97 protein-coding genes and 3 pseudogenes (2 of these 100 cut by a window edge) are annotated in these 114644 nt (G+C 74.7%); 30 read left to right on the forward strand and 70 right to left on the reverse strand.

The window, feature by feature from the left end; all coding sequences use genetic code 11:
• The 3 genes from ACGF7U_RS09945 to ACGF7U_RS09955 form a co-directional block, all read left to right on the forward strand.
• Positions 1-429 carry the 3' portion of a nucleotidyltransferase domain-containing protein gene (locus ACGF7U_RS09945; RefSeq protein WP_393105298.1) on the forward strand. It extends 303 nt beyond the left edge of the window, so the window shows 429 of its 732 coding nt (coding positions 304-732); its start codon lies off the left edge, out of view; the stop codon is at positions 427-429.
• Positions 430-678: 249 nt separating this feature from the next.
• A complete protein-coding gene (locus ACGF7U_RS09950; RefSeq protein ID WP_393104895.1) occupies positions 679-1392 on the forward strand; it encodes an ABC transporter ATP-binding protein in 714 nt (237 codons plus the stop codon).
• Positions 1392-4019, forward strand: a complete 2628-nt coding sequence (locus ACGF7U_RS09955; protein ID WP_393104897.1) for an FtsX-like permease family protein — start codon at positions 1392-1394, stop codon at positions 4017-4019. The genes ACGF7U_RS09950 and ACGF7U_RS09955 overlap by 1 nt, the downstream gene beginning before the upstream one ends.
• Positions 4020-4133: 114 nt before the next feature.
• On the opposite strand, the gene ACGF7U_RS09960 is transcribed toward ACGF7U_RS09955, so the two are convergent.
• The gene (locus ACGF7U_RS09960) at positions 4134-4850 is read right to left on the reverse strand and encodes a VIT1/CCC1 transporter family protein (protein ID WP_393104899.1); all 717 of its coding nucleotides are present in this window, start codon (positions 4848-4850) and stop codon (positions 4134-4136) included.
• Complete coding sequence (gene map, locus ACGF7U_RS09965) at positions 4847-5704, reverse strand: type I methionyl aminopeptidase (RefSeq protein WP_393104901.1); 858 nt, start codon at positions 5702-5704, stop codon at positions 4847-4849. Before map ends, ACGF7U_RS09960 begins: the two co-directional genes overlap by 4 nt.
• 96 nt (positions 5705-5800) lie before the next feature.
• Between map and ACGF7U_RS09970 the strand changes: the two genes are divergently transcribed.
• A complete protein-coding gene (locus tag ACGF7U_RS09970; protein WP_393104903.1) occupies positions 5801-6118 on the forward strand; it encodes an STAS domain-containing protein in 318 nt (105 codons plus the stop codon).
• 20 nt (positions 6119-6138) lie between these two features.
• Here the strand turns inward: ACGF7U_RS09970 and ACGF7U_RS09975 are convergent, their stop codons facing one another.
• From ACGF7U_RS09975 to pcaF, 8 genes are all read right to left on the reverse strand, one after another.
• A complete protein-coding gene (locus ACGF7U_RS09975) occupies positions 6139-9795 on the reverse strand; it encodes a SpoIIE family protein phosphatase (RefSeq protein WP_393104905.1) in 3657 nt (1218 codons plus the stop codon).
• A gap of 320 nt (positions 9796-10115) precedes the next feature.
• Positions 10116-10883: a 3-oxoacyl-ACP reductase gene (locus ACGF7U_RS09980; protein ID WP_393104907.1), complete on the reverse strand. Its 768-nt coding sequence runs from the start codon at positions 10881-10883 to the stop codon at positions 10116-10118.
• A gap of 5 nt (positions 10884-10888) precedes the next feature.
• Positions 10889-12235, reverse strand: a complete 1347-nt coding sequence (locus ACGF7U_RS09985; RefSeq protein ID WP_393105300.1) for an aldehyde dehydrogenase family protein — start codon at positions 12233-12235, stop codon at positions 10889-10891.
• Positions 12236-12260: 25 nt separating this feature from the next.
• Complete coding sequence (locus ACGF7U_RS09990; protein ID WP_393104909.1) at positions 12261-13625, reverse strand: glutamine synthetase family protein; 1365 nt, start codon at positions 13623-13625, stop codon at positions 12261-12263.
• 355 nt (positions 13626-13980) lie between these two features.
• Positions 13981-14481, reverse strand: a complete 501-nt coding sequence (locus ACGF7U_RS09995) for a DUF456 domain-containing protein (RefSeq protein WP_393104911.1) — start codon at positions 14479-14481, stop codon at positions 13981-13983.
• Entirely contained in the window at positions 14478-16652 is a 2175-nt protein-coding gene (locus tag ACGF7U_RS10000) for a putative bifunctional diguanylate cyclase/phosphodiesterase (RefSeq protein ID WP_393104913.1), read from the reverse strand. The genes ACGF7U_RS09995 and ACGF7U_RS10000 overlap by 4 nt, the downstream gene beginning before the upstream one ends.
• Before the next feature lie 4 nt (positions 16653-16656).
• A complete protein-coding gene (locus tag ACGF7U_RS10005; RefSeq protein WP_393104914.1) occupies positions 16657-17475 on the reverse strand; it encodes an SAM-dependent methyltransferase in 819 nt (272 codons plus the stop codon).
• A 332-nt stretch (positions 17476-17807) separates the two neighbouring features.
• Positions 17808-19013 (reverse strand): 3-oxoadipyl-CoA thiolase, encoded by a 1206-nt coding sequence (pcaF, locus tag ACGF7U_RS10010; RefSeq protein ID WP_393104916.1) that lies wholly within the window; start codon positions 19011-19013, stop codon positions 17808-17810.
• Positions 19014-19113: 100 nt separating this feature from the next.
• On the opposite strand from pcaF, the gene ACGF7U_RS10015 reads away from it, so the two are divergent.
• From ACGF7U_RS10015 to ACGF7U_RS10030, 4 genes are all read left to right on the forward strand, one after another.
• The gene (locus ACGF7U_RS10015; RefSeq protein ID WP_393104918.1) at positions 19114-20079 is read left to right on the forward strand and encodes a glutathione S-transferase family protein; all 966 of its coding nucleotides are present in this window, start codon (positions 19114-19116) and stop codon (positions 20077-20079) included.
• On the forward strand, positions 20072-20746 hold the full coding sequence (locus ACGF7U_RS10020) for a DUF998 domain-containing protein (protein WP_393104920.1): 675 nt from the start codon (positions 20072-20074) through the stop codon (positions 20744-20746). Before ACGF7U_RS10015 ends, ACGF7U_RS10020 begins: the two co-directional genes overlap by 8 nt.
• A 264-nt stretch (positions 20747-21010) precedes the next feature.
• Positions 21011-22318: a dicarboxylate/amino acid:cation symporter gene (locus ACGF7U_RS10025; RefSeq protein ID WP_393105302.1), complete on the forward strand. Its 1308-nt coding sequence runs from the start codon at positions 21011-21013 to the stop codon at positions 22316-22318.
• Between the two features lie 160 nt (positions 22319-22478).
• Entirely contained in the window at positions 22479-23546 is a 1068-nt protein-coding gene (locus ACGF7U_RS10030; protein ID WP_393104922.1) for an NADH:flavin oxidoreductase/NADH oxidase, read from the forward strand.
• Between the two features lie 126 nt (positions 23547-23672).
• Here ACGF7U_RS10030 and ACGF7U_RS10035 read toward each other — a convergent pair whose 3' ends face one another.
• The 10 genes from ACGF7U_RS10035 to ACGF7U_RS10080 all read right to left on the reverse strand — a co-directional run bounded on the left by ACGF7U_RS10035 (position 23673) and on the right by ACGF7U_RS10080 (position 37904).
• Entirely contained in the window at positions 23673-27245 is a 3573-nt protein-coding gene (locus tag ACGF7U_RS10035; RefSeq protein ID WP_393104924.1) for an ATP-binding cassette domain-containing protein, read from the reverse strand.
• A gap of 101 nt (positions 27246-27346) precedes the next feature.
• A complete protein-coding gene (locus ACGF7U_RS10040) occupies positions 27347-27940 on the reverse strand; it encodes a TetR/AcrR family transcriptional regulator (RefSeq protein ID WP_393104926.1) in 594 nt (197 codons plus the stop codon).
• A gap of 38 nt (positions 27941-27978) precedes the next feature.
• A complete protein-coding gene (locus ACGF7U_RS10045; protein WP_393104928.1) occupies positions 27979-30213 on the reverse strand; it encodes a YhgE/Pip family protein in 2235 nt (744 codons plus the stop codon).
• On the reverse strand, positions 30210-31004 hold the full coding sequence (locus ACGF7U_RS10050) for an ATP-binding cassette domain-containing protein (protein ID WP_393104930.1): 795 nt from the start codon (positions 31002-31004) through the stop codon (positions 30210-30212). The genes ACGF7U_RS10045 and ACGF7U_RS10050 overlap by 4 nt, the downstream gene beginning before the upstream one ends.
• 208 nt (positions 31005-31212) lie before the next feature.
• Entirely contained in the window at positions 31213-32052 is an 840-nt protein-coding gene (locus ACGF7U_RS10055) for a GNAT family N-acetyltransferase (protein WP_393104932.1), read from the reverse strand.
• 55 nt (positions 32053-32107) lie between these two features.
• On the reverse strand, positions 32108-33334 hold the full coding sequence (locus ACGF7U_RS10060; RefSeq protein ID WP_393104934.1) for an MFS transporter: 1227 nt from the start codon (positions 33332-33334) through the stop codon (positions 32108-32110).
• Positions 33335-33477: 143 nt separating this feature from the next.
• Entirely contained in the window at positions 33478-34650 is a 1173-nt protein-coding gene (gene ispG / locus ACGF7U_RS10065; RefSeq protein ID WP_109905485.1) for a flavodoxin-dependent (E)-4-hydroxy-3-methylbut-2-enyl-diphosphate synthase, read from the reverse strand.
• 8 nt (positions 34651-34658) lie between these two features.
• Positions 34659-35909, reverse strand: coding sequence for a M50 family metallopeptidase (locus ACGF7U_RS10070; RefSeq protein ID WP_393104936.1), 1251 nt, complete (start codon positions 35907-35909; stop codon positions 34659-34661).
• Positions 35909-37123: a 1-deoxy-D-xylulose-5-phosphate reductoisomerase gene (gene dxr / locus ACGF7U_RS10075; protein ID WP_393104938.1), complete on the reverse strand. Its 1215-nt coding sequence runs from the start codon at positions 37121-37123 to the stop codon at positions 35909-35911. Before dxr ends, ACGF7U_RS10070 begins: the two co-directional genes overlap by 1 nt.
• Before the next feature lie 226 nt (positions 37124-37349).
• The gene (locus ACGF7U_RS10080; protein ID WP_393104940.1) at positions 37350-37904 is read right to left on the reverse strand and encodes a GNAT family N-acetyltransferase; all 555 of its coding nucleotides are present in this window, start codon (positions 37902-37904) and stop codon (positions 37350-37352) included.
• Between the two features lie 225 nt (positions 37905-38129).
• Here ACGF7U_RS10080 and ACGF7U_RS10085 point away from each other — a divergent pair, with 225 nt between their 5' ends.
• Positions 38130-38969 (forward strand): YhjD/YihY/BrkB family envelope integrity protein, encoded by an 840-nt coding sequence (locus tag ACGF7U_RS10085; protein WP_393104941.1) that lies wholly within the window; start codon positions 38130-38132, stop codon positions 38967-38969.
• A 57-nt stretch (positions 38970-39026) separates the two neighbouring features.
• On the opposite strand, the gene ACGF7U_RS10090 is transcribed toward ACGF7U_RS10085, so the two are convergent.
• A complete protein-coding gene (locus ACGF7U_RS10090) occupies positions 39027-41201 on the reverse strand; it encodes an MMPL family transporter (RefSeq protein WP_393104943.1) in 2175 nt (724 codons plus the stop codon).
• Positions 41202-41304: 103 nt separating this feature from the next.
• Between ACGF7U_RS10090 and ACGF7U_RS10095 the strand changes: the two genes are divergently transcribed.
• Complete coding sequence (locus tag ACGF7U_RS10095; RefSeq protein ID WP_393104945.1) at positions 41305-42042, forward strand: TetR/AcrR family transcriptional regulator; 738 nt, start codon at positions 41305-41307, stop codon at positions 42040-42042.
• A gap of 34 nt (positions 42043-42076) precedes the next feature.
• Positions 42077-43672: a phytoene desaturase family protein gene (locus tag ACGF7U_RS10100; RefSeq protein WP_393104947.1), complete on the forward strand. Its 1596-nt coding sequence runs from the start codon at positions 42077-42079 to the stop codon at positions 43670-43672.
• Between the two features lie 111 nt (positions 43673-43783).
• Here ACGF7U_RS10100 and ACGF7U_RS10105 read toward each other — a convergent pair whose 3' ends face one another.
• Together ACGF7U_RS10105 and ACGF7U_RS10110 are read right to left on the reverse strand one after the other, a co-directional pair.
• Positions 43784-44404, reverse strand: a complete 621-nt coding sequence (locus ACGF7U_RS10105; RefSeq protein WP_393105304.1) for a TMEM175 family protein — start codon at positions 44402-44404, stop codon at positions 43784-43786.
• 186 nt (positions 44405-44590) lie between these two features.
• A complete protein-coding gene (locus ACGF7U_RS10110) occupies positions 44591-46180 on the reverse strand; it encodes a Rieske 2Fe-2S domain-containing protein (RefSeq protein WP_393104949.1) in 1590 nt (529 codons plus the stop codon).
• A 255-nt stretch (positions 46181-46435) separates the two neighbouring features.
• Between ACGF7U_RS10110 and ACGF7U_RS10115 the strand changes: the two genes are divergently transcribed.
• The gene (locus tag ACGF7U_RS10115) at positions 46436-46657 is read left to right on the forward strand and encodes a DUF2631 domain-containing protein (protein WP_393104951.1); all 222 of its coding nucleotides are present in this window, start codon (positions 46436-46438) and stop codon (positions 46655-46657) included.
• 100 nt (positions 46658-46757) lie between these two features.
• Here ACGF7U_RS10115 and ACGF7U_RS10120 read toward each other — a convergent pair whose 3' ends face one another.
• The 8 genes and pseudogenes from ACGF7U_RS10120 to ACGF7U_RS10155 all read right to left on the reverse strand — a co-directional run bounded on the left by ACGF7U_RS10120 (position 46758) and on the right by ACGF7U_RS10155 (position 55823).
• Positions 46758-48002: a DivIVA domain-containing protein gene (locus ACGF7U_RS10120; protein WP_393104953.1), complete on the reverse strand. Its 1245-nt coding sequence runs from the start codon at positions 48000-48002 to the stop codon at positions 46758-46760.
• 31 nt (positions 48003-48033) lie between these two features.
• Complete coding sequence (rlmN, locus tag ACGF7U_RS10125) at positions 48034-49182, reverse strand: 23S rRNA (adenine(2503)-C(2))-methyltransferase RlmN (protein ID WP_393104955.1); 1149 nt, start codon at positions 49180-49182, stop codon at positions 48034-48036.
• A gap of 104 nt (positions 49183-49286) precedes the next feature.
• A complete protein-coding gene (locus ACGF7U_RS10130) occupies positions 49287-50498 on the reverse strand; it encodes a phosphatidate cytidylyltransferase (RefSeq protein ID WP_393104957.1) in 1212 nt (403 codons plus the stop codon).
• 306 nt (positions 50499-50804) lie between these two features.
• Positions 50805-51362 carry a ribosome recycling factor gene (frr, locus tag ACGF7U_RS10135; protein WP_393104959.1) on the reverse strand — a complete coding sequence of 186 codons (558 nt, stop codon included), beginning with the start codon at positions 51360-51362 and terminating at the stop codon, positions 50805-50807.
• 78 nt (positions 51363-51440) lie between these two features.
• The gene (pyrH, locus tag ACGF7U_RS10140; protein ID WP_091096741.1) at positions 51441-52208 is read right to left on the reverse strand and encodes a UMP kinase; all 768 of its coding nucleotides are present in this window, start codon (positions 52206-52208) and stop codon (positions 51441-51443) included.
• A 162-nt stretch (positions 52209-52370) separates the two neighbouring features.
• Positions 52371-53198, reverse strand: coding sequence for a translation elongation factor Ts (gene tsf / locus ACGF7U_RS10145; RefSeq protein WP_393104961.1), 828 nt, complete (start codon positions 53196-53198; stop codon positions 52371-52373).
• Between the two features lie 135 nt (positions 53199-53333).
• On the reverse strand, positions 53334-54200 hold the full coding sequence (rpsB, locus tag ACGF7U_RS10150; RefSeq protein WP_393104963.1) for a 30S ribosomal protein S2: 867 nt from the start codon (positions 54198-54200) through the stop codon (positions 53334-53336).
• Between the two features lie 404 nt (positions 54201-54604).
• Positions 54605-55823 (reverse strand): annotated as a pseudogene (locus ACGF7U_RS10155) (hypothetical protein).
• Positions 55824-56163: 340 nt separating this feature from the next.
• Between ACGF7U_RS10155 and ACGF7U_RS10160 the strand changes: the two are divergent.
• The 3 genes from ACGF7U_RS10160 to ACGF7U_RS10170 all read left to right on the forward strand — a co-directional run bounded on the left by ACGF7U_RS10160 (position 56164) and on the right by ACGF7U_RS10170 (position 59489).
• Positions 56164-56523 (forward strand): YraN family protein, encoded by a 360-nt coding sequence (locus tag ACGF7U_RS10160; RefSeq protein WP_393104965.1) that lies wholly within the window; start codon positions 56164-56166, stop codon positions 56521-56523.
• A 213-nt stretch (positions 56524-56736) separates the two neighbouring features.
• Positions 56737-58257, forward strand: a complete 1521-nt coding sequence (locus ACGF7U_RS10165) for a YifB family Mg chelatase-like AAA ATPase (RefSeq protein WP_393104967.1) — start codon at positions 56737-56739, stop codon at positions 58255-58257.
• Complete coding sequence (locus tag ACGF7U_RS10170) at positions 58254-59489, forward strand: DNA-processing protein DprA (RefSeq protein WP_393104969.1); 1236 nt, start codon at positions 58254-58256, stop codon at positions 59487-59489. The genes ACGF7U_RS10165 and ACGF7U_RS10170 overlap by 4 nt, the downstream gene beginning before the upstream one ends.
• Before the next feature lie 12 nt (positions 59490-59501).
• Here ACGF7U_RS10170 and ACGF7U_RS10175 read toward each other — a convergent pair whose 3' ends face one another.
• Positions 59502-59837 carry a hypothetical protein gene (locus tag ACGF7U_RS10175; protein WP_393104971.1) on the reverse strand — a complete coding sequence of 112 codons (336 nt, stop codon included), beginning with the start codon at positions 59835-59837 and terminating at the stop codon, positions 59502-59504.
• A 541-nt stretch (positions 59838-60378) separates the two neighbouring features.
• Between ACGF7U_RS10175 and ACGF7U_RS10180 the strand changes: the two genes are divergently transcribed.
• Positions 60379-61515 (forward strand): tyrosine recombinase XerC, encoded by a 1137-nt coding sequence (locus tag ACGF7U_RS10180; RefSeq protein ID WP_393104973.1) that lies wholly within the window; start codon positions 60379-60381, stop codon positions 61513-61515.
• On the opposite strand, the gene ACGF7U_RS10185 is transcribed toward ACGF7U_RS10180, so the two are convergent.
• Positions 61488-61640, reverse strand: coding sequence for a hypothetical protein (locus ACGF7U_RS10185; protein ID WP_393104975.1), 153 nt, complete (start codon positions 61638-61640; stop codon positions 61488-61490). The two genes, ACGF7U_RS10180 and ACGF7U_RS10185, sit on opposite strands and share 28 nt — an antisense overlap.
• Positions 61641-61733: 93 nt before the next feature.
• Between ACGF7U_RS10185 and ACGF7U_RS10190 the strand changes: the two genes are divergently transcribed.
• The gene (locus ACGF7U_RS10190) at positions 61734-62915 is read left to right on the forward strand and encodes an aminotransferase class V-fold PLP-dependent enzyme (protein ID WP_393104976.1); all 1182 of its coding nucleotides are present in this window, start codon (positions 61734-61736) and stop codon (positions 62913-62915) included.
• Between the two features lie 144 nt (positions 62916-63059).
• On the opposite strand, the pseudogene ACGF7U_RS10195 reads toward ACGF7U_RS10190, so the two are convergent.
• Positions 63060-63659, reverse strand: a pseudogene (locus ACGF7U_RS10195) (murein hydrolase activator EnvC family protein); the annotation flags it as partial.
• A gap of 185 nt (positions 63660-63844) precedes the next feature.
• Between ACGF7U_RS10195 and ACGF7U_RS10200 the strand changes: the two are divergent.
• Positions 63845-64474, forward strand: coding sequence for a class I SAM-dependent methyltransferase (locus tag ACGF7U_RS10200; protein ID WP_393104978.1), 630 nt, complete (start codon positions 63845-63847; stop codon positions 64472-64474).
• 320 nt (positions 64475-64794) lie between these two features.
• On the opposite strand, the gene ACGF7U_RS10205 is transcribed toward ACGF7U_RS10200, so the two are convergent.
• The 12 genes and pseudogenes from ACGF7U_RS10205 to proS all read right to left on the reverse strand — a co-directional run bounded on the left by ACGF7U_RS10205 (position 64795) and on the right by proS (position 73151).
• On the reverse strand, positions 64795-65118 hold the full coding sequence (locus ACGF7U_RS10205) for a DUF2469 domain-containing protein (RefSeq protein WP_007075222.1): 324 nt from the start codon (positions 65116-65118) through the stop codon (positions 64795-64797).
• Positions 65115-65927 (reverse strand): ribonuclease HII, encoded by an 813-nt coding sequence (locus ACGF7U_RS10210; protein WP_393104980.1) that lies wholly within the window; start codon positions 65925-65927, stop codon positions 65115-65117. The genes ACGF7U_RS10205 and ACGF7U_RS10210 overlap by 4 nt, the downstream gene beginning before the upstream one ends.
• The gene (locus tag ACGF7U_RS10215) at positions 65921-66409 is read right to left on the reverse strand and encodes an NUDIX hydrolase (RefSeq protein WP_393104982.1); all 489 of its coding nucleotides are present in this window, start codon (positions 66407-66409) and stop codon (positions 65921-65923) included. Before ACGF7U_RS10215 ends, ACGF7U_RS10210 begins: the two co-directional genes overlap by 7 nt.
• Positions 66410-66458: 49 nt before the next feature.
• Positions 66459-67079 (reverse strand): signal peptidase I, encoded by a 621-nt coding sequence (lepB, locus tag ACGF7U_RS10220; protein ID WP_393104984.1) that lies wholly within the window; start codon positions 67077-67079, stop codon positions 66459-66461.
• Positions 67080-67088: 9 nt separating this feature from the next.
• A pseudogene (gene lepB, locus ACGF7U_RS10225) lies at positions 67089-67963 on the reverse strand (signal peptidase I).
• Positions 67964-68147: 184 nt separating this feature from the next.
• On the reverse strand, positions 68148-68504 hold the full coding sequence (gene rplS, locus ACGF7U_RS10230; RefSeq protein WP_089001547.1) for a 50S ribosomal protein L19: 357 nt from the start codon (positions 68502-68504) through the stop codon (positions 68148-68150).
• 141 nt (positions 68505-68645) lie between these two features.
• A complete protein-coding gene (trmD, locus tag ACGF7U_RS10235; protein WP_393104986.1) occupies positions 68646-69419 on the reverse strand; it encodes a tRNA (guanosine(37)-N1)-methyltransferase TrmD in 774 nt (257 codons plus the stop codon).
• A 20-nt stretch (positions 69420-69439) separates the two neighbouring features.
• A complete protein-coding gene (gene rimM / locus ACGF7U_RS10240; RefSeq protein ID WP_393105306.1) occupies positions 69440-70042 on the reverse strand; it encodes a ribosome maturation factor RimM in 603 nt (200 codons plus the stop codon).
• A 2-nt stretch (positions 70043-70044) separates the two neighbouring features.
• Positions 70045-70305: an RNA-binding protein gene (locus ACGF7U_RS10245; RefSeq protein WP_393104988.1), complete on the reverse strand. Its 261-nt coding sequence runs from the start codon at positions 70303-70305 to the stop codon at positions 70045-70047.
• On the reverse strand, positions 70280-70738 hold the full coding sequence (gene rpsP / locus ACGF7U_RS10250) for a 30S ribosomal protein S16 (protein ID WP_393104990.1): 459 nt from the start codon (positions 70736-70738) through the stop codon (positions 70280-70282). The genes ACGF7U_RS10245 and rpsP overlap by 26 nt, the downstream gene beginning before the upstream one ends.
• Before the next feature lie 246 nt (positions 70739-70984).
• Positions 70985-71632 carry a DUF402 domain-containing protein gene (locus ACGF7U_RS10255; protein WP_393104991.1) on the reverse strand — a complete coding sequence of 216 codons (648 nt, stop codon included), beginning with the start codon at positions 71630-71632 and terminating at the stop codon, positions 70985-70987.
• A gap of 112 nt (positions 71633-71744) precedes the next feature.
• Positions 71745-73151, reverse strand: a complete 1407-nt coding sequence (gene proS, locus ACGF7U_RS10260; protein WP_393104993.1) for a proline--tRNA ligase — start codon at positions 73149-73151, stop codon at positions 71745-71747.
• A 113-nt stretch (positions 73152-73264) separates the two neighbouring features.
• Here proS and ACGF7U_RS10265 point away from each other — a divergent pair, with 113 nt between their 5' ends.
• A complete protein-coding gene (locus ACGF7U_RS10265; RefSeq protein WP_393104995.1) occupies positions 73265-73861 on the forward strand; it encodes a TetR family transcriptional regulator in 597 nt (198 codons plus the stop codon).
• Positions 73862-74067: 206 nt separating this feature from the next.
• On the opposite strand, the gene ACGF7U_RS10270 is transcribed toward ACGF7U_RS10265, so the two are convergent.
• Positions 74068-75147, reverse strand: a complete 1080-nt coding sequence (locus ACGF7U_RS10270; protein ID WP_393104997.1) for an amidohydrolase family protein — start codon at positions 75145-75147, stop codon at positions 74068-74070.
• A 307-nt stretch (positions 75148-75454) separates the two neighbouring features.
• Between ACGF7U_RS10270 and ACGF7U_RS10275 the strand changes: the two genes are divergently transcribed.
• Positions 75455-79000, forward strand: a complete 3546-nt coding sequence (locus ACGF7U_RS10275; RefSeq protein WP_393104999.1) for a S8 family serine peptidase — start codon at positions 75455-75457, stop codon at positions 78998-79000.
• 60 nt (positions 79001-79060) lie between these two features.
• Here the strand turns inward: ACGF7U_RS10275 and ACGF7U_RS10280 are convergent, their stop codons facing one another.
• The 7 genes from ACGF7U_RS10280 to ftsY all read right to left on the reverse strand — a co-directional run bounded on the left by ACGF7U_RS10280 (position 79061) and on the right by ftsY (position 87852).
• On the reverse strand, positions 79061-79639 hold the full coding sequence (locus ACGF7U_RS10280; RefSeq protein ID WP_393105001.1) for a Uma2 family endonuclease: 579 nt from the start codon (positions 79637-79639) through the stop codon (positions 79061-79063).
• A gap of 67 nt (positions 79640-79706) precedes the next feature.
• Positions 79707-81266, reverse strand: a complete 1560-nt coding sequence (gene ffh, locus ACGF7U_RS10285) for a signal recognition particle protein (RefSeq protein ID WP_393105003.1) — start codon at positions 81264-81266, stop codon at positions 79707-79709.
• 184 nt (positions 81267-81450) lie between these two features.
• Positions 81451-83802: a [protein-PII] uridylyltransferase gene (locus tag ACGF7U_RS10290; RefSeq protein WP_393105005.1), complete on the reverse strand. Its 2352-nt coding sequence runs from the start codon at positions 83800-83802 to the stop codon at positions 81451-81453.
• Positions 83803-83818: 16 nt separating this feature from the next.
• Positions 83819-84157 carry a P-II family nitrogen regulator gene (locus ACGF7U_RS10295; protein WP_357695411.1) on the reverse strand — a complete coding sequence of 113 codons (339 nt, stop codon included), beginning with the start codon at positions 84155-84157 and terminating at the stop codon, positions 83819-83821.
• Positions 84158-84182: 25 nt separating this feature from the next.
• Positions 84183-85607: an ammonium transporter gene (locus tag ACGF7U_RS10300; RefSeq protein ID WP_393105007.1), complete on the reverse strand. Its 1425-nt coding sequence runs from the start codon at positions 85605-85607 to the stop codon at positions 84183-84185.
• 186 nt (positions 85608-85793) lie between these two features.
• Positions 85794-86657, reverse strand: a complete 864-nt coding sequence (locus ACGF7U_RS10305; protein WP_350680417.1) for an aminoglycoside phosphotransferase family protein — start codon at positions 86655-86657, stop codon at positions 85794-85796.
• A 7-nt stretch (positions 86658-86664) separates the two neighbouring features.
• Positions 86665-87852: a signal recognition particle-docking protein FtsY gene (ftsY, locus tag ACGF7U_RS10310; RefSeq protein WP_393105009.1), complete on the reverse strand. Its 1188-nt coding sequence runs from the start codon at positions 87850-87852 to the stop codon at positions 86665-86667.
• Between the two features lie 150 nt (positions 87853-88002).
• On the opposite strand from ftsY, the gene ACGF7U_RS10315 reads away from it, so the two are divergent.
• From ACGF7U_RS10315 to ACGF7U_RS10330, 4 genes are all read left to right on the forward strand, one after another.
• Entirely contained in the window at positions 88003-89715 is a 1713-nt protein-coding gene (locus ACGF7U_RS10315; RefSeq protein ID WP_393105011.1) for an alkaline phosphatase D family protein, read from the forward strand.
• Positions 89716-89739: 24 nt separating this feature from the next.
• Positions 89740-90180 carry a MarR family winged helix-turn-helix transcriptional regulator gene (locus tag ACGF7U_RS10320; protein WP_393105013.1) on the forward strand — a complete coding sequence of 147 codons (441 nt, stop codon included), beginning with the start codon at positions 89740-89742 and terminating at the stop codon, positions 90178-90180.
• 67 nt (positions 90181-90247) lie between these two features.
• Entirely contained in the window at positions 90248-90745 is a 498-nt protein-coding gene (locus ACGF7U_RS10325; protein WP_393105015.1) for a universal stress protein, read from the forward strand.
• Between the two features lie 61 nt (positions 90746-90806).
• Positions 90807-91328 (forward strand): DinB family protein, encoded by a 522-nt coding sequence (locus tag ACGF7U_RS10330; protein WP_393105017.1) that lies wholly within the window; start codon positions 90807-90809, stop codon positions 91326-91328.
• 77 nt (positions 91329-91405) lie between these two features.
• Here the strand turns inward: ACGF7U_RS10330 and ACGF7U_RS10335 are convergent, their stop codons facing one another.
• The 3 genes from ACGF7U_RS10335 to ACGF7U_RS10345 form a co-directional block, all read right to left on the reverse strand.
• On the reverse strand, positions 91406-92029 hold the full coding sequence (locus tag ACGF7U_RS10335) for an HAD family hydrolase (protein ID WP_393105018.1): 624 nt from the start codon (positions 92027-92029) through the stop codon (positions 91406-91408).
• Positions 92029-95643 carry a chromosome segregation protein SMC gene (gene smc / locus ACGF7U_RS10340; RefSeq protein WP_393105020.1) on the reverse strand — a complete coding sequence of 1205 codons (3615 nt, stop codon included), beginning with the start codon at positions 95641-95643 and terminating at the stop codon, positions 92029-92031. The genes ACGF7U_RS10335 and smc overlap by 1 nt, the downstream gene beginning before the upstream one ends.
• 307 nt (positions 95644-95950) lie before the next feature.
• Positions 95951-96145, reverse strand: coding sequence for a hypothetical protein (locus ACGF7U_RS10345; RefSeq protein WP_091096806.1), 195 nt, complete (start codon positions 96143-96145; stop codon positions 95951-95953).
• A 372-nt stretch (positions 96146-96517) separates the two neighbouring features.
• Between ACGF7U_RS10345 and ACGF7U_RS10350 the strand changes: the two genes are divergently transcribed.
• Positions 96518-97771: a CAP domain-containing protein gene (locus ACGF7U_RS10350; RefSeq protein ID WP_393105022.1), complete on the forward strand. Its 1254-nt coding sequence runs from the start codon at positions 96518-96520 to the stop codon at positions 97769-97771.
• A 107-nt stretch (positions 97772-97878) separates the two neighbouring features.
• Positions 97879-98721, forward strand: coding sequence for an endo alpha-1,4 polygalactosaminidase (locus tag ACGF7U_RS10355; protein WP_393105024.1), 843 nt, complete (start codon positions 97879-97881; stop codon positions 98719-98721).
• 45 nt (positions 98722-98766) lie between these two features.
• Here the strand turns inward: ACGF7U_RS10355 and ACGF7U_RS10360 are convergent, their stop codons facing one another.
• The 11 genes from ACGF7U_RS10360 to ACGF7U_RS10410 form a co-directional block, all read right to left on the reverse strand.
• Positions 98767-100983, reverse strand: coding sequence for an MMPL family transporter (locus tag ACGF7U_RS10360; RefSeq protein WP_393105026.1), 2217 nt, complete (start codon positions 100981-100983; stop codon positions 98767-98769).
• Between the two features lie 219 nt (positions 100984-101202).
• Complete coding sequence (gene mutM / locus ACGF7U_RS10365) at positions 101203-102060, reverse strand: bifunctional DNA-formamidopyrimidine glycosylase/DNA-(apurinic or apyrimidinic site) lyase (RefSeq protein ID WP_393105028.1); 858 nt, start codon at positions 102058-102060, stop codon at positions 101203-101205.
• On the reverse strand, positions 102053-102856 hold the full coding sequence (rnc, locus tag ACGF7U_RS10370; RefSeq protein ID WP_393105030.1) for a ribonuclease III: 804 nt from the start codon (positions 102854-102856) through the stop codon (positions 102053-102055). Before rnc ends, mutM begins: the two co-directional genes overlap by 8 nt.
• Entirely contained in the window at positions 102853-103848 is a 996-nt protein-coding gene (locus tag ACGF7U_RS10375; RefSeq protein WP_393105032.1) for a phosphate acyltransferase PlsX, read from the reverse strand. The genes rnc and ACGF7U_RS10375 overlap by 4 nt, the downstream gene beginning before the upstream one ends.
• Positions 103849-103962: 114 nt before the next feature.
• A complete protein-coding gene (gene rpmF, locus ACGF7U_RS10380) occupies positions 103963-104136 on the reverse strand; it encodes a 50S ribosomal protein L32 (protein ID WP_091096818.1) in 174 nt (57 codons plus the stop codon).
• 5 nt (positions 104137-104141) lie between these two features.
• Positions 104142-104705 carry a YceD family protein gene (locus ACGF7U_RS10385; protein ID WP_393105034.1) on the reverse strand — a complete coding sequence of 188 codons (564 nt, stop codon included), beginning with the start codon at positions 104703-104705 and terminating at the stop codon, positions 104142-104144.
• Between the two features lie 109 nt (positions 104706-104814).
• Positions 104815-105312: a hypothetical protein gene (locus ACGF7U_RS10390; RefSeq protein ID WP_121396123.1), complete on the reverse strand. Its 498-nt coding sequence runs from the start codon at positions 105310-105312 to the stop codon at positions 104815-104817.
• Between the two features lie 204 nt (positions 105313-105516).
• Positions 105517-106005 (reverse strand): pantetheine-phosphate adenylyltransferase, encoded by a 489-nt coding sequence (coaD, locus tag ACGF7U_RS10395; RefSeq protein ID WP_393105036.1) that lies wholly within the window; start codon positions 106003-106005, stop codon positions 105517-105519.
• The gene (gene rsmD / locus ACGF7U_RS10400; RefSeq protein ID WP_393105038.1) at positions 106002-106565 is read right to left on the reverse strand and encodes a 16S rRNA (guanine(966)-N(2))-methyltransferase RsmD; all 564 of its coding nucleotides are present in this window, start codon (positions 106563-106565) and stop codon (positions 106002-106004) included. The genes coaD and rsmD overlap by 4 nt, the downstream gene beginning before the upstream one ends.
• A gap of 226 nt (positions 106566-106791) precedes the next feature.
• A complete protein-coding gene (gene recG / locus ACGF7U_RS10405) occupies positions 106792-108993 on the reverse strand; it encodes an ATP-dependent DNA helicase RecG (RefSeq protein ID WP_393105040.1) in 2202 nt (733 codons plus the stop codon).
• A complete protein-coding gene (locus ACGF7U_RS10410) occupies positions 108990-110606 on the reverse strand; it encodes a DAK2 domain-containing protein (protein WP_393105042.1) in 1617 nt (538 codons plus the stop codon). Before ACGF7U_RS10410 ends, recG begins: the two co-directional genes overlap by 4 nt.
• Positions 110607-110925: 319 nt before the next feature.
• Between ACGF7U_RS10410 and rpmB the strand changes: the two genes are divergently transcribed.
• Both rpmB and ACGF7U_RS10420 read left to right on the forward strand, forming a co-directional pair.
• Positions 110926-111117, forward strand: coding sequence for a 50S ribosomal protein L28 (rpmB, locus tag ACGF7U_RS10415; protein WP_088963534.1), 192 nt, complete (start codon positions 110926-110928; stop codon positions 111115-111117).
• Positions 111118-111421: 304 nt separating this feature from the next.
• Positions 111422-112678 (forward strand): ATP-grasp domain-containing protein, encoded by a 1257-nt coding sequence (locus ACGF7U_RS10420; RefSeq protein ID WP_393105044.1) that lies wholly within the window; start codon positions 111422-111424, stop codon positions 112676-112678.
• A 141-nt stretch (positions 112679-112819) separates the two neighbouring features.
• Here ACGF7U_RS10420 and ACGF7U_RS10425 read toward each other — a convergent pair whose 3' ends face one another.
• Positions 112820-113308: a GNAT family N-acetyltransferase gene (locus tag ACGF7U_RS10425; RefSeq protein ID WP_393105046.1), complete on the reverse strand. Its 489-nt coding sequence runs from the start codon at positions 113306-113308 to the stop codon at positions 112820-112822.
• Positions 113309-113316: 8 nt separating this feature from the next.
• Positions 113317-114255, reverse strand: a complete 939-nt coding sequence (locus tag ACGF7U_RS10430; RefSeq protein ID WP_393105048.1) for a thiamine-phosphate kinase — start codon at positions 114253-114255, stop codon at positions 113317-113319.
• 122 nt (positions 114256-114377) lie between these two features.
• Here ACGF7U_RS10430 and ACGF7U_RS10435 point away from each other — a divergent pair, with 122 nt between their 5' ends.
• Together ACGF7U_RS10435 and ACGF7U_RS10440 are read left to right on the forward strand one after the other, a co-directional pair.
• Positions 114378-114611 carry an Lrp/AsnC ligand binding domain-containing protein gene (locus ACGF7U_RS10435; RefSeq protein WP_013284547.1) on the forward strand — a complete coding sequence of 78 codons (234 nt, stop codon included), beginning with the start codon at positions 114378-114380 and terminating at the stop codon, positions 114609-114611.
• Positions 114612-114644: the 5' portion of a DUF3515 family protein gene (locus ACGF7U_RS10440; RefSeq protein WP_393105050.1), read on the forward strand. 612 nt of this gene lie beyond the right edge of the window; only the first 33 of its 645 coding nucleotides appear in the window; its start codon is at positions 114612-114614; its stop codon lies beyond the right edge, outside the window.

The following is a 114644-nucleotide window of genomic DNA, read 5'->3' on the forward strand; positions in this document are numbered from 1 at the left end:
CTCTGGCCGCTGACCGCCGACCGGTACGTGAGCACCCGGGCGCTGCACGACCCGACCGACTGGCTGCGCACGCTGCGCGACGCCCACCTGGGCCGGCTGGCGCGGGCCCGGCCGGCCGAGTTCAGCACGGCCGCCCGGCAGGCGTGGTACAGGGGCAGCGCGGCGCACGCCCGGGCCGCCCGGCTGGCCGAGTGGTACGAGACCGACCAGGCCCTGCTGATGCTCGGCGAGGCGCGGCTGGCGGCGGCCATGGTGCACGGCCTGCTCAGCCGCACCTACTTCCGCGACCCTGGGGACGCGGTGCGGCGCACCGGCCTGGCCGGCGCGGACATGACCGAGGTGGGCGGGGTGCTGGCCCGCCAGGCGGAGGAGCTGGCCGCCCGGGGCCGCCCGGTCGACGGCACGGTCGACGACCTCCTCGACGGCTGAGGACGGACCGGCCCTTCTCCCGGCGGCGTCCCCCGGGCCACGAGTGAGCCTGCGAAGGGTGATCACGAACGGACGGGCGGCTTGCGCTAAGCATACCGCGTATGCATACTCCGTATCCATGTCCTTTCGCCGCTGCCTCCCGGGCCTGCTCGCGTGTGAGCCGACGTCCGCCGACCCACTCCGCTCCGCCTTCGACGACACAGCGCCCTTCCACCGCGCCCCCACCGGCGAGAGCGCGGCGGCCGTCCGATGAACGTCCTGGAGATACGCGAGGCGCGCCGGGTGCACGGCGCTGGCGACACCTCGGTCACCGCACTGAGCGGCGTCAGCCTCTCCGTACGGCCCGGCGAACTGGTCGCGGTCATGGGCTCGTCCGGGTCCGGCAAGTCCACGCTGCTCAACCTGGCCGGCGGTCTGGACCGTCCGACCGGCGGCGAGGTGTGGGTGGAGGGCGCCCGCCTCGACACGCTGAACGGCCAGCGGCTCGCCGCGCTGCGCCGCCGTGCGGTGGGTTACGTGTTCCAACACCTCAACCTGCTGCCGAGTCTCACCGCCGTCGAGAACGTCGCGCTACCGCTGGAACTGGACGGTGAAGGCATCCGCCGGGCACGCCGCCAGGCCGTGGCCGTGATGGAGGAGGTCGGCGTGGCCGACCTCGGTCAGCGGTTCCCCGACGAACTCTCCGGCGGGCAGCAGCAGCGGGTGGCGATCGCCCGCGCACTGGTCGGGCACCGGCGGCTGGTGCTCGCCGACGAGCCGACCGGGGCGCTCGACTCGCAGACCGGGGAGGCGGTGCTCCGGGTACTGCGCTCCCGCGTCGACGCGGGGGCTGCCGCCGTGCTGGTCACCCACGAGGCACGGCACGCCGCCTGGGCGGACCGGGTGGTGTTCCTCCGTGACGGGGCGGTGGTCGACACCTCCGGCCCGCTCGGCCGGCCCGAACATATGCTGGGGGAGTTCTGATGAGACGACAGTCCGGCACGCTCGCCTCCTGGCGGACCGCCCTCCGTCTCGCCCGACGCGAGACGCGGCGGGCCAAGGGTCGCAGCGCACTGGTGGCGGCGCTGATCATGCTGCCGGTGACGGCACTCAGCTTCGCCGCCGTCACCTACGACATGTTCCGGCTCACCCCCACCGAGCGGGCGGAGCGCACGCTGGGTCAGGCGGACCTGAAGCTCACCTGGATGTCACGGAATCCCCCCGGGCAGTCCGAGCTGAACAGCGTCCTGCCAGCGGGCAGCCGGTCCCTCCCCGTCGGGCAGGGACCGACGTCGTGGAAGACCGTCAGCGGCGTCGGGGAGGTCGAGACCCACTGGCTCGATCTGACCGACCCGCTCACCGACGGCATGGTCGAGCTGCGCAGCGGCCGTGCGCCCAGCGGCGAGACCGAGTTGGCCGCCAGCGAGCCGGCCCTGCTCCGCCTGGGCACGACCGTCGGTGGGACGGTGACCGTCGCCGACGGGTCCCGGCGGTACACCGTGGTGGGTGTCGTCGAGATCCCCGGCAACCTGCGCGAAGTCGTCGTGCTGCCGTCGGCGGCGATGCCCGGCCCGGCGAGCACCTGGCTGGTCGACACCCCGGGCCCGGTCACCCTGGAACAGGTGGAACAGCTCCAGTCGGGCCCGAGGCCGTTCCAGGCGACGTCGCGCGCGCTCACCCTGGATTCCCCGCCCTCGCTGCGGGAGCCGACCCGCGTGAACGCCGACACGATCAGCGCCGGCACCCTGATCGCCGGACTCGGCGCGCTGGAGGTCGTCCTGCTGGCCGGGCCGGCGTTCGCGATCGGCGCCCGGCGCCGGTCGCGCGAACTCGGCCTGGTCGCGGCCAACGGCGGCAACCCGGCCCACCTGCGTCGGATCGTCCTCGCCGACGGCGTGGTGCTGGGGCTGGCCGGCGCCGCGGCCGGCGTCGCACTCGGTGTGACCCTGGCCGTCCTCGGGCGCCCGCTGGTGGAGGAACACCTGGCCCACGTGCGGGCGGGCGGCCACCGCTTCCACCCTGTGGCCCTGCTGGCCGTCGCCGGGCTGGCCGTGCTGACGGCGATGGCCGCGGCCCTGATCCCGGCGCACACCGCCGCCAGACGCAGCGTCGTCGCGGCGCTGGCCGGACGGCGGGGCGCGACCCGCTCCCGCCGCCGCTGGGTGGTCACCGGAGTGGCGGTGACCCTCGCCGGCGCCGGGCTCACCGCCTACGCCGTCCCGCGGGTGTCGACCAACCTGATCCTCGCCGGGCTGTTGCTGATCCAGGTCGGCCTGGTGTTCTGCACGCCCGGCGTGGTCGGTCAGGTCGCCCGGGTCGGTCGTCACCTGCCGCCGGCCCTCCGGATCGCGCTGCGGGACGCCAGCCGCAACCGGGCGGCCGCCGCACCGGCGATCTCCGCCGTGATGGCCGCCGTCGCCGGCACCGTCTGCCTCGGCGTGTACGTCGCCAGCAACGACGCCCGGCAGGCCGCCTCGATCGTGCCGGCGCTGCCCGAGGGCACGGTGTCCGTCACCCACGACGGCGGCTCGGCCGCCCCCGTGCCGCTGCGGCGGATCACGGCCCTCGCCACCACGCTCCTCTCGACCAGCACGGTCGTCGAGGTCCGCGGGCTGGCCTGCCCGGCGGGCACCGGGTCGCCCGACTCCTGCGGAGTGACGGTGGAACGGCCGGAACGACAGTTGTGCCCCTACCCCGGCGGCGCCTCCCCGGACGACCAGCGTCGCGCGCGGAACGACCCACGCTGCGACAGGCGCCTCCCCAAGATCTCCGGCCGGTACCTCGGCGTCCTGGTCGACGACGGGACGGCGCTGCCGCTGCTCACCGGAGCGCGGGGCGAGGACCTGGCGAAGGCGACCGCCACGCTGCGGGCCGGCGGCGTGGTCGTCACCGACCCGCTGGACGTGGCGGACGGCACCGTCACGGTGCAGACGCTGCTGCCGCTCGGGCCGCAGGGGAAGGGGAAGGGACGGGCAACCCCGCGCACGGCTCTTCCGGCGTACGTCCTGACCACGGGGCTGGACGTGCCACGGACGATCCTGTCGCCGGCCGCGACGGCGCGCGTCGGGCTCGACGTACGGCAGCGGGGTTTCGTGGTGAGTCCCCGGGAGGTCCCGGACATCGCCCGGGCGGACGCCTTCGCCGCCGCCGTGCAGGAGGTCTCGCTGGGGCTGCGGGTCGAGGTGCAACGCCCTCCGCAGGACTCGTCGAACTCGCTGCTGCTCGTCATGGCCGTCGCGGCCGGGCTGGTCACCCTCGGGGCCACCGGGATCGCGACCGGTCTCACGGCCGCCGACAGCCGGCCGGACCTGTCGACCCTGGCCGCCGTCGGCGCGAGCCCGCGCATCCGCCGGGTCCTGTCGCTGAGCCAGTCCGGTGTGATCGCCGGCCTGGGCTCCCTGTTCGGCCTCGTCGCCGGTCTCGGGTCGGTCCTCGCCGTCCTCGCTGCCATCAACCAGGGCTACGCCCGTTCCTGGCCCGTGCAGGACCCCTACCCGATCGTCGTCCCGTGGTCGGTCCTCGGCGTGCTGGTCGTGGTGCCGCTGGTCGCCATGCTCGGCGCCGGGCTGTTGGTCAGGTCCCGCCTGCCGGTCGAACGCCGCGCCGGCTAGCTTCCGCCCCGTCGGTAATGGGTCGGTGCGGGGCCGAAGCCGCTACGGCGGCGGCCTCGCCCGGCCCGTGACCGGCGCCGGCCAGGTCGCGCCCGCCTGGCGTGCGACCGCGGCTCAGCCGGTGGCGCCCTGGACGCCGATGAAGGCACCGATGAGGTAGGTGGCGCCGGCCGCCGCGGCGCCCAGCAGGAGCTGGCGCAGGCCGGCGGACCACCAGGCCCGGGCGGTGAACCGGGCGACCACCGCCCCTGCCGCGAAGAGCCCCAGCCCGCCGACGGCCAGCGCCAGCCAGAGGCTGGTCGAGCCGAACAGGTAGGTCAGCAGCGGCACCAGCGCCCCGACGGAGAAGAACAGGAACGACGAGATCGCCGCCGCCCACGGGCTGGGCTGGTCGTCGGGGTCGACACCGAGCTCCTCCCGGACGTGCACCCGCAGGGCCTCCTCCGGGTTGCGCCGCACGGCCTCGGCGACCTGCATGGCGAGGTCGTGCGGCAGGCCCCGCGCGACCCACGCCTGGGCCAGCTCGCGCGCCTCGGCCTCGGGGTGCCGCTCCAACTCGCGGCGTTCCTTGGCCACCTCGGCCGCGACCTGCTCGTTGGCCGAACGGACGCTGGTGTACTCCCCCAGCCCCATCGAGATGGCGCCGGCCACCAGGCCGGCCACGCCGGTCAACACGACGCTGCGGGGCGACACCCCGCCGCCACCGACGCCCGCGATCAGGGCGATGTTGGTGACCAGACCGTCCATCGCGCCGAAGACGGCGGGCCGCAGCCAGCCGCCGGACACGTCCGCGTGGTGCGCCTCGCGCAGGGCCGCCGGGGTGTCCGTCACGGCAGGGTGAGGATCTCGTGGCCGTCCTCGGTCACCACGATGGTGTGCTCGAACTGTGCCGTCCACTTACGGTCCTTGGTGACGACCGTCCAGCCGTCGTCCCACATGTCGTACTGGTGGGTGCCGAGGGTGATCATCGGCTCGATCGTGAACGTCATCCCCGGCTCCATCACGTCGGTGGGGCGAGGGCTGTCGTAGTGCGGCACGTAGAGCCCGCTGTGGAAGGACTCGCCGATGCCGTGGCCGGTGAAGTCGCGCACCACGCCGTAGCCGAAGCGCTTCGCGTACGACTCGATGACCCGGCCGATCACGTTGATCTGGCGGCCCGGGGCGACGGCGCGGATGCCGCGCATCATCGCCTCGTGGGTCCGCTCGACCAGCAGTCGCGCCTCCTCGCCGACCTCGCCGACGCAGAATGTGGCGTCCGTGTCGCCGTGCACCCCGTTGATGTACGCGGTGACGTCGACGTTGATGATGTCGCCGTCCTGCAGCACCGTCGAGTCGGGGATGCCGTGGCAGATCACCTCGTTGAGGCTGGTGCAGCAGGACTTGGGGAAGCCCTTGTAGCCCAGCGTCGACGGGTAGGCGCCGTGGTCGCAGAGGAACTCGTGCACGACCCGGTCGATCTCGTCGGTGGTCACGCCGGGCTTGCAGTGCTCGCCGGCGAGCTGGGTGGCCTGCGCGGCGAGCCGACCGGCGATCCGCATCTTCTCGATGGTCTCCGGGGTCTGCACGTGCGAGCCGCGCCACTCCTGGGGACGCTTCTTGCCCACGTACTCCGGGCGGACGATGTGGGCGGGCACGGGCCGCCACGGGGAGAGCGTGCCTGGGGTCAGCGGCGGGCGGACGGTCATGGCCCCAAGCCTATCGCCGGGCGGGCGGGTGACCCCCGCCACCGCCCGCCCGGCCCGGTTGTTGCCGTGCCCGGGGCGCTGTGCCATTGTGGCTGCGTGGATCAAGGGGACGGCGCGCCTCCCGTCTTCTCCGCCAGCGCGGAGACCGACGGCGGTCACCTCCGCGTCGTGGTGACCGGCGAGGTCGACATGGCCACCGCCGACACCATGGTCCAGACGGTGCTGCGGGAGCCGGCCGAGCGGGTGACGCTCGACCTGCGGGAGGTCACCTTCTTCGACTCGGCGGCCATCCACGCCGTGGTCCGGCTGGCCCAGCAGTTCCCCGACACCCTCGCCGTGCTGCCCTCGCGGCAGGTCCGCCGGGTGCTGGACATCTCCGGCCTGGGCGACCAGGGCTGGCTCCGCCCGGCCTGACCGGCCGCTGCCGGGCGCGCTCAGTCCGCCAGCCGCCGGCGCAGCGTCACTTCCGTCCCATCTGCGGCACGCGTGACCGACAGCTCCCCCAGCGCCTTGATGAGGGACAGCCCCCGCCCGCGGAACCCCGACCCGGACGACTCCCGCCACCGGCCGCTGTCGCGCACCCTGGCCACCACGGTGCGGTCCTCGATGGTCACCTCGACGCTGATCGTCGGCTCCGCCGGGTCGACGGGGTGCTCGATGGCGTTGGCGGCCGCCTCGGAGACGGCGACGGTCAGATCGAACAGGTCGGTCTCGCCGACGGAGTGCGCGACGAGGAAGTCCTCCAGCCGCTTGCGCAGCACGCTGAGCCGGGTCGGGTCGGCGGGCAGCCGCAGCGCGAGGCGGTTCAGCTCCGCGGCCTCCAGGGCGAGCACCGCGACGTCGTCACGCAGCGGCCGCCCGGCGATCCGCGCCACCACGGCGTCGACCAGGTCGGCGACGTGCCGGCCGGGCAACGCCGCGTCGCTGCGGAGCCGGGCCAGCGCCGCGTCGATGTCGAGCTCCCGGTCCTCGATCAGCCCGTCGGTGTAGAGCAGCAGCCGGCTGCCCGGAGCCAGCGTTCCCTCGACTGTCCGGTAGGACGTGTCCGGGATCGCCCCGACGGGCGGCCCGAGCGCCCGGTCGTGCAGGAACTCCACGTCGCCTCCCCGGATCAGCAGGGGTGAGGGGTGACCGGCGCTGGCGTACCGCAGCCGGCCGGTGCGGGGGCTGAACCAGAGGCAGACGACGGTGGCGAAGGAGCGGCTCTCCGTCGTCCCGACCAGCCGGTTGAGCCGGGTCAGCGACTCGCCGGGGTCGAAGCCCTCCAGCACGTACGCCCGCAGCGCGTTGCGGAGCTGGCCCATCGCCGCGGCCGCGCGGACACCCTTGCCGACCACGTCGCCGATGGCCAGCACCAGATCCTCCTCGCCCAGCGAGATGACGTCGTACCAGTCGCCGCCGACCTCCACGTCGGCGCTGCCGGGCAGGTAGCGGCTGGCGACCAGGGCCCCCGGCAACTGGGGCAGGGACCGGGGCAGCAGGCTGTGCTGCAGGGTGGTGGCGATGCGGTGCTCGGCCTCGTAGAGCCGGGCGTTCTCCAGCCGCACGCCGACGAGCCGGGCGAGCTGGGTGAGGGCGGCCTCGTCGGTGTCGGCGCCGTCGCCCGCCGGGCGCCAGACCCGCAGCTCGCCGAGCTGCTCGCCGGTGGTGCCGGTGAGCGGCAGCACGAAGGACGGCTCGATCGGGGCCACCCCGCCACCGTCGGCCGCGAAGCGCATCCCGGTGGCCGAGACCACCACCCGGGCGGCCTCGGCGAGGCTCACCGCGTGCCGCGCGGCGACCTGGAGCACGTCGGCCGTGGAGCGGGCCGTGTTGACCGCGACCGCCGCGTCCGCCAGGGCGCGCAGCCCACGGATGATCTGGCCACGGAGCTGACCCAGCTCGACGTTGGCGCGGACCCGGGCGATCAGCTCCTGCCCGGAGAAGGGTTTGGTGAGGTAGTCGTCGGCGCCTACCGAGAGCCCGGCGACCGCCTCGGCCGAGCCGGCGCGGGCGGAGAGCAGCACGATCGGCACGTGCCGGGTGCGCCGGTCCGCGCGCAGCGCGGCGACCAGCCCGAAGCCGTCCAGCCGGGGCATCATCACGTCGGTCAGGATGAGGTCGAACGAGCCGTCGACGGCCAGCCGCAGCGCCTCCACGCCGTCGGCGACCGCGACCACCTCCCACGACGGGGCGAGCAGCCGGGTGACGTGTTCGCGCAGGTCGGCGTTGTCGTCGGCGACCAGGATCCGGCCGGCGGCGCCGGAGCGGGCCATCCGCGTCGCGCCCTGCCCGGCGGCGTCGGCCCAGAGCGCGGTCTCCGCGACGTAGAGGTCGGCCTGGGCAAACTCGACCTGCGCCGCGGGGGCGGCGTCCGCGACTCGCTCGGACGGCAGGTGCCCGGTGCCGAACGGGACGGTCACCGTGAAGGTGCTGCCCTCGTCGACGCGGCTGCTGGCGGCCACCTGGCCGCCGTGCATCTCGACCAGCTCGCGGACCAGGGCCAGCCCGATCCCGGTGCCCTCGTGGGTGCGCGAGCGCACCCCCGGCACCCGGTGGAACCGCTCGAAGACCTGCGGCAGTTCCTCGGGCACGATGCCGACGCCGGTGTCGGAGACCTCCAGCCGGGCGGCGCCCTCGACCGCGCGGATCCGCACCCGGATCTCGCCGTCGAAGGTGAACTTCACCGCGTTGGAGACGAGGTTGAGGACGATCTTCTCCCACATGTCCCGGTCCACGAAGACCGGCGCCGGCAGCGGCGGGCAGTCCACCACCAGGCGCAGCCCGGCCCGCTCGGTCACCGAGCGGAAGGTGCTGGCCAGTCGGGAGGTGTAGTCGGCCAGGTCGGTGGGCTGGTAGTGGGCGGCCAGCCGGCCGGCCTCCAGCCGGGAGAAGTCGAGCACCGTGTTGACCAGCTTGAGCAGCCGCAGCGCGTTGCGGTGCATCATGGTGAGCCGGTCCGTGTACGTCGCGGGCAGCGCAGGGTCGGCGAGCAGGTCCTCCAGCGGGCCGAGCACCAGGGTCAGCGGGGTGCGAAACTCGTGGCTGATGTTGGCGAAGAAACTGGTCTTGGCCCGGTCCAGGGCGGCCAGCTCGACGGCGCGGGCACGCTCGTGCTCGTACGCCAGTTGCGTGCCGACGGCCCGGGACATCTGGGCGGCGACCAGGTCGAAGAAGTCGCGGTACTCGTCGGTGAGCGGCAGCCGGCGGGCTACACCGACGACCAGCGCCCCGACGGTCTCGTTCGCGGCGGTGAGCGGCAGCACCAGCGCCCGCTCGGTCGCGTCGGCCGGGACGCGGGCGAGCAGGTCCGTCACGGCCACGGTGGTGGCGCCGACGGCGGCGAGTTCGGCGAGCCGCGCCGGGGGCGGCGCGACGAGCCTCTCGGCGTCGACTCCGCTGCACCCGGTCAGCGCGAGGCCGCCGTCCTCGCCGGGCAGGTACACCAGGGCGAACGGCACGTCCGAGCGGTGGCGGTCGAGCACCGCCGCGGCGGTCCGGCCGAGTTCGGCGGTGCCACCCACCTCGGCCAGCTCGCTGCCCAGCTCGGCCAGCAGCCGCAGCCGGCGCTCCCCGAGCACCCGGCCGGTGGTCTCGTTGACGATGCAGAAGATGCCGTCCACGGTGCCGGCGGCGCCGAGGATCGGGTCGTACGAGACGTCGAAGTACGTCTCCTCCAGAAAGCCGTGCCGGTCGAGCGGAAAGGGGTGGTTCTCGGCGCGGTACGACCGGCCGTCGCGCCGGACGCCCTCCAACAGCGGCCCGAGCACGTCCCAGGTCTCCACCCAGTGCTCGCGGGCCGGCTGGCCGAGCACGTCCGGGTGCTTGCCGCCGATGGTCGGCCGGTAGGCGTCGTTGTAGAAGGCGAGCTCCTCCTCGCCCCAGAACATGACGATCTGGGCGCTGGAGGCGAGCATCATGCCGACCGCCGCGCAGAGCGCGGAGGGCCAACGGTCCGGGCTGCCCAGCGGGGTGGCGGACCAGTCGAACGAGCGCATCCGCTCGCCCATCTCGCCGCCGGCGGCGAAGGCCGCGGCGAGCACCGGGGGGATCTCCGCCCGGGCGCGGTCGGACGAGTACCCCTCGTCCACGCCCCTCTGGGCCGAGCTCATGCAGCCTCCCGCGCCGGCCGTCCCCGCTTCGGCCCGATGATCCATCCGGCCGTGCCCCGCTCTGTACCCCGACGGACCAGCAACGTAACGCATCCCGCGCCCGTGGCGCTGTTTACGTCCGCCCATCCGGTCGTCGACTGCCCGACAGCCCCGCCGCGGCCGGCCCCGGGCGGGCCGGCCGGCCGCCCGGAACCCGGCCACCACAAGGCCCTCGGTCCCGTCTACGGGACTACCCGGCGCCGGTCCGGGCCACTCGCCCGCCGACTGTGATATCGGCGACACCCGCCGCCGGCCGCGTCCTCCACAACGGAGGAACCCGCTCACAACGGGGTGACGTACGCGCCCGTGATGCCGCCGTCGACCACGAACTGCGCGGCCGTCATGAAGGAGGCGTCGTCGCTGGCGAGGAAGGCCACGGCGGCGGCGATCTCCTCCGGCCTGCCGAACCGCCCCATGGGCACGTGCACCAGCCGGCGGGCCGCGCGCTCCGGGTCGGCGGCGAAGAGCTCCAGCAGCAGCGGGGTGGCGACCGGGCCCGGGCAGAGCGCGTTGACCCGGATGCCCTCCCGGGCGAACTGCACGCCCAGCTCCCGGGTCATCGCCAGCACCCCGCCCTTGCTCGCCGTGTACGCGATCTGCGAGGTGGCCGCCCCCATCAGCGCCACGAACGACGCGGTGTTGATGATCGACCCGCGGCCCTGCCGGCGCATGTGCGGGATGACGTACTTGCAGCAGAGGTAGACGCTGGTCGTGTTGACCCGCAGCACCCGCTCCCACGCGTCCAGGCCCGTCTCCAGGATGGAGTCGTCCTCCGGCGGGGAGATGCCGGCGTTGTTGAACGCGACGTCGATCCGCCCGTGCCGCGCGGCCACCCCGTCGAAGAGGTCGCGCACGGCCGCCTCGTCGGCGACGTCCGCGGCGACGAACTCGCCGCCGACCTCCTCGGCGGCCCGCTTGCCGGCCTCCGGGTCGACGTCCACGCAGACCACCCGCGCCCCCTCTGCGGCGAACCGCCGCGCGGTGGCCAGCCCGATCCCGCTGCCCGCTCCGGTGACCACGGCCACCCGGTCCTCAAGACGACCCTGCACGCGCCTCACTCCTCCGTTGCGATGAACACGTTCTTGACGTCGGTGAAGGCGTGCAGCGCGTCCGGACCCAGCTCGCGCCCCAGCCCGGAGCGCTTCATCCCGCCGAACGGCGTCCAGTAGCGCACCGAGGAGTGCGAGTTGACGCTCAGGTTGCCCGCCTCGACCGCCCGCGCCACCCGGAGGGCGCGTCCGACGTCGCGGGTCCAGATGGAGCCGGAGAGGCCGTACTCGGTGTCGTTGGCGAGCCGCACCGCGTCGGCCTCGTCGTCGAACGGGAGCACCGAGACGACCGGGCCGAAGATCTCCTCCCGCCAGTGCCGGTCCGCCGACGAGTGGGCGAGCAGCACCGTCGGGGCGTACCAGAAGCCGGGGCCGTCGGGGCGGGATCCGGTGAACGCGACCTCCGCGCCGTCGACGTAGCCGGCCACCCGGTCCCGCTGCCCGGCGGAGATCAGCGGGCCCATCTCGGCGGTCTCCCGGGCCGGGTCCTCCACCCGCAGCGCGCGCACCGCCGGTTCGAGCAGCTCCAGGAACCGGTCGTACGCCGGCCGCTCGACCAGGGTCCGGGACCGGGCGCAGCAGTCCTGCCCGGCGTTGTCGAAGACGGCGTACGGCGCGGTCGCCGCCGCCCGCTCCAGGTCGGCGTCGGCGAACACCAGGTTGGCGCTCTTGCCGCCCAGCTCCAGCGTCACCCGCTTCACCTGCGCCGCGCAACCGGCCATGATCCGGGTGCCGACCTCGGTGGAGCCGGTGAAGCAGACCTTGCGGACCGCGGGGTGGGTGACGAACCGCTCCCCCACCACGGACCCGGCGCCCGGCAGCACCGTGAACACGTCCGCGGGCAGTCCCGCCTCGCGGGCCAGCTCGGCCAGGCGCAGCGCGGTCAGCGGGGTCAGCTCGGCGGGCTTGAGCACCACCGTGTTGCCGGCGGCCAGCGCCGGCGCGAAGCCCCAGGCGGCGATCGGCATGGGGAAGTTCCACGGCACGATCACCCCGACCACGCCGAGCGGCTCGTGGAACGTCACGTCCAGCCCACCCGGCACCGGGATCTGCCGCCCGCTCAGCCGCTCCGGCGCGCCCGCGTAGTAGTCGAGGACGTCCCGGACGTTGCCCGCCTCCCAACGCGCGTTGCCGACGGTGTGCCCGGAGTTGCGCACCTCCAGCCCGGCCAGCTCCGCCAGGTGCGCGTCCACCGCCGCCGCGAACCGGCGCAGCAGCCGCGCCCGGTCCCCCGGCGCCACCGCCCGCCACGTCTCGAACGCCGCCGCCGCCCGCGCGACGGCCGCGTCGGTCTCGGCCAGCGAGGTCGCCGCCACCGTGCCCACGACCTCCCCGGTGGCGGGGTTGAGCACGCTCGTCACGTCGCCCCGCGCGCGGTCAGAGGCGTTCGAAGCCACGGAACAGCTCCCAGTCCGTCACGGCGGCGTCGAAGGCGGCCAGCTCGACCCGCGCCTGGTTGGCGTAGTGGGCCGCCACCTCCTCGCCGAAGGCATCCCGGGCCAGGGCGGAGGACTCCCACAGGTCGAGGGCGTCGCGCAGCGTGGCGGGCACCCGCTCGGCCCGCGGGTCGTCGTACGCGTTGCCGGTGCACTCCTCCCCCAGCTCCAGCCCGCGCTCGATGCCGTGCACGGCGCCGGCGACCAGCGCCGCGATGGCCAGGTACGGGTTCACGTCCGCCCCCGGCACCCGGTTCTCCACCCGCATGCCCTGCCCGTGCCCGACCAGGCGCAGGGCGCAGGTGCGGTTGTCCGTGCCCCAGCGCAGCGCGGTCGGGGCGAACGACCCGGGCTGGTAGCGCTTGTACGAGTTGATGTTCGGGGCGAACATCAGGCTGAACTCGCGCATGGTGGCCAGCAGCCCCGCCAGCACGCGCTGCCCGGTCACCGACAGCCGCGCCGGCCCGTCGCCCAGCATCGCCGACCGGCCGGCGGCGTCGCGCAGCGAGAAGTGGATGTGGCAGGAGTTGCCCTCCCGCTCGTTCGGCTTGGCCATGAAGGTGATCGACATGCCCTCCTGGGCGGCGATCTCCTTCGCTCCGTTCTTGTAGATGACGTGGTGGTCGGCGCAGGCCACCGCCTCGTCGTAGCGGAAGGCGATCTCGTGCTGGCCGAGGTTGCACTCGCCCTTCGCGCTCTCCGGGGTCAGCCCCGCCCCTGCCATCTCCCGCCGGATGCGGCGCAGCAGCGGCTCCACCCGGGCGGTGCCGAGCAGGGAGTAGTCCACGTTGTACTGGTTGGCGGGGGTCAGCTCCCGGTAGCCGCGCCGCCAGGCGTCCTCGTAGGAGTCGCGGAACAGCACGAACTCCAGCTCCGTGCCGGCGTACGCGGTCAGCCGGTGCGTCGCCAGCCGCTCCAGCTGCCGGCGCAGGATCTGCCGGGGCGAGGCGATCACCGGCCCCGTCCCGTCCAGCCAGGCCAGGTCGGCCAGGAGCAGGGCGCTGCCCGGCTGCCAGGGCACGCGGCGCAGCGTGTCGAAGTCCGGCACCAACGCGAAGTCGCCGTAGCCGCGTTCCCAACTCGACATCGCGTAGCCGTCGACGGTGTTCATGTCGACGTCGACGGCGAGCAGGTAGTTGCACCCCTCGCTGCCGTGCGCGACCACCTGGTCGAGGAAGTAGGGCGCGTGGAACCGCTTGCCCTGCAACCGGCCCTGCATGTCCACCAGGGCGAGCACCACGGTGTCGATCTCGCCGTCGGCGATGGCGACCCGCAGTTGTTCCAGCGTGAGCGGAGCTTTCCTCATCGGCGGGCCTCCATCACCAAGGTCTACTGGCTAACCGGTTGACCGTCAATGCCCTGCCCGGCGTCCCGGCAACCGCCTCCGGACGCCCGGGGTCGCCGGCGGGGCCCTGTCGGGCCTGCCCGCCCACCGGGCCGGAACGCGCCGTGCGCCACCGGGCGACCGGGCAAATTGCGTTGCCGGCCCGGCCCGCGCGCCGCATGCTTGAGCCTGTGACCAGGCCCGATCGCGACGGGCCACCGCCGGGCGCTCGGACCGCCCCGGCACCGCGGCGGCGCGGGGCACGTCACCTCTCTCTCACCCGTACGGCGATGCGCCGTACCCGACGCCCGCCCCGCGCCGCCGCCCCATCACAGCGTCAGGCCAGCAGCAGCCCGGCGACCCAGATCGCCGCGACGAGCAGGCCGGCGAGGAACTCGACCAGCATGGACAGGCCGGCGGCCGCCACCGCCTGCTTCGTCGCCGGCCAGGCCAGCCGGGAGTCGCCCAGCCGCAGCCGCTCCGCCGCCCACACCCCGCCGACGAAGCCGAGCACCAGCCCGACCACGGGAACGACGAAGAACCCGACCAGCCCCAGCACCCCGCCGGCGAGCAGCGAGGACGTGGGCACCCCGGTGCGTTTCAGGTTGCGGCCCGGCCAGGCGTACTTGACGACCGTGCCGCCGGCGACGACCACGGTGGCGGCGGCGAGCACCGCCCAGCGTCCGGCCCCCGCGCCGCCGAAGAGCGCCCAGACCAGCACCCCGCCCCAGCAGAGCGGCAACGCCGGCAGGCCGGGCACCACCACGCCGGCCAGCCCGGCGAGGATGGCCAGCCCGGCGAGCACGGCGACGGCCGCCTCGGTGTCCGTGAGGCTCATGCCGCGGCCCCGTGCCCGCCGCCGCGCAACCGCGCGGTGATCTCCGCCGCCGGCGCCGGCGGGCCGAAGAACCGCCCCTGCCCGGTGTCGCAGCGCAACGCCCGCAGCCGCTCGGCCTGCACCCCGGTCTCCACCGCCTCGGCGGTGACCCAGAGTTCCAGCGCGTGCGCCAGCCGCACCAGCGCGTCCACGATCCGCTCGTCCCGGTGGTCGGCGGTCGCCTCCGGGCCGTCGCCCCGGATCCCCTCGACGAACGGCCCGGCCAGCTTCAGGCAGTGGATCGGCAACCGGCGCAGGTACGCCAGGTTGGAGTAGCCGGTGCCGAAGTCGTCGATCGCCAGCCGTACGCCGAGCGCGGCCAGCCGGTGCAGCGACCGCAGCGGCTCCCCGGCGGTGCCCATCACCGCGCTCTCGGTCAACTCCAGTTGCAGCAGGTCCGCCGGGAGCCCGGTGGAGGCCAGCGCGTCGGCGACGGTCTCCACGATGCCCGGGTCGTCGGCCTGCCGGGCGGCCAGGTTGACGCTGACCACCAGGCGGGCGGCGGGGAACTCGCGCCGCCACGCCTCCGCGTCCCGGCAGGCCCGCCGCAGCACCCACTCGCCGAGCCGGACGATCAGGCCGGTCTCCTCGGCCAACCCGATGAACCGGTCCGGCCCGATCAGCCCCAGCTCCGGGTGCTGCCAGCGGACCAGCGCCTCCACGGCCAGCATCGAGCCCTCCAGCAGGGACACGATCGGCTGGTAGTGCAGCACGAACTCGCCCCGGTCCAGGGCCGCCGGCAGGCCCGCGGCCAGCGCGGAACGGGCGATGTCCCGGGCGCCGCGCTCCGGGTCGTAGACCGCCCACCGGCCGCGGCCCTCCGCCTTCGCCCAGTAGAGCGTGGTGTCGGCGGCCTTCATCAGCTCCGACGCGCTCGTCCTGCCGACCGGGCACTCGACGATGCCGACGCTCGCCGACACGGCGAGCTGCTGCTCACCGATCCGGACCGGGGCGGAGACCGCGGCCAGGGCCGCCTCGGCGACGGCCACGGCGTCGTCGATGCCGGTGCCGTCGTCGACCAGGATGACGAACTCGTCCCCGCCCATCCGCGCGACCAGGTGGCCGCGGCCGGCGACGCACTCGGCGAGCCGCCGGGCGATCACCACGAGCAGCCGGTCGCCGAGGTCGTGGCCGAGGCTGTCGTTGACCGCCTTGAAGCCGTCCAGGTCGAGGAAGCAGACCCCGACGCGGTGGTCCGCGTCGGCCCGTTCGAAGACCCGGCCCAGCGTCTCGAAGAACAGGGTCCGGTTGGGCAGGCCGGTGAGCGGGTCGTGCAACGCCTGGAAGCGGAGCCGCTGCTGGAGCTCGTACCGCTCGGTGATGTCCTCGATCATGGCGACGGTGAACCGGGGCCGGCCGTCGTCGTGCCGGATCAGGGAGACGGACAGGTCGGTCCAGACCACGCTGCCGTCCTTGCGGTAGTAGCGCTTCTCCACCCGGGCGCGGTCGTGCTTGCCCTCGATCAGCTCCTGGTAGAGCTCCCACATCCCGGCCGCGTCGTCCGGGTGGAAAAGCGACGCCACGTTGATCTGCCGCAGCTCCTCGATGGAGTAGCCGAGCATGTCCGCGAACGCCTGGTTGACGTCGATGATCTTCCCGTCGATGCCGGCGATGCCGATGCCCGTGGCGGCTCCGACGAAGACCGCCCGGAACCGCGCCTCGCTGTCGCGCAGCGCCTGCTCCACCTCGTCGCGCGCCTGCCACGCGGAGCGGGCGATCCGCTCCTGCTGGGCGAAGGTGCGGTCGCGCAGGGCGCGGGCGAATCCGGCGGCGAGGCCACCCTGCAACGCCGCGACCCGTCGCCCGGCCTCGTCGCGGTGCGCGAGGCCGGGCAGCACCTCGGCGAGGAAGCGCTCGCCGACGGCCTGCACCGACCAGTCGAGCACCCGCGGCTCGGTCAGGTGCTCCTCGACCAGCGCGCGCCCGACCTGCTCCGCCGGCAGGGCCGAGAAGGGCTCGGCGAGTACGGCCTGGGCCAGCCGGACGGTGTGCGCGTACAGCAGCCGCTCGGTCTCGGCCGCGCTGAGCGGCACGAAACCGAGCCGGCGCACCGCGCGCGACCACTCGGTCGCGTAGCGCAGCGCGCCCGACCGGCTGAGGTCGTCGCCGCCGGGCTCCGGGACGGCGGCCATGGGCTCAGTCGGTCGGCCGGTCGTACCGGGCGACGCCGCCGAAGGCGCCGAACCGCTCCGGCTGCTCGTCCACGTCGGACGGCGAGTCCGGACGCCAGAGCGGCATGTGCACCACACCCGGCTCCAGGAGCGTCCAGTCTCCGAAGAAACCGGTGATCTCGGCCCGGGAGCGCAGCGTGATCTCGGTGTCGGTACGCGCCGAGAGGCGCTGCGCGTCGAGCATCTCCTGCGGCTGGTCCTCGAAGGTGGAGTGCGAGATGACCAGGTAGCTGCCCGGGGCCGCGGCGCCCCGCAGGGTGGCCAGGATGTCGCCGGGGCGGGCGGCGTCGGGGATGAAGTGGACCACCCCGGCGAGCAGGATGCCCAGCGGCCGGCCGAAGTCGAGCAGCCCCAGGTCGCGGGCCTCGGTCAGGATCCGCTCCGGCTCCCGCAGGTCGGCGTGGATCACCCCGGTCAGTTCGTTGCCGGCGAGCAGCTCGCGGCTGTGTGCCACGGCGACCGGGTCGATGTCGACGTAGACGACCCGCGCCTTCGGGTTGGCCGTCTGCGCGACCTCGTGCACGTTGCCGACGGTCGGGATGCCGGAGCCGATGTCGAGGAACTGGTCGATGCCGTCGTCGAGCAGCTCGCGCACCGCCCGACGCAGGAACTCGCGGCCGGCGCGCATGGTGGCCGCCAGGTTGGGGGTCATGCTGGCGATCTGCTCGGCGAGCTGCCGGTCGATCTCGAAGTTGTGCGCCCCGCCGAGGAAGTAGTCGTACACCCGGGCCGCGCTCGGCCGGGAGAGGTCGATCTCGGCGGGTAGTCCGTCCGGCATCTGCACTGCTGCACCCCTGTGTCGTCGCCGCGGTGCGGGAGGGGCCCGTGTCGGCGTGCCGGGGGCACGCCGGGCACCGGCCGACCCGCGGGTCGTGTGGTGCTGACCACTCTAGGCCGCGAACTCCCGGCTCCGGGAGATCCCATGACCCACTTCGTCGGCACGTCGGAGTGCGCGTCACGGACCGGACACGCAGCGCGAAACCGGGCGGACGACGGCACCCGCTCCGGACGGACGCGGCGCGCGCACGGATCGCACGAAGCCGGACGGGCACAGCGGGCGCGAGGATCGCACGAAGCCGCGCGGACGGCGGCCCGGGACGGGCCGGCCGCCCCGGGTCAGCCGGCGGACTCCAGCAGCAGCGAGATGCCCTGGCCCACGCCGACGCACATGGTGGCGAGGGCCCGCCGGCCGCCCCGGCGGCGCAGCTCCAGCGCGGCGGTCAACGCCAGCCGGGCGCCGCTCGCGCCGAGCGGGTGCCCGAGCGCGATCGCCCCGCCGTTCGGGTTGACGTGCTCGGCGTCGGTGGGCAGGCCCAGCTCGCGCAGCACCGCGACGGACTGCGCGGCGAACGCCTCGTTCAGCTCGATCACGTCGACCGCGTCGAGGCCGACGCCGAGCCGGTCGAGCAGCTTCCGGGTGGCGGGCACCGGCCCGACGCCCATCACCCGCGGCGGTACGCCGGCCGCGGCGGCGCCGGCGACCCGGGCCAGCGGGGTGAGGTGGTAGCGGGCCACGGCCGCCTCCGAGGCGACCAGCAGCGCCACCGCGCCGTCGTTGACGCCCGAGGAGTTGCCGGCGGTCACCGTGCCGCCCTCGCGGAACGGGGTGGGCAGCGCGGCGAGCTTCTCCAGCGACGTCTCCCGGGGGTGCTCGTCGACCTCGACGAGCTTCGTCTCGCGCCGCCCCGCCGGCACGGTCACCGGCACGATCTCCTCGGCGAACCGGCCGTCCGCCTGCGCCTTCGCGGCCCGCTGCTGCGACCGGTACGCGAACCCGTCCTGCTCGGCGCGGCCGACGCCGTACTCGGCGGCGACGTTCTCCGCGGTCTCCGGCATGGAGTCGATGCCCCAGTGCTTCTTCATCAGCGGGTTGACCAGCCGCCAGCCGATGGTGGTGTCGTAGACCTCGGCGGTGCGGGAGTACGGGGTCGTCGCCTTCGGCATCACGAACGGGGCGCGGCTCATGCTCTCCACCCCACCGGCCACGACGAGGTCGGCCTCGCCGGCCACGATGGACCGGGCCGCCGTGGCCAGGGCGTCCAGGCCGGAGCCGCAGAGCCGGTTGACGGTGCTGCCGGGCACCTCCTCGGGCAGGCCACCGAGCAGCGCCGCCATCCGGGCCACGTTGCGGTTGTCCTCGCCGGCCTGGTTGGCGCAGCCCAGGATCACGTCGTCCACCCGCGCCCAGTCCACGGACGGGTGCCGGGCGACCAGCTCGCGGATGACGTGCGCGGCCAGGTCGTCGGGGCGGACGCCGGCGAGGGCGCCGCCGTATCGGCCGATCGGGGTGCGGACACCGGCCACCAGGTATGCCACGGTCATCAGCGCGATCCTTCGGGGGGTGGGAAGGGGCGGGCGGTTCCGGGTCACGGGGACGCCCGGCAGCCAGGATATCCGCGCGCGCAGCGGATAGGTTGACGGCATGGCCCGGGCCCAGTTCAGCGCAGAGACCAGCGGTGGCGGCGAGTTCGTCCGCCAGCCCAACCGGTTCACCGGTCGGGTCACCCCCCACTCGACCTCCCCGGCCGGCGGCGGCCCCGACGGGCAGGGCCGCTGGCCGCTGGAGCCGGGCCGCTACCGGCTGATCTGGTGCCGGGCCTGCCCGTGGGCGCACCGGGCCCGGATCGTCCGGAACCTGCTCGGCCTGCAGGACGCGATCTCGCTCGGCACGGTCGACCCGATCCGCGACGAGCGGGGCTGGCGGTTCAGCCTCGACCCGGACGGGTTCGACCCGGTGCTCGGCATCGGCTTCCTCTCCGAGGCGTACCTGGCCACCGACCCCGACTACACCGGGCGGGTCACCGTGCCGGCCCTGGTCGACACCCGCACCGGGCGGGTGGTCACCAACGACTACCCGCAGCTCACCCTCGACCTCTCCACCGAGTGGCGCAGCCTCCACTCACCGGGCGCGCCGGACCTCTACCCGGTCGAGCTGCGCCCCGAGATGGACGCGCTGATGGCGGAGATCCACCGGGACGTCAACAACGGCGTCTACCGGTGCGGCTTCGCCACCTCCCAGTCGGCGTACGAGGAGGCGTTCACGGCGCTGTTCGCGCGGCTCGACGCGCTGTCGGAGCGACTGGCGGGCCGGCGCTACCTGATGGGCGACGCGATCACCGAGGCCGACGTGCGGCTCTTCACCACCCTGGTCCGCTTCGACGTGGCGTACCACGGGCACTTCAAGTGCAACCGGCAGAAGCTCACCGAGATGCCGGTGCTCTGGGCGTACGCGCGGGACCTGTTCCAGACGCCGGGCTTCGGCGAGACGGTCGACTTCGACCACATCAAGCGGCACTACTACGGCACCCACGCGGCGATCAACCCGACGGGCATCGTCCCGCTCGGCCCCGACACCTCCGGCTGGACCACGCCGCACGGGCGTGGCTGAGCCGCGCCGGGCCGGCCCGACCACCACCCCGGGCGGGCCCGCGCCCCGCCGCGCCGCCCCGACCGCCACCTGGCGCCGGGCCGCCGCGTCGGCCGCGGTCGGCTGCATCGCCGCGGGCGCGGCGGCGGTGACCGTCGCCGTGGTCGCCGGTCCGGGTCCGGGCCTGACCGGGTACGTCAGCGAGGCGGGCGTCACCGACAGCGCGTACGCCCCGGCGTACCGGATCGGGGTCTTCGCCCTCGCCGCGGCGCTGCTGCTGCTCGCGGCGGCGCTGCGGGCGGGGCTGCGGGTCGCGGCCGCGTTGCTCGCCGCCGGGAGCGTCCTCACCCTGGTCTCGGGCGCGGTGACGTGCAGCGAGGGCTGCCCGCTGCCGCCGTTCGAGCGGGCCACGGCGGCCGATCTGGTGCACGGCGGGGCGAGCATCGTCGCGGTGGCCTCGGTGGTCCTCGCGATGCTGGCGATCGCCCTCACGCCCGGGGCCGACCGGTCGCTGCGCCGGCTGGGCGCCGGGGCGGCCGCGGCGGCGCTGCCGCTGGCCGGGGCGGTGGGGCTGGCGATGCTCACGGTCGGCCGGGGCACCCTGGTCGGGGTGCTGGAGCGGCTGCTGCTCCTTGTGGCCCTCCTCTGGGCCGCCGCCACCGCCACCGCCGTCGCCCTGCGGCGGTGAGGAAGGGCACCTCGCTGACGCCTCCGGTGGCGGGCGGGCCCCCTTCCCCACTCCCGCTGTAAGGAGCGTCACCGGAGTCGATACTTCCGGCCGGCCGGCCAGGGCGTTAGCCTCGGCGAGCGATGACCAACGTCTGGCACCTCACCGTTCGCCTGTATGTCGACCTCCGACTGCAGGCCAGCGGCGTCTGTCCGGCGCAGCCGCTCTCCTGACGCTGCCCCGTTCGACCTCCAGACCCTGGGACACATCCTCATGGCTTCCGCCCTGCGCAAGATCCCCTTCTCCGTGCAGATCCTGCTCGGCCTCGTCCTCGGCGTGGCGCTCGGCTTCCTCGCCCGCGCCAACGACCTCAGCTGGCTCACCAGCACCCTCGACACGGTCGGCGGCCTCTTCGTCCAGCTACTCAAGCTGGCCGTGCCGCCGCTGGTCTTCACCGCCATCGTCGTCAGCGTCGTCAGCCTGCGGGGGGTGGCCAACGCCGCCCGGCTCGCGCTGAAGACCCTGCTCTGGTTCGGCGTCACCGCGCTGATCGCGGTGAGCGTCGGCATCGGGCTCGGCCTGCTCACCGACCCCGGTCGCGGCGTCACCCTGGACACCGCGGCCGCCGCCGCCCCGAAGAAGACCGGCTCCTGGACCGACTTCCTCACCGGCATCGTGCCGACCAACCCGGTCGGCGCGTTCGTCGACGGCAACGTGCTCCAGATCGTCTTCCTGGCCCTCGTCGTCGGCGCCGCGGCGCTGCTGGTCGGCGAGGCCGCGGAGCCGTTCGTGGCGCTCAACCGCGCACTGCTGGAGATCGTCCAGAAGGCGCTCTGGTGGGTCATCCGGCTCGCCCCGATCGGCACGCTCGGCCTGATCGGCAACGCCGTCGCCTCGTACGGCTGGGATCTGGTGGCGCCGCTCGCGAAGTTCACCACCGCCGTCTACGTCGGCTGCGCGATCGTGCTGTTCGTGGTCTACCCGCTGCTGCTGGTGGCCGCCGGCCGGCTCAACCCGCTGCGCTTCTTCGCCGGCGCCTGGCCCGCGATCGAGCTGGCCTTCGTCTCCCGCTCCTCGGTGGGCACGATGCCGGTGACCCAGCGCTCGGTCGAGCGGCTCGGCGTCCCCCGCGAGTACGCCTCGTTCGCGGTGCCGTTCGGCGCGACCACGAAGATGGACGGCTGCGCCGCGATCTACCCGGCGCTGGCGGCGATCTTCGTCGCCCAGGTCTTCGGGGTGGACCTCGGGGTCACCGACTACCTGCTGATCGCCTTCGTCTCGGTGGTCGGCTCGGCCGCCACCGCCGGCCTGACCGGCGCGATCGTGATGCTCACGCTGACCCTGAGCACGCTGGGCCTGCCGCTGGCCGGCGCCGGCCTGCTGCTGGCGATCGACCCGATCCTCGACATGATCCGCACCGCCACCAACGTGGCCGGCCAGGCGCTGGTACCCACCATCGTCGCGGCCCGCGAGGGCACGCTGGACCGGACCGCGTACGACTCGGCCGGCCGGCGCGCGCCGCTCGCCCCGGCGGACGCGGACGCCGACGCCCGGTCCCGCCGGCCGGAGGACCTGAGCCCCGTCCCGGCCTGAGCACCCCGTCCCGGCCTGAGCACCCCGTCCCGGCCGACGTCCGAGGCGCCCCGGATCCGCCCCGGCAGGTCGCCGACCGCGCCGGGCCGCCCACCCCGACGGACCGGGGAGGGCCCCTCCCACGAGGGGTCCTCCCCGGTGTCCCGGAGAGGATGACGACATGAGTGCGCTCTTCACGCCACTGGCCCTGCGCGCGGCGACCCTGCCCAACCGGATCGCCCTGGCGCCGATGTGCCAGTACACCGCCGGCCCGGACGGCCTGCCCACCGACTGGCACCTGGTGCACCTGGGCGCGCGGGCGGTCGGCGGCGCGGGCCTGGTGATGACCGAGGCCACCGCGGTGGTGCCCGAGGGGCGGATCAGCCCGCAGGACACCGGGCTCTGGTCCGGCGCCCACGTCGACGCCTGGCGGCCGGTGACCTCGTTCGTCGCGGCGCACGGCGCGGTGCCCGCGGTGCAGCTCGCGCACGCCGGGTTCAAGGCGTCGACGTACCGGCCGTGGGCGCCACGGCGCGGCGGGGTGCCCGACGCGGAGGGCGGGTGGACCCCGGTCGGTCCGGGTTCGACGCCGTTCGTGCCCGACTACCGGGTGCCGGAAGCACTGGACGAGGTCGGGATCGCCGGCGTCGTCGAGGCGTTCGCGGCGGCGGCCGGGCGCGCGGTCGACGCCGGATTCGCCGCCGTGGAGATCCACGCCGCGCACGGCTACCTGCTGCACGAGTTCCTCTCGCCGCTGACCAACCACCGGCGGGACGCCTGGGGCGGGGACCGGGCCGGGCGGATGCGGCTGACCCTGGAGGTGGCCCGCGCGGTGCGTGCGGCGGTCGGCGAGGACGTGCCCGTGCTGACCCGGATCTCGGCCACGGACTGGGAGCCCGAGGGCTGGACGGTCGAGGACAGCGTGGTGCTCGCCGGCGAGCTGGCCCGCGCCGGCGTCGACCTCGTCGACTGCTCCTCCGGCGGCGCGTCGGCCACCGCGACGGTCCCCGTCGGCCCGGGCTACCAGGTGCCGCTGTCCGCCCGCGTGCGCCGCGAGGCGGGCGTGGCCACCGGCGCGGTCGGCCTGATCGTGGAGCCGGAGCAGGCGGAGGCGGTCGTCGCCGCCGGCGACGCCGACCTGGTCCTGCTCGGGCGCGAGCTGCTGCGCGACCCGTACTGGCCGCACCGCGCCGCCGCCAAGCTCGGCGCCACCGCCGCGTGGCCCGCCCAGTACCTCCGCGCCGTCTGACCGGTCCCGGGCCGCTCCCCTCCTCGCCGGTCGTCAGGTCGGCGGCGCTCGTCGCGCATCGCCGCCGACCTCGGGATCGACGTCCCCGACCCCGGTAGCGGGGTCGGGGCGCCGACCACGCCCCGGTCAGCCGGCCAGGTGGGACCAGCGGGGTTCCAGCTCGCGCCAGGGGCCCTGGGCGGCGACCGTGCCGGCGCGGAGCACCACGACGTGGTCGGCCCGGACCAGGGCCGCCCGCTTCGAGGTCGAGCCCACCACCGTCACCCCGTGCTCGCGCAGGGCCTGCCAGAGCGCCAGCTCCGTGGTGACGTCCAGCGCCGAGGACACGTCGTCGGCCACCAGCAGCTCCGTACGCGGCGCGAGCGCCCGGGCCAGCGCGAGCCGCTGGAGCTGCCCGCCGGAGAGCCGGGTGCCCTTGTGCCCGATGAGCAGTCCCAACCCGCCCCCGGCCGCCGCCAGGTCGTGGTCGAGCTGGGCGGTCGACACCGCCGCGGCGGCGTCCACCTGGTGGCCGAGGGTGATGTTGTCGGCCACCGTGCCGGAGAGCACCCGGGGCAACTGGCCGACGTAACCCACCTGGTTGGGGCGCAGGAACAGCTCCGGCTCGGTGACCGGCTCGCCGTTCCAGGTCAGCAGGCCCGTGTGCGGCGCGATGCCGGCGAGCGCCCGCAGCAGCGACGACTTGCCCGAGCCGACCGGCCCGACGACCAGCACCAGCTGGCCGCGTTCCACCGTCAGGTCGACGTCGCGGACGGCCACCGTCCCGTCGGTGTGCCGGACGCCGAAGCCGGTCAGCTCCAGCCGACGCAGCGGGCGCCGGGGTGGCACGTCCGGCGCCGGCGCGGTCCCCGCGCCCAGGTCCACGTCCGGCACCGCCGCCGAGTACGCCCGCACCCCGGTCATCGCCACCGTCCGCCGCGTCCACACCCGCGCCGAGGGGATCTGCGAGATCAGCGACGCCGTCGTCCAGGCGAACCAGCGGGCCGCCGCCAGGGTGGCGACCACGACGAGGGTGGCCCCGGCCGACAGCTGGCCAGCCAGGAACAGCGCCCACGCGCCGATCGGCAGCAGGCCGCTGACCAGCGACGGGGTGGACCGCGACCACACCTGCACCGCGATCTCCCGGCGCTGCCGGTCGCTGCGGACCACGTCGAGGTCGGCCAGGTGGGCCAGCACCGGCCGGGTGGCGCCGGCGAGTTTCACCGTACGGGCGGCCGACAGCGTGGAGACCAGCGCGGTGGCGAACGCGGCCCGGGCCGCCACGGTGGCCCGCGCGGAACGCTCCAGCCGCGGCCCGAACAGCGTCGCGACCAGCCCGGAGACCACCATCGTCCCGGCGAAGAACAGCCCCGGCACGACGCTGCCGGTCACGACCGTCATCGCGGCCAGCAGCATGAGCGAGATCCCCTGGTCGCTCACGTTGTCGGCGAGCTGCACCACCCGCTCGGTGTCGCCGCCCTGGGCCACCACCTCGGCGGGGGTGTGCCCGCTGACGCGGCGCGGGCCGGTCTGCCCGTGCACCAGCCGCAGGCTGATCCGCAGCATCTGCCGCACCCACCACTGCGGGAACCGGTAGCCGGTGAACCAGTGCACCGGCACGGTGACCAGCAGGGCGGCGACGATCCCCAGCGCCGGCAGCCAGGGCTCCCCGGCGCCGTCGACCAGGTCGGCCCAGAGCCAGGGCAGCACCGGCCCGTCCAACCCGAGGATCACCAGCAGCACGAACAGCGACAGCGAGGCCAGCCCGTACCGGGGGTCGTTGACGCACAGCCGCAGGACCTCGCGCAGCTCCCGCAGGCCCCGCAGCCCCCGCGGCGGCGTCGGGGTCGCCACCGCGGGCCCTCCCGGTGCCGCCGGCGGCCCTTCGCCGTCGCGCACGGCCGGCCCTCCGTCGCCGTCGCGCACGGCGGGCGGTCCGGCCGCCGGCTCGACCGTGCCCGGCTCGGTGGACGGCCACGGGTCCGGCGAGCCGGTCAGCAGGTCCGCACCGCCGGTCCTGGCCCCCGACCCGGCGTGCGCGTACGCGGTGGCGTGGCTGGTGGCGAGCAGGTCGGCGAAGCGTTCCGACTCCCGCAGCGGCCCCGCCTCGACCACCGCCCCGTCGGCCATCACCACCACCTCGTCGCAGCGACGCACGGACGACAGGCGGTGCGCGATGACGATGCCGATCCGGTCGCGCAGCAGCCGCTCGGTGGCCTGCTGCACCCGCGCCTCGGTGACGGGGTCGAGGCGGGCGGTGGCCTCGTCGAGGATCACCACATGCGGGTCGCGCACCAGGATCCGGGCGAAGGCGACCAGTTGCTCCTGCCCGGCCGAGAGCACGTGCCCGCCCTCGCCGAGCCGGGTCTCCAGGCCGTCGGGCAGCTCGGCGATCCAGCCCGCCAGGCCCAACTCGTGCAGCGCCCGGGCGGCGGCGTCGCGCAGCTCCGGCTCGAACAGCGCGACGTTCTCGGCGAGGGTGCCGGCGAGGATCTCGGTGCGCTGGGGCACCACGGCGATCCACCGGCGCAACTGCTCGACGTCGAGGTCGCGCAGGTCGCGCCCGGCCAGGAAGACCGTCCCCGGCGGCACGTCGACGGCCCGGGTGAGCACCTTGGCGAGGGTGGACTTGCCGGAGCCGGTCCGGCCGACCAGGGCGTACGAGCGGCCCCGGCTGAAGATCAGGTTCACGTCGCGCAGCGCGGGGCCACGCCCGCCGTCCGCCTCGGCGCTCGGGTAGCGGAAGGTGAGGCCGCGGACCAGCAGGTCGCCCTCGGTCGGAGCCTCCCCGCCCACGGGCTCCTGCGGGGAGCTGGCCAGCAGTTGCACCCGGCCCCACGCGCCGAGGGCGTACTGGAGTTCGGGGACCATCCGGCTGACGTGCTCGACGGTCATGCCGAACCCGATCACGAGCAGCCAGACCGCGGTGAGCCGGGCGCCGTCGATCCGGCCGGTGACCAGCGCCCACGCGCCGCCGAGCACCACGGCGGCGATCGCCGTCACGCTGGCGCCGGCGGCCACCGTGGTGACCCGGGCCGACATCCGCCACACCCGCACACCCCGGTCGAGCACCTCGGCCGCCCGCCGGGCGTAGAGGCGCAGCACGTACGGCCGGGCCAGGCTGGTCCGCACGTCGTCCTGGCCGTGGACGGCCTCCTCCATGACGGCGGCCAGGTCGGACCAGGCCTCCTCCTCGGCCATCCGGGCGGGGGCGATCCGCGCGGTGGGCCGGCGCAGCCCGACCGCGAGCAGCACGGTGAGCAGCAGCATCCCGACGCCGGCCGGCCACCAGACCGCGAGGGCGACGACCGTCGAGAGCAGGCCCGTGGCCAGCCCCTGCGCGAGCCGTACGCCCTGGCTGCGCACGGCGGCGGCGACCTGGTAGACGTCGCCGTCGATGCGGTCGAGCAGCTCGCCGACGGGGGTGGTCTCCAGGGTGGGCAGGTCCTGCCCGAGCGCCACCCGGCACAGCCGGCGGCGCACGTCGGCGGACCAGTCGGCGGTCAGCCCGGCCATCAGCAGGCTGACCACGAGGTCGCTGAGCACGGCGGCGACCAGCGCCACGGCGAGCAGCGCGAAGAACCCGCCCGCGCGGTGCACCAGGACCGGACCGGCCAGCGCGGCCGCGGCGGACTGGCCGCCGGCGCCGAGCACGATCAGGCAGGTCACCACCGCCATACGGCGGGGCGAGGTGCCCCACAGGTCCCGGAGCAGACGCATCAGAGTCCCTTCGGCAAGGCGGTGGGGAGAGCAACCAGCCTGCTCGGTGGGGGTGTCCGCTTCAACCCATTTACGGCCGCCCGCGCACGCGGGCGGCCGGATCAGGTTCGGGCGACCCGGCGGACGATGCCGAGCAGCGCCTCCTCGACGTCCTCGATCGGCCGGTCCGGCTGGAAGACCAGCCAGTCCACCGCCACCACGAGCCCGACGCCGAAGAGCGCGGACGAGGCGGTCCGCACGTCCAGGTCCTCGGGCAGGTCGCCGGCGGCCACCCCGGACCGGACGGTCTCGGCGATGACCTCGATCGCCTCGCCGCGCAGCAGCCGCAGCGTCTGCTGCCACTCCCGGTTCGTCCGCCACATCTCCGAGAGCAGGAGCTGCGCGAAGGCCCGGTACCGGCGGATGTACTCCAGCTCGGCGCGCACCAGCGCGGCCAGCGCCTCGCGGGGCGGCAGCCCGGCCACGGCGGCCCGGAACTCGGCGGTGAGCAGGCCGATCCCGTGCCGGAGCAGCTCCTCGAAGAGCACCGTCTTGGACTCGAAGTTGTAGTAGACGGTGCCCTTGGCCACCCCGGCGCGGCCCGCGATGTCGTCCACGGTGGTGGCCGAGAAGCCCTGCTCGGCGATGAGCTCCACGGCCGCCTCGAAGAGGCGCTGGCGGGTGTCCTCCCGCCGCCGCGACCGTCCGTCCGTCACTGGCCCTCCCCGTCCGCGCGCCCGACCCGCCAGCATCCTCACATGGACAGCTCGGGGTGCAGCGTGGCCGGGGTCAGGCGGCGCGCCCGGCGGGCGGCGGCCACGGTGAGCGCGAGCGCCGCCGCGCCGAAGCCGGCGAGCACCAGCGCCCCGGTGACCACCGGGCCGGCCGCACCGCCGTTGACGGTGTGCCGCAGGGCCGTGACCACGTAGGTCATCGGCAGCCAGGGGTGGATCGCCTGGAAGAAGCCCGGCGAGGTCTGCACCGGGTAGGTGCCGCCGGACGAGGTGAGCTGGAGCATCAGCAGGGCCAGCGCGGCGAGCCGGCCGGCCGGGCCGAGCAGCGCGCCGAGCCACTGCACGATCGCGGTGAAGGCGAGCGAGGCCAGCGCGAGCAGGCCGAGGGTGGCCGCCGGGCGCGCCGGGGCCAGGTCGAGCGCCAGGGTCACCACCGCGAAGAGCACCCCGGCCTGGGCCAGCCCGATCGCCGCGGCGGGCAGCCAGCCCGCCAGCGCCACCCGCCAGGCGGGCGCGCCGGACATCACGTGCCGTCGGTTGACCGGCCGCAGCAGCATGTACGTGATCATCGCGCCGACCCAGAGGGCCAGCCCGAGGAAGTACGGGGCGAAGCCCACGCCGTACGCGCCGGCGGGGTTGCGTGCGGTGCGGTCCAGCGACACCGGGTCGCCGAGGACGGCGGCGCGGGCATCCGCGTCGGCGTACCCCGGGAGCTTGTCCTTCCCCGCGGTCAGGCCGTCGGCCAGGTCGCCGGCGCCACCGCCCAGCCGGGTCAGGCCGGCCGCGAGGTCGCCGGCGCCGCTCTCCAGCCGGGTCAGGCCGTCGGCGAGCCGCTCGCCGCCGGTGCTGAGCCGGTGCAGCCCACCGTCGAGTTCCCGGGCGCCGGTGGCCAGCCGGAACAGCCCGCCGCGCAGCTCGGCGGCACCGGTGGCCGCCGTGCCGAGGCCGTCGCGCAGCTTGGCGCTGCCCTCGGCGAGGGTGCCCAGCCCGGTGGCCAGCTCGTTCACCTTCGCCTTCGCGGCGGCGACGTCGTCGGCCAGGTGGGGTGCCGCTGCGGCGATCTCGCGGGCGGTGGCGGCGACCTTGGTCATCCGGTTCCGCAGGGTGGTCAGATCGGCGTCGTCCAGCGTGCCGGCCACCGCGCGGGCCGCCTCGACCGCCGCCTTCGCGGCCGTACGCGCGGCCACCACGCTGGGGTCGTCGGCGAGTTCGGGGTGCGCGGCGACCAGCGCGTCGAGGCGGTCGCGGACCCGCTCGGCCTGGGTGACCGCCTCCTGCGCCCGCCGGGGCAGGGCGTCCAGCCCGTCGGCGAGCGCCTGTGCCCCCTCGGCGATCGCCGTGGCCGACTCCTCGATCCGCTTCGCGTTGTCCCGCAGCACCGGCTCGATCCGGCCGGCCGCACCGTTGACCCTGTCCGCCACCGCGCGGGTCTGCGTGGCCGCGCGGGCGGTGCCGTCGGCGAGCTGCACCGCCCCGGTACGCAGTTCGCCGAGCCCGGCGGCGAGCTCGTCGGCGCCCTTCGCGGTCTTGTCGAGGCCCGCCGAGAGGCTGCCCGCCCCGGCCGCGGAGGCGTCCAGCCCGTCGGCGACCTCACCGGCGCCGTCCTGCGACGAGCCCAACCCGTCGGCGATCCGGCCCGCGCCGGCCACGGAGGAGTCGAGCCCGTCGGCGATCTTCGCGGCCCCGTCGGCCGCCCGGCCGGTCTCGGCCTTGGCGTCGGTGAAGCCCACCAGCATCTTCTCGAAGTAGTTCCCGGCGGCGCTCCGCGCGGCGGCGGCCCGGATCTCGCTGAACGCCGTGCGGGCCAGCAGCCCGGAGAGGTAGTTGGTGGCGTCGTCGTTGACCACCCGCAGCTCCCCCCGGCGGGCCGGCCGGTCGGGTTCGGGGCTCGCCGCCAGGGTGGCGGAGAAGTCCTCCGGGATGGCGAAGACCAGGTGGTAGCGGCCGCTGCGCAGGCCGGCGGCGGCGTCCCGCGCGTCGGTGACGTGCCAGCCGAAGACCCGCCGGTCGAGCAGCTCGTCGGTGAGGTCCTGCCCGGCGTGCACGACGGTGCCGTCGCTGGCGGTGGCGGGGCGGTCGGCGTTGACCAGCGCCACCGGGATGCGGTCCAGCTTGGCGTACGGGTCCCAGAAGGCGTAGAGGTAGAGCGCCCCGTAGAGCAGCGGGATGACGGTGAGCACGGCGAGCGCGGCGCGGGGCAGCCGACCCCGGGTCAGCCGGCGCAGTTCGAACCGGGCGAGTCGGAAGACGCTCATCGGGCCACCTCGGCGGTCTCGGTCGGATCGGTCCCGGCACCCGGGCCGCCCTCGGCGGGCGGCCCGGCCACCGCCGGGTCGGGGGGCGACGGCACGGGCGGCGCCTCCGCCGGGTCGGGGGGCGACGGCACGGACGGCGGGTTCCCGAGGCGGTGCACGATCGCCGGGCTGTCCGGCTCGACGGCGCGGGCGCTGGCGACCACGGCGTAGCCCTGGTCGGCCAGGCGGGCGAGCGTCGCCCAGAGCCAGGCGCGTTCCGGGGCGTCGGATCCGGCGTCCACGTCGTCGGCGACGATCAGCCGGGGCCCGGCCAGGGTGGCCAGGACGAGACCGAGCACCTGCCGTTGCAGCGGGGTGAGGTCGCGACCCCGGGTGTCCGGGGCGAAGGGGGCGTCCCCGGTGAGACCGGCCCCGGCGACGGCGGCGGCGAAGGCGTCCCGCCGGTACGCCCGCCGGGCCCGCAGCGCGGCGAGCGGCACCAGCTGCCGCCGGCGGCTGGGCACCGGCCCGAGCAGCAGCAGCCGCTCCCGGACGTGCTCGGCGACGGTCAGCGCGGGGTCGGGCTCGTGCACCCCGGCGACCTGCCCCAGCGCGGCCGGGCCGTACCGGGCCAGCCGCCCCTCGCTGGTGGGGAAGCGGCCCGCCAGCGCCAACAGCAGCGAGGTGCGCCCGCTGCCGGGTGGCCCCGTCACCGCGTGCAGCTCGCCCGCGGCGGCGGTCAGGTCGACGTCCCGGAACACCCAACCGCGCCGGGTCCGCAGCCCCAGCCCGCGCGCTTCGACGACCACCATCCGCTCCGGCCCACCTTCTTAGACTGACTGGTCAGTGCAAAAACATGCTCAGCCTAGTCCCGGTCGTTCGGCTCGTCACTTCGCGGCAGGGTGATCCCGGCCATGCCCGACGACGCACGGCGACCACGGTCGGTCCGGACAGGACGGCGCCGCTCCCCGCCGTCCGGGCGGCGGCGCTCGCGACGGCGGGCCGTGGAGACGGGGTGGGTCAGAAGAGCACGGTGGCGAGCGTGCCGACCGGGCGGAAGCCGCAGCGCTCGTAGACCCGGCGGGCCGGGGTGTTGAAGTCGTTGACGTAGAGGCTCACCGTCGGGGCGACCCGCAGCAGCGCGTCGCGCACCACGGCCGCCATCGCCGTCGTCGCGATGCCTCGGCCCCGCCACTCGGGGGCCACCCAGACCCCCTGCACCTGGGCGGTCCGGCGGGTCACCACCGCCAGCTCGGCCTTGAACACCACCTGGCCGTCGACGAAGCGCGCGTACGCCCGCCCGGCCCGGACCAGCTCGGTCACCCGCCGCCGGTAGCCGCGACCGCCGTCGTCGACGAGCGGCGAGACGCCCACCTCCTCGGTGTACATGGCCACCGCCGCCGGGAAGAGCCGGTCGATCTCCCCGCCGCGCACCCGCCGCACCTCCGGGTCCGCCGGCAGCGTCGGCAGCGCGTCGGTGGCCAGCAACGGCTGGTTCGGGCGTACGTCGCGAGCCGGCCCCCAGACGTCGGAGAGCCGGTCCCAGAGGCCGAGCACCGCGTCGGCCCGGCCCACGATCGACGAGCAGAGCCGTTCCTCGCCGGCGAGCAGGTCGGCGTACGCGGCGACGGCCGGCTCGGTGGCGAGCACCGGGGTGAGGTTGCCGCCGAGCCAGCAGACCGACTCCAGGTTGCGGCGGGTGCCGTAGCCCAGCACCCGGCCCTCGGCGCGCCACCAGGCCAGCCCGCGCGCGGCGACCCGCTCGGCGACCTGCGCGCCCGCGAACGGGTCGAGGTCGAGCAGCCGCTCGACAGCGCGGCGCTCCGACTCTCCGAGTTGCCGTACCGGCACCGTCAGCACGGATACCAGCCTGCCAGATCCGCCCCCCGCCGCGCCGGGCGAGTGACGCAAGGGACTACGACACCGGCACGGGGTCGGCAGCGGGCGCGGCGAACCGGTTGCGGGCGGCCCAGCCGACGACCCCGGGCACCATGGCGCCGAGCGACAGGAACAGGGCGCCGAGCAGCAGCCACCCCGGCACGCCCCAGCCGACGGCCAGCGTGGTGACCACCACCGGCGCCACCATCTTGCCCAGCTCGTAGCCCATGCTGTATGCGCCCTGGTACTGCCCGTGCGCGTCCTCCGGCGCCAGCCCGAAGGAGATCCCCCAGCCGGCGGCGGAGTGCCACAGCTCCCCGACCACGTGCGCGAGCGCGCCGCCGACCAGCAGCGCGACGGCGACGCCCGTGGAGCGCCCGCCGCTGGCCGCGAAGAGGACGCAGGCCGCGGCGATGGCGAGGCCGGCGCGCCGGGCCGCCCGTGCCGCCCCGGCGAGGCTCTCCGTGCCGCGCGCAGCACGGACCTGGAAGAGCACCACCACCACGGTGTTGACCAGCATCAGGCCGGAGATCAACCAGGCCGGCGCCCGGGTGTGCCCGACGATCCAGAGCGGCAGGGCGATGTTGAGCAGCCCGAAGTGCATCGACATGAGCCCGTCGAGCACGGTGAACGCCAGGAACGGCCGGTCCCGCAGCGCGACGAGTCGAGGGCCGTGCGCGGGGGCGGGCACCGGCGGGAGGTACGGCAGCCGGGTGAAGACGGCGGCGGCGAGCAGGTAGGTCACCGCGGCGGTGAGAATCAGCGCCTCGTACGCCGCCCGGGTGTCGGCGGCGATCGCGAAGCCGGCGAGCACCGCGCCCACCGAGATCCCGACGTTGGTGGTGGCCCGCAGGTAGGCGCGGGTGCGGACCCGCTGGTCGGCCGGAACGGAACCGGCGATGAGCGCGCCCTTGGCGCCCCGGTCGGCGGCGTCGGCGATCGCGGTTGCCGCTCCGACGGCGAGGAACGCGGGAAGCGACCCGACGGCCAGCAGGGCGGTGGTCAGGACGCCGCTGGCCACCAGCGCCACGATCTGGGTGGCCCGGGGGCCGAGCCGGTCGGCCAGGTATCCGGCCGGGGCGCTGGCCAGCAGGCCGACCAGGGCCGCAACGGTCAGCCCGAGCCCGACCTCGGTGGCGCTCAGGCCGGCCGAGCGGGTGAGGAAGAGCGCGCTGGCCACCAGCCAGAGACCGCGCCCGACCGTGCGGACGAGGGTGCCGAGGGTGAGGGTCCGGGCCGGGCCCGGCTCAGGAAGGAGTCGCACCCCGAGACCCTAGCAAGACGTACGTACGGTTTGCATTGTCGTCCCGCCATTCGGCCCCGGCTACGACGAAGGGGTGGCCGCTCCGCGCCGGAGCGGCCACCCCTTCGGTGGCGTGGGCCCGCCTGCCGGCGGGACGGAGGAGATCAGTGCACGGTGACGGTCGCCCCCGGGAGCAGGCCGCGCAGCTCCTCGGGCAGCTCGGCGCCCATCTCGTCGGCGATGCGCAGCGCCTCCTCGATCAGCGTCTCCACGATCTGCGCCTCCGGCACGGTCTTGACGACCTTGCCCTTGACGAAGATCTGGCCCTTGCCGTTGCCGGAGGCCACCCCCAGGTCGGCCTCGCGGGCCTCGCCCGGGCCGTTCACGACGCAGCCCATCACGGCGACCCGCAGCGGCACCGGCAGCCCCTCCAGGCCGGCGGTGACCTCCTCGGCGAGCTTGTAGACGTCGACCTGCGCGCGGCCGCACGACGGGCAGGAGACGATCTCCAGGCCGCGCTCGCGCAGCCCGAGCGACTCCAGGATCGCGGCGCCGACCTTGATCTCCTCCACGGGCGGGGCCGACAGCGAGACCCGGATGGTGTCGCCGATCCCCTCGGCCAGCAGCGCGCCGAAGGCGACCGCCGACTTGATCGTGCCCTGGAACGCCGGGCCGGCCTCGGTGACGCCCAGGTGCAGCGGGTAGTCGCACTTCTCGGCGAGCAGCCGGTAGGCCCGGATCATCACCACCGGGTCGTTGTGCTTCACCGAGATCTTGATGTCGCGGAAGCCGTGCTCCTCGAACAGCGAGCACTCCCACAGCGCCGACTCGACCAGCGCCTCGGCGGTGGCCTTGCCGTACTTGGCGAGCAGCCGCTTGTCCAGCGAGCCGGCGTTCACGCCGATCCGGATCGGCACGCCCGCGTCGCCGGCCGCCTTGGCGATCTCCTTGACCTTGTCGTCGAACTGGCGGATGTTGCCCGGGTTCACCCGGACCGCCGCGCAGCCGGCGTCGATCGCGGCGAAGACGTACTTCGGCTGGAAGTGGATGTCGGCGATGACCGGGATCTGCGACTTCTTCGCGATCGCCGGCAGCGCCTCGACGTCGTCCTGGGACGGCACCGCGACCCGGACGATCTGGCAGCCGGACGCGGTCAGCTCGGCGATCTGCTGGAGGGTGGCGTTGACGTCGGCCGTGAGGGTGGTGGTCATCGACTGCACGGAGACCGGCGCACCCCCACCGACCGGCACGGAGCCGACCATGATCTGGCGGCTGGCCCGGCGCGGGGCGAGCGGTGGGGGCGGCACGGCGGGGATGCCGAGGCTGACAGCGGTCACTGAGGCACTCACCTTGAGAAGAGCGTGATCGGGTTGACGACGTCCGCCGTGATGGTCAGCAGCGTGAACGCGCCGCCGATCAGGATCACCGCGTACGTGAAGGGCATGAGCTTGAGGTAGTCGACGCGGCCCGGGTCGGCGCGGCCGATCCGGGCGTAGAGCCAGGAGCGGGCCCGCTCGAACCAGGCGATGGCGATGTGCCCGCCGTCCAGCGGCAGCAGCGGCAGCAGGTTGAACACGCCGATGAAGAAGTTCAGCGAGACGAAGAGCATGAAGAACAGCAGCCAGGCGTTGTTCTCCACCGCCTCACCGCCGAGCCGGCTCGCGCCGACCACGCTGATCGGGGTGTCCATGTCCCGCTCGCCGCCGGTGATCGCGGTCCACAGGGCGGGGACCTTCTGCGGGATGCGCTTCATCGCCTCGAAGGTGTTGACCGCCATGTCCCCGGTGAAGTCGGCGGTCGCGCCGAACGCGCCGACCGGCCCGTACGTCACCCGGGTGGGAGTGCTGGGGACGAGACCGACGCCGAGCGCGGCGACGGTGGCGACCTGCCCCTGCGGGTCGTCCAGCGGCGGACGCTGGGTCTGCGCGAGCACCGCGCTCGCGGTGCCCGGCTGGCCGTCCCGGACGTACGCGATCTGCGCCGTGTCGCCCGGCTTGAGGGCGCGCAGCGTGGTGAGCAGTTGGCCGTAGTCGTTGATCGGCGTGCCGTTGATGGCGGTGATCCGGTCGCCGTCGCGCAGCTGCGCCTGGGCGGCGGGGCTGGCGGGGTCGGTGGTCGTGCACTCCCGCAGGGTGTTCTCCGGCACCACGCAGTCCGAGAGCTGGATGACCGCCGGCTCCTTGCGGATCTCGGCCTCGGTGCTCGGGAAGTCGGGGTTGGGCAGGCCGGCGGTGACCGCGATCACCCAGAGCGTGACCAGGGCCAGCGCGAAGTGGGTGATCGAACCGGCGGACATCACGATCGTCCGCTTCCACACCGGGTAACGCCACATCGCCCGCGGCTCGTCCGCCGGGTCGACGTCGTCGTCCTGCGGCGTCATGCCGACGATCTTGCAGAAGCCGCCGAGCGGGATGCCCTTGACGCCGTACTCGGTCTCACCCCGCCTGAACGACCAGAGCGTGGGACCGAAGCCGACGAAGTAGCGGGTGACCTTCATGCCGAATGCCTTGGCGGTGAGCATGTGCCCCGCCTCGTGCAGGCTCACCGAGATGAGGATCGCGAGGGCGAAGAGCACCACCCCGAGCAGGTACGCCATCAAGCTCCTTCCACCGAACCCGCGATGATGATCTCCTGCGCGTGCGCGCGCGCCCACGACTCCGCCGCGAGCACGTCCTCGACGGTACCTGGTTCGTCGAAGTCGGGAGCGTCCTCCAACACCCGCTGAAGGGTGTCGACGATGCCGAGGAAGGGCAGCCGGCCGGCCACGAACGCGGCCACGCACTCCTCGTTCGCCGCGTTGTAGATCGCCGGCCGGCAGCGCCCGGCCTCGCCGGCGGCCTTGGCCAGCGCCACCGCCGGGAACGCCTCGTCGTCCAGCGGCGCGAACTCCCAGGTGTGCGCCGCCGTCCAGTCGACCGCGGCGGCGGCGCCGCCGACCCGGTCCGGCCAGCCGATGCCCAGCGCGATCGGCAGCCGCATGTCGGGCGGGCTGGCCTGGGCGAGGGTGGAGCCGTCCACGAACTCGACCATGGAGTGGATCACCGACTGCGGGTGCACCATCACGGTGATGTCGGCGTACGGCACGTCGAACAGCTCGTGTGCCTCGATCACCTCCAGCGCCTTGTTGACCATCGTGGCCGAGTTGATCGTGACCACCGGCCCCATGTTCCAGGTCGGGTGGGCCAGCGCCTGCTCGGGCGTGACCCCGGTCAGCTCGTCGCGTCGCCTGCCCCGGAACGGGCCACCGCTGGCGGTGACGACCAGCCGGCGCACCTCGCCGCGGGCGCCGCCGCGCAGGCACTGGGCGAGGGCCGAGTGCTCCGAGTCGACGGGGACGATCTGCCCCGGCCGGGTCACCGCGGCCTTGACGAGGGGGCCGCCGGCGACGAGGGACTCCTTGTTGGCCAGGGCGAGGGTACGCCCGGCGCGCAGCGCGGCCAGGGTCGGCGCGAGCCCGAGCGAGCCCACGACCCCGTTGAGCACGACGTCGCAGGGCCAGTGCGCCAGCTCGGTCATCGCGTCCGGGCCGGCCACGATCTTGGGCAGCCTGAAGTCGCCGGTGGCCCAGCCGCGCCGGCTCGCCTCGGCGTAGAAGGCGAGCTGGAGGTCCTGCGCGGCGGACGCCTTCGCCACGCCCACCGCCTCCACCCCGAGTTCGAGGGCCTGGGCGGCGAGCAGTTCGACGTTGCCGCCGCCGGCGCCGAGCGCGACCACCCGGAACCGGTCGGGGTTGCGCCGGACGATGTCGACGGCCTGTGTGCCGACCGAGCCGGTGGAGCCGAGCAGGACGAGATCGCGTGGGGACGTCACGGGGGCCATTCTTCCCCAGCGCCGCTGGGCGCCCGGCGCCGGCTCGGGCGCGAAAGCCGCCCGGGTCATCCCGGCTCGCCCGGCGGCGGAACATCCTGGTCGGTCCAGCCGGTCACCGCAGCCCGCGCCGCGGGGGACCGCACACCGGGCCCGGCACGAAGCCGGCCGGGCGAGCCACCACCGACGCGCCGGCAGTTGTCGGCCCCGACCGGGCCCGCCGCCCCGCTCAGGCGGCGTCGACGGGGCCGGTCAGCACGAAGGTCTCCACCTCCTCGCCGCCGTACCAGTCCGTGCGGCGGCCGACGTGGGTCATGCCGAGCCGGCGCGCCACCGCCATCGACGCCTCGTTGCCGGGCGCCACGACCGCGTAGACCTCCCGGGTGCCGGCGGCGAGTTCCCGCGCCACCACGGCCCGGGCCGCCTCGGTGGCGAACCCGCGGCCCTGGGAGTCGGGGTGCAGGTGCCAGCCCACCTCGATGTCCTCGGTCGGCACGCCCTCGTCGCGGCCCGGCAGCGGCTTGAGCAGCACCGTGCCGGCCACCACGCCGGTGTCGCGGACCTCGATCGCCCAGGTGCCGTAGCGACCGCCGTGCCCCGCGTGCCGCTGCCGCCACGTCGCGAGCCGGTCGGCGGCCTGGGCCGGGTCGGCCAGGGGCAGGCCGGGCGCGGCCAGCCACCGGGTGACCTCCGGTCGGGAGTAGATGTCGAAGATCCTGGCCAGATCGGCCGGGTCGGCGGTCCACTCCCGCACGACCAGGCGCTCCGTGGTGAGGACGGTCATGCGTGGCGATCCTAGTGAGCGCCGCCGTCCGGGGGGCGACGGCGAACAGCGTCGAGGCGAACGTGCCGGCGAGGATCAGACCCGCTGCGGCCGCGGAAGGTCCGCCGTGGTGGTCCGGGTCGGTACCGGTGGGTGCCGTGTCGATGCCACCCGGCGGGCTTTACGCCAGCCGGACCGCGGGCGGGTTCGCGAGTGGCGCGTCCACCGGCGGGGAAAGGGAACCCGATGGGCGGCGGATGGCGACGGGCGAAGCGGATCACCAGCGCCGCGTTCCGTCCGCTGCGCGGCCGGGACCTGTCGCTACACGCCGCCGCCATCACCTTCTACGGTGCGATCGCCGTGGTGCCGGTGGCGCTGCTGGCGATCTGGCTGACCGCGCTGCTGGCGGGAGCCGACCGGGTCAGCCGGCTCACGTCGTACGCCGTCCGCACGCTGCCGGACGAGATCGGCACACCGCACGCGGTGGCCGCGCTGGTCGAGGCCGGGGTGGGGTTGACCCCGCTGCTCGCGCTGGCCTCGTTGCTGCCGGCGTCGCTGTACGGCGAGGGGCTGCGCCGGGCCTTCGTCTCCGTCGCCGGCCTGCGCGGCAACGAGTCGCTGGTGGGCTGGCGGGGTCGGTTGCTGCTGCTGCCGCTGCTCGCCCCGGCCCCGGCACTGCTGCTGTCGATCCTGCTGGCCCTGCCGACCACCACCGGGCTGGTCCGCCAGGGCGGCTGGCTCGGCGCGCTCGGCGTGGTGCTCTCCTTCCTGGGCGTGTGGCTGGTGCTCACCCCGGTGCTGCTGTGGGTGTTCCGGGTGGTGGGCCCGGCGTCGCCGGACTGGCTCTCCGCGCTGGGCGTCGGGTCGTTCACCGCGGCGAACCTCTCCGGCTTCCTGCACGGGTTCGTGCTCTTCGCCTCGCTCCCGATCGACCTGGGCGCGCCGTTCGGCGGCTTCGACGAGATCGGCGCCGGCGTGGCGGTGCTGCTCTGGCTCTACCTCTTCCACGTGATCGTGCTGGCCGGCTACTCCGCCACCCTCGCCCTGTCCCGCTGGCGCGCGGCGCGCGGCGCGGCCACCGGGTGAGCCGAGCGGGAGGTCCGCGACGGGCGCGGACCTCCCGAACGACCGCGGCGGCGCCGGTCAGCGGGTGAGGGCGGGCTCGCGGGGCGACGGCTCCGGGTCCGCGGTCTCGCGGATGCCGTAGCGGCGGTAGACCCGGCCGAGCGGGCCCGGGGCCCACCAGTTCCAGCGGCCCAGCAGCCGCATGGTGGCCGGCACCAGCAGCGCCCGGACCAGCGTCGCGTCCACCAGGATCGCCACGATCATGCCGATCCCGATGAGCTTGATGTACGCCATCGCGCCGCTGGCGAAGCCGGCGACCACGATGATCAGCAGCAGCGCGGCGGCGGTGATGATCCGGCCGGTGTGCTGGAGCCCGGCGGCCACCGAGGCCGTGTTGTCCCCGCTGCGGTCCCACTCCTCGCGCACGCGGGAGAGCAGGAACACCTCGTAGTCGGTCGCCAGCCCGAAGAGCACGGCGAGCATGAGGATCGGGTTGCTGGGCTCGATGAACCCGGTCGGAGTGAACCCGAGCAGGTCGGCGAAGTGCCCGTCCTGGAAGATCCATACCACCACGCCGAACGAGGCGCCGATCGACACCATGTTCATGAGCACCGCCTTGACCGGCAGCACCACGGAGCCGAAGGCGAGGAAGAGCAGCACCAGGGTCGCGGCGGCCATCAGCAGGGCCATCCAGGGCAGCCGGTCGCCGAGGCTGTCCAGCAGGTCCCGGTCGGCGCCGGGCCGGCCTCCGACGAGCACCTCCGCGCCGGCGGGGGCGGGCAGGTCGCGCAGCGTCCGGACCACGTCCTGCGCGACGTCGCCGGTCGGCTCGCCCGGGTAGGTCACCGTCAGCAGCGTCGACGCGCCCCGGCTGGCCGCCACCTGCACGCCGGTCACGCCGGGCACGGCGGCCACCCGGTCGGCGAAGGGCTGCACCTGCGCCGGGGACGCACCGGACACGAGCACGTCGATCGGCGCGACCGTACCGCCGGGGAACTCCGCGGCGATCCGCTCGGAGACGACCCGGGGCGCGGCGTCCGCGGGCAGCACCCGCTCGTCGAACCCGCCGAAGGTGATCCGCAGGAACGGCGCGGCGAGCACCAGGAGCAGCAGGGTCACCGCGACCAGGTAGCGCACCGGGCGGCGCATCACGCTCCGCGCGATCCGGGCCCAGGCGCCGCCCGTCTCCCCCGCCGCCGGCCGCCCGGCCCGCGTGCGTCGCCGCCACGGCAGCGGTACGCGCAGCGCGTCGATGCGGTGGCCGAGCACCGCGAGCAGGGCCGGCAGCACGGTCAGCGCCGCCAGCATGGCCACCAGCACGGCGGCCATGCCCCCGAGTCCCATCGAGCGCAGGAACGCCTGCGGGAAGATCAGCAGGCTGGCCATGGCGAGCGCGATGGTGAGGCCGGAGACCAGCACCGTCCGCCCGGCGGTCGCCATGGTGCGGCGGATCGCGGCGGGCGTGTCGTGCCCGGCGGCCAACTCCTCGCGGAACCGGCTCACCACGAAGAGGGCGTAGTCGACCGCCATACCGAGGCCGATCAGGGTGATGACGTTGACGGCGAAGATCGACACGTCGGTGACGAGGTTGACCAGCCGGACGGCGACGAACGCGCCGAGGACGGCCAGCCCGCCGATCAGCAGCGGGGTGGACGCGGCCACCAGCCCGCCGAAGATCAGCACGAGCAGCACCAGCAGGACCGGCATGGAGAGGATCTCCGCCCGGGTGATGTCCTCGGTGGTCTGCCGGTTCGCCTCGTGCAGGAACGCGACCGCGCCGCCGACCTCGGTCCGTACGCCGGGCGCCGTCAGGGCCGGGCGCAGGTCCTCGTACGCGGCGGTCTTGCCGTCCTCGTCGGCGGCCCGGAGCTGGACCAGCGCGTAGGTGGCCCGGCGGTCGGTGGACAGCAGCGCGGGTGCCTGCGTGTCGTACCAGGTGGTGACGCTGCTGACCTCGGGGTGCCCGCGCAGGCCGGTAACGGTGGCCGTGACCGGGTCGCGGAAGGTCGCCTGCTCGACGGTCGCCCCGTCGCTGCTCCAGAGCACGACCAGGTCGGCGCCCTGCGGCCCCAGCTCGGCGGTGATCCGTTCGGCGGCGCGGCTCGACTCGCTCGCCGGGTCGTCGTAGCCGCCGCCGGTCAACTGCCCGAAGACCCCGGTCCCCCAGGTCGACCCGACCGCGACGACCACCAGGGCGGCGGCCAGCACCGCCCAGCGCAGCCGCACCACCGCGTGTCCCCACCAGGCGAACATTCGCCTCTCCCTCCGCCGACGGCTAAGCTGTGACCATCGCTCATTAAAGTGAACGCCGTTAACTATGGCAACGGGGTTCGCTTTGGTCAAGGGAGTTAGCCGAATGACCGCACCGTCCCGACGCGAACGCCTGCGCACGGCGACCGTCGCCGAGATCAAGGACGCGGCACGGCGGCTGTTGGTGACCGGTGGGGTCGAGGCGATCTCGCTGCGGGCCATCGCCCGGGACATGGGCATGACGGCACCGGCCATCTACCGCTACTTCCCCAGCCTGGAGGCGCTGGTCGCGGCGCTCGCGGGGGACCTCTACGACGAGCTGCGCGGGCGGCTGGAGGCGGCCCGGGACGACGCCGGGGCCGAGCCGGTCGATCAGCTCCTGGCCATGTGCCGCGCGTTCCGCGCCTGGGCGGTGGCCCATTCCGCCGAGTTCGGGCTGATCTTCGGCGCCCGGGTCCCCGGGCTGGACGCCTTCGTCGACGACTGCGTCGACCCCGACCATCCGGGCGCCCGGTTCGGGGCGGTCTTCGTGCAACCCGTCATCGACCTCTGGCGCCGGTCCCCCTTCCCCACCCCGCCCGTCGAGCTGCTCCAGCAACACCTCGGCGGGCGGCTGGAACCGCTGCGGCTCAGCCACGGCGAGGTGCCGATCGAGGTCGCGTACGCCTTCCTCTCCGGCTGGACCCGCCTCTACGGCCTGGTCGCCATGGAGGTCTTCGGCCAGCTCAGCTGGGCGGTCACCGAGGCCGAGGCGCTGTTCGAGTTGGAGCTGACGGCGTTCACCGCCCAACTGTCCGGCGGGCGCCCCGGCGAGGTCTCCGCCCCGCCCTCCCCGAAGGGCTGACCGGCGGCGTCGGCGGGCACTAGGCTCCCGCGGCATGAGCGACGAGCTGCCGACCCGGGCCGACGTGGTGATCGTCGGGTCCGGGCACAACGGTCTGGTGTCCGCGATCATGCTCGCCCGTGCCGGGCTCGACGTGCTGGTGCTGGAGGCCGCCGAGGTGATCGGCGGGGCCACCCGGACGGAGAACCCCTTCCCGAAGGTGCCGGGCCTGCGCCACTCCACCGGGTCCTACCTGCTCGGGCTGATGCCGCCGGAGCTGCTCGCGACGCTCGACGTCCGCATCCCGGTGCTGCGCCGCGACCCGCACTACTTCCTGCCCACCCCCGGCCCGGAGGGCTCGCCCTACCTCCTCTTCGGCAGCGACGCGGCGGGCACCCGGGCGCAGCTCGCGGAGTTCTTCTCCCCCGCCGACGTGGCCGCCGACGACGCGCTCCAGGCCGAGTTGGCCGCCCTGCGCGCCGACCTCGCCCCGGCCTGGCTGGCCGAGCCGCTGCCGGTCGAGGAGACCGCCGAGCGCCACGTCCGACCGGCGCTGCGGCAGGTCTTCGTCGACCTGGTGCGGGGCTCGGTCGCCGACCACCTCGCCCGCTTCGACTTCCGATCCGAGCTGCTGGTCAGCATGTACGCGGTGACCGACGGCCTGTCCGGGCTGAACGCCGGTCCCGACGACCCGGGCACCGGCCACAACTTCCTCGTGCACAACATGTGCCGGCTGCCCGGCTCCGACGGCACCTGGATGATCGCCGAGGGCGGGATGGGCACCGTGTCCCGCACCTTCGCCGGGGCCGCCCGGGCCGCCGGCGCGACGATCCGCACCGGCACGCCGGTCCGCGCGATCACCCTCGACGGCGGCGCGGCCAGCGGCGTGGTCCTCGCCGACGGACGGGAGGTCGCCGCCCGGGTGGTGCTCGGCGCCTGCGACCCGTACCGGCTGATGGACCTGCTGCCCGAGGGCGCGCTCCCGGCGCCGCTGAGCGAGCGGATGGCGGCGGTCCGCCGCCCCGGCACCACCCTCAAGCTCAACCTGGCGCTGACCGGCCTGCCCCGCTTCTCCTGCCTGCCGGCGGACGCGCCGAGCCCGTTCGGGTCGACCATCCACCTGCTGCCCGGTTCGGACTCCCTGCTGGGCGGGGGCGGCGAATCGCCGATGGCGGCGCTGCGCGCGATGTGGGCGGACGTCCAGGCGGGCCGGCTGCCCGAGGAGCCGACGATCGAGTGGTACCTGCACACCACCGTCGACCCGTCGCTGTCGGACGGCCGCGGCCACCACTCCTCGGCGCTCTTCGTCCAGTCGGTGCCCTACCAGCCGGCCGGCACCACGTGGGACGAGGCGCTGCCCGGATACGTCGAGCGGCTGGTCGGGATCTGCGAGCGGTACGCACCGGGCACGGCTGACCTGATCGCCGACGCGGTGCCGCTGCCCCCGCCCGGCATCGAGGCGCACTTCGGCATCACCGGCGGGCACATCCACCACGTCGACAACACCGTCTCGTTCACCGACCGCATGCCGTACGCCACCGGCATCGACGGCGTGTACGCCGGCGGCGCCGGCTGCCACCCCGCCGGCAGCGTCATCGGCGCCGCCGGCCACAACGCGGCCCGCCGCATCCTCGCCGACCTGGCCCCCTGACCCCCTTCCCGCCGCCCGCCCTCCGTCCCGCCGGCGCGGCGGTCCTGCACCTCTGGTCCTCCGTTCGCGGCTCTTGCGCATCCGCCGGGGCGGAAGGTGCACGATCGCGCGTCAGGTGGGGGTGGAGGAGGGCAGGTCGCCCGGGCCGCGGACGAGGTAGACGCCGACCAGCAGGAGGTAGAGGCAGAGGCTGAGGACCGGGTCGACGAAGACGAAGGCGAACGCGACCAGGTAGAGCACCGGGCCGAGCAGGAAGCGCAACGCGACGGCTCGGGCCAGCCGGGGATCCAGGTCGGGGTGCAGCAGTCGGCGACGCCGCGCCCACCACCAGCTCAGGTTGAAGAAGAGCGCCTCGCCGAGCACGGCGCCGACGTAGAGGGCCGCGGTCAGCCGCTGGTCGGCCACGCTCCCGCGCAGGTTGTCCGCGAGCAGGTCGGCGGTGAACGGGATCGCCGCGACGAAGAGCAGCAGGAGCAGGTTGAGCACCAGCAGCATCTGGTCGACCCGCACGACGTAGCGCCACATGTTGTGGTGGGTCAGCCAGACCTGGCCGACGATCGCGAAGGTGATCACGTACGCGAGGTAGGCGGGCCACTCGTGCCCCAGCGCCTCGGCGAGCCCGCGCCCGGACGGCACCTCGCCGAGTTGCAGCAGCTCGACCGCCATCAGCGTGAGCACGATCGCGATGACCGCGTCGCTGAACGCCTCCACCCGCGAGGCGTCCCGCGCCATCTCCCGGTCCCGCCCGTACCGGTACCCCGGCTCTTCGCGACCCCCCACCCCGCCCACTCCCGCCCGTTCCACGATCGAGTCGCGGCTCCCCGGCGCGCCCCGGTCAGGGGCGACAGGCGGGGCGCCACACCTGCATGGTCGCGAAGTCGGGGCGGGGCGGGGCGGGTTTGGGGCAGGCCGTGCGGGTCAGCTCGCGGACTCGCCGGCGGGGGCGGGGGTCGCGGCGTCGACGCGGTGGGCGCGGATCTTGTGCCCGACGCTGGTCAGGCAGCGGCCGCTGGCCAGGTCGAACCTCCAGCCGTGCAGCTGGCAGGTGAGCTGGTCCCCGTCGACGATGCCGAAACGCGTCAGGTCCGCCTTCAGGTGGGGGCAGCGCCGCTGCACCACCCAGTCGCCGAGGGTGATGTCCTCGGCGTCGCTGGTCCGCTCGTGCTCGTCGTACCAGCCCTCGGCGTACTGGAGCCGTTCCGTGGAGAGGCACTTGAAGAACGCGTAGACGAACTCGTTGTACTGGCCGATCCGGGCGGCGGAGAAGCGGCAGGAGAGGAAGAGCGAGTTGACCCAGTCCACCTCGCCGATGTGCAGCAGGTGCTCGATCAGCGCCCGCTCGGTGCGGAACCGGTAGCGGACCTTCTCGTCGGCGTACGGCCGGACCTGCTTGCCCGGGAAGTCCACCACGATCGACTCGATCGTCTCGCCGCCCGAGTCGTCGGTGCCGACCAGGTCGAAGCGGACCGGGCCGCCGACCCCCTTGGCCAGGTAGATCGACTCCTCCAGCAGCGGCTCGATGCGACGCTGCATCTCCTTGAGCACGTCCACCTCGGGGTGCCGCCAGGACGCCTTCTCCGCCTCGATGACCGGCCGCTTGCGCTCCCGCATCTCCGCCAGGTGCGCGACCTTGTTCGCGAAGAACTCCTCCACCGGCACCGGGTGGGTGGTCTCGCAGGTCTCCGTGGTGATCTCGGCGACGCTGCCCGGCAGCAGCACGACGCCGTTGGTGCCGCCGACCTTCGCGTACTCCGCCAGGAAGACCGACTGGTCGGGGAAGATGTTGCCCTCGTCGCCGTGGATGTCGTTGAACTGCCACAGCTCGTCGTCGAGGAAGCACGGCGGGCCCGCGATCGGGAAGACGTGGTCGGCCTTCAGATCGTCGATGTAGCGCCAGGTCCGGTCGAACTGCCGGTCCCGCTTCTGCTTCCCGAACGCCGTCTTCGCCGCCTGCGGCAGCTCGTACACCATCGGGTACCAGATCGCGCCGGAGAACTGGAGCATGTGCGCGTGCACGTGGCCCAGCTCCGCGAACGCGCTCAGGTCGGTGGGGCGGGCGTCGTTCTGGTTGAGCAGCCGGACCCCGTCGTACTCCACCCACAGCGACGAGTCGCCGATCGGGCCGTCGGTCGGGCTGGTCAGCGCCTGGATCATGACCTTGAGGCCGCCGTCCAGCTCCACGACCTGCTCGTTCGGCGCCTTCAGGAACTTCGTGAAGCCCAGCTCCCGCAGCTCGTCCTCCATCTCCGAGGTGGGGAACGCGGGCAGCAGCACGGTCGCCTTCTTCGACACGAAGCGCTTCAGGTGCGCGGCGTCGAAGTGGTCCCGGTGCAGGTGGGAGACGTAGAGGTAGTCGACGTCACCGAGGGTCTCCCAGTCGAGCAGGGAATTGTCCGGGAACGGGAACCACGACGCGAAATAGGCCGGGTTGACCCACGGGTCGCACAGGATGCTGCCCGCGGCCGTGTCGATCCGCATGCTGGCATGTCCCGTACCGGTCACTCGCACCGCAGTTCCCCCTCGAAGACAAACAAAGGTGTACGTCGGAAACGCTACCGGAGGGAGTCTGGCGACCGCCCCGCGACGCCGGTAGTGCCGCCCGGCCCGCCTCGGCCGGGACCTTGGGCCCGCGCCCGCCGCGTACGCCGTGCCGGCCGTCGGCACGGATCGTGCGGTCCGCCCCGTCCGGGCGGACCCAGCGCCGAGCCTGGCACGGGGCGTGCCAGACTAACCGGAGATCCGATCGCGAGGGAAGGACCGACAGTGGCAGGAAGCGAGCCGGTAACGTCGCCAGACCAGCACAAGCCGGGACACCGCAAGTCCGGGCGGATCGGCGCGGTGCTCTCCGCGCTGGTGCTGCTGGCGATGCTCTGCGGCAACCACGAGGGCAGGGTCGAGAACATCTGGCTGATCGGCCTGGCCGTGCTGCTGCTGGTCATCGTCATCGGCGACGCCGTGCTGCGGCGCAACGGCCTGCGGTCCTGACCGCACCCCCGTCAGCCGGCGTCGAGCCGGTCCGCGCGCCGGAGGTGACACGCACGAGGGCCCGCCCCCGACCGGGGAGCGGGCCCTCGTCGTACGTCGGTCAGCGGCCGAACAGGATGTCCTGCACGTCCTTGAGCGCGGCGTCGACCTCGGCCTCGAAGTAGCCGCCGGGCACCAGCCCGAAGCGCAGCGTGTCCAACTCCTTCGGGTTCACCGGCATCGGGTTGCGCCCCTGCATGCCGCCGAGCAGGCTCTCGAAGAACCGGTCGACCTGGTCCGGGTCGTACCCGCTGCCGAAGCGACGCACCTGGAAGCTGCGGCGGATCTGGTCGACGCGGTAGAGGTCGCTGCCGGGCGGGCCGGCCATCGGCGGGCCGGCCGTGGGCGGCGGGCCACCGGCCGGCGGGCCGGCCATCGGGGGCGGGCCGGCCATCGGCGCCGGGCCGCCGTAGCCCTGCTGCGAGGGCGGGCCGGCCGGGCCCCGACCGCGCATGTCGCGCAGTTCCCGCTCGGGCATCCGGATCTCGGCGGTCATGTCGGCGCGGCCGTGCCGACCGGCCTCGAAGCCGTCGAAGCGCGGCTCGTCGCCGTAGCCACCGGGGCCGTCGCCGTAACCACCGGGGCGGTCGCCGTAACCACCGGGGCCGTCACCGTAGCCACCCGGGCCGTCGCCGTAACCACCGGGGCCGTCACCGTAGCCGCCGGGGCCGGCGGGCAGGCCGCGCGGCGGCGGGCCGCCGTGGCCCATCGGGGCGCCCGGACCCATCGGGCCGGGGCCGCCCGGGCCGCGGGGCGGCTCGTAGCCGCCGCGCGGGCCGTCGTAGCCACCGGCGAAGGCGCCGGTCGGCTCGTCGTAGCGGCCGTAGCGGTCGGCGGGCGGGCCGCCGGCCTGCGCGGGCATCGCCCGGGGCGGCATGGGCTGGGGGACGGGGGACATGCCGCGGTCGTCGCGCACCGGCGGACCCATCCGATCCGGCGGACCCATCCGATCCGGCGGACCCATCCGATCCGGCGGACCCATCCGATCCGGGGGGCCCATCCGGTCCGGCGGGCCGAGCCGGTCGCCCGTCCGGGGGTCACCGCCGCGGCCACCGACGCCGCCGCGTTCCTCCAGCTCGGCCAGCTGCCGCTCGACCCGGTCGAGGTGCAGGTCGACCTGCCACTCGTCGTAGCCGTTGAAGCGGACCCGGAAGACGACGTCGTGGACCTCCTGGGAGGCCACGGGCGCGCCGACCGGCTGACCGGCGAGGGTCGCCTCGACCCGGTCCAGGAAGGCGTCGACCTCGTCGACCTTGTATCCCCGGCGGAGCGCCTTACGCCGGAAACGCTGACCCTGACTCGCCACTATGTCTCCTGGTCTCGTTCGCTACGCCCGGTCACGCAGTCTCCCCGGTCCGGTCGGTGTCCCTGTTGTCGACGGCGGCGGCGAGCTGCCCACACGCTCCGTCGATCTCGCGACCCCGGGTGTCCCGCACCGTCGTCGACACCCCGGCCTCGCGCAACCGCCGGACGAACTCCCGCTCGACCGGCTTCGGGCTGGCGTCCCAGCGGCTGCCCGGCGTCGGGTTGAGCGGGATGAGGTTCACGTGGGCCAGCTTCCCGGCCAGCAGCCGCCCGAGCAGATCGGCTCTCCACGGCTGGTCGTTCACGTCCTTGATCATCGCGTACTCGATCGACACGCGCCGCCCCGTCCGTGCCGCGTAGTCCCACGCCGCGTCCAGCACCTCGGACACCTTCCAGCGCTGGTTGACGGGCACCAGTTCGTCGCGCAGCCCATCATCGGGGGCGTGCAGCGACAGCGCAAGGGTCACCGAGAGGTCTTCGCTGGCCAGTCGGCGGATGGCCGGCACCAGGCCGACCGTGGAGACGGTGATGTGGCGCTGCGACAGCCCGAGCCCCTCGGGGGCCGGGGCGACCAGCCGGCGGATGGCGGCGATCACGCGGGAGTAGTTGGCCAGCGGCTCGCCCATGCCCATGAAGACCACGTGCGACAGGCGCGGCGGGGAGCCCGCCACCGCGCCGGAGGCGGCCACGCCGGCCAGGTAGACCGCCTGGTCGACGATCTCGGCGGTGGACAGGTTGCGGGTCAGCCCGGCCTGGCCGGTGGCGCAGAACGGGCAGGCCATGCCGCAGCCGGCCTGGCTGGAGATGCAGACGGTGACCCGGTCCGGATAGCCCATCAGCACGCTCTCCACCAGCGAGCCGTCGTGCAGCCGCCAGAGCGCCTTGCGGGTCGCGCCGTCGTCGCAGGCCAGCTCGCGGACCGGGGTGAGCAGCCGCGGCAGGAGCCGGTCGGCAAGCTTCTCCCGGGCGGCGGCCGGCAGGTCGGTCATCTGCGCCGGGTCGCGCACCAGGCGGCCGAAGTAGTGGGTGGAGACCTGCTTGGCCCGGAACGCCGGCTCCCCCAGCTCGGTGACCAGCGCGCGGCGGCCGGCGAGGTCGAGGTCGGCGAGGTGCCGGGGAGGCATCGCGGGTCGGCGCCCGGGGGCGTCGGGGTCTGCGGGGATCAGGGGCAGGCTCGTCATGGCGGGTCCAGTCTGTCACGCCGGACGGCCGACGCACCTGTCCGGAGGTGCCGAATCGCCCCCCACCGCCCGGACGGGGCCGCCGGCGCCGGGTGATTCACGCCTCACTCCAGCACCGGGACGAAGACCGCCAGCAGCAGGTACGCGGTCGGCAGCGCGAAGAGGATCGAGTCGAGCCGGTCCATCAGGCCGCCGTGCCCGGGGAGCAGGTTGCTCATGTCCTTGACGCCGAGGTCCCGCTTGATCATGGACTCGGCGAGGTCGCCGAGGACGGCCGCGCCGGAGACCGCCAGCCCGAAGAGCGCGCCCCACCACGGGGCCACGTCGAAGAGCAGCCAGAGCAGCAGGGCGCTGCCCAGCGCCGCAGCGGTGACCGAGCCGCCGAAGCCCTCCCAGGACTTTTTCGGGCTCACCGAGGGGGCCATCGGGTGCTTGCCGAAGGAGACGCCGGCCGCGTACCCGCCGGTGTCGGAGAGCACCACCGCGACCAGGGTCGCCAGCACTCGCAGGTGGCCGTCCTCCGGCACCGCCGCCAGCAGCGCGGCGAACCCGCCGAGGAACGGCACGTACACGGCGATCAGGGTGGCCGCGGTCAGGTCGCGCTGGAAGCCGCGCGGCCCGTCACCGAGCCGCCAGACCATCGTCCCGAGCACGGTGACCAGCAGACCGAGACTGAGCGCGTCGGGGCCGGCGAACCAGGCCAGCCCGACGGTGAGCACCCCGCCGGCGATCAGCGGCACCAGCGGCGGGTGGGCGCCGCTGCGGCGCACCGCCCGGGCCATCTCCCAGCTGCCGACCGCCACCGCCCCGGCCACCACCAGCAGGAAGGCCGGCCGGTAGAAGAACAGCGGAACCACGATCAGCGCGCCGAGCGCCACGCCGACCGCGACGGCGGCCGGCAGGTTGCGCCCGGCCCGGCTCGGCGCGGGCTGCTGGGTCGGGGGCCGGTCGGCGCTGGCCCGGCGCCGACCGCGCTGCCGCCGGCCCGGGGGTCGCGCGGGCTCCGGCTCGGGCTCGACGTCGCGCACCGGTTCCAGTTGGGTCGTCGGGTGTTCGGAGTCGTCGGGGTGGTGCCCGTTCGTCCCGGCCGGGCGGTCGTACGGGGCACGGTCCGCGCCGGCCGGCTCCGGTCGGGCGTCGACCGGCGGGCGGGGGCGGGTGTGCGGCTCGGCGTACATGTCAGGGGCGGAGCCGGGTCGGCGGTGCCACGAGCCGGGCTCGATCTCGGGCTCGGGCCAGGGCAGGGCGGGGGCGGGACGGTCGGGGCGGTCCCAGCCGCGGGGCTCGGTGCTGCCGTAGGGGTCGAGGTGGGACATCAGGCACCGAGGGGGCCCGGCGCGAGGTCCACCATATGACGCACAACCACAACCATTCCCCTACCCGCGCGACTGTTCCGTCCGGTTGACCCGCCCGACGGCCGGCCGATTCCCACCATTCACCGCAGGGTGCCGGGAATCGTGCCGAGCCTACTGCACCCACCGCTCCCCCACGCCGGACCGTGTCCCGCCGCCGCTCCCGGAGGGCTGGCGCAACGACGGTGGCACCGGACTCCGCCGCCCGGATGCGGGCGGCGGCGCCGGTGCCACGGTGTCGTCGTCGCCGGTGGTGGCCGGCGTACGGCCTCAGACCTCGAGGAGCTCGTTCTCCTTGTGCTTCACCAGCTCGTCGACGGCGGCGACGAAGCGCTGGGTCAGGTCGTCGAGCTCCTTCTCCGCGCGCCGGCCCTCGTCCTCGCCGACCTCGCCGTCCTTGACGAGGCGGTCGAGCTCCTCCTTGCCCTTGCGGCGGATGTTGCGGATGGCCACCTTGGCCTCCTCACCCTTGTGCCGGGCGACCTTGATCATGTCGCGGCGGCGCTCCTCGGTCATCTGCGGGAGCAGGATGCGCAGCTGGTTGCCCTCGTTGTTCGGGTTGGCGCCGAGGTCGGAGTCGCGGATCGCCTTCTCCATGGCGTTGATCTGCGAGTTGTCGTACGGCTTGATGATCACCATGCGCGGCTCGGGAACGCCGATGGACGCCATCTGGGGCAGCGGGGTGGGGCTGCCGTAGTAGTCAATGATGATCTTGGAGAACATGGCGGCGTTGGCGCGACCGGTGCGGATCGCGCCGAACTCCTCCTTGGCGTGCTCGATGGCACGCTCCATCTTCTCCTCGGCCTCGAGGAGGGTGTCGTCGATCACCGGTCTCCTCGCCTCCTTCTGTGCTCGTCGTGGGCTTGTCGTGTCGGAGGAACCGCTGAGGGCGGGTCAGGCGACCGCTCAGGCGGTGATCAGGGTGCCGATCTTGTCGCCACCCACGGCCCGGATGATGGTGTCGTCGCCCTGCGCGCCGAAGACCAGCATCGGCAGGCCGTTCTCCATGCACAGGCTGAACGCGGCGGCGTCCGCCACCCGCAGGTTGCGGCGCAGCACCTCGGAGAAGGTGATCGAGTCGAACTTGCTGGCGGTCGGGTCGACCCGCGGGTCGGCGGTGTAGACGCCGTCCACGCCGTTCTTGCTCATCAGGACCACGTCGGCGCGGATCTCCAGGGCGCGCTGGGCGGCCACCGTGTCGGTGGAGAAGTACGGCATGCCGGCGCCCGCGCCGAAGATCACCACGCGGCCCTTCTCCAGGTGCCGGATCGCGCGCAGCGGGATGTAGGGCTCGGCGACCTGGGCCATCGTGATCGCGCTCTGCACGCGCGTCTCGATGCCCTCCTTCTCCAGGAAGTCCTGCAGCGCGAGGCAGTTCATCACGGTGCCGAGCATGCCCATGTAGTCGGCACGGGCCCGGTCCATGCCGCGCTTCTGCAGCTCCGCGCCGCGGAAGAAGTTCCCGCCGCCCACCACCACCGAGACCTGCACCCCGCGGCGCACCACGGTGGCGATCTGCCGCGCGATGGCCTGCACGACGTCCGGGTCCACCCCGATCGCGCCCCCGCCGAACACCTCGCCGGAGAGCTTCAGCACCACCCGCCGGGCCCGGCCGGGGGGCGGCGCCGTCGGATCGTCCGCCGCCAGACTCCGGTCACTCACAACCTGCGTCATCCGCCCCGCCCTTCCCCATGCGCACGTCCCGTACGCCGCGTACCGCGAAACTGCCGTAGCCGACCCTATGTGACGAGGAGGCCGCGGTGCCTGTCACGTACACCCGCGGCCTCCTCGTCGACGTTTCCTGCCCGCGGGCGCTCAGCGCGCCCCGGGGGCGGCTCAGGCCTGGCCGACCTCGAACCGGACGAAGCGGGTGACCTCGATGCCGGCCTCGGCCAGCATCTGCTTCACCGTCTTCTTGTTGTCGGCGACCGACGCCTGCTCGACGAGGACGTAGTCCTTGAAGAAGGCGTTCACCCGACCCTCGACGATCTTCGGCAGCGCCGCCTCGGGCTTGTTCTCCTCGCGGGCGGTCTGCTCGGCGATGCGCCGCTCGGACTCGACGACGTCGGCCGGCACCTCGTCACGGGTGAGGTACTTCGGCCGCATCGCGGCGATCTGCATGGCGACGGCGCGCGCGTCGGCGTCGCCGGCCTCGTCGGTCTTGCCGGCGTACTGCACCAGCACGCCGACCGCCGGGGGCAGGTCCTGGCTCTTGCGGTGCAGGTAGACGGCGGTGGTGCCGTCGAGCTTGGCGAACCGGTTGAGGACCAGCTTCTCGCCGATCTTGGCGGACTGCTCCTGGATCAGGTCGGCGACCGTCTTGCCGTCCAGCTCGGTGGCGAGCAGCTCCTCGGCGGTGCCGACGCCGCTGCGCTCGCCGTGCTCGACCAGCCGCTGGGCCAGCTCGATGAAGGCGTCGGTCTTGGCGACGAAGTCGGTCTCGCAGTTGAGCTCGAGCAGCGCCTGGCCGGAGTGGGCGATCAGACCGTTGGCGGCCGTACGGCCGGCCCGCTTGCCGACGTCCTTGGCGCCCTTGACGCGCAGGATCTCGACGGCCTTGTCGAAGTCGCCCTCGGCCTCGGTCAGCGCCTTCTTGCAGTCCATCATGCCGGCGCCGGTGAGGTCGCGGAGCTTCTTGACGTCCGCGGCGGTGAAGTTGGACATGGCTCTCTCTTCGGTGTTGAGACTGCGGGTGGGTTGGTCCTGGTGCCGGTTACCCGGATCCGGGCGCGACGTGCCCGGCGTACCTGCCGCTTCCCCGCCGTCCGGAGGACGAACGGCGGGGAAGCGGCGGCGCGGTCACTCCGCGGCGACGGCCGCCGGCTGCTCGGCCGGCTGCGCCGGCTGCTCGGCCGGCTGTGCCTGCTGCTCGTCGGCCTTCTTCGGCTCCTCGAGCAGCTCGCGCTCCCACTCGGCCAGCGGCTCGTCGGAGGCCACCCCCGGCTCGGGCTTCTCGTCGGTGCCCCGACGACGGCCGGAGCGGGCGATCAGACCGTCGGCGACGGCCGCGGCCACGACCTTGGTCAGCAGCTCCGCCGAGCGGATCGCGTCGTCGTTGCCCGGGATCGGGAAGTCGACCTCGTCCGGGTCGCAGTTGGTGTCGAGCACCGCGATCACCGGGATGCCCAGCTTGCGGGCCTCGTCGACGGCGATGTGCTCCTTCTTGGTGTCGACCACCCAGATCGCGGCCGGGAGCTTCTGCATGTCCCGCAGACCGCCGAGGGTGCGGGTCAGCTTGATCTTCTCGCGGGAGAGCTGCAGGGTCTCCTTCTTGGTGTACCCGGCGGCCGTGCCGCTCAGGTCACCCAGGGCCTCCAGCTCCTTCATCCGCTGCAGCCGCTTGTACACCGTCTGGAAGTTGGTCAGCATGCCGCCGAGCCAGCGGTGGTTGACGTACGGCTGGCCGACCCGGGTCGCCTGCTCGGCGATGGCCTCCTGGGCCTGCTTCTTGGTGCCGACGAAGAGGATGCTGCCACCCTCGGCGACGGTCCCGCGCACGAACTCGTAGGCCTTCTCGATGTAGTCGAGGGTCTGGCGCAGGTCGATGATGTAGATACCGTTGCGCTCGGTGAAGATGAAGCGCTTCATCTTCGGGTTCCAGCGCCGGGTCTGGTGCCCGAAGTGGACACCGCTCTCCAGCAGCTGACGCATGGTCACGACGGCCATGGTGGGGGTACTCCTTGCGGTCCCTGGTTGTCGCGCCCGGCCGGCGGCCGGGCGTCCTGGCGCCCGGTCGCCGGCCATGACGGGCCCGACCAAGATCGGGACCAGGGAGGCCGTCGCCCCACGACGACTCGTGGAGAGGGCGCGCGAGGTCGACCGCACGAGGCGGTCGCCAGTCGACCAGTGTACGCCCCTTCCCCGTCGCCGACGCCTGGGGTGGGGGGAACGGGTCGGAACGCCCATTTCCGGCATGTGGCGGAACCGCGCCCCACGATCCGCCGCCCGGTCCGCCCGGCCCCCGCTGCCGGCCGCCGGCCGCCGGCCCCGCGCGCCGGGTCCGCCCGGGACCCGCGACCGGGGCGCGCGGGCGGCGGGTCCGCCGGGGCCGCTCGCCGGCCCGGCCGGCGTCAGCCGACCGCGAGGGCGGCGGCGACGAAGAGCACCAGGCCCACGGTCAGGTACGCCGTCGGCGGCCGCAGCCAGCCCCGACTCCCCTCCGCCAGCGACAACCCGCCGGTGCGCAGCCCGTACAGGCCGATCGCGAAGATCGGCAGACCGCAGACCAGGAAGGTGCCCACCACGACGTGGGCGGCCGACACCGGATCGCCGGTCACGCCGTCGAGCAGGACCCGCAGCGCGGGAACCTCGAACACCGCGACCAGCACGGTGAAGAGCGCGGCCAGGGCGGGCCGGCGGGTGCGGTAGACCCCGTCGCCGGCCGGCGGGGTCGGGTGCGGGCCGACCACCGGCGGATAGACCGGCACCTCCCCCGGCGGGAGGTCACCACGGGGGCCGATCGGCGGCATCGGCCCGGTGGGCATCTCCAGCGGATTCGGCGCACCGGCCACCCGGTCGGGCGCGACAACCGGCATCTCCACCGGCCGCGCGGCCTCGGCCGCCCGCTGCGGCTCGACGATGGGATAGCCGGAGAGCGGGGCAGGGCGGGTCGGCTCGGCAGCCCGCTCGACGGGGCCCGCCCCGGCCAGCGCGTCGGCCGACGACGTCGACACCGCGTCCCGGGACTCCCTCGCCTCCCGCGCCGCGCGCCGCCCCGGGCGGTCGGCGGGCAGCTCGCCGGAGACCTCCGGGTCCGCTTCGGGGCGCCGCAGGCGGCTTGCCCGGTATCCCCCGGTCTCAGGCGGTTCGCCGCCGACCGGCGGCGCCGCGGCGAACCGCCCCGAGTCGCCCTCGGCGCCACCGAATCGCCCGGACGTCGGCTCGACCGCCGCGAACCGCCCGGACGTCGGCTCGACCGCGGCGAACCGGCCCGAGTCCGGCTCGACCGCCGCCAACCGGCCCGAGTCCTCGGGGCCGCCGAAGCGGCCCCGGTCGGCGTCGAGGGCGGCGAAGCGGCCGGAGTCGGGCTCGGTCGTCGCGCCGAAGCGTCCCGGCTCACCGCGCCGGCCGGCCGCGGGCTCGCCGTAGCGACCATCCTCGGCGGCGCGGCGCTGCTCCGGGGCGCTCGGGTCGTCGTCCCGGTACCGGGTTTCGGCCGCACCGCGCCAGTCCCGCTCCGCGTAGCCACGGTCGCGGTCAGCCGGATACCAACCCGACTCCTGATCTTCGGCAAAGCTCCGTCGTCCGTCCACGTCCGGCACCGTATGCGACGGGCTCCAGGGACGCCATTCGCCCCACGGGCACCTGCCCCGGCCGAGCGGCCGACCACCGCGGATGGACGGTCGGGGCCGGCGAGCCGCGAGCCGGTCCGGCCCCGCGATGAGCTGCGCGCGCGCAGCTCGTTCGCGCGACGGCCCGAGGCGTACGCCGGATCGCTCCACACGAGCGTCGGCCGTCGGCACGCAGTTCCCCGAGAGGCGCGGGGGTCGCCGGCCCCGGTCCCGGTGCGCCGGCGGTCCGCATAGCACACCGCAGGCATGATCGTCCGCTCGTCCACAACCCGGTTGCCCGTCCACAGGCCGGCGGCGCGGGGCGGCGGACCCCGGTGCGGCCGGGCACGGTTCCGGACATGACGAAGCGGAACCAGGCGGTCGGCGCGTACGGCGAGCGGTGCGCCGTCCGGCACCTGATCGGGGCGGGGCTGCGGCCCGTCGCCCGGAACTGGCGCTGTCCGGCGGGGGAGATCGACATCATCGCCTGGGACGGGCCGGTGCTCGCCTTCTGCGAGGTGAAGACCCGCCGCACGGACGAGTTCGGCGCGCCGGCCGAGGCCGTCGTACCGGCCAAGGCCCGCCGGCTGCGCGGGCTCGCCGCCCGGTGGCTGGCCGACACCGGCACCACCGCCGACGAGGTGCGCTTCGACGTGATCTCCGTACGCCTCACCGGCGCCGGCGCCGCCCGGGTCGAGCACCTCAAGGGCGCGTTCTGAGATGGGCGGGCACGGCGGACGGGTCTGCGGGCGCGACGCCCGCCGGCCACACCCCTGCGCCCGGAGACGCCAGACCGGGGCGAGCGGGCGCGGCGGGCGGGCCGGCGTAACCGGGCCACCCGGCGCCGGCCGGACACGGGAGGCCGGCGGGAGCGGGCGCGGCGGGACGGGCGGAGCCAGCCCGAGCGGCGCCGGCCTCGGGCGGGTGGCGGCGTGAGCTACGCCAAGGTCCTCTGCGTGGGCCTGGTCGGTGTGACCGGGCACCTGGTGGAGGTCGAGGCCGACCTGGCGGCCGGGCTGCCGGCCGTGGTCATCTCGGGGCTGCCGGACACGGCCCTGCACGAGGCCCGGGACCGGGTCCGCGCGGCGGTGGTCAACTCCGGCCAGCGGTGGCCCAACCGCCGGATCACGCTCAACCTGCTGCCGGCCGACCTGCCGAAGTTCGGCTCGGCGTTCGACCTGGCGATCGCGGCGGCCCTGCTGGGCGGCTCGGGTGAGCTGCCGCTGCTGCCGCTGGACCGCGTGGTGGTCCTCGGCGAGCTGGGCCTCGACGGCACGGTCCGGCCGGTGCGCGGCGTGCTGCCGATGGTCGCCGCGGCCGCCCGGGCCGGCGTCGAACGGGTGATCGTCCCGGCCGGCAACGCCGCCGAGGCGGCGGTCGTCCCCGGAATCCGGGTCCGGGCGGTGGACACGTTGCACCGGCTGGTCAGCTTCGTCCGCGACGGCACGCCCCTGATCGAGCCGGAGGCGGGCGGCCCCGCCCCGGCGGGCGACGGGCCGGACCTGGCCGAGGTCGCCGGGCAGGGGCTGGGCCGGCGGGCGTTGGAGGTGGCCGCGGCGGGCGGGCACCACCTGGCGCTGCTCGGGCCGCCGGGGGCCGGCAAGACCATGCTCGCCGAGCGCCTCCCGTCCATCCTGCCCGAGCTCGACGACGAGGCCGCGCTGGAGGTCACCGCCCTGCACTCGATCGCCGGGCTGCTCCCGCCGGGCGGCCGGCTGCTGCGCCGCCCGCCGTTCCAGGCGCCGCATCACACGGCCACGGTGCCGTCGCTGGTCGGCGGCGGCTCGGGACTGGCCCGTCCCGGCGCGGTCTCGCTCGCCCACCGGGGGGTGCTCTTCCTCGACGAGGCGCCCGAGTTCAGCCGGGGCGCCCTGGAGGCGCTGCGCCAGCCGCTCGAGAACGGCCGGGTGCGGCTGGCCCGCAGCCGTGGCGGCGCCGAATACCCGGCCCGCACCCAACTGGTACTGGCGGCCAACCCGTGCCCCTGCGCCAAGCCGGCCGGGGACGCGTACTGCGAGTGCCCGCCGCAGGCCCGCCGGCGCTATCTCAGTCGGCTCTCCGGCCCGCTGCTGGACCGGATCGACGTGCAGGTGAAGCTGCCGCCCGTGCGGGCGGCGGAGCTGATGGAGGCCACCGTGGACAGCGAGTCGTCCGCCACCGTCGCCCGGCGGGTGGCGGCCGCCCGGGAGGCCGCGGCCGCGCGCTGGGCGGTCCTCGGCCGCCGGCTCAACGCCGAGATACCCGGCCCGCACCTGCGTCGACCGCCCTGGCGGCTGCCCGGGCCGGACACGGCCGAGCTGCGGGCGCGACTGGACTCCGGGTCGCTCTCCGCCCGGGGCTTCGACCGCGTCATCCGCCTGGCCTGGACGATCGCGGACCTCGACGGTCGGGACCGGCCCGACCGGGACGACGTCCGCGAGGCCATTCAACTGAGAACGGGGGACGGCACGTGAGCACGGACGAGGAGACGCTGGCCCGGGTGGCGCTGACCTGGCTCGCCGAGCCCGGCACCCGGTCGGTACACCGGCTGGTCGACCGGCTCGGCCCGGTGGGGACGCTCGACCTGCTGCTCGACGGGGGCGCGCCGGACGAGACGTTGCGGGCCACGGTGGCGGCGCGTACCGCCGCCGGAGACGCGCGGGCGGTCGCGGCCGAGGCGCTGGCCCGCGCGGACCGGCTCGGGGCCCGCATCGTCGTCCCCGGCGACGACGAGTGGCCCGCCCGGGTCGACCAGTTGCGCGAGCTGCGACTGCCCGGCGCGTACCGCCGGGTGGACACCGAGACCGCGCCCCCGCTCTGCTTCTGGGTGCGCGGCTCGTCGCCGCTCGCGGAGGCATTCGACCGCTCGGTCGCGGTCGTCGGCGCCCGGGCCGCCAGCGGGTACGGCACGCACGTCGCCACCGAACTCGGCTACGGGCTCGCCGACCGGGACTGGACCGTCGTCTCCGGGGGTGCCTTCGGCATCGACGCGGCGGCCCACCGCGGCGCGTTGAACGCCGGCGGCGTCACCGTCGCCGTGCTCGCCTGCGGCGTGGACCGCCCCTACCCGATGGGCAACGCGGCGCTGTTCGACCGGATCGCCGACACCGGGCTACTGGTCAGCGAGTGGATGCCGGGGGCCGAGCCGCTCCGTCCCCGGTTCCTCGTCCGCAACCGGGTGATCGCGGCGGGCACCCTCGGCACCGTCCTGGTCGAGGCGGCGGCGCGCAGCGGCGCGACCCAGACCACGCACCGGGCGCTCGCCCTGGCGAAGCCCGGGATGGTGGTGCCGGGCCCGGTCACGTCGGCGATGTCGGTGGGCGCGCACGAGTTGTTGCGCGAGTACCCGAAGGCCCGGCTGGTCACCGGGGTCGCGCACGTGCTGGAGGAGGTCGGGCGGATCGGCGAGCTGGCGCCGGTGCCGCGCGGTCCGCAGCGGCCGGTCGACCTGCTCGACGACGATGCCAGGTCGATCGTCGAGGTGCTGCCCCGCCGGGGCGCGGTGGGGGTGGACTTCCTCGCCGCCCGGGCCGGCGTCGCCGTCCGCACGGCTCTGCGGAAACTGTCCATGCTGGAGGAGCTGGCCCTGGTGGTCCGCCGCGAGGACGGGTACGCCCTCGCGCCGCCGGGTGGCACGGGTCGGACCGGCCGGGGCCGACACGGCCACGACCAGCCGACCCACGCCGGCGAGGAGGGCCGGCGCTGAGGCGCGGCCCGGTCAGTCCCCCTCAAAGCGGATCTCCATCTCGCGGTCCTGCCGGCAGTGCCGCGCCAGGAGGTCCAGCCGGCGAACATGCGTCACCTCGGGCGCCGTCCGGGCCACCTCGGCGAGGCAGCGCAGCTCGGCGAGGAGCTGCGGGGCCCGGTCGGCGGGGAGCACCAGCTCGCCGACCGGGTCCACCCGGTCCAGCAGCGGGGTTTGCCCGCCGCCACGGACCCGCTGGACGAGATCGAGCAGCACGTCGTCGGGATCGGGCAGCACCTCGGCCGGCACGAGGCGACGCCGGCCGGGGCCCGCCCCGACCACCCGGTAGAGGACGACGTCCACTCCCATGTCCGGCCCCCCTCCGTCGAGCCCGGTCCGTCGCGCGGTGACCACGGCCTGGACTCACACCCGTTGGTACGACAAGTCTGCGCGCATCGACCCTCGTAATCCATCACCCAGGGCCGGGAGGCCGCGGAGCGAAGTGCTGCCGCCCATCCCGGTTGACCCCCAGGCGCGCGCCGGGGATCCAGGCCGGTCAACGGCGCAGCACCGACCAGAGATCCGAACCGGCCGACAGCGCAGCACCGACCAGAGGCCCGGGCGGGCCGGCGGCGCAGGGCCGGGCCCGGGCCGGCCGGACGGTGCCCACGCCCGGCTCGTCCGGCTCGACGAGCGGGCGACCGGTGACAGCTTTGTCCGGCGTCGGCACCGCCTCCGGGTGGTCTCGTCGGCGTCGACCGGCTCCCGACGCGTGCCGGCCGAGTTCACGCCCCGGCAGCCGGCGCCGTGCCGGGGCAGCCCGTCGACCGTAGGCTGGGCCTGTGCCAGCCGAGGACCCGCCATCGCCGGCCCCCGTGGGGATCGCGCCTGGACGACCGCGTCGCGCACCATGCCGGCGGCTGACCTCGGGGGCCCCGCGGTGAGCCGGGAGTCGACCGGCACGCGGGCGATGCACGAGGCGCTCCCGGCGGCGATGCGCGAGGCGGTGGACGACTTCGCCGGACACCTGGCCGGGGTGCGCAACCGGTCCGCGCACACCGTCCGGGCGTACGTCGGCGACGTGGTGTCGCTGCTGGACCACGCGCGGCGGATGGGCTGCGCCGAGCTGGCGGAGCTGGACCTCACCATGCTGCGCAGTTGGCTGGCGAAGCAGCGGACGACGGGCGCCGCGCGGACGTCGCTCGCCCGCCGGGCGGCCTCGGCACGGGCGTTCAGCGCCTGGGCGCACCGCGGCGGACTGCTCCCCACCGACGTGGCGGGCGCGCTGGCCAGCCCTCGCGCGCACCGGGACCTGCCGAGCGTGCTCCGTGCCGACCAGGCGGCCGCGCTGGTCGAGGCCCCCGGACGCCCGGGCACGACGGCGGCGCCGAACGCCGGCGGTGGTGCACCGCCCGCAGGCCCGGTCGACGCCCTCGAACCGGCGGCCGTCGCTCCGGTGGGCCGGAACGCGGCGGACGGCACCGCCGGGGCCGGCACGGCGGACGAAGCCGGCGAGGTCCGCACGGGGGACGGAGCGGCCGAGGCGGTGCTGCTGCGGGACCGGGCGCTGCTGGAGCTGCTCTACGGCACGGGCGTACGGATCAGCGAGGCGTGCGGCCTCGATGTCGCCGACGTCGACCACGCGCGGCGGGTCGTGCGGGTGTTCGGCAAGGGCGGCCGCGAGCGGGCGGTTCCGTACGGGGTGCCGGCGCAGCGGGCGCTCGACGAGTGGCTGCGACACGGCCGACCCATGCTGGCCGGGCCGCGCTCCCGTGATGCGCTGTTGCTCGGCGCTCGCGGCGGGCGGCTCAACCCGACGACGGCCCGGCGGATCGTGGGCGGGTACGCCGAGGCCGCCGGCCTGCCCCCGGTCAGCCCGCACGGGCTGCGGCACTCGGCGGCGACCCACCTGCTCGAGGGCGGCGCCGACCTACGGGCGGTGCAGGAGTTGCTGGGGCACTCGTCCCTCGCCAGCACGCAGATCTACACCCACGTCTCGGTGGAGCGGCTCCGCGCCGCCTATCGCCAGGCCCACCCCCGGGCCTGACCGGTCGGGTCCGGGCACCCGATCGCTCCGCCGCGCTCGGCCACCGCGTGCAGCACCCGGTGCACGTCGGCGCGGAGTTGCCCGTCGGCGGCGGTCGGCCAGCGCAGTTCGACGGGGGCGTCCATGACCCGCGGTCTCCCGGGATCGAGGGCGGCCGACCGGCACGGACACCCGGCGGGAACGGCGACCGGAGATCCACCGGCCGCTACGATCATCGGGTGAGCGTCCCGCAGCCGCCCGAACCGATCGCGGCAGCCCGCCTGCTCTTCTCCCTCGACCCGGCGGTCAGCCACCTCAACCACGGCTCGTTCGGCGCGGTGCCGGTCGCGGCGCAGCGGGCACAGCAGCGGCTGCGCGACGAGATGGAGGCCAACCCGCTGCGCTTCTTCACGCAGGGTCTGGTCGACCGGATCACCCACACCCGCCGCCACCTGGCCGGTTTCCTGGGCGCCGACCCGGACGGCACCGCCCTGGTGCCGAACGCCACCACCGGCGTGGCGGTGGTGCTCCAGTCGCTCGGCCTGCGCCCCGGCGACGAGGTGCTCACCACCGACCACGGCTACGGCGCGGTCGGCCTCTCCATCGCCCGCGAGTGCCGCCGCACGGGGGCGGTCACCCGGGCGTTGCACGTGCCGCTGGCCGCCACCGACGAGGAGGTCGTCGAGATCGTCCGCGCGGGGCTGCGCCCCGGCCGGACCCGGTTGCTCGTGGTGGACCAGCTCACCTCGGCCACCGCCCGGCTCCTCCCGGTCGCCGCCGTCGTCGGGGTGGCCCGGGAGCACGGGATACCGGTCCTGGTCGACGCCGCGCACGCTCCGGGGATGCTGCCGACCCCGGTCGGGAGCATCGGCGCCGACTTCTGGGTGGGCAACCTGCACAAGTGGGCGTACGCGCCGCGCGGCACCGCCGCGCTGGTGGTCGCGCCGCCGTGGCGGGAGCGCATCGAGCCGCTGGTCGTCTCGTGGGAGCAGGAGGCAGGCTTCCCCGGCCGGGTCGAGTGGGCGGCGACGCAGGACTACACGGGCTGGCTGGCCGCGCCGGTGGGCCTGTTCACGCTGCGCAGCCTCGGCGTCGACCGGGTGCGCGGGCACAACGCCGCGCTGGCGGCGTACGGCCAACGGGTGGTCGGGGACGCGCTGGGGGTGGCCCCCGCCGACCTGCCGGACCCCGGCGGGCCCGGGGTCGCCATGCGGATCATCCCGCTGCCGGCCGGCCTGGGCACCACCTTCGACGCGGCGCGGGCGCTGCGGGAACGGATCGCCGAGCGGCTCGCCACGGAGGTGGCGGTCATGACCTGGAACGGGCGCGGCTGGCTACGGCTCTGCGCCCAGGTCTACAACACCGCCGACGAGTACGAGCGGCTCTCGGTGCGGCTCCCCCCGCTGCTCGCCCAGCGCTGAGTGCCACCCGGTCGCCGGCGCCGGACCGGACACCGACGCCCAACCGGGACCGGGCACCAGTCCGGCCACCGACACCCGACCGGGACCGGGCGCCAGCCCGGCCACCGGCACCGGGCCGGCCACCGACGTCGGGCCGGGCCCGGCGCCGTCGAGCGGCAGCAGCCGCACCGCGCCGAGGCCGAGCAGCGCCAGTGGGTCGAGGTAGTCGGTGCCGCGCCGCAGCCCCCAGTGCAGGCAGGCCAGGACGGGACAGCCGGGATGGCCGGCGACCAGGCCGCCCAGTGGCGCCCCGGCGGCGAGCCGCTCGCCGGGGCGGACCGCGGGCGACACCGGCTCGTAGGTGGTCCGCAGGCCGCCGACATGCCCGACGGTGACGACCGGGCGGCCGGCGACCATGCCGGCGAAGAGCACCGTGCCGGCGCCGGCCGACCGCACGGTGGCCCCCGGCACGGCGGCCAGGTCGACGCCCCGGTGGCCGGGCAACCACGGCTGCGGCGGCGGGTCGAACCGGCGCACGGGCCGGGGCACGCCGTCGAGCGGCCACCGGAACCGCGCCGCCCCGGGCGCCGGGGCCGCGAACGTCGGGGCCGCCGGCAGCAGCTCCCCGGTCGCCGGCGCTCCGGACACGCCCACGACGTCGGCGACGGGCGTCCCGACCGGCACCGGGGCGGGCACGGCGGCCGGCCCGAGGGACAACGGGGCGGCGCAGAGCGCGGCGACGGCGGTGCGGGTGACTGGTCGCATGGGTCGCAGCCTGCTCGGCGACCGTCCGGCCCCGCCGCCCCGGCACCCGCCCCTGTGGACGGCGTAGCCTCCTGTGGACAGCCGCCGGAACACGACCCGATCTGCTATGTGCCGGGCCCGCCGCTCGTCGCCGGCACCGACCGCGCAGGGCATCCCGGCGGCGTGATGACGCCTAGGCTGGGCCGGTGACGCGGGACTGGTACGCCTGGCACGACGACTACGAGGACGCGGGGTCGGCGCTGTCCCGCCGGCTCGCCGAGGTGCGGCGGCGGATCGGTGAGGCGCTCGACGCGGCCCCGCCCGGCCCGCTGCGGGCGGTCAGCCTGTGTGCCGGGCAGGGACGCGACCTGATCCCCGTGCTGGCGACCCACCCCCGTCGCACCGAGGTGACGGCCCGGTTGGTGGAGCTGGATCCCCGCAACGCGGAGGTGGCCCGGTCGGCCGCCCGCGCGGCGGGCCTGTCGTCGGTGGAGGTGGTGGTCGGCGACGCCGCGCGCACCGACGCGTACGCGGATCTCGTCCCGGCCGACCTGGTGCTGGTCTGCGGGGTGTTCGGCAACATCAGCGAGGCGGACATCCGCGCCACGGTGCGGCACTGCGCGGCGCTCTGCGCGACCGGCGGCAGGGTGTTCTGGACCCGGCACCGGCAGAGCCCCGATCTGGTGCCGACCATCTGCGAGTGGTTCGCCGAGGAGGGCTTCGCGGCGGTTTCGGTGAGCAGCCCGGCGGACGGCGTGGGCGTGGGGGTGCACCGGTTCCTCGGCGAGCCCCGTCCGCTGCCGGCCGGGGTGACGATGTTCGAGTTCGTCGCCTGAGGACGTCCCGCCGCCTCCCCCACACCGCGCGGACGGCGGTCGGAACCGGCGAGGCGGCGACCGGGGCCGGCGGGGCCCGGCGTGCCGGTGCCCCGGATCGAGCCGCGGGCGCTGATCCGGCCGCCGGGCCTCCCCGGCCCCGTGTCCCGCGCCCTGCTGGGTTGTGCACGTTGGACGGTCGGGCCGGGTCGGGCCACGGCGCCGGGTGCCCGATCAGGGCCCGGAAACGGGACGAAACGAGGGCCGCGTGGCGGGTGGGGGCGCCGGCAGGGGGGCGTGCGTCCGGTGGTCGGGCCACCGGGCGGAACCTGGGCGGCGGGTCAGCCGCCGAAGCCGGAGTCGGCGGGGAGGGAGATGTCCGGCTTCTCCAACTCCTCGACGTTGACGTCCTTGAAGGTCATCACCCGGACGTTCTTCACGAACCGGGCGGGACGGTACATGTCCCACACCCAGGCGTCGTGCATCTCCACCTCGAAGTAGACCTCGCCGTCGGAGTTGCGCACGTGCAGGTCCACCTGGTTGGCCAGGTAGAACCGGCGCTCGGTCTCCACCACGTAGGAGAACTGGCGGACAATGTCGCGGTACTCCCGGTAGAGCTGCAGCTCCATCTCGGTCTCGTACTTCTCGAGATCTTCCGCGCTCATCGCACTCCGCCTTCCATGACCACATCTTCCCCCACCGACGCTGGAGGCCGAGGCTGCTCGCCCAACGCCACGCCGACGGTACCCCCTGGCGCGCAAGAGCGCTCCATCGGCTCGTCCAGGCTTGCGCCCACCGGGCGGCGGGCCCGGGGCGGGGCGCCGTCCCGGCCGGACACCGTCGCCACGTTGACGTACGAGAACCGGTGCTCCCGGCACGGCCCGCGCTCGCGCAGCGCCGCGCTGTGCTCCGGCGTGATGTAACCCTTGTGCTCGGCGAACCCGTAGCCGGGGAACGTTCCGTCCAGCTCGACCATGATCCGGTCCCGGGTGACCTTGGCGAGCACGCTCGCCGCCGCCACGCAGGCGGCCACCCGGTCCCCCTTCCACACCGCCAGCCCCGGCACGTCGAGGCCGTCCACCCCGAAGCCGTCGGTCAGCACGTACTCGGGCCGGGTGGCGAGCGAGGCCAGGGCGCGGCGCATCGCGGCCAGGTTGCACACGTGCAGGCCCCGCTCGTCGACCTCCTCCGCCGGGATGACCACCACCGAGTACGCCAGGGCGCGGGCGACGACCTCGTCGTAGACCCGCTCCCGGCTGGCCGGGGTGAGCAGCTTCGAGTCGGCCAGCCCGTCGATCTCGCCCCGCCGTCCCTCGGGCAGGATCGCGGCGGCGGCGACCAGCGGCCCGGCACACGCGCCCCGCCCCGCCTCGTCGGCGCCGGCGACATGCCGGAAACCGCGGCGCTGCAACGCGCGCTCCAGCGCGTAGAGCCCACCCTCGCGGCGCACCACCGTGCGCGGCGGCGTCAGCACGGCACACCTCCGTCGGCCGTCGGCGCCTCGGCCAGCGCCCGGGTCAGCACCGCCGGCAGGTCCGGCGGGTAGTAGCGCTCGCCGGTGGTCGCCAGCTCGTCCAGCGGCCACCACCGGTGCGCGGCGACGCTGGCCCGCTCGACCTCGCTGAAGCCGGCGGTGTCGACCTCGTGATCCGTCACCCGCACCAGGAAGAACTCCTGCTCCTGCCGGTACCAGACGCCGTCGAACGGGAACTCGGTCAGGTCACGGTGCACCGGCGCGCCGAATGCCGCGGCCGGCAGCCGCAGCCCGGTCTCCTCGGCCAGTTCCCGCGCGGCGCCCTCGGCGTACGTCTCGCCCGGGTCCAGCCCGCCACCGGGGGTGAACCACCAGCGGCCGTGCTCGGGACGGGCCGGGTCGGAGCCGCTGAACAGCAGCACCCGACCCGCCGCGTCGACGAGCAGGACGCGCGCCGCGCGCCGAGGGGTGTAGTCGGTCACCGCACCAGCCTGCCAGACGCCGCCGACAACGCCCACGCCCGGCGACCCCCTACGGCTCGGGGATGCCCTCGAACTGCTTGGGGACGCTCAGCCAGGTGGCCCGGTCGACCGGCCAGAAGACCGTGAAGGCCCGCCCGACGACCTCGTCCTCGGGGATCGTGGCCGCGGTGATGTCCTGCCCGGACTGCTGCCAGTGCTGCAACGAGTCGCCCGACGCCTCGCGGTGGTCGCCCATCACCCAGAGCCGGCCCTCCGGGACGGTGATGTCGAACTCCTCGCCGGCCTTGTCACCGGGGAAGATGTACGGCTCGTCCAACGACTTGCCGTTGATCACCAGCCGCTCCTGCGGGTCGCAGCAGACCACGTGGTCGCCGCCGACGCCGATGACCCGCTTGATGAAGTCCTCGCCGTCGGGGTTGCTGCTCCACTCCAGGGGCGCCCTGAAGACGATGACCTCGCCCCGGTGCGGCGACCGGAAGTCGTAGACCAGCTTGTTGACCAGCACCCGATCGTCGATCTGGAGCGTGTTCTCCATCGACGGGGAGGGGATGAAGAAGGTCTGCAGCACGAAGGCTCGCACCAGCACCGCGACCAGGATCGCCACGCCCAGGAGGATGGGCAGCTCCTTCCAGAAGGAACTGCGCGGCTTGTCGGTCTGCTCGTCAATCACGGAAGGAGCCTACGTTGCCCGGCTGGACGCCACCGTCCGGAACGCGCGAGAACGGCGAGCGCGGCCGCGACCGGGACGAGGAGCACCACACCGCCGCCCGGCGTGGGCCGGACCGGGGGTGGGGCCCCGGTGGAGGCCGCGGGCGGATCGGCGATGTCGTCGAAGGTGGCCGGCACCGACAGCGCGCTCCACCGCGACGACGGCCAGACCACGGTGAAGGCCCGGCCCACCACGTTGTCGATCGGCACCGGCCCCTGGCAGCGGGCGTCCTGGGAGACCAGCCGGTGGTCGCCCATCACGAAGATCTGGCCGGGCGGGACCACGACCTCCTCGAAGCGCCGGGACCGGCACTCGCGGGGGTTGGGCGGTACGTCGAGCGGCGAGTCCCTGATCACGTACGACGACTCGTCGAGCGGCGTGCCGTTGACCAGCACCCGCCCCTGCGCGTCGCAGCACTTCACCCGGTCGCCGGGCAGCGCGATGACCCGCTTGATGAAGTCCTTCTCGCCGGGGCGGCTGACGCCGACCAGGTCGCCGACCGTCCGGCTGAGCTTGCCCACGAAGCCGGGCTCCGGCTGCTCGTCGACCTGCGGGGCCCACCGGTCGGTGCCCCGGAAGACGACCACCTCGCCCCGCACCGGGTCGCGTACGTCGTAGACGACCTTGTTGACCAGGACCCGGTCACCGACGAGGAGGGTGTCCTCCATCGAGCCGGAGGGGATGAAGAACGCCTGGAGCAGGAAGGTGCGGATCAGCACCGCGAGGCAGAACGCGACGACCAGCAGCAGCGGCAGCTCCTGCCAGAGCGGCATCTGCCGGCGGGGCCGCCGCGCCCGGCGGCGCCAGGGGTCGACGGCGCCGTCCTCGTCCAGCGTCTGCACCACGCAACTCTCCGGTCAGCAGATAAGACAACTACCGCCCGGGAGCCTCGTCGAGGCCCCCCGGGCGGTAGTGGACGTCTCCCCGCCGTGCTGGCGGGACGTCGCCCGGCTGCGCCCGTACGACCAGGGTAGTGCGGTCCGGCCGGTACGACACACGCGCAGCTCGGGCGGCGTGGCGAGCGTGAGGTCAGCTCGGCTGCTTCTCGCGCTTCTCCTTGATCTTGGCCTTCTTGCCCCGCAGCTCGCGCAGGTAGTAGAGCTTGGCGCGACGGACGTCACCGCGGGTCACGACCTCGATCCGGTCGATGGCCGGGCTGTTGATCGGGTAGGTGCGCTCGACGCCGACACCGAAGCTGATCTTGCGGACCGAGAAGGTCTCGCGCAGACCGTCACCCTGGCGGCGGATGACGACGCCCTGGAAGATCTGGACACGGGACCGGTTGCCCTCGACGACCCGGGCGTGCACCTTGACGGTGTCACCGGCACGGAAGTCGGGGAGGTCGGTCCGCTTCGACTGGGCGTCAAGGGCGTCCAGGATGTTCATCGCTGCGTCCTCGTGAGGCTCACGGCGCACCGTCAATCGGTGCGCGGATGGGTGATTCTGATCCCCGGGTGCGGTCGGTGACCCGGTCGCGGTCGAGGATCCTCGCAGCCGGCCGCGGCGCGGCCGGTTGCGGCAACCCCCCTACTTTGCCACATCCCCCGGCGGCACCTGAAATCCGGCCCGGTCCAGCGCGGCGACGTCCCGTTTGTCCAGGTGCTCCGGGTCGAGCGCGGCGAACATGTCCGGGCGGCGCCGGGCGGTGCGGGTCAGCGCCTCGTCCCGCCGCCAGCGCGCGATCCGCCCGTGGTCGCCGGAGCGGAGCACCTCCGGCACCTCCAGCCCGCGCCAGGTCGCCGGCTTCGTGTACATGGGGGCCTCCAGCAGCCCGTGGGCGTGCGACTCCTCGTCCAGCGAGCCCGCGTTGCCGAGCACCCCGGGCAGCAGCCGGGTGACCGCCTCCAGGATCACCAGGACGGCGACCTCCCCGCCGAAGAGGACGTAGTCGCCGAGGGAGACCTCGGTCACCGGCATCCGGGTGGCGGCGTGGTCGAGGACCCGCTGGTCGATGCCCTCGTACCGGCCGCAGGCGAAGAGCAGGTGCGGCTCGGCGGCCAGCTCGTGCGCCATCGCCTGGGTGAAGGGGGCGCCGGTCGGCGCGGGCACCACCAGCCGGGGCGGGGTCACCTCCGCCGGGGCGAGGGCGTCGAGCGCCTCGCCCCACGGCTCCGGCCGCATCACCATGCCGGGCCCGCCGCCGTACGGCGTGTCGTCGACCGTGCGGTGCACGTCGTGGGTCCAGGTCCGCAGGTCGTGCACGGCCAGCCGCAGCGTGCCGTTCGCCCGCGCCTTGCCGATCAGCGACAGGTCCAGCGGGGCGAAGTACTCCGGGAAGATCGACACGATGTCGACGCGCATGCGGGGGTGCTCCAGCGGCTCTACAGGTCGAGCAGACCGGCCGGCGGGTCGACGACGACGCGACCGCCGGCGAGGTCAACCTCGGGGACGATCGCCTTGACGAACGGGATGAGGGCGGTGCGGCCCTCGGGCCGGCGCAGCACCAGCAGGTCGGAGGCGGGGGCGTGGTCGATCCGGGCCACCTCGCCCAGCCGCTCGCCGGCCGGGGTGACCACGGCCAGCCCGACGAGCTGGTGGTCGTTGAACTCCTCCGGGTCCTCCGGCGGGGCGACGTCGGCGCTGTCGACCGCGAGCAGGGTGCCGCGCAGCGCCTCGGCGACGTCCCGGTCCAGGACGCCCTCGAAGGCGACCAGCAGCCGCCCCTGGTGCCAGCGGGCGGCCTCCACGGTCAGCTCGGCGGGCACCCGGAAGGGCTCGCCGTACTCGGACGCGGGCTGCGGCGGCGCCGCCCCCGGCTCGGTGCGCAGCACGCGATCGCTGGGCACAGCCGGGGGCGCCGCCCCCGGCTCGGTGCGCAGCACCATGCCGGGGGCGAAGCGCGCTTCGGGCTCGTCGGTCCGCACCTCCACGGTGACCTCACCGCGGATGCCGTGCGGCTTGCCGATCCTGCCGACGATGAGCAGCATCAGTACGAGTCGACGATGTCGACGCGCACGCCGCGCCCGCCGATGGAGCCGATCACCTGGCGCAGCGCCTTGGCGGTCCGGCCGGACCGCCCGATCACCGTGCCGAGGTCCTCCGGGTGCACGCGGACTTCCAGCCGCTTGCCCCGACGGGAGTCGACCAGCCGGACGCGCACGTCATCGGGGTGGTCGACGATGCCCTTGACCAGGTGCTCCAACGCCGGACGCAGTGCCATGTCAGGCATGCTCGCCGGAGTCCGCACCGGCCTGCTCCTCGGTCTTCGGCGCCTCCTCGGCGGCCGGAGCCTCGGCCTTGGCGGCCTTCTTGGCCGGCTTGGCCGGGGTCTCGGCCAGCCCGGCGGCGGCCTTCGCCTCGGCCTCGTACGCCGCGGTGCGGTCGACCCGCTCCGGGGCGACCTTCAGCGGCGGCGGGGCCGGCAGGCCCTTGAACTTCTGCCAGTCACCGGTCAGCTCCAGCAGCCGCTGCACCGCCTCGCTCGGCTGGGCGCCGACGGACAGCCAGTACTGGACCCGCTCCGACTTGACCTCGATCACCGAAGGGTCTTCCTTCGGCTGGTAGACCCCGACGAACTCGATCGCCCGGCCGTCGCGCTTGGTGCGCGAGTCGGCGACGACGATGCGGTACTGCGGGTTGCGGATCTTGCCCATCCGCAGGAGCCGGATCTTTACGGCCACAGTTGTTTCGCTCCTGTTGCGATCTCACCAGCCCGACGAGGGCGGTGCACGGGTGAGCGCCGACCGGCACAGTGGGGTTGGGCCGGAGACTGCTCGGTGGACTGGCGACGTGCCCGGGTTAGAGGGCGCCGGACACGCGCCGGATACCAGCCAGCCATTCTGCCAGATCGGGACCGGATCTCTCACACCGGACCACCCGGGGTCACCCGCGCACCGGCGGAAGTGACGGGAAACACACCCGCCGGGTCAGCGCACCGGGGGGCGGTCCCAGCCCGGCGGGAGTTCGTCGGGGGTGGTCCACTCCGGCGGCGGGGTGAAGTCGCACCAGGTGCCGTCGAAGGGGAACTCCCCCGCCTCGGCCAACGCGATCACGCGCTTGCCCTCGGCCCGGACGGCGTCGGGGTCGGCGACCCAGTAGTGCTCGGGGAAGGCGAGCCGCTCAACGAACTCGTCCTCGTCCTTCCACTCCCAGCCGCGGTCCGGCCGAACGACCACGTCGAGGTCCTGGTCCACCATGTCGACCCCGGCGAGCGCGCCGTCGTCCCAGCGCACCCCGGGCTCCTCCAGGTTGACGTACCAGGCGGCGAAGCGGTCGTGCGCGTCGCGGAACCACCAGACCGAGTGGGCCGCCCCGGTGGGCAGGAACTTCAGCACGGACGGGCCGTGCCATCGGCTGTGGGCCAGGCGGTAGGACGAGGAGACCCACTCGGCGAACGGCACCGCCCGCATGCCCAGCCCGGCCGCGGTGACCTCGGCCGCCACGGGCGAGTCGCGGGCCACCCAGAGCAGCAGGCCCCGGTCGTCGTCGCTGACCACGCGGGCGGCGCGGACCCAGCCGATGCGGCCCCGGCGCACGTTGCGGTGGACGATCAGCCGCCCCGGTTCGAACCTCACGCCCCGACCCTACCGGCGCCCGGTCCGCTCCCGGCCCGACGACCCGCCGGGTGCGCCGAACGCGGACGGCCGGCCCCGCGAGGCGGGACCGGCCGTGCGGCGTACGGGTGGGTCAGTAGGCGCGGGCCAGGATCGCGACGAGGTCGGGCTCGTCCTCGGAGTCGGGCACCGAGCCGTCGGCGCGGAGCAGGCAGCGCACGGTGACGCCCTGGCCGTTCGCCTCCGCCTCGCCCTGGACGCCGACCGCCGACCACGGCACCCGGGCCCAGCCGGTGGCCGCGGCCTCGATCGCCTCGGCCAGCGTCGACACCTCGACGGTGCGGGACTGCCGGTGGGCCAGCGCCTGGTCGTGCAGCGCCTGCTGGTCGGCGTCGAGGGCGGCCAGCACGGCGCCGACCACGTCGGCCACCGGCGTCGGGGACTTCGAGCCGTCCGTGCGCCGGACCACGACCGCGTTGCCGGCGGCCAGGTCGCGGGGGCCGACCTCGACGCGTACCGGATAGCCGCGCAGCTCGGCGTCGACGGCCCGGCGGCCGAACGGGGTGTCGGTGCGGTCGTCGAGCGCGACCCGGACGCCGGCGTCGCGCAGCGCGTCGCGCAGCTTGGCCGCCGCCTCACCCACGCCCTCGCCGTCCTTGACCACCATGACGTACGCCTGCACCGGCGCCAGCTTCGGCGGCACGCGCAGGCCGTTGTCGTCGCCGTGGCACATGATCAGGCCGCCGAGCATCCGGGTCGACGTGCCCCACGACGTGGTCCACGCGTGCTCCCGGCCACCCTCGGCCGAGGAGTAGCTGATGTCGAACGCCTTGGCGAAGTTCTGCCCCAGCTCGTGGCTGGTGCCGAGCTGGAGCGCCTTGCCGTCACCCATCATGCCCTCGCAGGTGTAGGTGGCGGTGGCCCCGGCGAAGCGCTCGCGGGCCGTCTTCAGGCCGACGACCACCGGGATGCCGAGCACGTTGACCATCAGGTCCTCGTACGCCTCGTGCAGGATCCGGCGGGCGTAGGCGCGGGCGTCGGCACGGGTGGCGTGCGCGGTGTGCCCCTCCTGCCAGAGGAACTCGCTGGTGCGCAGGAAGATCCGGGGACGCAGCTCCCAGCGGACCACGTTGGCCCACTGGTTGAGCAGCAGCGGCAGGTCGCGGTAGGAGTCGATCCACTTGGCCATGAACTCGCCGATGACGGTCTCGCTGGTGGGGCGCACCACCACGGGCTCGGCGAGCTGCTTGCCGCCGCCGTGGGTGACCACCGCGAGCTCCGGCGAGAAGCCCTCGACGTGCTCCGCCTCCCGCTTGAGGTAGCTCTCCGGGATGAAGAGCGGGAAGTAGGCGTTCTCCGCGCCCGCCGCCTTGATCCGGGCGTCCATCTCGGCCTGCATCCGCTCCCAGATGGCGTAGCCGGCCGGTCGGATGACCATGGTCCCCCGGACCGGGCCGTTGTCGGCCAGCTTCGCCTTGGCGATCAGGTCCTGGTACCAGCGGGGAAAGTCCTCCGCACGGGGAGTGAGCACGCGTGCCATGACCGCACATCCTATGCGCCGGCCGCCCGGGGGGCGCGCTCGGGCGCGGCGTCGTCGTCATCGCCCCGGACGGCGGGGTGCGGCGGGCCGGCGACGTGGGCCACCATGGGAGGGTGAAAGAGGGCAACCGGTCCAGGGACAGCATCGTCGAGGCCGCCCGGGCGCTGACCGTCGCGACCGGCTGGGACGGTGTCCGGATGGGTGCCGTCGCGCGCGCGGCGGGGGTCAGCCGGCAGACGGTCTACAACGAGTTCGGCAGCAAGGCGGGGCTCGCCGAGGCGCTCGCCCGGCGGGAGGTCGACCGGTTCGTCGGCGCCGTACGCACCCTCCTGCGCGCGCACGGCGACGACGTCCGGGCCGCCGCCCACGCGACCATCACGCACACCCTCACCGAGGCGGCCGGCGACCCGCTGATCAAGGCCGTCCTGACCGGTTCCCGGGGCGGCTCCGACGACCTGCTGCCCTACCTCACCACCCGCTCGGACCTGGTGCTGACGGAGGCCACCGACGCGCTGCTGGAGTGGGCCGACACGGTGCTGCCGGGCGCCGACCGGGCCGCCGTCGCCTTCGCCACGGACTCGGTCGTCCGGCTGGTGATCAGCCACATCGTCCTGCCCACCGCCCCGGTCGAGCGGACCGCCGCGGCCCTGGCCGACCTGGCGGTGTACCTCCTTCTGCACGCGGTCACCCAGGGCGCCCACACCGACTGACCGGGCAGACCGCGACGGGCGCCGACCCTCGGGGAGCGGGCGTGGCGCGGGCGCCGGCTTACGAGCGCGGCGGGCGCCGGCCCACCCGGAGCGGTCGCGGCGCGGCGTGGCGCGGGCGCCGGCTTACGGGCGCGGCGGGCGCCGGCCCACCCGGAGCGGTCGCGGCGCGGGAGCGGCTCCCCCGCCGGCGGGGCGGCCTCCGCCGGTCAGCGGACGACGCGACCGCGCAGCACGATCCGGGCGGGGGCACGCACGGCACGCAGGTCGACGCGCGGGTCGTCGGCGTAGACGACCAGGTCCGCCAGGCCGCCCTCGACCAGGCCGGGGAAGCCGAGCCACTCGCGGGCCCGCCAGGAGGCGGCGGCGAGCACGTCGACGGTGGACATGCCGGCCCGCTCGTGCAGCAGCAGCATCTCCTCGGCGGCCAGGCCGTGGTCGATGCCGCCGCCCGCGTCGGTGCCCACGTAGATCGGCACCCCCGCCTCGTGGGCGGCCCGCACCACCTCGGGAAAGCGGTCGCGCAGGGCCAACATGTGGTCGGCGTAGCCGGGGAACTTGGCCCGCGCCTGGTCGGCGATCCCGCCGAAGGTCTGAATGTTGATCATCGTGGGGACCAGGGCGGTGCCCCGCCGGGCCATCTCGTCGATCAGGTCGAGGCTCAGGCCGGTGCCGTGCTCCACCGAGTCCACCCCGGCGCGCACCATGATCTCGACGGCCGACTCGGAGAAGGTGTGCACGGCGGCGCGGACGCCCGCCGCGTGCGCCGCCGCGACCGCCGCGGTCATCGTGTCGGCGTCCCAGGCCGGGGCGAGGTCGCCGACGCCCCGGTCGATCCAGTCGCCGACCAGCTTCACCCAGCCGTTGCCGGCGCGCGCCTGCGCGGCCACGGTCGCCGCGACCTCCGCCGCGCCGACCTCCACGCCGATGTCGCGCAGGTAGCGCTTCGGCGGCGCGATGTGCCGGCCCGCGCGGGCCAGCCGTGGCAGGTCCTCGGCGTCGTCCAGTTCCGGGTACGGATACGGCGACCCGGCGTCGCGGATCGCGAGGACGCCGGCGTCCCGGTCGGTGCGGGCCAGCTCGCGGGCCTGGTCGATCGAGGTGATCGGCGCGCCACCCCGCGCGATACCGATGTGGCAGTGCGCGTCGATCAGGCCGGGCAGCACGAAACCGCCGTCCGCGATGGTCTCCGCGCCCGGGACCGGGGTGAAGGTCACCCGGTCCCCGACCAGCCACAGGTCACGGACCTCGTCGTCGGGCAGCACCACGCCGCGTACGTGCCAGGCCATGCGTCCTCCGGTCTGCGAGCGAAAGGGCGGTCCGGGCCATTCTCCCCGGTCCGCGCCGGCCGGTCCCGGCCGGGCCGTCCTCGGCGGGCGGCGGGCCGCCCGGCCGCCTCTGCAGCGACGATTCCGCTCCGCTGTCACCTCAACACGGAGCGGAACGAACGGCTGATTGACAGATTCCTTTATTTACACATGTCTTGATGTAGGGATCTTCCGTCGCCAGGATGCTCCGAAAGTGCCCGCACACCAGGGCATGCGCAGTTTCGCCTCACGAAGGAGCGTCGAGACAGTGGCAGCACGACGATGGCGAATGGCAGTGGTCGGCCTGGCGGTCGGCCTCACCGTCCCGATCGGCGCCGGCGGACCCGCCGCCGCCGGACCGGATCCCGTCCGGGCGGAGGCCAGGGCGGTGGCCGAGAAGGTAGACAAGAAGGTCACCACCCGGCTCGCCGGCCAGACCAAGGCCAGCTTCTGGGTCTTCCTGGACAGCAAGGCAGACCTGTCCGGCGCGGCCAGGCTGAAGCGCAAGGCGGACAAGGCCGCGCACGTCCACCGCACCAAGACCGCGCACGCCGCGCGCAGCCAGGCGGGCCTGCGCGCCATGCTGACCGCGAAGGGCGCCGAGTTCACCCCGTTCTGGCTGGTCAACGCGATCAAGGTGACCGGCGACGCCGACCTGCTCGGCGACCTCGCCGTGCGCTCCGACGTGGCCGAGATCCTCGCCGACGACCCGGTCGACATCCCGAAGCCGCTGCCCGGCGAAACCGTTCCCGCCACCGACGCGGCGGAGTGGAACATCGACCGGGTCAGCGCCCCACGGGTCTGGAACGAGCTGGGCGTGCGCGGCGAGGGCGTCGTGGTCGCCAACATCGACAGCGGGGTCGACGTCACCCACCCCGCCGTGGCCGCCAGCTACCGGGGCCGCAACGGCGACGGCACGCTCGACCACAACTACAACTGGTTCGACCCGGCCGACGTCTGCCCCACCGCCGCCCCGTGCGACAACAACGACCACGGCACGCACACCATGGGCACCATGGTCGGCTCGGACGGCGCGAACGTGATCGGCGTGGCCCCCGGCGCCCGGTGGATCGCCGCCAAGGGTTGCGAGAGCAGCAGTTGCTCGCGGGCGTCGCTGCTCGCCTCCGGCCAGTGGATCGTCGCCCCCACCGACCTCAACGGCGCCAACCCGCGCCCCGACCTCGCCCCCGACGTCGTGAACAACTCCTGGGGCTCCAGCGCCTACGACCCGTGGTACACCGAGACCGTGTCGGCGTGGGTGGCCGCCGGCATCTTCCCGGCCTTCTCCAACGGCAACAGCGGCCCGAGCTGCAACACCTCGGGCAGCCCCGGGTCGTACACGATCAGCTACAGCTCCGGCGCGTTCGACGTGAACAACGCGATCGCCAGCTTCTCCAGCCGGGGCACCGGCGAGAACAGCGACATCAAGCCGAACATCGCCGCGCCGGGCGCCAACGTCCGCTCCTCGGTGCCGGGCGGCTACGCGTCCTTGAGCGGCACCTCGATGGCCTCGCCGCACACCGCGGCGACCGTGGCCCTGATGTGGTCGGCCTCGCCCGCCATCCAGGGCGACATCGCCGAGACCCGGCGCATCCTGGACGACACCGCGATCGACGTCAACGCGCTCACCTGCGGCGGCACCGTCGACGACAACAACGTCTTCGGCGAGGGCCGGCTCGACGCGTACGCGGCGGTCAACGCCACCCCCCGGGGCGCCCTCGGCGCGCTGGGCGGCCAGGTCACCTCGGGCGGCACCCCGCTGGCCGGGGCCAGCGTGACGGTCAGCGGCCCGATGGGGCGCGCCGCCACCACCGCCGCCGACGGGTCGTACGCGTTCGGCCGGCTGATGGTCGGCGCGTACACCGTCTCGGTGAGCAAGTTCGGCTACCTGACGGCGACCACCTCGGTGACGGTCACCGAGAACCAGACGATCGAGGCGGACATCACCGTCGAGCAGGCCCCCTCGGCCACGCTCAGCGGCACGGTACGCACCTCGGCCGGCCCGGCCGGCGGCGCCAGCGTCACGGTCCTCGGCACCCCGCTCGCCACCACCGCCGACGAGCAGGGCCGTTACCGCGTGACCGTGCCGCAGGGCACGTACGACGTCCGCTTCGCGCACGCGTACCGCTGCTCGGACGTGGTGACCCGGCCGGCGGCGGTCGGCCCGGACACCGTCCTGGACGTCAGCCTGCCCGACCGGGTGGACGCCTTCGGGTACGCGTGCGGCGCGGCCGGCGGTTCCTTCGTCAGCGGCACGGAGCTGATGCCGCTGACCGGGGACGATCGGACCGCCCCCGTCACGCTGCCCTTCCGGGTTCCGCTGTACGGCAGGTCCTACCGGCAGGCGTGGGTGAGCACCAACGGCGTGCTGGGCTTCGACACCGCGTCGACCAGCCGCGCCAACACCGCCCTGCCGAACACCGCCAACCCCGACCTCGCGCTCTTCCCGTTCTGGGACGACCTCTACGTGGAGGCCGACTCGGGGGTCTACACCGCCGTCACCGGCGCCCGGCCGCACCGCACCTTCGTCGTGGAGTGGCGTAACGTCGCGCTCTTCGCCGACCGGTCGATGCGGTTGACCTTCAGCGCCGCCATCAGCGAGGACGGCTCGATCACCTACCGGTACGCCGACGTCGACGGCACCGGCGCGGAGACCGGCACCGGAGCGACGATCGGCCTGGAGAACGTCGACGGCACCGTCGGGTTCGAGTACTCGTACAACGCCCGGGCGGTGGCCGACGGCACCGCGATCGCGTTCCGCACCACGCGCACCGGCGTGCTCTCCGGCGTGGTCACCGACGCCAACGACGGGCATCCGGTCGCCGGCGCCACGGTGACCGCCAGGGTGGGCGACGCGACCGCCACGGAGACGACCGAGGCCGACGGGTCGTACCTGATCCAGGCCCCGACCGGCGCCGTCGGGTTCGGCATCGAGAGGGAGCACTACGAGTCGGCGGTGGGCACGGTGACCGTGCCGGCCGGCGGCGCCGAGGTCCGCTCGGCGGCGCTGCGGACCGCCCGGGTCGCCACCCCGACCAGCGAGCTGGCCGTCGTCGCCCCGGCCGACCAGACCCGCGGCCGTCACGTCGCCCTCAGCAACACGGGCGCGCTCGGCACCGACGTCACGGTCACCGAACTGAACGCCGACGGGGCGCCGCAGGACATCGGTTGGCTGAGCCTCACCGGGGCCACCGCCAGCCTGGCCAGCGGCGGCCGGCACACCGTCGGCGTGGCGGTCAGCACCGCCGGGCTGACCCCCGGCACCCACCACCGGGCCAAGCTGCGGATCACCTCGGCCAGCGGCCGCCAGCCGGTCCTTCTCGTCCCGGTCACCCTCGTGGTGCCGAGCTACGCCCTGGCGGTCAACGCCGGGGCCGGCGCGGCGCGGGCCGACGTGGAGGGTCAGACCTGGTCGCCGGACCGGGCCTGGACCGCCGGCGGCGCGGGCTACCTCGGCAACTCCAACGCGCGGTCGACCAGCACCCCGATCACCGGCACCAACGACCCGGCCCGCTTCGCGGACCAGCGGGAGGGGATGTACGAGTACCGCGTCGACGGGTTGGCGGACGGCCACTACACGGTCGAGCTGGACTTCGCCGAGGTCCGGCCGCAGTCGCCGGACAAGCGGGTCTTCGACGTGCTGCTCGAAGGCCAGGAGGTGCTGCCGTCCCTGGACGTGGCCGGTGCGGTGGGCAGCTTCGCCGCGCTGAACCGGACGTACACGGTGCGGGTGACGGACGGCCAGCTCAACGTGCGGTTCGTGACGCACAAGGGCTACGGCGCGCCGATCGTCAACGCGCTGCGGGTCACCGACCGGCCGGACCTGGTCTCCTGACCGGACGAACGGAAAGCGGGGCCCGGCCGGTCACGGCCGGGCCCCGCCCGTGTGCGGGGGTCAGTCCCCGTCGCGCGCCAGCAGCCCGGCCCGCCGCGCCGTCAGCGCGGGCAGGTCGACGGAGACCTTCCACGGCCGCTCGGTGACGAAGAGGTCCTCGGTGTGCGTCACCGCCTCGTACTCGCCGGCGGGGCCGAGCGTGTATTCCGTCAGGGTCATCCGCTCGTGCAGCGGGTCGACCACCCAGTACGTCCGCACCCCGGCGTGCGCGTAGACCTTCGCCTTGTCGTAGAGGTCGCGGAACGTGGAGGTCGGCGAGAGCACCTCGACGGCCAGCAGCGCGTCCTCCACGGGGACGGGCGAGCGGTCGGCGTGCTCGCGGCGGATGGCGACCACGTCGGGGCGCGGCTCGTTGCGGCGGTCGATACGCATCGACAGGTCGATGCTGACCAGGTATTCGGCGGGGCAGTTGACCTCGAGCGCGAGCAGCAGTCGCACGCAGAGATCCTGATGCACGGCGGTGGGGGACGGCACGGTCAACCTTCCGTTGACCAACTCGTACGGAAGGTCCTTCGGCAGGTCACCGAGGTCGTCGACCGTCCACTCCGACCGCTCGGGCAGGATGGGCGCCACCGTCATGACTCCTCCTCCCAGGGGCGACATCACCCTACGCAGGGATCGCGTCACCCGCCGTCACCGACACGCCTCAGCGGGGCCGGCCGTCGCCGCCCTTGCCGAGCTTGTTGAAGTCGATCTTCGGCAGCTTGAAGCCCGGCGGCAGGCCCTGGCCGGCGGCCAGGTCGTTCGGGTCCATGCCCGGCGGGAGCTGCGGCATGCCGCCGGGGAAGCCGCCCGGCGTCCCGGCGCCCGCCCCGGCGCGCGGCCGGTTGCCGCCCTTGGTGCCTTTACGCTTGTTCTTCGGCGACTTGGTCGCCTTGCGCCGGCCGCCGCCGGGCAGGCCCATCATGCCGCCCATCTGCTTCATCATCTTCTGCGCGTCGGCGAAGCGGTTGAGCAGCTGGTTGACGTCCATCACCGTGACGCCGGAGCCGTTGGCGATGCGGGCCCGGCGGGAGCCGTTGATGATCTTCGGGTTGCTCCGCTCGCCCGGCGTCATCGACCGGATGATCGCGGTGACCCGGTCGAAGTGCTTGTCGTCCAGCTCCGCGAGCTGGTCCTTCATCTGCCCCATGCCGGGCATCATGGCCAGCACGTTCGCGATCGGGCCCATCCGGCGGACCGCGATGAGCTGGTCGAGGAAGTCCTCCAGGGTGAACTGCTCGCCGCCCATCAGCTTGGCGGTCATCTTCTCCTTCTGATCGGCGTCGAAGGCCTGCTCGGCCTGCTCGATCAGAGTGAGGACGTCGCCCATGCCGAGGATCCGGCTCGCCATCCGGTCGGGGTGGAAGACGTCGAAGTCCTCCAGCTTCTCGCCGGTGGAGGCGAAGAGGATCGGCTGCCCGGTGACCTCCCGGACCGACAGCGCCGCGCCGCCGCGGGCGTCGCCGTCGAGCTTGGAGAGGACCACGCCGGTGATGCCCACGCCGTCGCGGAACGCCTCGGCGGTGCGCACCGCGTCCTGGCCGACCATGGCGTCGATGACGAAGATGACCTCGTCCGGGTCGACCGCGTCGCGGATGTCGGCGGCCTGCTGCATCATCTCGGCGTCGATGCCGAGCCGGCCGGCGGTGTCGACGATGACGATGTCCCGGGCCGCCCGCCGGGCGTGCTCGATCGAGGCGCGGGCGACCTGCACCGGGTCGCCGACGCCGTTGCCGGGCTCCGGGGCGTACACCTCGACGCCGGCGCGGCCACCGAGCACCTGGAGCTGCCCGACGGCGTTGGGGCGCTGGAGGTCGGCGGCGACCAGCAGCGGCTGGTGCCCCTGGGCCTTGAGCCAGCGGGCCAGCTTGCCGGCGAGGGTCGTCTTGCCGGAACCCTGGAGGCCGGCGAGCATGATCACGGTCGGCGGCTGCTTGGCGAACTGGAGCCGCCGGCCCTCACCGCCGAGCACGTTGACCAGCTCGTCGTTGACGATCTTGATGATCTGCTGGGCGGGGTTGAGCGCCTGGGAGACCTCGGCGCCGCGCGCCCGCTCCTTGACGTTCGAGATGAAGCCCTTGACCACCGGCAGCGCGACGTCCGCCTCCAGCAGCGCGAGGCGGATCTCACGCGCGGTGGCGTCGATGTCGGCGTCGGTGAGCCGACCCTTGCCGCGGAGCTTGGTGAAGATCCCGGACAGGCGGTCACTCAAGGTGTCAAACACGCGAACATCCCGTTTGTCAGTGTTCCGGCGGGCACATCGGCGACCGGGCGAGGCGTCCGGCCACCGCTAGGGTATCCGGCCGCCCGCACGGCCGCTCCGGGCCGGGCGCAGCCGGCCCCGACGACGCGGGCCGCGGGCCGCGCCGACAGGGGATCCCGCCGCGGGCGGCGACCGGGGCCCCTCCTCACACGGCGGCCAGCACCGCGGCCGCCAGCCGGGCGCGGGCGGCGTCGTCCGGCCAGCCGCCGACCAGGTAGAAGGCGTCCACCACGTCCCCGCCGAGGGTGGAGATGCGGGCCGCGCGCACCTGGGCGCCGGCCTCGTCGAGGGCGCAGGTGACCCGGTAGAGCAGGCCGGCCGCGTCGGCGGCGCGCAGCTCCAGCAGCACGGCGTCGGTGGCCGCCTCCCGGTGCCAGACCACCCGGGGCGCGGCCCCCTCGGCCCGCGCCGCCAGGGCCCGGCCGCGCAGCCGCTGGGTGACCGAGACGTCGCCGTTCACCGCTCGGCGCAGGTCGGCGCCGAGGGCGATCGGGTCGGGCGGGAGGCCGTACCGGGGCTGCACCCGGCACTCGACCAGGGCCCGGCCGTCGACCGTGGAGGCGTCGGCGGAGAGGACTTCGAGCCGGTGCAGGGCCAGACAGCCGGCCACCGTCGCGAGCAGGCCACGCCGGTCCGCCGCCGCCACCGCCACCCGGTCCCCCGTCAGGCGTACGACCGGCAGGGGCCCCGCCAGCAGGGCCGGGTCCGGGGCGGGCGGGGCGGGCAGCGCGCCGGTGTCCAGCGCGGTGCGTACCCGGGCGACCAGCTCGGCGACCAGCCGGCCCTTCCAGTCCGACCAGGCGGCGGGGCCGGTGGCCGCGGCGTCGGCGCGGACCAGGGCGTGCAGCAGGTCCAGGGTGCTGGTGTCGCCGACCCGCTCCGCCACCCCGGCGATGGTGACCGGGTCGGCGAGGTCACGCCGGGTGGCCACGTCGGGCAGCAGCAGGTGCAGCCGGACCAGCGTGCCGATCAGCGCGGCCTCCGGCCCGGGCAGGCCGATCCGGACGGCCACCGCCTCGGCCAGCGGCGCGCCGACGGTGCTGTGGTCTCCCGGCAGCCCCTTGCCGATGTCGTGCAGGAGGGCGCCGAGCAGCAGCAGGTCGGGGCGGTCGACCTCGCGGGTGTACCGGCTGGCCTCGGACGCGGTCTGCACCAGGTGCCGGTCGAGGGTGAACCGGTGCACCGGGTTGTGCTGCGGGAGGCTGCGCAGCCGGGTCCACTCGGGCAGCCAGCCCTCGATCAGCCCGTACCGGTCGCAGGTCTCCCAGGCCGGCACCAGCCCGGGACCGGCGCCGAGCAGGGTGATCAGCGCGGCCCGGGCCTCGGCCGGCCACGGCGCCGGCAGCGGCGGGCAGTACGCGGCGAGCCACTCGCAGGTGGCCCGGGCGATCGGCAGCCGGGTGGTGGCCGCGGCGGCCGCGACCCGCAGCGACAGGCTCGGGTCGGGCCGCGCGCCGATCGCGGTGCGGGCCAGCACCAGCTCGCCGTCGTGCGCCACGACGTCCCGGGCGACCGGCCGGCGCAACGGCCGACCGTCGGCTCCCCGGCGGCGGCCGGAGCGGAGCCGGTCGGCGGCGCGGAAGGCGTCGTCGAGGGCGTGGCTGACGGTCCGGGCGTCCCCGGCGATCCGGCGCAGCAGCGCGTCGCCGTCGCCGACGGCTGCGAGCGTCGCGTCCGGCGCGTCGGGGCGGAGTGGCCGGGGCCGCGCGGTGTCGGGCGCGCCGGGCGGGATCTGGCGCAGCCCGAGCAGCGCGGCGACGCCGTCGCGTTCCTGGGCGACCAGCCGGTCGACCCGGCGGCCGACCTGCACGTGCAGCGCGTCCCTGGTGTCCAGCAGCCGCCGGTGCGCGGCGTGGACGGCGGGGCGCAGGGCGTCGGTGATCCCGGCGGTGGCGATCGCCCGCAGGATGCCGACGTCGCGCAGCCCGCCGGCGGCCTCCTTCAGGTCGCCTTCGAGCAGGAAGGCCAGCTCGCCGTGGGTCTCCCAGCGGGCGGCGGTCAGCTCCCGCAGCCCGGGCAGCTGCCGCACGGCGGTCCGCCGCCAGTGGTCGGCGGCGGACCGGACGAGGGTGTCGGCGAGCGCGGCGTCCCCGGCGACCAGCCGCGCGTCGAGCAGCCCGAGGGCGACCTTCACGTCGTCCCGGGCGACCTCCACCGCCTCGGCGACGGTCCGGACGGAGTGGTCCAGCCGCAGGCCCGCGTCCCAGACCGGATACCAGAGCGAGGCGGCCAGCTCGGCCACGCCGGGCACCCCGGCGTGCAGCAGCACCAGGTCGAGGTCGCCGTGCGGCGCGCACTGCCGCCGCCCCAGCCCGCCGACGGCGACGAGCGCCACCCCGGGCCGGTCCGGCAGCAACTCGCGCAGCCACCGGTCGTGGGCGTCGGCGCGCGCGGCCCGCGCCGCCTCCCCGACGCCCCCGACGGCCCCGTCGGTCGGGAGGTCCGCGCCGCCGTCGCCGGCGGCTCCCACCGCGTTCCTCTCGATCGACGGGGTCATGTCGGTCGCGGCCCGGTCAGAGCGCGTCGAGGCCGCGCTCGCCGGTGCGTACCCGGACGACCTCGTCCACGGAGGTCACCCAGACCTTCCCGTCGCCGATCTTGCCGGTCCGGGCGGCGGCCACGACGGCGTCGACGATCTTCTCCACGTCGATCTCGTCGGTGAGCACCTCCACCCGGATCTTGGGCAGGAACTCGACCGTGTACTCGGCACCCCGGTAGACCTCGGTGTGCCCCTTCTGCCGGCCGTAGCCCTGGACCTCGCTGACGGTCAGGCCGGCCACGCCGAGGGCGTGCAGGGCCTCCTTCACCGCGTCCAGCTGGTACGGCTTGATGACCGCGGTCACCAGCTTCATGTCCAACCCCTCCATCACAGGAACGTTAACCGGCGACCTTCTCGTCGACCGGCTCGGCGGCCGGCTCGGCGGGGGACGCGGCGGGCGCGGCCGGTTCCGCCGTCTGCTTGGCGCCGGTCAGCCCGGCCATGGCGAAGGCGCTGCCGCCGCCGCTGCCCGCGGCCGGCGACAGGTCGTAGCCGCTCTCGGCGTGCTCGGCGATGTCGATGCCGCCGACCTCGTCCTCGGCCCGGATCCGGAAGCCGATCGTCTTCTCGATCACGAAGGCGAGCACCCAGGCGACCCCGAAGGACCAGACGGTGACGATCAGACCGGCCAGGGCCTGCCGGCCGAGCTGGGTCGCCCCACCACCGTAGAAGAGCCCGTCGGAGGCGCCCACCACGTCGCTGATCGCGCCGTTGACCGAGTTGGTGGCGAACAGGCCGAGCCAGAGCGAGCCGATCCAGCCGCCGACGAAGTGCACGCCGACCACGTCGAGCGAGTCGTCGTAGCCGAGCCTGTACTTGAGGCTGATCGCCAGCGCGCAGACCGCCCCGGCGACGACGCCGAGCAGCACCGCCGCCCACGGCGCGACGAAGCCGCAGGCCGGGGTGATGGCGACCAGGCCGGCGACGGCGCCGGACGAGGCGCCCACCATCGTCGGCTTCCGGTCCTTGATCCACTCGACGGCGATCCAGCCGAGCACCGCGGCGGCGGTGGCGAGCTGGGTGTTGAGGAAGGCCAGGCCGGCGACCGAGTCGACGGTGAGCTCGGAGCCGGCGTTGAAGCCGAACCAGCCGAACCAGAGCAGCCCGGCGCCGAGCGCGACGAGCGGGATGTTGTGCGGCTTCATGCCCTCCCGGGGCCACCCGAGCCGCTTGCCGAGCACCAGCACCAGGGCCAGGGCCGCCGCGCCGGCGTTGATGTGCACGGCGGTGCCGCCGGCGAAGTCGAGCGCGTGGATGTCGCCGCCGATGATGCCGCCGCCCCACACCCAGTGCGCGACCGGGAAGTAGACCAGCGTCGCCCAGCCGAACGCGAACAGCAGCCAGCCGGCGAACCTCGCCCGGTCGGAGATCGCGCCGCTGATCAGCGCGACCGTGATCACGGCGAAGACCATCTGGAAGGCCATGAACACGTAGAGCGGGACGCCGATGCCGCTCGGGTTCTCCGCCGTCGCGCCCCAGAGGTCGGTCTCGGCGAGGAAGGTCTTGGTGCCGAGGTAGGCGCCCGGGTCGCCCCAGAAGCCGTTGACATCGCTGCCGAACGCGATGCTGAAACCGTAGAACCACCACAAAACGGAGATGAGCCCGATCGCGGAGAAGCTCATCATCATCATGTTCAGTACACCCTTGGCCCGGTTCAGGCCGCCGTAGAACAGCGCCAGTCCGGGCGTCATGAGCAGCACGAGCGCCGTCGACACCAGCAACCAGACGGTGTTGCCGGAATCGATCGTGGGTGCCTCAGGCACGCTGGCCTCCTAAAGGTGAAGTCCCTCCTTCCCGGCTTCCGGGGCAGCGTCGCCCGTACGCCGGATGCGCGGAAGCCTGCTCGCTCCCTGTTTCCCCCAACGTCACCCGTCGATTTCCGGACGGTGACGGCTTGTTTCGGACGTGTGAAGAGAACCTCACCACCGCCGCACGGCGGCACGAACCGCTCAGCGCAGCGCGTACTCCAGGGCGTTGCGCTCGTAGTCGAGCAGCCGCAGGTCCCGCATCGGCCGGCGCAGGTGCCCCTTGTGCACGATCCGGACGAACGCCGGCTCGCCCGCGGCGGCCATCCGGCGGATGCCCTCCACGTGGTCCACGATCCGCTTGCGGATGGTCCGGATCAGCCGGTGCCGGTCCCGCGGGATCAGCCCGTACGCGTCGGCGAAGAGGCGCAGCCGGCGCGGCCGGTCGGGGTGCTTCCAGCCGAGCGTGATCGAGTCCCGGTCGGAGAAGATCGGCACCCAGGTCCAGGCCGCGTACGCCACGTCGTAGATCCGCGCGCCGGGCGAGGCGAGGTCGAAGTCGATCAGCCCGAGGGTGCCGTCGGGCCGCCAGATGACGTTGTGCGGGGCGGCGTCGTGGTGGCAGATCACCTCGGTGTCCGGCGGCGGCGGGCCGAACGAGCGCCAGACCGCCCCGGGCGGCGGCACGAAGCCGTACTGGGCGTCGTGGAACATCCGCAGCATGGTGGCGACGGTCACCAGCGCCTCGTCGGTGACCCAGTGCGGGGCCAGCGGGTACTCCCCGCACTCCCCCTCCAGGTACGACAGGACCTCACGGTTGCGCTCGTCCATGCCGAGCGCGCGGGGGGCGCCGGTGAACCCCACGTACTCGAGGTGGCGCAGCAGGGCGTGCACCGAGGGCGTCCACGGCCCGGCGTTGCGCCGTACCGTGTCGCCGACCCGGACCACGGTGCTGACGTTCCCGCCGTGCAGCGGGATCTCCTGCGAAGTCACGTACGGTCTCCCGAGGCGCTGCGACGGGTGGCTGGGGTCGCGCCACCCGGCGTAGGCGCGATCGTCGGTCGTCACTGCGAGGTTACGCGTCCCGGGCGAGCGGCTCGGTACCGAGCAGCGCGTCGACGAACTGCGCGGGGTCGAACGGCGCCAGGTCGTCCTTGCCCTCGCCGAGCCCGACCAGCTTGACCGGGATGCCCAGCTTGCGCTGCACGGCGATCACGATGCCGCCCTTGGCGGTGCCGTCGAGCTTGGTGAGCACCACGCCGGTCACGTTGACCACCTCGGTGAAGACCCGGGCCTGCTCCAGCCCGTTCTGCCCGGTCGTGGCGTCGAGGATCAGCAGTGTCTCGTCGATCGGGCCGTGCTTCTCCACCACCCGCTTGACCTTGCCCAGCTCGTCCATCAGGCCGACCTTGTTCTGCAGCCGGCCGGCGGTGTCGATCAGCACGGTGTCCACGCCGGTGTCGATGCCGCGCTTGACGGCGTCGAAGGCCACGCTGGCCGGGTCCGCCGCCTCCGGGCCGCGGACGGTCTCCGCGCCGACCCGCCCGCCCCAGGTCTCCAGCTGGTCGGCGGCGGCGGCCCGGAAGGTGTCGGCGGCGCCGAGCAGCACGCTGCGGCCGTCGGCGACCAGCACCCGGGCGATCTTGCCGCAGGTGGTGGTCTTGCCCGCCCCGTTGACGCCGACCACCAGCAGCACCGCCGGCACGCCCTCCTTCGGGGCCGTGCGCAGCGACCGGTCCAGGGTCGGGTCGAGCGCGTTGACCAGCTCGGCGGCGAGCAGCGCGCGCAGCTCGGACGCGGAGCGCGTGCCGAGGACGCGGGTCCGCTCGCGCAGCCGGTCGACGATGTCGCGGGTGGCGTCGATGCCGACGTCGGCGGTGATCAGGCTGTCCTCGATCTCCTCCCAGGCGTCCTCGTCGAGATGGTCGCGGCTGAGCAGGCCGAGCAGGCTCTTGCCGAAGACGTTCTGCGAGCGGGACAGCCGGGAGCGCAGCCGGACCAGCCGCCCGGCGGTCGGCTCGGGGACCTCCAGCACCGGCGCCGGGGCCTCCACGACCGGCGGTTCCACCAGGATCCCGGTGGACAGTTCGGCCTCCGGAGCCTGCACCGGCGGACCGGCCAGGTCCTCCTCGGCCCGGGTCTCGACCTCCGTCTCGGGCAGCGGCGGCTCCGGGCGCCGGCGCAGCCGCGGCACGACCAGCCCGATGCCGCCAAGGATCAGCACGCCGAGCAGGGCGAGTGCGATGAGGAGGTATTCGGTCATGCCGGAATCCTGTCAGATGCCGGCGAAGCTGTCCCAGCCACCGCTCCCGCCGGGGGGTCCGGAAGCCGGCGGTAGGCTCGGTCACAGCCAGCAGTGGTGCGACCGCCGGCCGGGTAGTAAAGATGAAGTCCACTCACCTGGAGGTCGACCATGCCCGCGGCACACCTGCTCATCGGCCCGTTGCTGCGGCGGGTGGTCGGGACGCGGGCCACCGTCTGGGTCGAGACCAGCGCGCCCGCCGTGGTCACCGTCCGCACCGCCGACGGCGCCCACGGCACCGCGCCCACCTTCTCCGCGTACGAGCACCACTACGCGCTCGTCGTGGTGGAGGGGCTCGCCCCGGACAGCGCGACGACCTACGAGGTGCTGATCGACGACGAGGTCGCCTGGCCGGTGGCGAAGAGCGGGTTCCCGCCCAGCGTCATCCGCACCCGGGCGGCCGACGACCTCGACCAGCCGGTCCGGTTGGTCTTCGGCTCCTGCCGGGAGACCACCCAGCACGCCACCACCCGGCGGCTGCCGCCGGACGCGCTCGACGCGTACGCCCGGCGGCTGATGGCCGACCCCGACCCGGCCGACCTGCCCGACCTGTTGGTGCTCCTCGGCGACCAGGTCTACGCCGACGTGACCTCCCCCACGGTGCGGCGGCTGCTGAAGCGGCGCCGGCGGCGGCCGAAGGGCGCGCCGAGCGACCAGGTGGTCAGCTTCGACGAGTACACCAAGCTCTACCTGGAGTCCTGGCGCGATCCGGAGATCCGGTGGCTGCTCTCCACCGTGCCGAGCGTGATGATCTTCGACGACCACGAGATCATCGACGACTGGAACACCTCGGCCGCCTGGCGGGCGGACATGCGCGAGCAGCCCTGGTGGGCGGAGCGCATCGCCAGCGGCCTGGCGTCCTACTGGGTCTACCAGCACCTGGGCAACCTCTCCCCCGACGAGATCGCCGCCGATCCGGTCTTCGCCAAGGTCAGCGCGGCGGAGGACGCCACGGGCGTGCTGCGCGAGTTCGGCCAGCGGGTCGACACCGAGGCCGACCTCGCCCACGACACCGAACGGTGGCGGGCCGTGCAGTACCAGTGGAGCTACGCGCTGGACCTGGGCCGGACCCGGCTGGTGATGCTGGACAACCGGTGCAGCCGGGTGCTGGAGTCCGGCCAGCGGGCGATGCTGCCCCCGGGCGAGTGGTCGTGGTTCCTCGACCGGGCCCACGGCGTCTACGACCACCTCGTGGTCGGCGCCTCGCTGCCGTGGCTGCTGCCGCCGGGCATCCACCACGTGGAGGCGTGGAACGAGAGGCTCGCGGACTCCCGGCGGCGCTGGGTCGGGCGCCTGTCGGAGAAGCTGCGCCGGGCGCTGGACCTGGAGCACTGGGCCGCCTTCCGCCGCTCGTTCGACGCGCTGGGCGCGCTGTTCGCCCGGATCGGCAGCGGCACCCCCGGCGAGCCCGGCGACCGGGTCGGGGCCGGGCCGGCGTACGCGCCACCGGCCTCGATCAGCGTGCTCTCCGGCGACGTGCACCACTCGTACGTGGCGCGGGCCCGGTTCGCCGACCGGAGCGTGGTCACCCCGGTGCACCAACTCACCTGCTCGCCCATCCACAACCAGGTGCCCGCCGGGATGCGGCCGCTGATGCGGCTGGGCTGGTCGCCCGGGCCCGCCGGGGCCACCCGGGCGCTCGCCCGCTCGGCCGGGGTGCGCCGCCCGCCGTTCCGCTGGAAGCGGCTGGCCGGCCCCTACTTCGGCAACGCGGTCGCCACGCTCGTGCACACCGGGCGGGCGGCCGAGGTGACCATCGAGGGCACCACCAGCGACGGCCACCTGCGGCCGGTGATGCGGCAGCGCCTGGCCGACGGCGGCTGAGCCGTCGGCCGTACGCTGGCCACCGTGGACGAGCACCTGCCGAAGGCGATGCGGGCCGTCGAGCACGAGCTGACCGCCCTGCTGCGCCGGGGACGCGCGGTCTCCTGGGAGATCGCCCGGGAGGTGCATCCCCACCTCGAGCCCAACGCGTACGGGCTGCTGCTTTGGCTGCGCCGGTGCGGCTCGGTCCGGCTCACCGACTTGGCCGCCCGCCTCGGCGTCGGCAAGGGGACGCTGAGCCGGCAGATCCACGGGCTGGAGAGCCTCGGCCTCATCCGGCGCGATCCCGACCCGACGGACCGGCGCGCCGCGCAGCTCAGCCTGACCGAGGAGGGGCAGCGCCGGTTCGACGCCGCCCAGTGCGGCCGGCTCGAACGCTTCCGGCAGACCCTCGACAGCTGGTCGGCCGTCGACGTCGAGGAGTTCGCCCGGCTGCTGCGCCGCTTCAACGAGGAGTACTTCTAGGCCGCCGGAATACCGCCCGGCCGCGGCAAGTTGTTGCCTAGGGCAACGGGGAAGGAACGGAGTCGACATGATCCCGGACGCACCCGCCGAGCGGGAGGAGTACGGCCCGCGCACCCGGCCGCTGCCCTACGAGCGCGGCACGGACGGACCCCGGGTGGTGCTGGTCGGCCTGGACGGCACCCGCACCTCCGAGCGCGCCGGCTGGTACGCGGCGGGGCTGGCCCGCCGGCAGGGCTCCACCCTGGTGGTGGTCCACGTCAGCGCCCCGCCGGGGCTGGCCGCCCTGGTACCGGGCCTGGACGCCGGGGAGGTGCGGCGCGGTCAGGAGGAGCTGACCGCGGAGCTGCGCCGGGAGTGCCGGCGTGGCGCCGAGGAACTCGGGCTGCCGGTCACCTTCCTGTGCCGGCGCGGGGACGCGTACGCCGAACTGCGCGCGGCGGCCGACGAGTTCCGGGCGGACCTGGTGGTCGTCGGCTCGCCCGAGCAGGCCGGGCACCGGCTGGTCGGCTCGGTCGCCACCCGACTGGTCCGGGCCGGCCGCTGGCCGGTCGTCGTGGTGCCCTGACAGGTCGTGGTGCCCTGATAAGCCGTCGCGGTTGTCGGTCCCCCCGGCGAGGATGGCCGGCATGACCTGGAGAGCACCGGAGATCACCCGCACCCCCGAGCCCTACGTCGGCGACGAGCGCACCATGCTGGAGGGCTGGCTGGACTACCACCGGCAGACCCTGCTGCTCAAGTGCGTTGGGCTGACCGCCGAGCAGTTGAAGACGCCGAGCGTCGAGCCGTCCGGGCTGACCCTGCTCGGCCTCGTCCGGCACCTGGCCGAGGTGGAGGCCTGGTGGTTCCGGGAGAACTTCGCCGGCCAGCGGGTCGACTACCCCTACTTCACGCCGGACAACCCGGACGCCGACCACGACGTCAGCAACGCCGACGCCGAGGCCGACTTCGCCACCTTCCACCGCGAGGTCGAGTTGGCCCGGGCCGCCGCGGCGGGCCGCTCGCTCGACGAGACCTTCACCGAGGTCGGCCCGAAGCGCCGGACGTTCAACCTGCGCTGGGTCTACGTGCACCTGATCGAGGAGTACGCCCGGCACAACGGCCACGCCGACCTGATCCGCGAACGCATCGACGGCGCCACCGGGGAGTGACCGGTCCGGGCGGCGCCGGGCATCCGGGCGCCACCCACGGGCACCGTGCCGCCCGCCCCGGCACGCGAGGGCACGCCTCAGTACGCGAGCGCCGCCCGCAGGTAGCGCAGGTCCTCGGGGCGGCCGGCCCAGCGGAGCGCCGACAACCCGGCGGCCCGGGCGCCGCGCACCGACCAGTCCTCGTCGTCGACGAAGAGCACCCGGTCCGGCGGGGTGGCCACCGCCCGGCAGGCGGCCTGGAAGTACTCCTTGGCCGGCTTGTTCACCCCGAGTCGGTACGAGTTGACCACCGCGTCGAACTCGCCGACCAAACCGAGCGCGGCCAGGTCGTCGTCGAGCAGGTCGGTGGCGTTGGTGGCGAGGCCGACCGGGAGGCCGCCGGCGCGCACCTCGCGGACGAAGTCGAGCACCTCGGTGTCCACCTCGCCCCGGTAGCGCTGCCACTGCTCGACCGCGGCCCGGGCGCGCTCCGGCCCGCCGGCCGGCCCGGCCAGCGCGTCGGCCACGCTGGTCATCCAGTCGGCGTGGCTGACCTGGCCGGTGAGCACCGGCTGGACCCGCCCCCACTGCATGGCGATCTCGAGGAGCACGCCCTCGGAGAGGCCGTACTCCCGCTCCACGCCGGCGGCCACCGCCGGGTCCCAGCGCCGCAGCACGCCGTCGAAGTCCACCAGGAGCGCCGTCGCCCGTTCCCGACCCACTACTCGTCCCCCTCGCCGCGGCCGCGCCGCTCGTCGTCCCCGTCGGCCCGGTTGAGCCGTTGGCTGATCACCTGGGTCACCCCGTTGCGCATGGTCACGCCGTACAGGGCGTCGGCGACCTCCATCGTCCGCTTCTGGTGCGTGATGACGATGAGCTGGCTCTTCTCCCGCAACTGGGCCAGCAGCGTGATCAGCCGGCCCAGGTTGACGTCGTCGAGCGCCGCCTCCACCTCGTCCATGATGTAGAACGGGCTGGGCCGGGCGCGGAAGATCGCCACCAGCATCGCCACGGCGGTCAGCGACCGCTCGCCGCCGGAGAGCAGCGACAGTCGCTTGATCTTCTTGCCCGGCGGGCGGGCCTCCACCTCGACGCCGGTGGTGAGCAGGTCGTCCGGGTCGGTGAGCACGAGCCGCCCCTCGCCGCCGGGGAAGAGGACGGTGAAGACCTGCTGGAACTCCCGGGCCGTGTCCTCGAACGCGCTGGCGAAGACCTCGAGGATCCGGTCGTCGACGTCCTTGACCACGGTGAGCAGGTCGCGGCGGGTGGCCTTGAGGTCCTCCAGCTGCTCGGAGAGGAACTTGTAGCGCTCCTCCAGCGCGGCGAACTCCTCCAGCGCGAGCGGATTGACCTTGCCGAGCAGGGTGAGTTCCCGTTCCGCCTTGGCGGCCCGCTTCTCCTGCACCGGCCGCTCGTAGCGCACCGGCTCGGGCGTCGGCAGGCCGTCCCGTTCGGCGGCCGCCACGTCGGCCTGGGTGGGCGGGACGGGCTGGTGCGGGCCGTACTCGGCGACCAGCGTCTCCACGTCCAGCCCGAAGTCCTCCGCGGCCTTGGCCTCCAGCTGCTCGATACGCAGCCGCTGCTCGGCGCGGGCCACCTCGTCCCGGTGCACCTGGCTGGTCAGCCGCTCCAGCTCCGCGGCGAGCCGCTTGGCGGCGCCGCGTACCTCCTGGAGCTCGGCCTCGCGGGAGGCGCGTTCGCGCGCCACGGCGTCGCGGTGCTCCTCGGCGGCGGCGATGGAGACGGTCAGCCGGGTGAGGCCCTCCCGGGCGCCGCCCGCCACGGCGCGGGCGATCCCCGCGCCGCGGGTCCGGGCCGCCCGCCGCGCCGCCGCGCGCTCCCGCGCGGCCCGCTCGGCGGTGGCCTGCCGGCGCAGCGAGTCGGCGCGGCCGGCGATCGAGGAGACCCGCTCCTCGGCGGTACGCACCGCGAGCCGGACCTCCATCTCGTTCTGCCGCGCCTGCGGCACCATCGCGGCGAGCTGGTCGCGTTCCTCGGTGGAGGGCTCCGCGTCGACCGGGGTCTCCTCGGCCAGCCGCAGCCGCTCCTCCAGCTCGGCCAGGGTGAGCAGGTCCCGTTCCCGGGCTGCCTCCGCGCGGGCCCGGGACTCGCCGAGCCGGTCGGTCTCGGCCTTCGCCGAGCGGGCCGCCGCGCCCAGCTCGGCCAGCCGCCGGGCGGCGGCGTTGCGGTGGCTCTCCGCCTCCCGCTTGGCGGCGGCGGCGTGCTGCACCGCCTCCTTGGCGGCGGTCACCTCGGCGCGGGCGTCGACGAGCTGTTCGCGCAGCTCCGCGCCGGTGCGCTCGGCGGCGAGCCGGTTCGACCGGGCCTCCTCGACGGCGGCCTGCACCTCGATGAAGCTGGGCGCCTTGGCCGACCCACCGGCGGCCGCGTACGCCCCCACCACGTCGCCGTCCGGGGTGACGGCGCGCAGCTCCGGGTTGCCGGCGACCACCTCGGCCGCGGCGGTGAGGTCGTCGACCAGCACCACGTCGCGCAGCGCCCGGTGCACCGCCGGCCGGATCTGCGGGGAGCACTCCACCAGGTCGGGCGCCCAGCGGGCGCCGTCGGGCAGCTTGGGACGCAGCGCGTCGGGATGGGCGTCCATGCCCGGGCCGGCGGGGCTGCCGACCAGCAGGCCGGCGCGGCCGGCGTCGGAGATCTTCAGCAGCCGCATCGCCTCGACGGCCTCGTCGACGCCGCTGACCGCCACCGCGTCGGCGAGCCCGCCGAGCGCGGCGGCGAGGGCGGCCTCCTGCCCCGGCGCGACGGTGAGCAGCCCGGCCAGGCTGCCCAGCAGGCCCGGGACCTCGTCGGCGCGGGCCAGCAGCGCGCCCGCGCCGTCCTTGCGGCGCAGGCCGAGGGCCAGCGCCTCCTCCCGGGCCTTCCAGGTGGCGGCGTCCTTCTCCGCCGACCGCTCGGCGTCGGTCAGCGACCGCACCGTGGCCTGCGCCCGCTCCAGGGCGGCGACCGCCTCGGCGTGCCGCGCGTCGAGGTCGGCGTTGTCCCGGTCCGCCTCGGTGGACTGCTCGGCCACCGCGTCCAGCTCGGCCTGCGCCTGTTCGGCCCGGGCCAGCGCGTCGGCGTGCGCGGCGGCGAGCCGTTCGATCTCCTCGCCCGCGCTGGTGGTCCGGGCCCGGGCGGAGTTGACCTGGCCGGTCAACCGGGCCAGCCCCTCCCGCCGGTCGGCGATCGCCTTGGCCGCGGCGACCAGCTCACGCTCGGCGGCGGCGAGCTGCCGTTCCAGCTCCTGGCGGTGCTCCACCGCCTCGGCGAGCCGGATCTGGTCGTCGGTGAGCGCGGCGCGCAGCTCCTCCTCCTGCTCGCGGACCCGCTCGGCCTCGGCCTCCAGCTGGTCCGGGTCGCGGCCGGGGCGCTCGTCGTCGCCGGCGGCGCTGAGGTGGCGCAGCCGCTCCCGGGCGAGCTGCTCGATCGAGCGGAACCGCTCGGCGAGGGCGGAGAGCCTGTACCAGGTGTCCTGCGCGGCGGCCAGCAGCGGCGCGTCCTCGGCGAGGGCCGCCTCCAGCTCGGCGAGGCGCGCCTGCACCTCGGTGTGCTCGGCCTCGACCTGCCCGCGCCGCTCGCGCACCGCCGTCTCGTCGGCGATCTCCCGGTCCAGGGTGGCGCGGAGGGTGGCCAGGTCGTCGGCGAGCAGCCGGAGCCGGGCGTCGCGCAGGTTGGCCTGGATGGCGGCGGCGCGCCGGGCCACCTCGGCCTGCCGGCCCAGCGGCTTGAGCTGGCGGCGCAGCTCGGCGGTGAGGTCGGTGAGCCGGTTGAGGTTGGTCTGCATCGCGTCGAGCTTCCGCAGCGCCTTCTCCTTGCGCTTGCGGTGCTTGAGGACGCCGGCCGCCTCCTCGATGAACGCCCGCCGGTCCTCCGGCTTGGCGTGCAGCATGCCGTCGAGCCGGCCCTGCCCGACGATGATGTGCATCTCCCGGCCGATGCCGGAATCCGACAGCAGCTCCTGGATGTCGAGCAGCCGGCAGGAGTCGCCGTTGATCTCGTACTCGCTCTCGCCGGAGCGGAACATCCGGCGGGTGATGGACACCTCGGTGTACTCGATCGGCAGCGCGCCGTCGGTGTTGTCGATGGTCAGGGTCACCTCGGCCCGGCCCAGCGGCGCCCGGCCGGCGGTGCCGGCGAAGATGACGTCCTCCATCTTGCCGCCGCGCAGCGCCTTGGCGCCCTGCTCGCCGAGCACCCAGGCGATGGCGTCGACGACGTTGGACTTGCCGGAGCCGTTCGGGCCGACCACGCAGGTGATCCCCGGCTCCAGCTTCAGCGTCGTCGCGGAGGCGAAGGACTTGAAGCCCTTCACCGTCAGGCTCTTGAGATGCACCTTCTCGATCCTCGTCCGGTGGCCGCCGTACCGTCGCCGGCTGCGCGGACCTGGGTGAACCCGCAGACTAACCCGCCACCGGCAACCGCCCGGCACGCGACCCGCCTGGCCGCCGCGGGGCCGTACCGTCCGGCGGGGGCGGCCGGTGTCCGTCCGGCGGGGGCGGGGCGGGGATTTCGCACTGTTCCCCGGGGCACAAGATCGCGAATTGGCGCCGACGAAAAGGGGGCGGACAAAGCTGCGCGCCGGCACAGAAGTGTCGGCGCGCTTTTTTGCGTGGTGCGATTCAGTTTTGTGATCCCGGAGCTCAGGTCAGCGCGGGCTCGGCCAGACGGAGCAGATCGTCCGCCTCCGCCGCGGCCGCCGCGAGCCGATCGTTCTCGGCACGCAGCCGCGTGATCTCGAACTCCAGTGCCCGAACCGTGGCACGCAGTCGGGTGACCTCGTCGAGCAGACGCCGATCGGGCGCTGCGCCTACGTGGCCGTACAGGGCCTTAGCCATGATGACTCCTTGATGTGCGCTGCCGGGAAGGCCGGCCAACGCGCGCCCATGTGTACGCGGCTGTCAACCCAGACGATTCTGGGCATGACCGGGCGCGACTGGCGACACCTATATATTGAGCCGATACCCCCTCCGTCGTCAAGTTCTCGCAGGCCGTAGATCATTTCCACGTCGACCTGTCCACTTGTCGGGGGGCTGCCACAAGGCGCGGACACGCTCTGTCCGGACACCTTGACTCTACGCCTCGGATCCCCGGAAGTCCCTACCCGGGCGTCCGACTTCCCCTTAACTCTTCCTTAGCCACGTTGCCGCTGTTCACGGCCGCCCCGTAGCGTCACCCCGGCCCGCAACCGACCCCGTGGAGGCACAGGCGTGTACCGCTGGACCGACCCGAACGACCCGGACGGCGCTCCTCGGCGCCCGGAGCAGCCGCACAGCGAGGAGCCGGCCTGGCTGACCGACCGTCCGGAGCCGAGGTCGGCCTACCTGTTCGGCGACGACCCGGACCGGCCCGCCGACGAGTGGCACCGCGACCAGCCGACCGCGCGCTGGGCCGAGCCCACCGAGCCGACGGCGACCCGGCCGACCGGGCCCACCGAGCCGGCCGCGACCTGGCAGGCGGAGCCGACGGCGACCCGGCAGGCGGAGCCGTCCACACCCTGGCGGGCGGAGCCGACCGCGACCTGGCAGGCCGCGGCGGGCGACCGCTGGCACGCCGACGCCGATGCCCGCGCGGACGGGCCGTACCGGGGTGACGGTCCCCCGGCCGACGACCGGGGGACCGGGGGCTGGCCGGTCGACGCCCCGACCGCCGCGTTCGACCTGGCGACGCACGGGGGCGCCCCGGCCGGGACGACGCCCGCCGAGGGCCGGCACCGATTCCCCCGCCGCTTCTCCCGCCCGGCGCTGATCGGTGGCGCCGCCGCGGCCGCCACGCTGGTGGTCAGCCTCGGCGTGGGCGCGGTCGCGCTGGGCGGCGACGGCCCGGAGACCGACCCGGCCGCCGTGGACGACACCATCGCCGCCGCCCCTGCCCTGCCGGGCACCGAGGGATCCCCCGCCGACGCGCTGACCGCGCCCACCCCGAGCGCCGCGCCGACCACCGTGAAGCCCACCCCGTCCGCCACGAAGGCGGCCAAGCCGACGCCGGCGCCGTCGCGCTCCACGGCGGCCTCGCGGCGCACGGTCGAGCGGAGCAGCGCGCCGTCCGGCGGCGGCACGAAGGCCCCCGTCGGCAGCGGGGTCAGCGCCCAGGCCCGCGAGGTGGTGAACCTGGTCAACGCCGAGCGGGCCAAGGCCGGTTGCGGCGCGCTGGGCGTCGACGACAAGCTGATGACCGCGGCCCAGCGGCACAGCCAGGACCAGGCCGACCACCAGGACATGTCGCACACCGGCAGCGACGGCAGCGACGCCGGCGACCGGCTGGACCGGGTGGGCTACGCCTGGCGCACCTACGGCGAGAACGTCGCCTGGAACCAGAAGACGCCCGCCGCGGTGATGGACGCCTGGATGAACAGCCCCGGTCACCGGGCCAACATCCTGAACTGCGCGTTCACCGAGATCGGCGTCGGCGTCGCCAGTAGCAACGGGCCGTACTGGACGCAGGTCTTCGCCGCGCCGCGCTGAACGCGAGTCGTGACCGGGTCCGCGCTCGTTTGACCGGGTGAGGTGCGCCGCATCGGCGTACCCCACCCGGGTGGCACTCCCGCCGCCCGCGACCTGCGGAGCTGCCGATGCGGACCCGGCCACGTACGCGCGCCGTCGGGCGGGGCCCCCGCGGTGTCCTGTCCGGCTGTGTCGTCCTCGCGCTGCTGGCCACCGTCGGCGCCTGCCGGGTGGCGCTCGCCCCGCCGGGCGCTCCGACCACCTGGCCGGCGGAGTGGGCCGGGCGGTGGCAGTGGCAGTGGCAACTGAGCGGGGTGCTGGACCCGACCGTCGACGCCGACGTCTTCCTGCTCGACCCGGTCGCCACCACCGCCGCCCAGACCGCCGAGCTGCGCTCCCGGGACCGTCGGCTGGTCTGCCAGGTGCACGTCGGGTCGGTCGTGCCCACCGACCCGGACGCGAGCCGCTTCCCGACCGCCGTACGCGGCGCCGCGGCCCGTCGCCCGCAGAGCCGGTGGCTCGACGTCCGGCAGTGGGACGCGCTGCGGCCGGTGCTGGCGGACCGGTTCCGGCTCTGCCGGGGCAAGGGCTTCGGCGCGGTCGCGCTCGCCGACGCCGACGGGTACGCACACCGCTCCGGTTTCCCGCTCGGCTTCGACGACCAGTTGCTGTTCAACCGCCGGCTGGCCGAGCTGGCCCGCTCCCTGGACCTCTCCCCCGGCCTGGTCGACGACGTGCCGCAGGTGGCCGCCCTGGCGCCGGACTTCGACTTCGCCGTCAACCAGGAGTGCGTCCGGCGGGACCTGTGCGCCAAGTTGCTGCCGTTCGTCGAGGCGGGCAAGCCGGTGTTCCACGTCGAGTACACGGGCTCGACCGCGGACTTCTGCGTCACCACGGTGGGCTACGGCTTCTCCTCGATCCGCAAGGACCGGGAGCTGGACGCCTGGCGGGTCTCCTGCCCGGTGCCATGACGAAGGCCGGACCGCGGGCGCGGTCCGGCCTGCGCCGTGGTGGGGTCAGCGCGCGCCGACCAGCTCCGGGGTCGGGGCCGGCGGGTCCATGGGGGTCTCGGCGGGGCGGGCCCGCAGGAACTTCGGGGCCCACCAGTTCGCGTTGCCCAGCATCGTCATCAGCGCCGGCAGCACCACCGCGCGGATGATCGTGGCGTCCAGCAGGATCGCCGCCGCCAGCCCGATGCCGAGCTGCTTCATGTCGATCGTGCTCAGCGTGGCGAAGATCGAGAAGACCCCGACCATGACGAGCGCCGCGCTGGTCACCACGCCGGCCGACGAGGTGATGCCGTACGCCACCGCGTCCCGGTTCGACATGCCGGCCCGGACGCCCTCGCGGATCCGGCTGACCACGAAGACGTGGTAGTCCATCGAGAGCCCGAACAGCACCACGAAGAGGAAGAGCGGCAGCCAGGTGACGATCGCGCCCATCGAGGTGAAGCCGAGCAGCCCTTCGGCCCAGTCGCCCTGGAAGACCAGCACCAGCAGCCCGTACGCGGCGCCGGCGGAGAGCAGGTTGAGCAGGATCGAGCTGAGCGCGATCACCACCGAGCGGAACGTCAGGACCATCACCACGAAGGTCAGCACCAGCACGAAGCCGATGACGATCGGCAGCTTGTCGCGGATGTGCTGCGAGTAGTCCTCGCTGTCGGCGACGTCGCCGCCGACCGCGTACTCCACACCGGACACCCCGCCGAGCGCGGCCGGGACGAGGTCGCCGCGCAGCCGGTCCAGCGAGCGGGCCGCCTCGTCGGTGCGGCTGGCGTGCGGGGTCGCGACCTCCAGCACGGACACCCGCCGGTCCGCCGACACCTTGAGCTTCGGGCCGTCCGCCTCGATCGGCGCGAAGAGCGGGTCGGCCGCCGCCGCGCCGGCCAGGGTGGTCAGCGCCGCCGCGACCCGGTCCGCCTCGGCCGCCGGCGCCCGCACCGCGACCGTGTGGCTGGTGCCGTTGCTCGGGAACGCCGCGGTGAGCCGGTCGTACGCCTGCATGGCCGACGTGCTGCGCGGCACGTCCTCCATGCCGGGGAACTTCATCTTCATGCCGAGCGCCGGCGCGGCCAGGGCGAGCAGCAGCCCGACCGAGATCACCAGGGTGGCCACCGGCGCTCGCAGCGCGGGCTTCAGCACGGCCGGCCAGAACCGCGGCTTCGCCTCGCCGTGCCGCCCGGTGCGCGGGGCGGTGAGCCGCCACAGCAGCGGCACCCGGGGCCGGTCGACCCAGCGGCCGAGCTTGGCCAGCAGGGCCGGCAGCACGGTCAGCGAACCGATCACCGCGACCGCGACCACCAGCATCGAGCCCACCGCGAGGGAGGAGAACATGGCGTCGTTGGCGAGCAGCAGCCCGCCCATCGAGATCATCACGGCGAAGCCGGAGACCACGACGGCGTGACCGGAGGTCTCGGCGGCGATCTCCACCGCGTCCAGGCCCGAGCGTCCCTTGGCCCGTTCCTCCCGCTCGCGCCGCACGTAGAACAGCGAGTAGTCGACCCCGACCGCCATGCCGATCAGCAGGATGACGCTGGCCGTCGTGTCGGTCGCCGGCACCAGGTGCGAGGCGAGGGTGGACAGCCCCATCGCCGCGGCGACCGAGGAGAGCGCCAGCAGGACCGGCACGCCGGCGGCGATCAGCGCGCCGAACGCGATGATCAGGATGGCCAGGGTCACCGGCAGGCTGAGCAGCTCGGCCCGCTTGAAGTCCTCACCGAGCGTGTCGTTCAACGCCTTGTTGATGGACGGCCCGCCGACCTGCTCGACGCGCAGCCGCGGGTGCCCCTCCTGGACGCGGGCGGTGGCGTCCCGCAGCGGCTGCACCCGGTCGGACGCGGTCTCCGCGTCGCCCGACATCGTGATCGGCACCAGCAGCGCGGAGCCGTCGCGCGCCGTCACCGGCTCGCCGACCGAGGCGACCCCGGTCACCGAGCGCAGTTCGGCCGCCGCGTCGGCGGCCGCGGCCTTCGCGGCGGCGGGGTCGAGTGTGCCGCCGCGCGCCGTGATCAGGACGTTCTCCATCGCCGGGTCGGCGAAGTTGCCGGCGTCCACGATCAGCCCGGCCCGGCCCGACTCGCCGACGGCCTGGTCGGCGCCGGTCGCCTCCTTGAGGCCGGCGGCGTTCCCCCCGACAAAGCACACCGCCACGAACACGACCCACAGCGCGATGGCCCGCCACGGATGCTCCGCGCTCCACCGCGCGAGCCGCACCGTCACCGGTCTTGCCCCCATTCCGGGTCCCCCTGTCACGTCATCCCTGTCAACGGGGTCGACGTTATGGACGGGACGGGCCCGGGACATCAGGGAACGGCCCCGGCCCTTCCCCGGCACCTGTACGCGGCCTGAACGCCGCTCCGGCCGGGCGAGCCGGGCCGAAACGGGCGCGGCGGAAGGGCGATCCCCGATCGGCCGGAGCCGGCGCGCCGACCGTGACCCGGAAACACCTCGGGGTCATCCCCGAAGGGCCACCCGGGGGCGGGGCTGACAACGCGGGCAACTGTACGACGAACGGTTCATGAACGCCTCCCGACGCACGGGCGCGCCGCAGCGGTGGCACGGCAGGCCCTCCCGGCCGTAGACGTTCAGCGACCGGTCGAAGTAGCCGCCTTCCCCGTTGACGTTGACGTAGAGGGCGTCGAAGCTGGTGCCGCCCGACTTGATCGCCTCGGCCAGGACGTCCCGGACGTGGCCCAGCAGCCGCAGCGCGGCCGGGCCGGTCAGCGCGTCGGTGGGGCGGGCGCCGTGCAGCTTCGCCCGCCACAGCGCCTCGTCGGCGTAGATGTTGCCCACCCCGGAGATCAGCGTCTGGTCCAGCAGCGCGCGTTTGACCTCCGTACGCCGCCGGCGCAGCGCGGCGACGAACGCCGCGTCGGAGAACTCCGGGTCCATCGGGTCCCGGGCGATGTGCGCGATCTCCGCCGGCAGCTCCGCGCCACCGGCGGAGACCGACAGCCCGCCGAACGTGCGCTGGTCGACGAAGCGCAGCTCGGGCCCGTCGTCGGCGAACCGGAACCGGACCCGCAGGTGCGTCTCGTCGGGCGCGTCGACCGGCTGCACCAGCAGCTGGCCGGACATGCCCAGGTGCCCGATGACGGCGTCCCCGCTGTCCAGCGGCAGCCACAGGTACTTGCCCCGCCGGCGCACGTCGAGCACCGTCCGGTCGGCCAGCACGTCGGCGAAGTGCCCGCCGCCGGGCGCGTGCCGGCGCACCGCGCGGGGGTGGTGCACCTCGACGGAGGCGATCCGCCGGCCGGTGACCCATCGGGCCAGCCCCTGGCGGACCGTCTCGACCTCCGGCAGCTCAGGCACGGCCCAGGCCCGCCTCGGCTCCGGCGGTCGCCTCGTCGGCCGCGCCGGCCGCCTCGACCCGCTCCCGCTCGGTCCGCTCCCGCTCCGCCTGCTCGGTGAGCGTGCGCCAGGCCGCCTCGGCGGCCCGCTGCTCGGCCTCCTTCTTGCTCCGCCCCTCGGCCCCGCCGTAGCGGTTGCCGGCGACCACCACCCAGGCGGTGAAGGTCTTGAGATGGTCGGGACCGGTGCCCTCGATGCGGTACTCGGGGACGCCGAGCCCGAGCGCCGCGGTCAGCTCCTGGAGGCTGGTCTTCCAGTCCAGGGCCGCGCCCCGCCCGGCCGACTCGGCCATCAGCGGGTCGAACAGCCGGTGGATGACGATCGCCGCGGTGTCCAGCCCGTACTGGAGGTAGATCGCACCGAGCAGCGCCTCCAGGGTGTCGGCGAGGATGCTCGCCTTGTCCCGGCCGCCGGTGGTCTCCTCCCCCTTGCCGAGCAGCAGGTAGGCGCCGAGCCCGTCCGGGCCCAGACCCCGGGCCACGTCGGCGAGGGCACGCATGTTCACCACGCTCGCCCGCAGCTTGGCGAGCTGCCCCTCGGGCAGGTCGGGGTGGTTGTGGAACAGCGCGGTGGTGATCACCACGCCGAGCACCGAGTCGCCGAGGAACTCCAGCCGCTCGTTGGTCGGCAGGCCGCCGTTCTCGTACGCGTACGAGCGGTGGGTCAGCGCGCGCTCCAGCAGCTCCGGATCGAGGCTGACGCCGAACGCGGCTTCAAGGTGACCGACGGACGCCCGCCGCCGCTTGTCGTTGCTCATGATGTGGGTACCTCGGTGTCGGTGGTGCGGTCGGTGCTTTCCTCGCGTTCGCCCGCCTCGGCGCCGTCGAGCAGCGCGCGGACCTGGTCGGCGGCGCGGCGCCGCCAGAGATGGGCGGCCAGCGCGATGCCGGAGGCGACGTCCTCGGGCCGGGCCGCGCCGTGGCACACGACCACCGTCCCGGCCACCCCGAGCAGGGCGGCCGCCCGGGGGGCGCCGCCGCCGGACGGCGGGCCGCCGGCCATCGCGTACGCGCCCTCGATCGCCTTGAGCAGCACGTTACCGGTGAAGCCGTCGGTGACCACCACGTCGGCGCGCGCGCCGAGGGAGACGTCGTACCCCTCGACGAGGCCGACGTAGCGACCGCCGCAGGGCAGCGACGCGGCGGCGAGAACGGGATCGGCGAGCCGCCGGGCGCGGTCGCCCTTGCCCGCCTCGGTGCCGACCGAGAGCAGTCCGACGCGCGGGATCGCGATGCCGTGCGCGACCGCGGCGTAGGCCGCGCCGAGGACGGCGTGCCGGGCGAGGGTGGCGGGGCGCGGCTCCAGCGACCCGCCGACGTCGAGCAGGACCACCGGGCCGGCGACGGCGGGCAGGGTGGCGACCAGCGCGGGACGGCGTACGTCCGGCCAGCGGCCGAGGCCGAGGGCGACGGCGGTGACGGTGGCGCCGGTCGAGCCGGCGGAGACGAGGGCGTCGGCGAGGCCGTCCCGGACGGCGTGCACGGCCGCGCGGACGGTGCTGTCGGAGCGGGCGGCCACGGGGTGGTCGGCCATGCCCACGACGGTGCGGACCGGCCGGACGGCGACCCGGGCGCGCTGCGCCGGGTCGAGGGCATGGATCAGCGCGCCGGCGGCCTCGGCCGGACCGACGAGCAGCAGGTGCAGATTCGGGTCGGCACGCACGGCCCGCAGAGCGCCGTCAACCACGACGGCGGGAGCGTCGTCCCCGCCGAGGAGGTCAACGGCGATCCGCGCGGTGCCCGGCTCCATCGGAACGCCGGCCGGAACAGGCCGGCCGGCGTCGGAGGGAGCCGGGGCACCGGGCGATTGCCAGGGTGCGCGCGCCGCCCGACCAGCGGTCGGAGGCGTCACTCGGCGTCCGGGTCAGACCTCGAGGACCTGGCGGCCGTTGTAGGTGCCGCAGACGGAGCAGGCGGCGTGGGGCAGCTTGGCGGACTTGCACTGCGGGCAGGCCACGGTCGCGACCACGGCAGCCTTCCAGTTCGCCCGGCGGGCGCGGGTGTTGCTGCGCGACATCTTGCGCTTGGGGACGGCCACGGTTCCTACTCCTCTTTACGGGTCAGTTGCGACAGGCCCGCCCAACGCGGGTCGATCTGCTGGTGACTGTGGTCGGCCGGCAGATCGTCCCAGTGCACCCCACACTCGGGGCACAAGCCTGGGCAGTCCTCCCGGCAGAGCGGGTTGGTCGGCAGCGCGAGCACCACCGCGTCCCGCAGCGCCGGTTCCAGGTCGATCAGGTCTCCCTGCATCCGGCCCACCTCGTCCTCGTCGGTCGTGGAGTCCGTGGTGCTGTTCTCGTACGCGTACAGCTCCTGGATCCGCACGGCCACCGAGTCGTTGATCTCGCGCAGGCAGCGGCCGCACTCGCCCCGGACGGGACCGGTCACGGTCCCCGAGACGAGCACGCCCTCGGACACCGACTCCAACCTCAGGTCGAGGTCGAGGTCCGCGCCCTCCGGCACGCCGATCAACTCCACGCCGAGGTCCGCCGGTGCCGGTGCCACCCGCTTGACCGTACGCAACGCACCAGGCCGGCGCGGCAGCTCCCTCGTGTCGAGGACCAGCGGCGACCTGGGGTTGAGTGTGGAAGGCGTGTGTTTGGGCATAGTCAGACTCCGGCCGGTGAGAGGCCGACAAAAAAGGTTACCTGGGCGACCGCCGCACCGTCGAACCGGGGGCGGCGCCCGCCCCGCCTGCCGGCTGGTGAGGTGCCGCTCAGAAGGGTAGCGGGCGTTCCGCCTCCTCCCCACCGAAGGTGCCGATCTCCCGCAGCGCGTGCATCTTGTCCCGGCCGCGCTCTATCGAGGCAAGCGCCCGGGTGAGGAACTGCTCGAAGTTGGCCAGCGCGGTGTCGACGTAGTCGTCGACCTCCTCGCGCAGGCGTTGGGCCTCGGCGCGGGCCTCGGCGATGATCCGGGCGCCCTCGTGCTCGGCCGAGACGGTGATCTCGTTCACCGAGACCAGGCGGGCGTGTTCCGCCTCACCCTCGCTGATGATCCGGTCGGCCTCCCGCTTGCCGGCCTCCATGATCTTGTCCCGCTCCTCCAGCAGCGCGGCGGCCCGGCGCAGGTCGGCGGGGAGTTCGGCGCGCAACTCGTCGAGGGCCGCGATGAACTCGCCCCGGTCGACCATGCAGTTGTTGCGCGACATCGGGACGGAGCGCGCCTGCTCCACCATGGCGATCAGTTCGTCGATGCGATCGAGCGGGTCCACCGGTACCTCACTCCTGTCGTTCGTCGGGCCGACCTACATGATGCGGGCTACGGCCGGGTTCCCGCTCCACACATCATGTCGCGCCCCGACCACACCGCGCCCCTCACCCCGGCCCGGCGCGTCGCGCCGCCCCGCCGGCTCCGGTGGGCGAGCCGGTGGGCGGAGGCGACGGGTGGCGGGCCGGCGCGCCGCGGGCGTGGGGGGTCAGCCGCGGGCCGGCGGCGAGAGGCGGGCCCTGAGCTCCTCACGGACCCGGTCGGGCACGTGCGCGGAGATGTCGCCGCCCCACTTCGCCACGTCCTTGACCAGGCTGGAGGAGAGGAACGAGTAGAGCGGATTGGTCGGCATGAACAGCGTCTCCACGCCGGCCAGGCCGATGTTCATCTGGGCCATCTGCAACTCGTAGTCGAAGTCGCTGACCGCCCGCAGGCCCTTGATCAGCACGCTCGCCTGCTGCGCCCGGCAGAAGTCGACCAGCAGGCCACGGAACGACTCGACCCGGACGTTGTCGTAGGAGGCGGTCACCTCGCGGAGCATGTCGATCCGCTCCTCGACGGTGAACAGGCCGCTCTTCGACTGGTTCACCAGCACGCCGACGATCACCTCGTCGAACAGGCGGCTCGCCCGGCCGATGATGTCGAGGTGTCCGTTGGTGACCGGATCGAACGAGCCGGGACACACCGCACGTCTCATGATCGGCGACCGTACCAAAGGGTGGTTTCGCCGTACCGGCGACTGCGCTCGCCGGTGACACCCTCCACCCACCCGACCGGCCCGGTCCGGCTGGACCGTTCCACCACCACCAGGGCGTCCGCGGCCAGCCAGCCGCCGTCGACCAGCGCGGCGAGCATCGCCGTGACCTCCGCGTCCGGCACGGCGTACGGCGGGTCGGCGAACACCACGTCGTACGGGTCGCCGTCCGGGCCGGCCGCCAGCACCGTGGCGACCTTGCCGGTGACCAGCCGGGCGGCGGGGGCGGCGCGCAGCGTCGCCACGTTCTCGCGGATCACCCGGGCCGCCCGCGGATCGGACTCCACCAGCAGCACGTGCGCGGCGCCCCGGGAGAGCGCCTCCAGGCCGACCGCGCCGGAGCCCGCGTAGAGGTCGGCGAAGCGGGCGCCCGCGAGGTCGACCTCGGCCTGCACCGCGCTGAACAGCGCCTCGCGGACCCGGTCCGAGGTGGGCCGGGTGCCCGCCCCGGGCGGCGCGGCGATCCGGCGCCCACCGAGCGCCCCGGCCACGATCCGGGTCACCATCTCCTCCTGCTCATGCGCACGACGCTACGCGACACGGAGGCGGCCGGCGTCGACACGGTGGGCGCCTCGGATCGACCCGCCCGAGCGCGCCCGACCCGCTGTCGCCGACGGACGGCCGGCCGGGTTCCGACGGACGGCCCGGCCGCGTCCGGCGGGGGCCCGCCCCCTTCCTGACCAGGGCTCGCCGCCCGTTCCGGCGGGCGGCCGGGGTGGCCGCCGCCGGTCAGCCCTTTTCCAGGTACTCCGCGCGTTCCTCGTCGACCAGGGCGGCCACCGAGGCGGCCAGCGCGGGGTGCCGCGCCAGCTCCGGATCCTCCTCCACCAGCGCGATCGCCTCGGCGCGGGCGTCCCGGATCAGGTCGGCGTCGCGCAGCAGCGAGAGCAGCCGCAGGTGCGAGCGCCGCCCCGACTGGGTGGCCCCCAGCACGTCGCCCTCGCGGCGCTGCTCCAGATCCAGCTCGGCCAGCTTGAACCCGTCCGTCGTGGAGGCGACCGCGTCGAGCCGCTCCCGCGCGGAGGTGCCCTCCAGCGCCTCGGTGACCAGCAGGCAGAGCCCGGCGGCGGAGCCCCGGCCGACCCGGCCGCGGAGCTGGTGCAGCTGGGACACGCCGAACCGGTCGGCGTCGAGCACGATCATCACGGTGGCGTTCGGCACGTTGACGCCCACCTCGACCACCGTGGTGGCGACCAGCACGTCGAGGTCGCCGGCGGCGAACGAGCGCATCACCGCGTCCTTCTCGTCGGCCGGCAGCTTGCCGTGCAGCACGCCGATCCGCAGGCCGTGCAGCGGCCCCTCGGCGAGCAGCGGCGCCACCTCGGTCACCGCCATCGGCGGCCGCCGACCGTTGTCGTCCACCGGCGGCGGCTCCTCCTCCGACGCCGGTCCCTCCCCGATCCGCGGGCAGACCACGTACGCCTGGTGGCCGGCGGCCACCTCCTCGCGCAGCCGGCGCCAGGCCCGGTCCAGGAAGGCCGGCTTCTCGGCGGCCGGGACCACGTGCGACGCGATCGGCGAGCGGCCCTGCGGCAGCTGGGAGAGGGTCGAGGTCTCCAGGTCGCCGTAGACGGTCATCGCCACCGTGCGCGGGATCGGAGTGGCCGTCATCACCAGCACGTGCGGCGGCTGGTCGGCCTTGGCCCGCAGCGCGTCACGCTGCTCGACGCCGAACCGGTGCTGCTCGTCGACCACCACCAGGCCGAGGTCCGCGAAGTCGACGCCCTCGTAGAGCAGGGCGTGGGTGCCGAGCACGATGCCGGCGGCGCCGCTGGCGACCTCGGCCAGGGCGCGCCGGCGGGCCGCCGCGCCCAGCGAGCCGGTGACCAGCTCGACCCGGGTGGCGTCCTCGGCCGCGCCCAGCTCGCCGGCCCGGCCCAGCGGCCCGAGCAGGTCGAGGATGCCCCGGTGGTGCTGCGCGGCGAGCACCTCGGTCGGGGCCAGCAGCGCCGCCTGCCCGCCCGCGTCGACCACCTGGAGCATCGCCCGCAGCGCGACCACCGTCTTGCCGGAGCCGACCTCGCCCTGGAGCAGCCGGTGCATCGGGTGCTCGGTGGCCAGGTCCGCCGCGATCTCCGCCCCCACGTCCCGCTGGCCGGGTGTCAGCTCGTACGGCAGCCGGGCGTCGAACGCGTCGAGCAGGCCGCCGGGCTTCGCCGGACGGGGGCGGGCCGGCCAGGCGGCGGCCCGGTGCTTGCGCTGCACGAGGGTGAGCTGCACGGCGAACGCCTCGTCCCACTTGAGGCGCCGCCGGGCCCGGTAGAGCGCCTCCTTGCTGGACGGCCGGTGGATCTCGCGCAGCGCCACGTCGATGCCGACGAGGTTGCGGCTCGCCCGCACGGTCGCGGGCAGCGGGTCCTCCGGCGGGGTGAAGGTGTCCAGCACCACGCGGACGCAGCGGGCGATCACCCAGGTGGGCACCGCCGCGGCGGCCGGGTAGACCGGGATCAGCGCGCCGGCGAACTCCTCGATCTCCTCGCTGGCCGCCGCCTCGCCGTCGCCGCCCTCACCGAGCAGGACGTACTCCGGGCCGTTGAGCTGCCGCTTGCCCCGGAACTCGGTGACCTTGCCCGCGAACAGCCCCCACCGGCCGGGACGCAGCTCCCGCTCCCGCCACGCCTGGTTGCCGAAGAAGGTGAGGGTGAGGGTGCCGCCCGAGCCGTCGCCGACCGTCACCTCCAGCAGGTTGCCCCGGCGCTGGCGCATCGGGCGCACGGCGGTGCGCTGCACCTGCGCCAGCACGGTGACCTGCTCACCGACGTCGAGCGAGCGGATGTCGGTGTGCTCGCCGCGCTCGTCGTAGCGGCGCGGGAAGTGGTAGACCAGGTCGCCGGCGGTGTGCAGGTCCAGGTGCCCGGCGAGGGCCTTCGCGGTCTTCTCCCCGACCAGCTTCTTCAGCGGCGTGTCCGCCGTGGACTGCTCGGACGTCATTCGACCCCCACCAGGAGCGGATAGTACGGCTGCCCGCCCGGGTACGCGTGCACCTCGACGAACGGCCAGCGCCGGCCGACGTGCTCGCGGACCGCCTCGGCCAGCCCGTCCGGGGCGTCCGCCCCGGAGAGCAGGGTGACCAGCTCGCCGCCGCCGCCGAGCATCCGGTCGACCACGGCGGCGCAGGTGTCGGCCAGGTCCGCGCCGATCAGGTGCACCTCGCCCTCGACCAGCGCCAGCACGTCGCCGGGGCGGCACGGGCCGGCGACGGTCAGCGCCTCGCGGCTGGCGTAGCAGACCTCGGCGTAGCGGCAGGCGCCGGCCGCCTCCGCCATCGCGATCACGTCGTCCTCGAAGCGGCGGGCCGGGTCGCGCACCGCCAGGGCGGCCAGCGCCTGCACCGGGGACCGGGTGGGCACCACGCTGACCTTGACGCCCAGACCGTGCGCCTCCCGGGCGGCGGCGCTCGCCACCGCCTGGGTGTCGGGGTCGTTGGGCAGCACCACCACGCGGGCGGCGCCCGTCGCGCGGATCGCGTCCAGCAGCTCGCCGGTGGACGGGTTGCCGGGCACCACCGTCGCGCCCTCGCCGGCGAAGAGCTCGGCGATGCCCGCGCCGGCCGCCACCACCACGGCGGCCCGCCCGTCCGCCGCCACGACGGGCGGCACCGGTGCCGCCCGGTCGGCGAAGCGGGTCACCGAGATGCGGTGCGGCCGGCCGGCGACCACGCCCGCCTCGATCGCCGCGCCGACGTCGTTGACGTGGACGTGCACGTTCCAGGTGCCCTCACCGGCGCCTCCGTCGCCCACGATCACGAGCGAGTCGCCCAGGGCGGCCAGCTCGGCCCGGAGCCGGGCCACCGCCTCGGGCCCCGCGTCGAGCAGGAACTGCACCTCGTAGGCGTACTCCTCGGAACCGGTCTCGCGCACGACGGTGGCGGGCGGGCGGGTCGCGCGCGGCGCGGGCGCCGGATGTTCGGGACTCTCCCCGGTCACGACCTCGACCAGGGCGTCGAGCAGCAGGCAGAGGCCCCGGCCGCCGGCGTCGACCACCCCGGCCCGGGCCAGCGCCGGCAACTGTTCGGGGGTGCGGGCCAGTGCCCGTGCCGCCTCGCCCGCCGCCGCCCGGACGACCGCGCGCAGGTCGTCGCTGTCCGCCCGCTCGGCGGCGCGGGCCGCCGCCGCGACGACGCTGAGCAGCGTCCCCTCGACGGGCTGGGCGACCGCGGCGTAGGCGGCGGTGGTGGCGTCGCGCAGCGCGGCGGCCAGCTCCCGGCCGCGCACGGCGGGCACGGCGGCGACCGCGTCGGCGAAGCCGCGCAGGATCTGCGACAGGATCACGCCGGAGTTGCCCCGCGCGCCGAGCAGCGCGCCCCGGGCCATCAGCCGCAGCGCGTGCCCGTGCGGGGTGGGCCCGTCCTCCGGGAGGGTGCCGAGGTCCATCGCCAGCGCCTGCTGCGCGGAGGTGAGGGTGAGCACCAGGTTGGTGCCGGTGTCGCCGTCGGGCACCGGGTAGACGTTCAGGTCGTCGATCTCGCCCTGGTGCCGCTTGACCGCGGCCAGCCCGCCCGCGCACCAGCGGCGGACCGCGGCGGCGTCGAGGGTGTCCAGCACGGCGAGAAGCCTACTGGCGCACACCGACGCCCGCCGGGGCCGCCGGTCCTCCCGCGGCGTGTCCGCCCCGGCCGTACCCGACCGGGGACCAGCCGCACGGCCCCGGCCCGAACTACCCTCGTGGTCGCGTCCCTCGTGCGGTGGTGTCGGAGGACGGCGCGGGCCGGGCGACCGTGGGCGCGCCGCGCTGTGGCAGCCCCACCGGGGGCCCCGCTCAGGGCCGGTTGGCCGGGCGCCCGGGTCATCGGGTAACCTGGCCAGGTTGCCCGGGCTGCGCCTGGCGGCGACCTCATGAACGTTTCAAACCCAGGAGTATCCCGTGGCTAGCGTGTGCGACGTCTGTGGCAAGGGACCGGGCTTCGGCCACAACGTGTCCCACTCGCACCGGCGGACCAACCGCCGCTGGAACCCGAACATCCAGTCGGTGCGTACCCCGGCCGGTGGCGGCAACACCAAGAAGATGCAGGTCTGCACCTCGTGCATCAAGGCTGGCAAGGTCACCCGCGCCTGACGCGGTAGGCCCCAGCTTCACACTCGTCATTGCCGGCGGGCCCCCGTGGCCCGCCGGCTCTGTCGTGTCCGCGCCCGCCCGCCGGCGCTGACGCCGCTCTCCTTTCGAGCGGTCGACGTCGTCGCCGGGTCGTCCGCCGTTGCCGCCGGTCCGGGAACCCCCGGCTCTGTCGGGTCCCGGCGGGCCGGCTGACGGGTACGCGACGGCCGGTTCGACGGGCGGTGTCGGCCCCGTTAGGGTCTGCCTGCGCCGGGCGTCCGGGTCGGATCCAGCGCACGGAGAAGCCGACCGCGGAGGACGACAGGTGCAGCTTGACCTAGGCCGGGACGAGATTGTCATCGTCGGGGCCTCCCTTGGAATGCTGCGCTGGTTCAGCGAGGAACTGCCCGCCGGCAGCGTCGTCCTCGTCGAGGAACCGGACGTCATCGAGCGCCGGGGGCTGGAGCGGTTCGCCCGCGGGATGGCCTTCATCTCCCGGGTGGTGCCCGCCGAGTACCAGACCGGCCTGGACGCCGCCGCGCTGGTCGACCGGGAACCCGCGCTGGCCGCCGCCCGGCTGGTCATACCCGGCCTGGAGTACGCCGTCGGCGCCACCGCCCGGCTCGCCGAGGCGCTGGATCTGCCCGGCGCCGGTCCCGCGGCGGCCGACATCTTCGCCGACAAGCACCGGATGCGGCTGCTCGCCGCCGAGGCCGGCCTGACCAACCCGGCCTTCGCGCTGGTCGACTCCCCCGCCGCGGCGACGGGGTTCGCCGAGCGGCACGGCGGCCGGTGCGTGCTGAAGCCGACCCGCCGCTCGGGCAGCCTCGGGGTGCAGATCATCGCCGACCCGACCGAGATTGCCGGGGCCTGGGCGGGGACCGCCTCCCCCGAGGACCCGCCGGAGGCGACCGGCCGCGGGCTGCCCACGGCCGTCCTCGTCGAGCAGGTGGTCGACGGCCGGGAGCACAGCGTCGAGCTGCTGGTCGCCGACGGCGAGGTGTTCTTCGCCAACGTCACCGACAAGCGGGTGCGGCCGGGGCGCTCCCCCGTGGAGACCGGCCACACCGTGCCGACCGCGCTGCCCGAGGCCACCCGCCGGGAGCTGGTCGGGGCGGCGACCCGGCTGGCCGCCGCCGCCGGCTTCCGCACCGGCACGCTGCACAGCGAGTGGATCCTGGCCGACGGGGTGCCGACGCTGGTCGAGTGCGCGGCCCGGCTGCCCGGCGACATGATCACCGCGCTGGTGTCGATCGCGTACGAGTGCGGGTTCATCGAGGCGTACCTGCGGACGCTGCGCGGGGAACGGCCGGCCCTGCCCACGCGGCCGATCGGCGCGGCGGCGGTCGAGTTCCTGCTGGCCCCGCCCGGCACCGTCACCGCCGTCGACGGGGCGCGCCAGGCCCTCCGGGCGCCCGGGGTGCTCGAGGTGCAGCTCGACGTCGCGGTCGGCGACACCGTGGCCGAGGTCACGTCCTCGCTGTGGCGCAGCGGCCACCTGCTGGCCTGGGGCGCCGACCCGGCCGAGGCGACCGCCAACGCCGGCAGGGCCGTCGAGCAGATCCGGATCACCACCGCCTGACCGCGCCGCGGTCGACCCGGCGCGGGCTCCCCAGCCAGGCCGGGCCGTCCCGGGCCGACGGGCCCAGCGGGTGCGGCCCGGCGCGGGTTCCTCGGCCGGACCGGTCCGTCCCGGGCTCCTCCGCCGGGCCGGGCCGTCGGCTCAGAGGGTGCGGCCGAACGAGAGGCAGCCCGGGGCGTCCTTGTAGAAGCCGAAGTTCGGGATCCGCTCGTAGCCGGCCGCCGTGTACATGGCGATGGCCTCGGGCTGCTTGTCGCCGCACTCCAGGACGATCCGCTTGCGCCCGTGTTCGCGGGCCGAGCGCTCCACGGCGGCCAGCACCGCCCGGGCCACGCCCCGTCCCCGGGCCGCCGGGGCCGTGTACATCCGCTTCAGCTCGGCCGTGTCGCCCTCGTCGCCGTGACTGCGCCAGCCGCCGCAGCCGACCGGCTCGCCGCCCAGGTGGGCGACGAGGAAGGCCCCGGCCGGCGGCTCGAACTCGCCCGGGTCGACCGGGGTGTCGTCGCCGCTGCCGCCGTACCGCGCGCTGAGGTCCGCCAGCGCGGCGTGGATCAGCCGCTGCGCCACCGGCGAGTCGAAGCGCTCGACGCGGATCTCGATCTCACTCACGGAGTAAAGGGTACGACCCATGCCGGCCCTTACCGGAAGTGGTCCCAGCCGGCGGGTCCGTCGTACGGCTCGCCGTCGACGGTGACACCGGAGCCCTCCGTCACCCGCCCGATCGGCCGCCAGTCGGGCGGCAGCGCCACCGCCGGCGGGAAGGTCGCGGCCAGCGCGTGGTCGTCGCCCCCGGCGAGGAGCCAGGAGTACGGGTCGACGCCGAGCGCCTGGGCGGCGTCGCGCATCTGCCGGGGCACCTCGAAGGCGTCCCGCCGCACGTCGAGGGCCACCCCGCTGGCCTTCGCCACGTGCCCGAGGTCGGCGAGCAGCCCGTCCGACACGTCGATCATCGAGGTGGCGCCGAGCCGGGCCGCGTGCGGTCCGGCCCGGTAGGGCACCTCCGGCAGGCGGTACGCCTCCACCAGCAGCCGGGGCGTGCGGAAGCCCCGGGAGAGCACGGTGAATCCGGCCGCGGCGTACCCGGTCCGGCCGGCCAGGGCCAGCACGTCCCCGGGCCGCGCCCCGGAACGCGTCACCGGCGGCCGGCCACCGAGGTCGCCGAGCGCGGTGACCGCGATCGTCAGCGTGGGGCTGGCCGACATGTCCCCGCCGACCACGCTCGCGCCCACCTTCGCCGCCTCGGCGGCCAGCCCGTCGGCGAGTTCCTCGGCCCACCCGGTCTCCAGCTCCGGCGGCATGCAGAGCGCGACCAGCAGCGCCGTCGGCTCCGCCCCCATCGCGGCGACGTCGGCCAGGTTGGCCGCCGCCGCCCGGTGGCCGACGTCCCGCGGGCCGGACCAGTCCCGCCGGAAGTGCCGTCCCTCCACCAGCACGTCGGTCGAGGCCACGACCCGGGCGTCCGGGGCGGCCACCACCGCCGCGTCGTCTCCGGGACCGAGCAGAACAGTCGATCCGTACGACAACCGGGCGGTCACCCGGTCGATCAGGCCGAACTCGCCGACCCCCGCGACACTCATGCCGGCCCTCCGCCGTGCTCGCTCACCGCTTCTCCTTGACCACCGATAGGGATCAGACCTGGTCCGTAAGGTACTTTCTCCCTTCGGGCCGCCCGCGGGCGGCGACGGACGGAGGTCGAGTCGTGGTACAGGCGTACATCCTCATCCAGACCGAGGTCGGCCGGGCGCGTGACGTGGCCGGTCTCATCGCGGACCTTGCCGGCGTAGTGCGGGTCGACGCCGTCACCGGGCCGTACGACGTGGTCGTGCTCACCGAGGCGAACACCGTCGACGAGCTCGGCAAACTCATCGTCAGCAAGGTGCAGATGGTGCCCGGCATCACCCGCACCCTCACGTGTTCGGTGGTGCGCCTGTAAGTGGACAAGATCATCGACTCTCCCGTGACCGAT

Origin of the sequence: Micromonospora sp. NPDC047670, from assembly GCF_043204915.1 — a bacterium.
Taxonomy (GTDB): Bacteria; Actinomycetota; Actinomycetes; order Mycobacteriales; family Micromonosporaceae; genus Micromonospora.

Excerpts from the sequence above, each read along its gene's own strand:
- ACGF7U_RS10030 (WP_393104922.1), top strand. The coding sequence starts at position 22,479 with ATGAGTGCGCTCTTCACGCCACTGGCCCTGCGCGCGGCGACCCTGCCC.
- ACGF7U_RS09975 (WP_393104905.1), bottom strand. The coding sequence starts at position 9,795 with ATGAGCTCGGCCCAGAGGGGCGTGGACGAGGGGTACTCGTCCGACCGC.
- ACGF7U_RS10275 (WP_393104999.1), top strand. The coding sequence starts at position 75,455 with ATGGCAGTGGTCGGCCTGGCGGTCGGCCTCACCGTCCCGATCGGCGCC.
- ACGF7U_RS10045 (WP_393104928.1), bottom strand. The coding sequence starts at position 30,213 with ATGAGCGTCTTCCGACTCGCCCGGTTCGAACTGCGCCGGCTGACCCGG.
- rpsB (WP_393104963.1), bottom strand. The coding sequence starts at position 54,200 with ATGGCCGTCGTGACCATGCGTCAGCTGCTGGAGAGCGGTGTCCACTTC.
- ACGF7U_RS10050 (WP_393104930.1), bottom strand. The coding sequence starts at position 31,004 with ATGGTGGTCGTCGAAGCGCGCGGGCTGGGGCTGCGGACCCGGCGCGGT.
- ACGF7U_RS10205 (WP_007075222.1), bottom strand. The coding sequence starts at position 65,118 with ATGAGCGCGGAAGATCTCGAGAAGTACGAGACCGAGATGGAGCTGCAG.
- pcaF (WP_393104916.1), bottom strand. The coding sequence starts at position 19,013 with ATGACCGTGGCATACCTGGTGGCCGGTGTCCGCACCCCGATCGGCCGA.
- ACGF7U_RS10325 (WP_393105015.1), top strand. The coding sequence starts at position 90,248 with ATGATCCCGGACGCACCCGCCGAGCGGGAGGAGTACGGCCCGCGCACC.
- ftsY (WP_393105009.1), bottom strand. The coding sequence starts at position 87,852 with ATGACCGAATACCTCCTCATCGCACTCGCCCTGCTCGGCGTGCTGATC.
- ACGF7U_RS10385 (WP_393105034.1), bottom strand. The coding sequence starts at position 104,705 with ATGCCCAAACACACGCCTTCCACACTCAACCCCAGGTCGCCGCTGGTC.
- ACGF7U_RS10160 (WP_393104965.1), top strand. The coding sequence starts at position 56,164 with ATGACGAAGCGGAACCAGGCGGTCGGCGCGTACGGCGAGCGGTGCGCC.
- ACGF7U_RS09990 (WP_393104909.1), bottom strand. The coding sequence starts at position 13,625 with ATGAGGAAAGCTCCGCTCACGCTGGAACAACTGCGGGTCGCCATCGCC.
- ACGF7U_RS10345 (WP_091096806.1), bottom strand. The coding sequence starts at position 96,145 with ATGGCTAAGGCCCTGTACGGCCACGTAGGCGCAGCGCCCGATCGGCGT.
- coaD (WP_393105036.1), bottom strand. The coding sequence starts at position 106,005 with ATGAGACGTGCGGTGTGTCCCGGCTCGTTCGATCCGGTCACCAACGGA.
- ACGF7U_RS10375 (WP_393105032.1), bottom strand. The coding sequence starts at position 103,848 with ATGGAGCCGGGCACCGCGCGGATCGCCGTTGACCTCCTCGGCGGGGAC.
- ACGF7U_RS10085 (WP_393104941.1), top strand. The coding sequence starts at position 38,130 with ATGGGCGGCGGATGGCGACGGGCGAAGCGGATCACCAGCGCCGCGTTC.
- ACGF7U_RS10095 (WP_393104945.1), top strand. The coding sequence starts at position 41,305 with ATGACCGCACCGTCCCGACGCGAACGCCTGCGCACGGCGACCGTCGCC.
- ACGF7U_RS10425 (WP_393105046.1), bottom strand. The coding sequence starts at position 113,308 with ATGGGTCGTACCCTTTACTCCGTGAGTGAGATCGAGATCCGCGTCGAG.
- ACGF7U_RS10035 (WP_393104924.1), bottom strand. The coding sequence starts at position 27,245 with ATGCGTCTGCTCCGGGACCTGTGGGGCACCTCGCCCCGCCGTATGGCG.
- map (WP_393104901.1), bottom strand. The coding sequence starts at position 5,704 with ATGACCGTCCGCCCGCCGCTGACCCCAGGCACGCTCTCCCCGTGGCGG.
- trmD (WP_393104986.1), bottom strand. The coding sequence starts at position 69,419 with ATGCGCGTCGACATCGTGTCGATCTTCCCGGAGTACTTCGCCCCGCTG.
- ACGF7U_RS10070 (WP_393104936.1), bottom strand. The coding sequence starts at position 35,909 with ATGGCGTACCTGCTCGGGGTGGTGCTCTTCGCCCTCGCGATCCTCATC.
- rlmN (WP_393104955.1), bottom strand. The coding sequence starts at position 49,182 with ATGACGAGCCTGCCCCTGATCCCCGCAGACCCCGACGCCCCCGGGCGC.
- ACGF7U_RS10080 (WP_393104940.1), bottom strand. The coding sequence starts at position 37,904 with ATGACCGTCCTCACCACGGAGCGCCTGGTCGTGCGGGAGTGGACCGCC.
- ACGF7U_RS10355 (WP_393105024.1), top strand. The coding sequence starts at position 97,879 with ATGCGGACCCGGCCACGTACGCGCGCCGTCGGGCGGGGCCCCCGCGGT.
- ACGF7U_RS10105 (WP_393105304.1), bottom strand. The coding sequence starts at position 44,404 with ATGGCGCGGGACGCCTCGCGGGTGGAGGCGTTCAGCGACGCGGTCATC.
- ACGF7U_RS10090 (WP_393104943.1), bottom strand. The coding sequence starts at position 41,201 with ATGTTCGCCTGGTGGGGACACGCGGTGGTGCGGCTGCGCTGGGCGGTG.
- rnc (WP_393105030.1), bottom strand. The coding sequence starts at position 102,856 with ATGAGCAACGACAAGCGGCGGCGGGCGTCCGTCGGTCACCTTGAAGCC.
- ACGF7U_RS10290 (WP_393105005.1), bottom strand. The coding sequence starts at position 83,802 with ATGACCCCGTCGATCGAGAGGAACGCGGTGGGAGCCGCCGGCGACGGC.
- ACGF7U_RS10180 (WP_393104973.1), top strand. The coding sequence starts at position 60,379 with ATGCCGGCGGCTGACCTCGGGGGCCCCGCGGTGAGCCGGGAGTCGACC.
- ACGF7U_RS10130 (WP_393104957.1), bottom strand. The coding sequence starts at position 50,498 with ATGTCCCACCTCGACCCCTACGGCAGCACCGAGCCCCGCGGCTGGGAC.
- ACGF7U_RS10175 (WP_393104971.1), bottom strand. The coding sequence starts at position 59,837 with ATGGGAGTGGACGTCGTCCTCTACCGGGTGGTCGGGGCGGGCCCCGGC.
- ACGF7U_RS10295 (WP_357695411.1), bottom strand. The coding sequence starts at position 84,157 with ATGAAGCTGGTGACCGCGGTCATCAAGCCGTACCAGCTGGACGCGGTG.
- ACGF7U_RS10280 (WP_393105001.1), bottom strand. The coding sequence starts at position 79,639 with ATGACGGTGGCGCCCATCCTGCCCGAGCGGTCGGAGTGGACGGTCGAC.
- recG (WP_393105040.1), bottom strand. The coding sequence starts at position 108,993 with ATGACGTCCGAGCAGTCCACGGCGGACACGCCGCTGAAGAAGCTGGTC.
- ACGF7U_RS09955 (WP_393104897.1), top strand. The coding sequence starts at position 1,392 with ATGAGACGACAGTCCGGCACGCTCGCCTCCTGGCGGACCGCCCTCCGT.
- proS (WP_393104993.1), bottom strand. The coding sequence starts at position 73,151 with ATGGCACGCGTGCTCACTCCCCGTGCGGAGGACTTTCCCCGCTGGTAC.
- ACGF7U_RS09950 (WP_393104895.1), top strand. The coding sequence starts at position 679 with ATGAACGTCCTGGAGATACGCGAGGCGCGCCGGGTGCACGGCGCTGGC.
- rplS (WP_089001547.1), bottom strand. The coding sequence starts at position 68,504 with ATGAACATCCTGGACGCCCTTGACGCCCAGTCGAAGCGGACCGACCTC.
- ACGF7U_RS10315 (WP_393105011.1), top strand. The coding sequence starts at position 88,003 with ATGCCCGCGGCACACCTGCTCATCGGCCCGTTGCTGCGGCGGGTGGTC.
- ACGF7U_RS10330 (WP_393105017.1), top strand. The coding sequence starts at position 90,807 with ATGACCTGGAGAGCACCGGAGATCACCCGCACCCCCGAGCCCTACGTC.
- tsf (WP_393104961.1), bottom strand. The coding sequence starts at position 53,198 with ATGTCCAACTTCACCGCCGCGGACGTCAAGAAGCTCCGCGACCTCACC.
- ACGF7U_RS10000 (WP_393104913.1), bottom strand. The coding sequence starts at position 16,652 with ATGGCCGCCGTCCCGGAGCCCGGCGGCGACGACCTCAGCCGGTCGGGC.
- ACGF7U_RS10015 (WP_393104918.1), top strand. The coding sequence starts at position 19,114 with ATGGCCCGGGCCCAGTTCAGCGCAGAGACCAGCGGTGGCGGCGAGTTC.
- ACGF7U_RS10185 (WP_393104975.1), bottom strand. The coding sequence starts at position 61,640 with ATGGACGCCCCCGTCGAACTGCGCTGGCCGACCGCCGCCGACGGGCAA.
- ACGF7U_RS09995 (WP_393104911.1), bottom strand. The coding sequence starts at position 14,481 with ATGAGCCTCACGGACACCGAGGCGGCCGTCGCCGTGCTCGCCGGGCTG.
- ACGF7U_RS10270 (WP_393104997.1), bottom strand. The coding sequence starts at position 75,147 with ATGGCCTGGCACGTACGCGGCGTGGTGCTGCCCGACGACGAGGTCCGT.
- ACGF7U_RS10360 (WP_393105026.1), bottom strand. The coding sequence starts at position 100,983 with ATGGGGGCAAGACCGGTGACGGTGCGGCTCGCGCGGTGGAGCGCGGAG.
- pyrH (WP_091096741.1), bottom strand. The coding sequence starts at position 52,208 with ATGACGCAGGTTGTGAGTGACCGGAGTCTGGCGGCGGACGATCCGACG.
- ACGF7U_RS10430 (WP_393105048.1), bottom strand. The coding sequence starts at position 114,255 with ATGAGTGTCGCGGGGGTCGGCGAGTTCGGCCTGATCGACCGGGTGACC.
- ACGF7U_RS10100 (WP_393104947.1), top strand. The coding sequence starts at position 42,077 with ATGAGCGACGAGCTGCCGACCCGGGCCGACGTGGTGATCGTCGGGTCC.